This window comes from Serratia sp. GW822-FHT06E05, assembly GCF_058799445.1.
In genome coordinates this window covers 223970-339312 of the sequence record NZ_JBXALM010000002.1, presented here as the reverse complement: position 1 = coordinate 339312, position 115343 = coordinate 223970, and the positions used below count along the sequence as shown (strand labels likewise).

108 protein-coding genes (2 of these 108 running past the window's edge) are annotated in these 115343 nt (G+C 55.9%); 69 read left to right on the top strand and 39 right to left on the bottom strand.

Translation table 11 applies throughout. The features are described 5' to 3' along the window. The 3 genes from AC1RKC_RS09200 to AC1RKC_RS09190 all read right to left on the bottom strand — a co-directional run. Positions 1 to 130, bottom strand: the 5' end (the start) of a protein-coding gene (locus AC1RKC_RS09200; RefSeq protein ID WP_149572739.1) for a Dyp-type peroxidase. 827 nt of this gene lie to the left of the window's left edge; the window shows 130 of its 957 coding nt (coding positions 1–130); it begins with the start codon at positions 128 to 130; the stop codon falls past the left edge of the window. A 633-nt stretch (positions 131 to 763) separates the two neighbouring features. Beyond that, the gene (locus tag AC1RKC_RS09195; RefSeq protein ID WP_020827558.1) at positions 764 to 1114 is read right to left on the bottom strand and encodes a hypothetical protein; all 351 of its coding nucleotides are present in this window, start codon (positions 1112 to 1114) and stop codon (positions 764 to 766) included. A 245-nt stretch (positions 1115 to 1359) separates the two neighbouring features. Continuing rightward, on the bottom strand, positions 1360 to 2586 hold the full coding sequence (locus AC1RKC_RS09190) for a M24 family metallopeptidase (RefSeq protein ID WP_493092345.1): 1227 nt from the start codon (positions 2584 to 2586) through the stop codon (positions 1360 to 1362). Between the two features lie 598 nt (positions 2587 to 3184). Between AC1RKC_RS09190 and AC1RKC_RS09185 the strand changes: the two genes are divergently transcribed. From AC1RKC_RS09185 to kynA, 9 genes are all read left to right on the top strand, one after another. Continuing rightward, positions 3185 to 4393 (top strand): MFS transporter, encoded by a 1209-nt coding sequence (locus AC1RKC_RS09185; protein WP_115058573.1) that lies wholly within the window; start codon positions 3185 to 3187, stop codon positions 4391 to 4393. A gap of 62 nt (positions 4394 to 4455) precedes the next feature. Beyond that, complete coding sequence (locus AC1RKC_RS09180) at positions 4456 to 5322, top strand: cupin-like domain-containing protein (RefSeq protein ID WP_197022773.1); 867 nt, start codon at positions 4456 to 4458, stop codon at positions 5320 to 5322. Continuing rightward, positions 5309 to 6532, top strand: coding sequence for an 8-amino-7-oxononanoate synthase family protein (locus AC1RKC_RS09175; protein WP_115058574.1), 1224 nt, complete (start codon positions 5309 to 5311; stop codon positions 6530 to 6532). Before AC1RKC_RS09180 ends, AC1RKC_RS09175 begins: the two co-directional genes overlap by 14 nt. Further along, positions 6529 to 7392, top strand: coding sequence for an HpcH/HpaI aldolase/citrate lyase family protein (locus tag AC1RKC_RS09170; RefSeq protein WP_260628284.1), 864 nt, complete (start codon positions 6529 to 6531; stop codon positions 7390 to 7392). Before AC1RKC_RS09175 ends, AC1RKC_RS09170 begins: the two co-directional genes overlap by 4 nt. Continuing rightward, on the top strand, positions 7389 to 8276 hold the full coding sequence (locus tag AC1RKC_RS09165) for an acetaldehyde dehydrogenase (acetylating) (RefSeq protein ID WP_256813543.1): 888 nt from the start codon (positions 7389 to 7391) through the stop codon (positions 8274 to 8276). Before AC1RKC_RS09170 ends, AC1RKC_RS09165 begins: the two co-directional genes overlap by 4 nt. Further along, entirely contained in the window at positions 8260 to 9261 is a 1002-nt protein-coding gene (gene dmpG, locus AC1RKC_RS09160) for a 4-hydroxy-2-oxovalerate aldolase (protein WP_234530384.1), read from the top strand. The genes AC1RKC_RS09165 and dmpG overlap by 17 nt, the downstream gene beginning before the upstream one ends. A gap of 2 nt (positions 9262 to 9263) precedes the next feature. Next, positions 9264 to 10214, top strand: a complete 951-nt coding sequence (locus AC1RKC_RS09155; protein ID WP_234530410.1) for an ornithine cyclodeaminase family protein — start codon at positions 9264 to 9266, stop codon at positions 10212 to 10214. Beyond that, positions 10208 to 10702: a MaoC family dehydratase gene (locus AC1RKC_RS09150; RefSeq protein WP_020827549.1), complete on the top strand. Its 495-nt coding sequence runs from the start codon at positions 10208 to 10210 to the stop codon at positions 10700 to 10702. Before AC1RKC_RS09155 ends, AC1RKC_RS09150 begins: the two co-directional genes overlap by 7 nt. Positions 10703 to 10955: 253 nt before the next feature. After that, positions 10956 to 11798 (top strand): tryptophan 2,3-dioxygenase, encoded by an 843-nt coding sequence (kynA, locus tag AC1RKC_RS09145; protein ID WP_020827548.1) that lies wholly within the window; start codon positions 10956 to 10958, stop codon positions 11796 to 11798. A gap of 34 nt (positions 11799 to 11832) precedes the next feature. On the opposite strand, the gene AC1RKC_RS09140 is transcribed toward kynA, so the two are convergent. Further along, on the bottom strand, positions 11833 to 12762 hold the full coding sequence (locus AC1RKC_RS09140; protein ID WP_234530383.1) for a LysR family transcriptional regulator: 930 nt from the start codon (positions 12760 to 12762) through the stop codon (positions 11833 to 11835). A gap of 98 nt (positions 12763 to 12860) precedes the next feature. Here AC1RKC_RS09140 and pcp point away from each other — a divergent pair, with 98 nt between their 5' ends. After that, complete coding sequence (gene pcp / locus AC1RKC_RS09135) at positions 12861 to 13508, top strand: pyroglutamyl-peptidase I (RefSeq protein ID WP_234530382.1); 648 nt, start codon at positions 12861 to 12863, stop codon at positions 13506 to 13508. A 44-nt stretch (positions 13509 to 13552) separates the two neighbouring features. Here pcp and curA read toward each other — a convergent pair whose 3' ends face one another. The 3 genes from curA to ydgT all read right to left on the bottom strand — a co-directional run bounded on the left by curA (position 13553) and on the right by ydgT (position 15451). Then, a complete protein-coding gene (gene curA / locus AC1RKC_RS09130; RefSeq protein WP_234530380.1) occupies positions 13553 to 14587 on the bottom strand; it encodes an NADPH-dependent curcumin/dihydrocurcumin reductase in 1035 nt (344 codons plus the stop codon). Between the two features lie 77 nt (positions 14588 to 14664). Then, positions 14665 to 15084 (bottom strand): universal stress protein UspC, encoded by a 420-nt coding sequence (gene uspC / locus AC1RKC_RS09125; protein ID WP_020827544.1) that lies wholly within the window; start codon positions 15082 to 15084, stop codon positions 14665 to 14667. Between the two features lie 151 nt (positions 15085 to 15235). Continuing rightward, positions 15236 to 15451 (bottom strand): transcription modulator YdgT, encoded by a 216-nt coding sequence (ydgT, locus tag AC1RKC_RS09120; RefSeq protein WP_012145712.1) that lies wholly within the window; start codon positions 15449 to 15451, stop codon positions 15236 to 15238. Between the two features lie 1404 nt (positions 15452 to 16855). Here ydgT and flhD point away from each other — a divergent pair. The 17 genes from flhD (at position 16856) to umuC (ending at position 34836) form a co-directional block, all read left to right on the top strand. Further along, complete coding sequence (gene flhD, locus AC1RKC_RS09115) at positions 16856 to 17206, top strand: flagellar transcriptional regulator FlhD (RefSeq protein WP_020827542.1); 351 nt, start codon at positions 16856 to 16858, stop codon at positions 17204 to 17206. Further along, positions 17206 to 17790 (top strand): flagellar transcriptional regulator FlhC, encoded by a 585-nt coding sequence (gene flhC, locus AC1RKC_RS09110; protein ID WP_020827541.1) that lies wholly within the window; start codon positions 17206 to 17208, stop codon positions 17788 to 17790. Before flhD ends, flhC begins: the two co-directional genes overlap by 1 nt. Positions 17791 to 17948: 158 nt before the next feature. Next, complete coding sequence (motA, locus tag AC1RKC_RS09105; RefSeq protein ID WP_020827540.1) at positions 17949 to 18839, top strand: flagellar motor stator protein MotA; 891 nt, start codon at positions 17949 to 17951, stop codon at positions 18837 to 18839. Beyond that, positions 18836 to 19801, top strand: a complete 966-nt coding sequence (gene motB, locus AC1RKC_RS09100) for a flagellar motor protein MotB (protein WP_020827539.1) — start codon at positions 18836 to 18838, stop codon at positions 19799 to 19801. The genes motA and motB overlap by 4 nt, the downstream gene beginning before the upstream one ends. 4 nt (positions 19802 to 19805) lie before the next feature. Beyond that, the gene (gene cheA / locus AC1RKC_RS09095) at positions 19806 to 21779 is read left to right on the top strand and encodes a chemotaxis protein CheA (RefSeq protein WP_144408514.1); all 1974 of its coding nucleotides are present in this window, start codon (positions 19806 to 19808) and stop codon (positions 21777 to 21779) included. Between the two features lie 32 nt (positions 21780 to 21811). Then, on the top strand, positions 21812 to 22312 hold the full coding sequence (gene cheW / locus AC1RKC_RS09090) for a chemotaxis protein CheW (RefSeq protein WP_020827537.1): 501 nt from the start codon (positions 21812 to 21814) through the stop codon (positions 22310 to 22312). Between the two features lie 171 nt (positions 22313 to 22483). After that, positions 22484 to 24154 carry a methyl-accepting chemotaxis protein gene (locus tag AC1RKC_RS09085; protein ID WP_046373238.1) on the top strand — a complete coding sequence of 557 codons (1671 nt, stop codon included), beginning with the start codon at positions 22484 to 22486 and terminating at the stop codon, positions 24152 to 24154. 84 nt (positions 24155 to 24238) lie between these two features. Beyond that, complete coding sequence (locus AC1RKC_RS09080) at positions 24239 to 25864, top strand: methyl-accepting chemotaxis protein (protein ID WP_020827535.1); 1626 nt, start codon at positions 24239 to 24241, stop codon at positions 25862 to 25864. Positions 25865 to 25892: 28 nt separating this feature from the next. After that, a complete protein-coding gene (cheR, locus tag AC1RKC_RS09075) occupies positions 25893 to 26765 on the top strand; it encodes a protein-glutamate O-methyltransferase CheR (RefSeq protein ID WP_041414709.1) in 873 nt (290 codons plus the stop codon). After that, on the top strand, positions 26765 to 27814 hold the full coding sequence (locus tag AC1RKC_RS09070) for a protein-glutamate methylesterase/protein-glutamine glutaminase (protein ID WP_048760294.1): 1050 nt from the start codon (positions 26765 to 26767) through the stop codon (positions 27812 to 27814). The genes cheR and AC1RKC_RS09070 overlap by 1 nt, the downstream gene beginning before the upstream one ends. Before the next feature lie 284 nt (positions 27815 to 28098). Further along, complete coding sequence (gene cheY, locus AC1RKC_RS09065; RefSeq protein ID WP_020827532.1) at positions 28099 to 28488, top strand: chemotaxis response regulator CheY; 390 nt, start codon at positions 28099 to 28101, stop codon at positions 28486 to 28488. Positions 28489 to 28500: 12 nt separating this feature from the next. Then, positions 28501 to 29145: a protein phosphatase CheZ gene (cheZ, locus tag AC1RKC_RS09060; protein ID WP_041414707.1), complete on the top strand. Its 645-nt coding sequence runs from the start codon at positions 28501 to 28503 to the stop codon at positions 29143 to 29145. Positions 29146 to 29318: 173 nt separating this feature from the next. Continuing rightward, a complete protein-coding gene (gene flhB / locus AC1RKC_RS09055; RefSeq protein ID WP_493092346.1) occupies positions 29319 to 30470 on the top strand; it encodes a flagellar biosynthesis protein FlhB in 1152 nt (383 codons plus the stop codon). Next, the gene (gene flhA, locus AC1RKC_RS09050; protein WP_020827529.1) at positions 30463 to 32541 is read left to right on the top strand and encodes a flagellar biosynthesis protein FlhA; all 2079 of its coding nucleotides are present in this window, start codon (positions 30463 to 30465) and stop codon (positions 32539 to 32541) included. The genes flhB and flhA overlap by 8 nt, the downstream gene beginning before the upstream one ends. Then, on the top strand, positions 32541 to 32945 hold the full coding sequence (locus AC1RKC_RS09045) for a flagellar protein FlhE (protein WP_020827528.1): 405 nt from the start codon (positions 32541 to 32543) through the stop codon (positions 32943 to 32945). Before flhA ends, AC1RKC_RS09045 begins: the two co-directional genes overlap by 1 nt. Before the next feature lie 210 nt (positions 32946 to 33155). Further along, positions 33156 to 33590 carry a translesion error-prone DNA polymerase V autoproteolytic subunit gene (gene umuD / locus AC1RKC_RS09040; RefSeq protein WP_041414703.1) on the top strand — a complete coding sequence of 145 codons (435 nt, stop codon included), beginning with the start codon at positions 33156 to 33158 and terminating at the stop codon, positions 33588 to 33590. Beyond that, positions 33574 to 34836 (top strand): translesion error-prone DNA polymerase V subunit UmuC, encoded by a 1263-nt coding sequence (gene umuC, locus AC1RKC_RS09035; RefSeq protein ID WP_046373243.1) that lies wholly within the window; start codon positions 33574 to 33576, stop codon positions 34834 to 34836. Before umuD ends, umuC begins: the two co-directional genes overlap by 17 nt. Before the next feature lie 61 nt (positions 34837 to 34897). Here the strand turns inward: umuC and AC1RKC_RS09030 are convergent, their stop codons facing one another. The 3 genes from AC1RKC_RS09030 to flgA all read right to left on the bottom strand — a co-directional run bounded on the left by AC1RKC_RS09030 (position 34898) and on the right by flgA (position 36480). After that, positions 34898 to 35332, bottom strand: coding sequence for a flagella synthesis protein FlgN (locus AC1RKC_RS09030; RefSeq protein ID WP_020827525.1), 435 nt, complete (start codon positions 35330 to 35332; stop codon positions 34898 to 34900). Positions 35333 to 35379: 47 nt separating this feature from the next. Continuing rightward, entirely contained in the window at positions 35380 to 35706 is a 327-nt protein-coding gene (flgM, locus tag AC1RKC_RS09025; protein ID WP_048760265.1) for a flagellar biosynthesis anti-sigma factor FlgM, read from the bottom strand. 120 nt (positions 35707 to 35826) lie between these two features. Beyond that, positions 35827 to 36480 (bottom strand): flagellar basal body P-ring formation chaperone FlgA, encoded by a 654-nt coding sequence (flgA, locus tag AC1RKC_RS09020; RefSeq protein WP_046373246.1) that lies wholly within the window; start codon positions 36478 to 36480, stop codon positions 35827 to 35829. A gap of 163 nt (positions 36481 to 36643) precedes the next feature. Here flgA and flgB point away from each other — a divergent pair, with 163 nt between their 5' ends. The 11 genes from flgB (at position 36644) to flgL (ending at position 46951) form a co-directional block, all read left to right on the top strand. After that, on the top strand, positions 36644 to 37057 hold the full coding sequence (flgB, locus tag AC1RKC_RS09015; protein ID WP_020827522.1) for a flagellar basal body rod protein FlgB: 414 nt from the start codon (positions 36644 to 36646) through the stop codon (positions 37055 to 37057). Positions 37058 to 37062: 5 nt separating this feature from the next. Next, positions 37063 to 37467, top strand: coding sequence for a flagellar basal body rod protein FlgC (flgC, locus tag AC1RKC_RS09010; protein ID WP_020827521.1), 405 nt, complete (start codon positions 37063 to 37065; stop codon positions 37465 to 37467). A gap of 12 nt (positions 37468 to 37479) precedes the next feature. Beyond that, complete coding sequence (flgD, locus tag AC1RKC_RS09005) at positions 37480 to 38157, top strand: flagellar hook assembly protein FlgD (RefSeq protein WP_020827520.1); 678 nt, start codon at positions 37480 to 37482, stop codon at positions 38155 to 38157. Between the two features lie 186 nt (positions 38158 to 38343). Further along, a complete protein-coding gene (gene flgE, locus AC1RKC_RS09000; protein ID WP_020827519.1) occupies positions 38344 to 39567 on the top strand; it encodes a flagellar hook protein FlgE in 1224 nt (407 codons plus the stop codon). Between the two features lie 12 nt (positions 39568 to 39579). Continuing rightward, entirely contained in the window at positions 39580 to 40335 is a 756-nt protein-coding gene (locus AC1RKC_RS08995) for a flagellar basal body rod protein FlgF (protein ID WP_020827518.1), read from the top strand. Positions 40336 to 40353: 18 nt separating this feature from the next. After that, complete coding sequence (gene flgG / locus AC1RKC_RS08990) at positions 40354 to 41136, top strand: flagellar basal-body rod protein FlgG (RefSeq protein ID WP_020827517.1); 783 nt, start codon at positions 40354 to 40356, stop codon at positions 41134 to 41136. A gap of 72 nt (positions 41137 to 41208) precedes the next feature. Beyond that, positions 41209 to 41907 carry a flagellar basal body L-ring protein FlgH gene (flgH, locus tag AC1RKC_RS08985; protein ID WP_020827516.1) on the top strand — a complete coding sequence of 233 codons (699 nt, stop codon included), beginning with the start codon at positions 41209 to 41211 and terminating at the stop codon, positions 41905 to 41907. A gap of 145 nt (positions 41908 to 42052) precedes the next feature. Then, positions 42053 to 43153 (top strand): flagellar basal body P-ring protein FlgI, encoded by a 1101-nt coding sequence (locus AC1RKC_RS08980; RefSeq protein WP_046373247.1) that lies wholly within the window; start codon positions 42053 to 42055, stop codon positions 43151 to 43153. Continuing rightward, positions 43153 to 44094 carry a flagellar assembly peptidoglycan hydrolase FlgJ gene (gene flgJ, locus AC1RKC_RS08975; RefSeq protein ID WP_020827514.1) on the top strand — a complete coding sequence of 314 codons (942 nt, stop codon included), beginning with the start codon at positions 43153 to 43155 and terminating at the stop codon, positions 44092 to 44094. Before AC1RKC_RS08980 ends, flgJ begins: the two co-directional genes overlap by 1 nt. Positions 44095 to 44283: 189 nt before the next feature. Then, complete coding sequence (gene flgK / locus AC1RKC_RS08970) at positions 44284 to 45933, top strand: flagellar hook-associated protein FlgK (RefSeq protein WP_115058585.1); 1650 nt, start codon at positions 44284 to 44286, stop codon at positions 45931 to 45933. 58 nt (positions 45934 to 45991) lie between these two features. Next, positions 45992 to 46951: a flagellar hook-associated protein FlgL gene (gene flgL, locus AC1RKC_RS08965; RefSeq protein ID WP_493092347.1), complete on the top strand. Its 960-nt coding sequence runs from the start codon at positions 45992 to 45994 to the stop codon at positions 46949 to 46951. Positions 46952 to 47353: 402 nt separating this feature from the next. Here flgL and sra read toward each other — a convergent pair whose 3' ends face one another. The 14 genes from sra to fliF all read right to left on the bottom strand — a co-directional run bounded on the left by sra (position 47354) and on the right by fliF (position 58857). Beyond that, complete coding sequence (sra, locus tag AC1RKC_RS08960; protein ID WP_020827511.1) at positions 47354 to 47479, bottom strand: stationary-phase-induced ribosome-associated protein; 126 nt, start codon at positions 47477 to 47479, stop codon at positions 47354 to 47356. A 353-nt stretch (positions 47480 to 47832) separates the two neighbouring features. After that, the gene (gene fliR / locus AC1RKC_RS08955) at positions 47833 to 48615 is read right to left on the bottom strand and encodes a flagellar biosynthetic protein FliR (RefSeq protein ID WP_020827510.1); all 783 of its coding nucleotides are present in this window, start codon (positions 48613 to 48615) and stop codon (positions 47833 to 47835) included. 2 nt (positions 48616 to 48617) lie between these two features. Beyond that, complete coding sequence (gene fliQ / locus AC1RKC_RS08950; RefSeq protein ID WP_041414697.1) at positions 48618 to 48887, bottom strand: flagellar biosynthesis protein FliQ; 270 nt, start codon at positions 48885 to 48887, stop codon at positions 48618 to 48620. A gap of 35 nt (positions 48888 to 48922) precedes the next feature. Further along, positions 48923 to 49699: a flagellar type III secretion system pore protein FliP gene (fliP, locus tag AC1RKC_RS08945; RefSeq protein ID WP_046373249.1), complete on the bottom strand. Its 777-nt coding sequence runs from the start codon at positions 49697 to 49699 to the stop codon at positions 48923 to 48925. Next, positions 49696 to 50100, bottom strand: a complete 405-nt coding sequence (fliO, locus tag AC1RKC_RS08940; RefSeq protein ID WP_048760257.1) for a flagellar biosynthetic protein FliO — start codon at positions 50098 to 50100, stop codon at positions 49696 to 49698. Before fliO ends, fliP begins: the two co-directional genes overlap by 4 nt. Further along, entirely contained in the window at positions 50100 to 50513 is a 414-nt protein-coding gene (gene fliN, locus AC1RKC_RS08935) for a flagellar motor switch protein FliN (protein ID WP_020827506.1), read from the bottom strand. Before fliN ends, fliO begins: the two co-directional genes overlap by 1 nt. Continuing rightward, positions 50510 to 51511, bottom strand: coding sequence for a flagellar motor switch protein FliM (gene fliM, locus AC1RKC_RS08930; RefSeq protein ID WP_234530370.1), 1002 nt, complete (start codon positions 51509 to 51511; stop codon positions 50510 to 50512). The genes fliN and fliM overlap by 4 nt, the downstream gene beginning before the upstream one ends. A 5-nt stretch (positions 51512 to 51516) precedes the next feature. Then, a complete protein-coding gene (gene fliL, locus AC1RKC_RS08925; protein WP_020827504.1) occupies positions 51517 to 51999 on the bottom strand; it encodes a flagellar basal body-associated protein FliL in 483 nt (160 codons plus the stop codon). A 430-nt stretch (positions 52000 to 52429) separates the two neighbouring features. Beyond that, positions 52430 to 53644, bottom strand: coding sequence for a flagellar hook-length control protein FliK (locus AC1RKC_RS08920; RefSeq protein ID WP_261139267.1), 1215 nt, complete (start codon positions 53642 to 53644; stop codon positions 52430 to 52432). After that, positions 53641 to 54087: a flagellar export protein FliJ gene (gene fliJ, locus AC1RKC_RS08915; RefSeq protein ID WP_261139268.1), complete on the bottom strand. Its 447-nt coding sequence runs from the start codon at positions 54085 to 54087 to the stop codon at positions 53641 to 53643. The genes AC1RKC_RS08920 and fliJ overlap by 4 nt, the downstream gene beginning before the upstream one ends. Positions 54088 to 54109: 22 nt before the next feature. Beyond that, a complete protein-coding gene (fliI, locus tag AC1RKC_RS08910) occupies positions 54110 to 55471 on the bottom strand; it encodes a flagellar protein export ATPase FliI (RefSeq protein ID WP_020827501.1) in 1362 nt (453 codons plus the stop codon). Then, on the bottom strand, positions 55471 to 56175 hold the full coding sequence (gene fliH, locus AC1RKC_RS08905; RefSeq protein ID WP_115058588.1) for a flagellar assembly protein FliH: 705 nt from the start codon (positions 56173 to 56175) through the stop codon (positions 55471 to 55473). The genes fliI and fliH overlap by 1 nt, the downstream gene beginning before the upstream one ends. After that, complete coding sequence (fliG, locus tag AC1RKC_RS08900; RefSeq protein ID WP_012145670.1) at positions 56168 to 57160, bottom strand: flagellar motor switch protein FliG; 993 nt, start codon at positions 57158 to 57160, stop codon at positions 56168 to 56170. Before fliG ends, fliH begins: the two co-directional genes overlap by 8 nt. Then, positions 57157 to 58857, bottom strand: a complete 1701-nt coding sequence (gene fliF, locus AC1RKC_RS08895; RefSeq protein ID WP_116690263.1) for a flagellar basal-body MS-ring/collar protein FliF — start codon at positions 58855 to 58857, stop codon at positions 57157 to 57159. Before fliF ends, fliG begins: the two co-directional genes overlap by 4 nt. Positions 58858 to 59338: 481 nt before the next feature. Between fliF and fliE the strand changes: the two genes are divergently transcribed. Further along, the gene (fliE, locus tag AC1RKC_RS08890) at positions 59339 to 59653 is read left to right on the top strand and encodes a flagellar hook-basal body complex protein FliE (RefSeq protein ID WP_044552041.1); all 315 of its coding nucleotides are present in this window, start codon (positions 59339 to 59341) and stop codon (positions 59651 to 59653) included. 659 nt (positions 59654 to 60312) lie between these two features. Here fliE and AC1RKC_RS08885 read toward each other — a convergent pair. The 4 genes from AC1RKC_RS08885 to fliD all read right to left on the bottom strand — a co-directional run bounded on the left by AC1RKC_RS08885 (position 60313) and on the right by fliD (position 63694). Further along, the gene (locus tag AC1RKC_RS08885) at positions 60313 to 61179 is read right to left on the bottom strand and encodes a helix-turn-helix transcriptional regulator (protein ID WP_020827496.1); all 867 of its coding nucleotides are present in this window, start codon (positions 61177 to 61179) and stop codon (positions 60313 to 60315) included. Between the two features lie 311 nt (positions 61180 to 61490). Then, the gene (gene fliT / locus AC1RKC_RS08880) at positions 61491 to 61859 is read right to left on the bottom strand and encodes a flagella biosynthesis regulatory protein FliT (RefSeq protein WP_048760249.1); all 369 of its coding nucleotides are present in this window, start codon (positions 61857 to 61859) and stop codon (positions 61491 to 61493) included. Beyond that, the gene (fliS, locus tag AC1RKC_RS08875; protein WP_012145664.1) at positions 61859 to 62269 is read right to left on the bottom strand and encodes a flagellar export chaperone FliS; all 411 of its coding nucleotides are present in this window, start codon (positions 62267 to 62269) and stop codon (positions 61859 to 61861) included. Before fliS ends, fliT begins: the two co-directional genes overlap by 1 nt. A gap of 27 nt (positions 62270 to 62296) precedes the next feature. Then, the gene (gene fliD / locus AC1RKC_RS08870) at positions 62297 to 63694 is read right to left on the bottom strand and encodes a flagellar filament capping protein FliD (RefSeq protein ID WP_198639849.1); all 1398 of its coding nucleotides are present in this window, start codon (positions 63692 to 63694) and stop codon (positions 62297 to 62299) included. 281 nt (positions 63695 to 63975) lie between these two features. On the opposite strand from fliD, the gene AC1RKC_RS08865 reads away from it, so the two are divergent. From AC1RKC_RS08865 to tcyN, 7 genes are all read left to right on the top strand, one after another. Beyond that, positions 63976 to 65247, top strand: a complete 1272-nt coding sequence (locus tag AC1RKC_RS08865) for a FliC/FljB family flagellin (RefSeq protein ID WP_149572753.1) — start codon at positions 63976 to 63978, stop codon at positions 65245 to 65247. Positions 65248 to 65431: 184 nt separating this feature from the next. Next, a complete protein-coding gene (locus AC1RKC_RS08860; RefSeq protein ID WP_020827491.1) occupies positions 65432 to 66154 on the top strand; it encodes an RNA polymerase sigma factor FliA in 723 nt (240 codons plus the stop codon). A gap of 58 nt (positions 66155 to 66212) precedes the next feature. After that, on the top strand, positions 66213 to 66722 hold the full coding sequence (gene fliZ / locus AC1RKC_RS08855; RefSeq protein WP_041414695.1) for a flagella biosynthesis regulatory protein FliZ: 510 nt from the start codon (positions 66213 to 66215) through the stop codon (positions 66720 to 66722). Between the two features lie 127 nt (positions 66723 to 66849). Then, positions 66850 to 67842, top strand: a complete 993-nt coding sequence (locus AC1RKC_RS08850; RefSeq protein WP_122079693.1) for a D-cysteine desulfhydrase — start codon at positions 66850 to 66852, stop codon at positions 67840 to 67842. Between the two features lie 114 nt (positions 67843 to 67956). Continuing rightward, entirely contained in the window at positions 67957 to 68757 is an 801-nt protein-coding gene (tcyJ, locus tag AC1RKC_RS08845; protein ID WP_046373262.1) for a cystine ABC transporter substrate-binding protein, read from the top strand. Continuing rightward, the gene (gene tcyL / locus AC1RKC_RS08840) at positions 68757 to 69419 is read left to right on the top strand and encodes a cystine ABC transporter permease (RefSeq protein WP_020827487.1); all 663 of its coding nucleotides are present in this window, start codon (positions 68757 to 68759) and stop codon (positions 69417 to 69419) included. The genes tcyJ and tcyL overlap by 1 nt, the downstream gene beginning before the upstream one ends. Before the next feature lie 3 nt (positions 69420 to 69422). Then, positions 69423 to 70175, top strand: coding sequence for an L-cystine ABC transporter ATP-binding protein TcyN (tcyN, locus tag AC1RKC_RS08835; protein WP_020827486.1), 753 nt, complete (start codon positions 69423 to 69425; stop codon positions 70173 to 70175). A gap of 92 nt (positions 70176 to 70267) precedes the next feature. Here the strand turns inward: tcyN and AC1RKC_RS08830 are convergent, their stop codons facing one another. Then, positions 70268 to 70720, bottom strand: coding sequence for a transposase (locus AC1RKC_RS08830; protein ID WP_260628440.1), 453 nt, complete (start codon positions 70718 to 70720; stop codon positions 70268 to 70270). A 198-nt stretch (positions 70721 to 70918) separates the two neighbouring features. Beyond that, a complete protein-coding gene (gene putA, locus AC1RKC_RS08825; RefSeq protein WP_256813560.1) occupies positions 70919 to 74890 on the bottom strand; it encodes a trifunctional transcriptional regulator/proline dehydrogenase/L-glutamate gamma-semialdehyde dehydrogenase in 3972 nt (1323 codons plus the stop codon). 556 nt (positions 74891 to 75446) lie between these two features. Between putA and putP the strand changes: the two genes are divergently transcribed. The 6 genes from putP to phoH all read left to right on the top strand — a co-directional run bounded on the left by putP (position 75447) and on the right by phoH (position 84305). Next, complete coding sequence (gene putP, locus AC1RKC_RS08820; protein ID WP_046373267.1) at positions 75447 to 76931, top strand: sodium/proline symporter PutP; 1485 nt, start codon at positions 75447 to 75449, stop codon at positions 76929 to 76931. Between the two features lie 248 nt (positions 76932 to 77179). Beyond that, a complete protein-coding gene (gene efeU, locus AC1RKC_RS08815; RefSeq protein ID WP_020827481.1) occupies positions 77180 to 78025 on the top strand; it encodes an iron uptake transporter permease EfeU in 846 nt (281 codons plus the stop codon). Between the two features lie 18 nt (positions 78026 to 78043). Continuing rightward, complete coding sequence (gene efeO, locus AC1RKC_RS08810; RefSeq protein ID WP_020827480.1) at positions 78044 to 79180, top strand: iron uptake system protein EfeO; 1137 nt, start codon at positions 78044 to 78046, stop codon at positions 79178 to 79180. An 11-nt stretch (positions 79181 to 79191) separates the two neighbouring features. Continuing rightward, on the top strand, positions 79192 to 80490 hold the full coding sequence (efeB, locus tag AC1RKC_RS08805) for an iron uptake transporter deferrochelatase/peroxidase subunit (protein ID WP_488765096.1): 1299 nt from the start codon (positions 79192 to 79194) through the stop codon (positions 80488 to 80490). Between the two features lie 201 nt (positions 80491 to 80691). Beyond that, positions 80692 to 82836, top strand: coding sequence for a TonB-dependent receptor PqqU (gene pqqU / locus AC1RKC_RS08800; RefSeq protein ID WP_142815049.1), 2145 nt, complete (start codon positions 80692 to 80694; stop codon positions 82834 to 82836). Positions 82837 to 83519: 683 nt separating this feature from the next. Next, a complete protein-coding gene (gene phoH / locus AC1RKC_RS08795; protein ID WP_020827477.1) occupies positions 83520 to 84305 on the top strand; it encodes a phosphate starvation-inducible protein PhoH in 786 nt (261 codons plus the stop codon). Positions 84306 to 84522: 217 nt separating this feature from the next. Here the strand turns inward: phoH and AC1RKC_RS08790 are convergent, their stop codons facing one another. The 3 genes from AC1RKC_RS08790 to AC1RKC_RS08780 are packed head-to-tail and all read right to left on the bottom strand — an operon-like array spanning position 84523 to position 88286. Further along, positions 84523 to 85392, bottom strand: a complete 870-nt coding sequence (locus AC1RKC_RS08790; RefSeq protein WP_142815050.1) for a dimethyl sulfoxide reductase anchor subunit family protein — start codon at positions 85390 to 85392, stop codon at positions 84523 to 84525. Positions 85393 to 85395: 3 nt separating this feature from the next. Beyond that, positions 85396 to 85950: a 4Fe-4S dicluster domain-containing protein gene (locus AC1RKC_RS08785; RefSeq protein ID WP_185959390.1), complete on the bottom strand. Its 555-nt coding sequence runs from the start codon at positions 85948 to 85950 to the stop codon at positions 85396 to 85398. A 2-nt stretch (positions 85951 to 85952) separates the two neighbouring features. Next, positions 85953 to 88286, bottom strand: coding sequence for a molybdopterin-containing oxidoreductase family protein (locus tag AC1RKC_RS08780; protein ID WP_414161311.1), 2334 nt, complete (start codon positions 88284 to 88286; stop codon positions 85953 to 85955). A gap of 464 nt (positions 88287 to 88750) precedes the next feature. Here AC1RKC_RS08780 and lpxO point away from each other — a divergent pair, with 464 nt between their 5' ends. Further along, positions 88751 to 89653, top strand: coding sequence for a lipid A hydroxylase LpxO (lpxO, locus tag AC1RKC_RS08775; RefSeq protein WP_020827473.1), 903 nt, complete (start codon positions 88751 to 88753; stop codon positions 89651 to 89653). A 34-nt stretch (positions 89654 to 89687) separates the two neighbouring features. Here the strand turns inward: lpxO and chaA are convergent, their stop codons facing one another. Both chaA and AC1RKC_RS08765 read right to left on the bottom strand, forming a co-directional pair. Next, on the bottom strand, positions 89688 to 90788 hold the full coding sequence (gene chaA / locus AC1RKC_RS08770; protein ID WP_020827472.1) for a sodium-potassium/proton antiporter ChaA: 1101 nt from the start codon (positions 90786 to 90788) through the stop codon (positions 89688 to 89690). 314 nt (positions 90789 to 91102) lie between these two features. Next, complete coding sequence (locus AC1RKC_RS08765) at positions 91103 to 91921, bottom strand: siderophore-interacting protein (protein WP_128864759.1); 819 nt, start codon at positions 91919 to 91921, stop codon at positions 91103 to 91105. A 129-nt stretch (positions 91922 to 92050) separates the two neighbouring features. Here AC1RKC_RS08765 and chaB point away from each other — a divergent pair, with 129 nt between their 5' ends. From chaB to AC1RKC_RS08720, 9 genes are all read left to right on the top strand, one after another. Further along, positions 92051 to 92278 carry a putative cation transport regulator ChaB gene (gene chaB, locus AC1RKC_RS08760; RefSeq protein WP_409324864.1) on the top strand — a complete coding sequence of 76 codons (228 nt, stop codon included), beginning with the start codon at positions 92051 to 92053 and terminating at the stop codon, positions 92276 to 92278. Between the two features lie 256 nt (positions 92279 to 92534). Beyond that, positions 92535 to 93230 (top strand): gamma-glutamylcyclotransferase, encoded by a 696-nt coding sequence (locus AC1RKC_RS08755; protein ID WP_020827469.1) that lies wholly within the window; start codon positions 92535 to 92537, stop codon positions 93228 to 93230. Between the two features lie 299 nt (positions 93231 to 93529). Further along, a complete protein-coding gene (cbl, locus tag AC1RKC_RS08750) occupies positions 93530 to 94483 on the top strand; it encodes an HTH-type transcriptional regulator Cbl (protein ID WP_020827468.1) in 954 nt (317 codons plus the stop codon). 694 nt (positions 94484 to 95177) lie between these two features. Then, the gene (locus tag AC1RKC_RS08745) at positions 95178 to 96746 is read left to right on the top strand and encodes an ABC transporter substrate-binding protein (RefSeq protein ID WP_493092348.1); all 1569 of its coding nucleotides are present in this window, start codon (positions 95178 to 95180) and stop codon (positions 96744 to 96746) included. Further along, positions 96746 to 97798, top strand: a complete 1053-nt coding sequence (locus AC1RKC_RS08740) for an ABC transporter permease (protein ID WP_020827464.1) — start codon at positions 96746 to 96748, stop codon at positions 97796 to 97798. Before AC1RKC_RS08745 ends, AC1RKC_RS08740 begins: the two co-directional genes overlap by 1 nt. Beyond that, a complete protein-coding gene (locus AC1RKC_RS08735; RefSeq protein ID WP_020827463.1) occupies positions 97795 to 98664 on the top strand; it encodes an ABC transporter permease in 870 nt (289 codons plus the stop codon). The genes AC1RKC_RS08740 and AC1RKC_RS08735 overlap by 4 nt, the downstream gene beginning before the upstream one ends. Continuing rightward, entirely contained in the window at positions 98654 to 99490 is an 837-nt protein-coding gene (locus AC1RKC_RS08730; RefSeq protein ID WP_020827462.1) for an ABC transporter ATP-binding protein, read from the top strand. Before AC1RKC_RS08735 ends, AC1RKC_RS08730 begins: the two co-directional genes overlap by 11 nt. Then, positions 99487 to 100158: an ABC transporter ATP-binding protein gene (locus tag AC1RKC_RS08725; RefSeq protein ID WP_046373278.1), complete on the top strand. Its 672-nt coding sequence runs from the start codon at positions 99487 to 99489 to the stop codon at positions 100156 to 100158. Before AC1RKC_RS08730 ends, AC1RKC_RS08725 begins: the two co-directional genes overlap by 4 nt. 134 nt (positions 100159 to 100292) lie before the next feature. After that, a complete protein-coding gene (locus AC1RKC_RS08720) occupies positions 100293 to 101867 on the top strand; it encodes an ABC transporter substrate-binding protein (RefSeq protein WP_493092349.1) in 1575 nt (524 codons plus the stop codon). Between the two features lie 16 nt (positions 101868 to 101883). On the opposite strand, the gene AC1RKC_RS08715 is transcribed toward AC1RKC_RS08720, so the two are convergent. Both AC1RKC_RS08715 and AC1RKC_RS08710 read right to left on the bottom strand, forming a co-directional pair. Then, positions 101884 to 102450 (bottom strand): YbhB/YbcL family Raf kinase inhibitor-like protein, encoded by a 567-nt coding sequence (locus AC1RKC_RS08715; protein WP_493092350.1) that lies wholly within the window; start codon positions 102448 to 102450, stop codon positions 101884 to 101886. 100 nt (positions 102451 to 102550) lie between these two features. Then, entirely contained in the window at positions 102551 to 103267 is a 717-nt protein-coding gene (locus tag AC1RKC_RS08710) for a prepilin peptidase (RefSeq protein WP_493092351.1), read from the bottom strand. A gap of 525 nt (positions 103268 to 103792) precedes the next feature. Here AC1RKC_RS08710 and AC1RKC_RS08705 point away from each other — a divergent pair. Then, on the top strand, positions 103793 to 105298 hold the full coding sequence (locus AC1RKC_RS08705; RefSeq protein ID WP_048760222.1) for a YchO/YchP family invasin: 1506 nt from the start codon (positions 103793 to 103795) through the stop codon (positions 105296 to 105298). Here AC1RKC_RS08705 and narL read toward each other — a convergent pair. Together narL and narX are read right to left on the bottom strand one after the other, a co-directional pair. After that, positions 105295 to 105945 (bottom strand): two-component system response regulator NarL, encoded by a 651-nt coding sequence (gene narL, locus AC1RKC_RS08700; protein ID WP_046373282.1) that lies wholly within the window; start codon positions 105943 to 105945, stop codon positions 105295 to 105297. The two genes, AC1RKC_RS08705 and narL, sit on opposite strands and share 4 nt — an antisense overlap. 11 nt (positions 105946 to 105956) lie before the next feature. Then, on the bottom strand, positions 105957 to 107741 hold the full coding sequence (gene narX / locus AC1RKC_RS08695) for a nitrate/nitrite two-component system sensor histidine kinase NarX (protein WP_488765093.1): 1785 nt from the start codon (positions 107739 to 107741) through the stop codon (positions 105957 to 105959). Positions 107742 to 108102: 361 nt separating this feature from the next. Here narX and AC1RKC_RS08690 point away from each other — a divergent pair, with 361 nt between their 5' ends. The 6 genes from AC1RKC_RS08690 to AC1RKC_RS08665 form a co-directional block, all read left to right on the top strand. Further along, positions 108103 to 109491 (top strand): NarK family nitrate/nitrite MFS transporter, encoded by a 1389-nt coding sequence (locus tag AC1RKC_RS08690; protein WP_020827454.1) that lies wholly within the window; start codon positions 108103 to 108105, stop codon positions 109489 to 109491. A gap of 779 nt (positions 109492 to 110270) precedes the next feature. Beyond that, a complete protein-coding gene (locus tag AC1RKC_RS08685) occupies positions 110271 to 111170 on the top strand; it encodes a transcriptional regulator (RefSeq protein ID WP_020827453.1) in 900 nt (299 codons plus the stop codon). A 182-nt stretch (positions 111171 to 111352) separates the two neighbouring features. After that, positions 111353 to 112309 carry an NAD-dependent epimerase/dehydratase family protein gene (locus AC1RKC_RS08680; protein WP_046373285.1) on the top strand — a complete coding sequence of 319 codons (957 nt, stop codon included), beginning with the start codon at positions 111353 to 111355 and terminating at the stop codon, positions 112307 to 112309. A gap of 180 nt (positions 112310 to 112489) precedes the next feature. After that, positions 112490 to 113539, top strand: a complete 1050-nt coding sequence (gene wecA, locus AC1RKC_RS08675) for a UDP-N-acetylglucosamine--undecaprenyl-phosphate N-acetylglucosaminephosphotransferase (protein ID WP_046373286.1) — start codon at positions 112490 to 112492, stop codon at positions 113537 to 113539. A gap of 45 nt (positions 113540 to 113584) precedes the next feature. Continuing rightward, on the top strand, positions 113585 to 114718 hold the full coding sequence (locus AC1RKC_RS08670; RefSeq protein WP_020827450.1) for a polysaccharide export protein: 1134 nt from the start codon (positions 113585 to 113587) through the stop codon (positions 114716 to 114718). A gap of 28 nt (positions 114719 to 114746) precedes the next feature. Further along, positions 114747 to 115343 carry the 5' portion of a polysaccharide biosynthesis tyrosine autokinase gene (locus tag AC1RKC_RS08665; RefSeq protein WP_493092352.1) on the top strand. Its footprint extends 1584 nt past the window's final position, so only the first 597 of its 2181 coding nucleotides appear in the window; the start codon lies at positions 114747 to 114749; its stop codon lies beyond the right edge, outside the window.

Here is a 115343-nt window from a genome sequence, read left to right as displayed (position 1 = left end):
TGATATCCGCACACCAGCCACGCACCGCAGCAAGCTGAGCGGGGTTGGGCGACAAGGTGGCGACCAAAAATATGGCATGACGTGTAACGGGGCTGAAGACAGCCTGAGGTTGTTGATTTTGGGTAGTCATAGCATCCAGTGCCGAGGAAAGTCAGAGCTTAAAACTAATCTATTTTAGCGGTTACGCCAACTGATTAACCCCAGTTGGCGTGTGGAAAGCCCAACGCGGAGCGTGAATAAAAACATCTCTATCAGCGAAGATGCACTGGCATAGGGTATCGTCAGGATGACACAGGCATGAACTGGGTCGTCGCAGCACGTAAATTGAAGCTGGATGGCAGCAACCGGTATTGGTTGGTTAACGATTGAATGTACAGTAGTCAGTAATGCCGTTCAGGAAACGTGGGGGAGAGCAAGGCGACAGCGATTTACTGACGCCTTTAATTAACCAATTTATGGAGGAAAGCATGGTCGTTAAAACTAGGGAATTTAGCTCCCTTTCTGCGGCTTGCCTAAAGAGAATTTAATTATTAAGTATATAAGTCTTACTAAGACAATACCGCAGCTAATTGAAACCAACAGAACGGAAATGCCTCTCGGTGCGGGATACCATGTTGAAAAGCCTACCCCAGCCCCGCTTAGCAAGGATGAAGAAAGAAATATACCCAGAATAACTGATGTTATTTTTATAACTTTATCATTCATGTAATCACCTAAAAACGGCGAGTATCCTGCCCGTAGTTATTTTCTTTAACGTTACCGTCTACCAAGAACATTTGCCACCGGAACTTGACCCGCATTTATTCCCGCCTTTGCCCATACCTACGTTACCGCCACCCTTGTTGCCATCCTTGAAACAACCGCCGGTAACTGCGCCGCCAACCAATCCCATAGCGGCGCCAGGTAGCCCACCAAACGCTCCTAAAGCTGTACCTGCCACCATGCCATTGATACAGTCTTCCGACGTGTTTTTAGTATAGTAGTCACTTGATCCGCTTTTGTTACCGCCATTGTTTTTTCCTTTATTCTTACGACTATTGTCCGCACGGTCTCCGCCATTATTACCACGGCCGCCGGCGATAGAGTCTAATAAAGAATGATCAATCGTTTTCATAACCAACTCCCTTTGAGTTTATGATTTTTTATTATGCTTCACCTTGATGGTGGATTGATTATTAACCCAAGTCATTTTGCATATCAACAACTATTTTATCCGGAGTGTATAAAATGGAATGAATTAATGATTGCATTAATATGAAGTGTTAAATGAGATGAGTAAATATAATCGATATTAAAGTTTCTCATTATTATGGGGAGAGTTGTTTTTAAATCCGAGCGGCGACGCCGCCCGGCAGGGGATCAGGACATCAAATTGAAAGGGTCATCAATAGATTTCGCCGGCGCGGTAAACCAGCGCGCTCCGTCTTCGGTGACGTAGAAATGATCCTCAAGACGAATGCCGAACTCGCCTGGCAGGCATAGCATGGGTTCGATGCTGGCGCACATGCCCACGTCGAGCGGCTCCTGCTGCTTGCGGATCAGATACGGCGCTTCATGAATGTCCAGCCCGATACCGTGACCGGTACGGTGCGGCAGCCCCGGCAGCTGATAATCCGGCCCAAAACCATGAGAAACCAGCGCTTCGCGCGCGGCATCATCCACTTTATGGCAGGGCACGCCGGGCGCGATTACAGCAAATGCCGCAGCCTGCGCATCATGTTCAGCCTGCCAGGCAAAGCGTTGGCGCGGGTTGGCTTCGCCGTAGACATAAGTTCGGGTGATATCGGACAGGTAGCCCTTGTAGCGACAGCCGGTATCCAGCAGCACGACATCGTTATGTTGCAGCGGGTTGGGGGCTTTTACGCCATGAGGAAACGCGCTATCGGATCCGAACAGTGCAATGCAGAAGTAAGAACCGGTGGTGCCCATTTTGCGATGGGCCTGATCGACAAACTCGACCAGCTCTCTGGCGGTGATCCCTGGGCGCAATATGCTTGCCGCCGCCTGTTGGACCCGCAGGGTAATGTTATTCGCGGTTTGCATCAGCGCAATTTCGGCCGCCGATTTGCGGCTGCGGCAGTACCCGGTGATCGGCAGGGCGCTGACCAACTTTATTTCACCGGCATGCTGTTGCAGGCCGAGGAACAGCGTGACCGACGCGGTTTCGCAAATGGCCACTTTGAGTTGGCGGCCCGAACCTGTCAGCCCACGCGCGGTCAGTACGGTGAAGAACAACCGGTAGGGATCTTCTTCCTCATGCCAGCTAAATATCTCCCCCTCAATCACCTGCGCGTCCTTGAACGTGCCGATCTCAAACCAGGGCGCAATATAGGCGATTTCCCCCTCGGCCGGGATCACCGCGCCCACCATACGTTCGCTGGGCGACCAGGCGGTACCGGTAAAATAGAGCAGGTTGCTGCCGGCATTGAGGTAGCAGGCATCAATGCCGTTGTCGCGCATCAGGCGCTGTGCGTGCTGAATGCGTTGCCGGTATTCCACCGCGGCGATTTCAGGCGGGTTGTCCGTGAGCGGTTGCAGCTGTTCCAGGGCCTGTTGTGGCGTACTACCGCCAATGCCTGTAGCCATGTGTTCTCCTCGCGTGATGTTAATGCCAGGGCCAATGTCCCCGCGCGTCAAACCTTCATCATAAATAAAGCGCGGCAGGAATACTTGGCTCCAATAGGGAGTAAAAATGACGATTACGGCACAGTTTCTATTTTCTACGCCGCTATAGCGCCAGAGGGCCCTGAGAGTGTGGTTCAAAGGGCGTCATTCGCAGACTGAAAATTATTATTTTCACCATAATTAACACTTAACTCACTGTAATTAAATATGAATGCAATAACGCATCAATGTGATGCAAAAACGCTCTTGTAAATAATGATTAGCGTTGCTAATTCTTAATGCCCATGCATTAAAATTGTTTATGATAAATTTCGGGGGCTTTTTAAGATGGCGAATTAATAATTATTAACCAAGATGATTTCAACGCGAACAATATTCTATGGCCTGAGCTCCATTCGGGAGGGGTTAATGCCTGAGCGTTACCTTCGCTTTATTGTTACGCATAAATAAATAGTTAAGTTATTTATTTCATTGAGTGTGCCCGATCAAATAAATGAGTGGGTATATTCGATTGATATATTCATTCGTTCTTTTAGCGAATATCTATTGAGAGCACCTTATGGAAACAGAGGCCGTTGAGTCCAAGTTTAGTTTTGGTTCTTATACCCGATTATTGTCTGATTCCGGACATGCGACGCTTTCATTGTTTGGCCTGCTGGTCAGGTTTCCGGTGGCGATGCGGTCCATCAGTTGCATAATGTTGATTTCCGCCACTATGGACTCGTTATGGATTGCCGGAACCGTGGCGGGAACATTAATGATTACGCAGGCGATAGCCAGCCCGGTTTTAGGCCGATTTGCCGATAAATTCAGCCAGCGAAAGGTGCTTATTATTACCTGCTGCTGCCACGTCATTGCGATCCTTTCGTTAATTGGCTTGGTGCTGCTGAATATGCACTTATGGGCAATTATGGCGGCGGCCATTGCTACCGGTTGTTCGTCGGTGCCGGTGGATGGATTTATTCGTACTCGCTGGGCCTCCATGGTGACCGATGAAGCGCTACGAACCGCGTACGCGTTAGAAACCGTGCTTGATGAGATCATTTTCTTATTGGGGCCGTTAATCGCCATTGTTTTGGCCACGGCATGGCACCCCGCAGCGGGGCTGGCGTTATGCGCCGCGCTCACCTTCAGTGGTTCTCTGGCCCTGGTGTTACATCGGCGTTCTGAGCCGGTTATTGTGCACAAGAGCGCAGAAAGCGACCGTCGGGCAATCAGCATGGTCTGGGTACGGGCGTTAATGATCTCCTATGCGGCGGTAGGTCTGTTTCTTGGCTCAATCGACGTCATGATGATCGCCTACGCCAAAGAAATAGGCAATCCAACCCTCGCCGGCGTGCTGTTATCCATTTGCGCCGCGGGCAGCCTGGTGGGCGGCACCTGCTACGGCGCCATGAACTGGTCTTTATCGCAACCCCGCCTGCTGCTGATCACCTCCGCCACCCTGTGTGCCGGCACGCTCCCGCTGATTTTCACCAGCGTTCCCGTTGTCATGGGTATTTCCGCTTTCGTCGCCGGGCTGTCGGTGGCGCCGTTATTGATCACCTGCAGCAACCTGCTGGAGTCCTTGACGCCGAAAGGGTGTTTATCCGAAGGCTTCTCCTGGTTGTCCAGCGCCGGCTGGCTGGGCTTTTCACTGGGCGTCTCGGTGGGTGGACAGCTTTCTGATCAAAGCGGAGCGGGTCAGGTGGCCTGGGTAGCCATGGCCGCCGGAACACTCGCTTTATTATCCAGCCTGTTTAGCCAGAAATTACTCAGCAATAAATAAAAACTACGCCCCAAAATATCGGGGCCTCACATTATTATTTTCGAAACAGGAAAACGGCAATCGTGAAACAGTTAACGACGGGGGTTCCCGTTCCGCGCATGACCTTTAAAGAGTTCGTCGCCTTTGGTGTTGAAGCTATTTTCCGAGCCGACGTTCCGGTCATTATTACCGATTTACCCATTGATACCAGCATAGGGGCGAGTGACCTGATCTCACAACGCTTGGGCGATGATAATGTCACCTTGTTCCGAGAGGCCAGTAATAAAGAAAATACCGAACGCTGGCAAACCATGAAAATTCAGCTGCGTGGTTTTTTGGAAAATAAAGAGTACCAAAGCGACAACAATACCTGGTATCGCGTGGTGTCCAATATTATGCACCGCCCCGAGGACGTCAATAATATCCTTGGCTTTGATGCTTTTTCCCTGCTGGCCTCCCGTCGTGGGTTGAACGCCGCCAATTTATGGGTCAGCTACCACGGGGTATTTACCCAAAGCCATTTCGATGAGCTGGAAAACTTTAATATTTCTTTGCAGGGCAGAAAACGGTTCATTCTTTTTCCTCCGGGCCGCAGAGATTACTATCCGCGATCTATCCTGCAGGGGTTCGGCGATAAATCGCAGGCCTTTGATTTTGACAATATCGACCCGCAGCGTTTTCCCCGCTTGGCGGCAAAAATCCCGCAGCGCCGCGACTTTATTTTAGAACCCGGTGAAATGCTGTATTTGCCGCTGGGGTGGTGGCACCAGGCCGAATCTTTAGACGATCTGAATATCAACGTTAATTTTTGGCTGTGGGATCTGAAAATCCTGCGTCGCCCTTATGTTTTCTACTCCGCGCTCTACACGGCGGCTTACCGCAAGTTTAAAGGCATCTACAACTATCAACCAGAACCCACCAAGAGGAAGGCACTTGATGAGCAGCCGTAAGCAGATCATTCCCACGAACAAATTCCGCAACAACGATAAGGCCATCGGCATAGGCAATCCTTTCTGGGATATGTCAGAGCAAAACGGCCTTGCGGGTATCGTTGCCGGGCTCGATAACGACCTGTTGTCCACCCAAAGTGGCCATCAGTTTGTCAATTTCAGCTGCTGCTCTTACCTGAACCTGGACTCCCACAGCAAGGTGGTCGAAGGTGCTATCGACGCGGTGCGCCGCTACGGCGTGTTGGATCACTGCATCGCCCGCAGTCGGGTCCAGCTCCCTGCCATGAAGGAGTTGGAAGCGTCGCTGGGTGAGCTGTTCCAGGCTGATGTACTCAGCGGCGTGTCAGCGAGCAGCGTCAGCGGCGGCTTGCTTCCTCTTATAGCTTCGGGCCATTTAGGCAACGGTGTGCGGCCTTTGATGATTTTCGATAAGCACGCCCACGTATCGCTGGCAGCTGCCAAACCCGCCTGTGCCGATGAAACCGAAGTCGTCACCTGCAATTATCATGATTTGAATTTCATTGAAGACTGCTGCAAGCAATATCAACGGGTCTGTTACGTGGTCGACGGCAGCGATAGCCTGGGGGGCTATGCTCCGGTCAAAGCCCTGGCTGAACTGCAGGACAAATACGGCCTGATGGTGTTTTACGACGATTCGCATTCGATCTCCGCTTATGGCGAACGCGGTATTGGCTATGTTCGTTCCCATAGTCCGGCGTTGGATGAAAACACCATTATGGTGGTCACGCTCAACAAAGCTTTCGGCACCAGCGGGGCGGCGATATTGCTCAACGGTTATTCGCAGCAGATGCTACGCCTGGTCGAACGCTTTGGCGGCGGGCTCAACTACTCGCAAAACCTGAATACGGCGGCCATCGGCGCCAGCCTTGCGTCGGCGGAAATTCACCGAACGGCCGAATTGCCCCGGTTACAAAAGAAACTGTACGACAACATCGCGCTGTTCGATTCCCTGATCCCGACGGAGCAAAGCGGCAATACCTATCCGATCCGCCTGGTGCCGATGAGCGATGACCGGGTGATCGAGGCGGGGCGCCAGGTGATCGAGGCTGGCTTCTATGTCTCGCCGGTGTTTTTCCCTATCGTCGCCAAAGGCACCGCCGGCCTGCGAGTCATGATGCGAGCCGGACAAACGCAAGAACAGATCCGCGGCCTGTGCCAGGTGATCTCTGCTGTCAGGGGGCCGCAATGACGGATATCGCCCGGGCTGTTCCCCGCAGCATTCTGTACACGCCGGCCTTGTCACTAAACCGTGTGGTCAAGGCTCTGTCTTATGACGCCGATGTGCATTTGATGGATCTGGAGGACTCTGTTCCTGGCCCGGCCAAGGCAGAGGCCAGAAACATCTGCCGTACGGCTCTCGATAATGCACCGCCGTCCGCAAATATTGCCGTGCGAATCAACGCGTTGGGTACTCTTGATGCGGTGCATGATCTGGTGATGTTGTGCTCCGGCCAAACCACGCCTGGCTTTATCGTAATGTCGATGGTTCGAACCCCTGCCGAGGTGGTTTTCCTGCGTGAAACCTTCGCCTCAGCCGGAAGGTTCCCAGAAATTTACCTGACGATAGAGACCGTCGAGGCCATTACCGATCTGGACAATGTCGCGGCGGTGGCGGATGGGCTGATTTTTGGTTCTGCAGATTTGGCGGCCACGTTGGGGGTGCCGATCACCTGGTCCGGGATGCTGGCCGCTCGTCAGGCGATGGTGTTGGCGAGTGCCAGACACGGTATTGGCTGTATCGATACCGCCAATTATCGGCTTTCCGAACCCGACGTGTTGGCCAATGAAATTCAGTGCGTCAAAGATCTGGGTTTCCATGGCAAAGCCACCGTTCATCCCAGCGAGCTCGAACTGATCAACTCGACGTTACGGCCCTGCGAGAGCGCACTCTTGGCGGCAAGCCGCATTACCGATGCTGTGAAAGCGGCGCAGGGGGGAATTGCCTTGTTGGACGGGCACATGGTGGGGCCGCCTTTTGCCCGCATGGCACGTAATACCTTGCAATCCGGCAAGGCCTGGGCCGACCGTTTCGGCAGGAGCAACTCATGACGCTCTCCGTCGCTGTCATTGGAACCGGCGCCATCGGCATGGATCTGGTCAATAAGATCCAGCGTTCCCCGCTGCTGCATTGCGGGTTGCTGGCGGGGCGCAACAAGGACTCCGCCGGTCTTGAGGTCGCAGCCCGCTTGGGTTGCCCGACCAGCGCCGGTGGCATTGACGCTGTGTTGGCGTCGCCAACGCCTTTTGATGTGGTTTTCGACGCCACCAACGCGATGTCGCATGTCAGGCATTGGGCGCTGCTGCGTCCGCTGGGCACCTTACTGATCGACTTAACCCCCAGCCACCTGGGCAAAATGATCGTGCCTACGGTGACGGGAACCGATGCGCTGGCCGAGCGCAATGTCAGCCTGATCAGCTGCGGTGGACAGGCGTCGATACCCATTTTGCATGCCCTGAGCCGACATTTTCGCATCAACGATATCGAGGTGGTGGCGACCGTCGCCAGCAATATTCTGGGGCGGGCCACCCGGATCAACATCGACGAATATGTGGACACCACGCAGCGAGCGCTCAGCGCTTTTACCGGCGTAGCCAACACCAAGGCGATCCTTAATATCAGCCCGGCCGCGCCACCCGCCATGTTCAGGGTCACCATTTTCGCCGGTATTCCAGGGGTCACAAAGGAACAGATCACTCCGGTGCTTGCTGGGGCCGTTGAGGCGGTGCGGGGATTCTCGGCGGGCTATTCGCTTACGGCTCTTAACGTCAGCGAAGGACGCGTTTCGATCTCGCTGGAGGTGGTTGCCAGCAGCAAGGTGATGCCTGAATACGCCGGGAATCTGGATCTGATTAATTCTGCCGCCATCCTGGTTGCCGAACAGTATGCGAGCTATCGAAATAAAACGGAGGGGGCTAATGGCCATTCTGATTAACGACTCAACCCTGCGTGATGGTCAACACGCCGTGAAGCATCAGCTCACGGTGGCTCAGTTACGAGACTACGCGACGGCGGTAGATAAAACGGGGGTGGCGATTGTCGAGGTTGGCCATGGCAACGGGCTTGGCGCCTCCTCGTATCAGGTCGGGCGCGCGGCGTTGAGTGATGAAACCATGTTGAACACCGTGCGCGAGTGTTTGCAAAACAGCAAGATGGGCGTGTTTATGCTGCCCGGTTGGGGAACCATCGTCGATCTGTCGAAGGCGTTATCCTGCGGTGCGGATGTGGTGCGCATCGGTACCCATTGCACTGAGGCAACCTTGGCTGAACGTCATCTGGGATGGCTGCGAGATCACGGGGCAGAAGCGCATGCGGTACTGATGATGAGCCATATGGCCACTCCCCAACAGTTAGCCGATCAGGCTCAACTGCTGGTGGAGTACGGTGCGCAGGCCGTCGGCATCATGGATTCTGCCGGCAACCTGTTGCCGCAGGATGTGACCGAACGCATCACCGCGATGCGGTGGCAGGTGGATGTGCCGCTTATTTTCCACGCCCACAATAATTTGGGCATGGCGGTGGCCAACTCGGTTGCCGCCGCTCAGGCCGGCGCTAGCGTGATTGATGGCTGCGCCCGCGGATTCGGGGCTGGGGCAGGGAACACCCAACTTGAAGTTCTGGTACCGGTACTGGAACGTTTGGGGTTCAACACCGGCATCGACCTTTATCATTTTCTCGACGCCGCCGAGCTCGCCGCCCGGGAACTGATGGTCACTCCACCGATGATCGACTCCGTGGGCATTGTCAGTGGCCTGGCTGGCGTTTTTTCCGGCTTTAAAAATCCGGTGTTAAGCCATTCTGCTTCTGCGGGGGTCGATCCGCGTGACGTCTTCTTCGAATTGGGAAAACGTCAGGCCGTGGCCGGGCAAGAAGACCTTATCGTAGAAGTGGCCGCGCAGTTGAAGAGGATCGCCCTGTGACGATGCAAATCATCAATGCAGCTGAAATGTCCGGAGAGATCCGACTGCGGCAGGTCATGGCGATGCTGAGTGAGGCGTTCGGGGATTTACGTCGCGGTGACGAACAATCACCGACGAGGACCTTACTCCAGCATGGTCCTTCAGAGACGTTGATCAGCCCGGCGGCCTGGAACAGACGCGGTGTCGCCAGCGTTAAAATCACTACGCTCACGCCCGGCAATGCTGAGAGAGGGTTGCCATTGATCCATGGGGTGGTGCTGCTCACCGACATCGATACGGGCCAGATGCTGGCCTTGTTCGATGGCGCTAGTCTGACCGCGTTGCGAACCGGTGCGGTGGCCGGACTGGCGACCCAGCTGTGTGCTCCGGAGCAGGCTGGCGATCTTGCTATCCTCGGGGCAGGGGTTCAGGCACGGGCCACGCTGTTGGCGATGCTGGCGGTGCGACAGATCCGCAGGGTGCGCATTTTTTCCCGTTCGGCGCTCAGAACGCAAGAGTTTGCGCGCTGGGCTCGTACGCTGACTACCGCACCGGTCAGCGTTTGCAGTAGCGCATTCGAGGCCGTGCAGGGGGCGGATCTTATTTGCACCACTACCTCAACCCGTGCCCGTGAACCTTTGGTGTATGCCGATTGGGTAGCGCCAGGGGCCCACCTGAACATTATCGGCGGCACCCACGAGGACGCCATTGAGGTCGACCCCGCGTTATTGAAAACCGCCTTTGTCGTGGTGGAAACCGGCGCGGCTGCCAGGGAGGATGCGGGGGAGATTCGAAGCGCTATGGCGGAAGGATACATTCAGCCTGAAGGACTGAATGAGCTGGGCGCTCTCGTGTTGGGTGAGTCCGCTGCAACGGCGGGGCAGACCACGGTATTTCGCAGCGTGGGGCTGGCCATCGAAGACACCGCTGCCGCGCTGGCGCTATACCCATTCAGGGAGAAAAAACCATGTTAAGAAAAGTCGGCGAAAATGAGTATCAGGAAGAGCACGGCGGGGACTATGAAGACTTCGAAACCGGCATGACGATCAAACATTGGCCGGGGCGCACGCTTTCCGAAGCCGACAACACCTGGCTCACCCTGTTGACGATGAATCAGCACCCTTTGCATTTCGACAAGGCCTATGGCGCCCAAGCGGAATATGGCCGCGTTTTGGTCAACAGCAGCATCACGCTGGCGTTGGTCAGCGGGATGACCGTGCAGGCATTGTCTGCCAGGGCGGTGGCCAATCTGGGCTGGGAAACGGTGCGCCTGAAAGAGCCGCTTTTTGTCGGTGATACGCTTTACGCCATCAGTAAGATCCTGGCTAAACGGCCGTCAAAATCCCAACCGAACAACGGCATCATTACGGTGGAAACGCGGGGCATCAAATCCACGGGCGAAACGGTGATCACCTTCGAACGATCCTTTATGGTTCGACGACGAGATTACAGAGAGCCTTGATTTTCAGCGGTTCGGGGATCGGCAGAGCAATGTTGATGCTCAGGAGTCGCTGATCCCATCCCCGCGGATAATCACTGCGGGGATTTTCAATCCAGGCAGACATAAGGAGGGAATCAACCTGACATGACCAACCCTGAAATCTGCGAGGCAACTCTCGTTTATAGTCCTTCGGGTTGGGGCGATATGAACTATTGTTTTCTGTTTGCAGCACGCTACACACCGCTTCCGGTCGTGGGCGCAGCGGAGATAACAGATGAACAAACGGGAATTAGAAAGCGCGATTGTCACCGATTTTTCCAAACGCATGAGCTATGGCGACTATCTGTGCCTGGATCAACTGCTGGACTGCCAGCACCCGCTGTCCAACCCGCAACACCATGATGAAATGCTGTTTGTGGTGCAGCACCAGACGTCGGAGCTGTGGATGAAGTTGATGCTGCATGAACTGCAGGCGGCGCGGATGCTGGTGCAACAAGATAAGCTCAGTCATTGCTTCAAGATCCTGGCGCGGGTCAAACAGATCCAGCGGCTGCTGTTCGAGCAATGGGCGGTGCTGGAAACCCTGACGCCGTCGGAATACGTCGAGTTTCGCGACGTGCTGGGCAGTTCGTCGGGCTTCCAGTCCCATCAATATCGCTCGATTGAGTTTTTGCTCGGCAACAAGAATGCGGCCATGCTGGCGGTGTTCAGCAACGATGCGGAAAAACACGCGGCGCTGAAGGCCATTCTTGAAGCGCCCAGCCTGTACGATGAATACCTGCTTTACCTGTCCCGCCACGGTCTGCCGATCCCGCAGGAGTGTATCGAACGTGACTGGACGCAACCTTACCAACGTAATCCAAACCTGCTGCCGGCCTTTAAAGAGATCTATGACCATCCACAAAAGTATTGGGAAGCCTATGAAATGGCCGAAAAGCTGGTGGATATAGAGGAAAGTTTCCACCTGTGGCGTTTCCGGCATATGAAAACGGTAGAGCGGATTATCGGCTTTAAAACGGGCACCGGCGGTTCGAGCGGCGTCAGCTTCCTGAAAAAGGCGCTGGAGCTGACTTTCTTCCCTGAACTGTTGGATGTGCGCACCGAAATCGGCGCCTAGCTTAGGGCCTTAATCGTAGCAGGAGGGGCGCTTCTCATTCACTCTTCCCCCAGTTCAGTTGGGTAAGGGTGTCGCACAGCCAGGTCAGCGCCGGATCGCGCCGGGCCTGGCGACCGGCAACCAGATCGATAGAAAACGTACTCACCGCCAGTTCTGCCGGTAGCGGCAGAAAGCGTACCTTCGCCGGATCGGCAAACTGGCTGGCGACGCTGAGTGCCAGGGTTGCAATCAGATCGCTGCCGGCGACGACCGCAGGCAGCGCCACGATATGCGAAAATGTTGCGGCCACGCGTCGCTCCAGCCCCAGTTCCGCCAGTCGACGATCGATAATCCCGCGGGCGGAGCCGTCGTCCGAGGGCGCGTAAAGGGCATGGGGCAGGCCGACGTATTGCGCCAAGCCCCAACTTTCGGCAGCTAACCGCGAATGATGTCGGCTGGCGATACAGGTAAAGCTTTCGGTAAACAACGGCTGCACCAGCATGCCCTTCACCGCCTCGATATGCCCGCCCAATGCCACATCTATTTCGCCACTCTCAAGCTGTTGCACTACATTGCGGCGATCGAGCCGGGAAACCCGGATATCGATGCCTGGCGCATCCTGCCGCAGTCGGCTGATAATGGTAGGCAGCAGCGTGATATCGGCGTAGTCGCCTGCGGCTAGCCTGAAGCGGCGCTGGCTAGCCGTCGCGGGATCGAAGCGCGTCGGCGGCGTCAGCGTCTGGTGGATTTGTTCCAGTACCGGGTGGATTTGCAGCATCAGTTGGTGAGCACGCGCGGTTGGCAACATGCCGCCGCCGCTGCGGGTAAACAGCGGATCGTCAAACAACAGCCGCAAGCGCGAAAGCGCATTGCTGACCGACGGTTGGGCACGGTTCAGACGTCCGCCGGCAGCGGTGACGTTACGCGTTTGGTATAACGCCTCAAACACCACCAGAAGATTGAGATCGACGCTGGATAAATTCATTTTATGAATACTCTATATACAGATAATCCATTTCCAGAATCATAGCGCGTTGTTTAGGCTGAGAGCACGCGGATTCAATAACAACCTGAGGTGCGATGATGGAAAGGGTATTGGTGACCGGCATTGAGCCGTTTGACGGGGATAAGGTTAACCCTTCTTGGCAGGTAGCGCAGGCGCTGGCGGGAGAGCGGATCGCCGGCGCAGAAGTGGTGGTGCGTCAATTGGCCTGCGTGCTGGGGGTGTCCAACCAGCAGCTGATTGCCGCCATCGAAGAGCTGCGGCCCAAAGCCGTGATCTGCCTGGGGCTGGCCGGTGGGCGCGGCGAAATTTCCGTTGAACGGGTTGCCATCAACCTGATTGACGCCCGCATTCCCGATAACGCCGGAAAACAACCGATAGACATCCCGGTGGTGGAAGGGGGGCCGGTGGGCTATTTTTCCACGCTGCCGGTGAAGGCGATCGTGCATCATTTACACCAGGCAGGCATTCCGGCGGCGGTGTCGCATACGGCAGGCACTTATAATTGCAACCAGCTTTTCTACGGGCTGAGCCATCATATCGCCAGCCAAAATTTGGCGATTAAAGGTGGGTTTATCCACATCCCTTACAGTCATGAGCTGGCGGTCAATCATCCGGGAAAACCCAGCCTGGCGTTAGCCGCAATGATTGAGGCGGTACGCAGTATTGTGCATACCACTCTGACGGTCGATGAGGATTTATCCATCAGTGGCGGTGCGTTGCATTGAAGACATAGCAGGGCGCGGCAGTTCATCACCGCGCCCAGTGGGGATTACTCGTCGGCGACGCGGATCACCAATTTGCCGAAGTTCTTGCCCTGCAACAGGCCAATGAATGCCTGCGGTGCATTTTCCAGTCCGTCGACCAGGTCTTCACGGAATTTGATTTTCCCCTGATCGACCCATTCGCTCATTTGCTGCAGGAATTCATCAAAACCTTCCGCGAAGTCATCGAAAATGATGAAGCCTTGCATGCGGATGCGCTTGCGTAAGATCAAGCCCTGCAGCATCGGCAAGCGGTCCGGCCCGGCGGGCAGGTCGGTGGCGTTATAGTGGGCGATAATCCCGCAGACCGGAATACGTGCCTGGGTATTCAGCAGTGGGATCACCGCATCAAACACCGCACCGCCGACGTTTTCATAATAAATATCGATGCCTTGCGGGCAGGCGGCGGCCAGTTGTTCAGCGAAGTCTGGGGCTCGGTGATCGACACAGGCATCGAAGCCCAGCTCTTCCACCACATAGCGGCATTTCTCTTTACCGCCCGCCACGCCGACTACCCGACAGCCTTTCAGTTTGGCAACCTGCCCGACGACCGAACCGACGGCGCCGCTGGCGGCGGCGACCACCAGGGTTTCACCGGGTTTCGGCTGGCCGATCTCCAGCAGGCCCATATAAGCGGTGAAGCCCGGCATGCCCAGGACGCCAAGCAGACGAGAAGGATGCGCCTGATGAGGGCCGAGGTTACGTAAGCCGCCTCCGTCAGACAGCGCATAATCCTGCCAGCCGTCGTAGCCTAATACCCAGTCGCCGGGTTTGAAATCGGGGTGCTGTGATGTCACGACCCGTGAGACCGTGCCGCCCACCATGGTTTCGCCAATCTGCACCGGCGGAGCATAAGAGGGCGCGTCGCTCATGCGGCCACGCATGTAAGGATCGAGCGACAGGTAGACGGTGCGCAATAACACCTGGCCGGCGGCGGGCTGCGGCGTAGCGACGGTTTCCATACGGAAGTTGTCTGCGACAGGTTCGCCGTGCGGGCGAGAAGCCAACAGAAAACGGCGGTTTTGTTGTGTAGACTGAGACATCAGGCATTCCTTATGCGGACAGAGAGCCTAAGTCTAGTCAATCATCGAAAAGAGCGAATGGCCTAATGTGCTCAGCGTTACAGTGGGATTATCAGCACGTCGATACGGCTAGTGTTGATAAAGCGCGCGGCAGAGCAGGAGATTTTGTTCATCATGCCGTCGCTGTGATTACCGCAAACCACCAGATCAAAAGGTTGCCGTTGGCTGGCATAGTTCAGGCTGTCGGCCAGTTCACCGTGGACAATCAGCGTGTCGGCAATCGGGTAATCCGCCCGCAGGCGAAGTTCTTCCAGAAACAGCAGCGTTTCTTCTTCCATCAGCGCACGTAGATCGCCCAGCATCGGTCCGGCGAAGTTATTGTATATTTCCGGATTGGCAATGGTGCTAAGCAGGGTGATTTTGCCGTTGTAAGGACGCACGATGGAGACGGCTTTTTCAACCAGGCGGTGGCTGTCTGCCGCCACGGCGACGGTAACCAAAACGTTTTGATATCCCATCTTCCACTCCTGTTTCCTGTTGATAGGGTAAAAGGGTAGAGCCTGGTGAAGCGAATAAATGTGGTTTGTATCACGCGCGCCAATAAATCCGAGGAAGTTGCCGTTATTTAGCAATAAAAGATAAAGTACATGCGCGCGTAATTAATGCAAATTATAGCACCTGCGCCCACAGCGTTTTTGGCACCTTACCCAAATCGAACAATTTCCCCGCCACCAGTTCGGCGCGGCGGTGATCCGCTGCACGGTACATGTTGCTGATTTCAATGTCATTATCGATGGAGTAGTTAAGCTTGTCGTACACTTTCTCCACGCTGTCCAAGCTGGTGCATTTGCGGAATGTCATCAGATAATCAAGGGTATCGGTCATGATTAAAATATAGCCTGTTAAGAGTTGTAGCCGAACGAAGAAACATCACCCTGTCATCGTGACAGCAGCAAAGGTGTGATGTGCGACCTGAAAAATTAATTTCAAATAAATAAATTGCGATACGGTAATAATTGGCTGCGCGTGAGTGCCGCTGCAGTGAGAATAATAATATGCCGTTGCGCCGGCGGCAATGCCATCCTGCCGTTCAACATGCAAAATAGGGAAAGCCTCAGGCTAAAGGAGGGGAAACTCCTCGCCAGTTGATGGCGCTGAACAGATGTCGCCTTCCCGTTAGTGCCCAGGCGTAGTCAGTTATGTCTGACGTTGGATATTTTTTCCACGGTTAATGCGTATGTTCAGCCGCTAGCTCCTTTGCCTGCCAACCCCGTAAGTGAGCCAAGACTTCGTCAGGCTGGAATTTGCAATCTGTATGAGATAAATGAAACCCTCATGGAGAATAAAACGAAACCGCGTTTTACTTTATTTGCACAACGGGTAGGGGGGGATGGGTATTATTGAACAATAAACATCAGCGGAGATCTCATTTTTTCAATCGAATAGAAAATTTATTAAAGTTTTAATTAATACTGCCGATAAATCGTTTTGGCATAACTCACGCCAAAAAACCATGCGAAACCTCCCGCTTTCATTCTATTTACCATGAAACATATGGTTACCTCTGTTTTCTTGTTCACAACCTAAGCGAGTCATTGTTAACCGAATGGAAGCATTCGTTGAAAAATAAAACAGGAATTTCTCGCGAGCTTAAGTCAAATCCGAAACCTAATAACCTTATAGTTTACATGCGTTATATTTCAATGCGGATAGTTTATTGTTTATTAAACGGTTATTTATACTGTCTTTATCGGCTACGAGCAGATTTTTGTTCTGTTATTTTAGTTTGGTGATGCTTTTGTTCGAATTGATCTAAAAAAGATATTTTTTTGGCTTATATACATTGTTTTTAAGACGTTTTTTTACTTATGTTTGTTTTGTGAGCGAAAATGCGGTTAAAAACCATACTGGTAACGGGCTATTTGGCTTAATTATTTTTTATTTTTGTGATCTAGATCACATTGTATTTAAAATTGCCTCTCACTTACATTGTGTGTGCTAATGGTTCAGGGGTAGAGTTGCGCTGCATTAGGAATAATCTTATTAATTTTGTAAAAATAGTTTCACGGTGATTAAACACTGCTGAAGCAAAATGCTGTACATCCATACACGTTGGTTTACGCACGTATCAAATACTGAATGATGGTCCGAATTTAGTGATGTTGAAAAATTTATAACGGTCGTTATTCAGGGTTTCATTTGCCAACTTAGGGAACAAACCCAGGTCACGGGCGATAAAAATTATCACCCAGCGTATGTTTTTAAACATAGTCTGTCGGGATGGGGAATATGGGTACGTCTGAATTACTTAAGCATATTTATGACATCAATTTGTCGTATTTACTTTTAGCACAGCGTCTGATTAATGATGAAAAAGCATCGGCAATGTTCCGTCTGGGTATCGACGAAACCATGGCCGATGCGCTTGTTCAACTTACGTTACCGCAAATGGTCAAATTGGCTGAAACCAACCAGCTGGTTTGTCACTTCCGCTTTAACGATCACCAAACCATCGAGCGTCTGACGAAAGAGTCTCGCGTGGACGATCTGCAGCAAATCCATACCGGTATTTTGCTCTCAAGCCATTTACTGCAAGAACTGTCGGCGAAAGACGGCAGTGCGACGAAGAAAAGAGCTTGATGATGGCAGAGAAAAGTATTGTTCAGGAAGCCAAGGATATTCAGCTGGCCATGGAGCTGATTACACTGGGTGCGCGTTTGCAGATGTTGGAAAGCGAAACGCAGCTCAGCCGTGGGCGTTTGATCAAGCTCTATAAGGAGTTACGCGGCAGTCCACCGCCGAAAGGGATGTTGCCGTTCTCGACGGACTGGTTTATGACCTGGGAACAGAACATCCATTCATCGATGTTCTACAACGCCTACAGTTTCCTGATGAAAAGCGGGCACTGCACGGGCGTTGAAGCAGTGATTAAAGCCTATCGCCTGTATCTGGAACAGTGCCCGCACCAGCCGGGTGAGCCGCCGTTGCTGGCGCTGACGCGAGCCTGGACGCTGGTGCGCTTCGTCGATAGCGGCATGCTGCAGCTTTCTGCCTGCAACTGCTGCGGTGGCACTTTTATCACCCACGCGCACCAACCGTTGAACAATTTTGTTTGCAGTTTATGCCAACCCCCATCCCGCGCAGTAAAAAGACGTAAACTTTCGCCGCAACTGGCCGATATTATTCCTCAACTGCTGGACGAGCAGGTTAAACGCGCAATTTGAGCCGGCGGCAGCGCCGGTTTATCCAGATTTAAACCGATTGGTGAAATGCAGGGTTCGGCGTGCCGAACCCAAAGGCGCAGCTCAGCCTGTTGTGCCTGTGCGGCTCATATGCGCGCTTAGCCCACCTTCCATCCACATTGTTAATTTAAGGAATGCGTGTGTTAGTTATTTTGGGTTATCTCGTGGTATTGGGTGCGGTCTTTGGGGGCTACCTGATTGTGGGGGGCCATCTGGGCGCGCTTTATCAGCCGGCAGAATTTCTGATTATCGGCGGCGCGGGTATCGGCGCTTTTATCGTGGGCAACAACGGTAAGGCGATAAAATCCACCCTGCGCGCCATTCCCAAGCTGATGCGTCGTTCGAAATACAGCAAAGATCTCTACATGGATCTGATGGCGCTGCTGTTCCGGCTGCTGGCCAAATCCCGTCAACAAGGCATGCTTTCCCTCGAGTTCGATATTGATAATCCGCAGGAAAGTGAAATTTTCTCTAATTATCCCCGCATTCTTGCCGATAACACCTTGGTGGAGTTTATTACCGATTACTTACGGCTGATGGTGAGCGGCAACATGAATGCCTTTGAGATCGAAGCCTTGATGGACGAAGAGATCGAAACCTTTGAACAGGAAAGCGAGGTGCCGGCAGGCAGCCTGGCGATGGTCGGTGACTCGTTGCCGGCCTTCGGCATTGTTGCGGCGGTGATGGGGGTGGTGCATGCGCTGGCCTCGGCCGACCGCCCGGCAGCCGAACTGGGGGCGTTGATCGCCAACGCGATGGTCGGCACCTTCCTGGGCATTTTGCTGGCTTACGGCTTTATCTCACCGCTGGCGACCCTGTTGCGACAAAAGAGTGCCGAAAACGTCAAAATGATGCAGTGCATCAAGGTCACTTTGTTGTCCAGTTTGAATGGCTACGCGCCGCAGATTGCGGTCGAATTCGGCCGTAAAACGCTGTACACCACCGAACGTCCCTCCTTCGTTGAGCTGGAAGAACATGTGCGTCGCGTGAAGGCGCCGGCACAGCAGGCGACGGAAGAAGAACAGGCATGAAACAGAATCACCCGGTTGTTTTGGTCAGAAAACGCAAGTCGCATCACGCCAGCCATCATGGGGGTTCCTGGAAGATTGCCTACGCCGATTTTATGACGGCAATGATGGCTTTCTTCCTGGTGATGTGGCTGCTGGCAATCGCCAGCCCGCAGGAACTGACGCAAATCGCCGAATACTTCCGCACGCCGCTGAAGGTGGCGCTGACTTCCGGCGACAAGAGCAGCTCTGAAAGCAGCCCGATCCCCGGCGGCGGCGACGACCCTACCCAGCAAGACGGGTTGGTGAAAAAGCAGATTGATACGCTCGAGAAGCGTGACGAAGAGCTGCGGCTGAACAAGCTGCGGGAAAAACTGGACGAACTGATTGAGTCCGATCCGCGCCTGAAAGCGCTGCGGCCGCATCTGTTGATCAACATGATGGATGAAGGCTTGCGCATTCAGATCATCGACAGTCAAAACCGTCCGATGTTCAAAACCGGCAGCGCGCAGGTAGAAAGCTACATGCGCGACATCCTGCGGGCGATTGCGCCGATCCTCAATGACCTGCCGAACAAAATCAGCCTGTCCGGCCACACCGACGATATTCCTTACGCCACCGGCGAGCGCGGTTACAGCAACTGGGAGCTTTCGGCCGATCGTGCCAACGCGTCGCGGCGCGAGCTGATTGCCGGCGGGCTCTCGGAAGGGAAGGTCCTGCGGGTGGTCGGCATGGCCGCCACCATGAGCCTGAAACAACACGGCGCCGACGATGCCATCAACCGTCGCATTACCGTACTGGTGCTCAACAAACAAACCCAGCAGGGCATTGAACATGAAAATGGCGAAAGCAACGCGATGGAGATTGCCCAGCCGGTCGATTTAAAACCGTTGGCCCCGTCGGCGACGGCTCCGGCCACCCTCATTGCACCGGAGCAGCCGGCGGCTGTCCCTGCACCGACTAACAGCGACTCACAGCAGAGGTGACCCCGTGAGCATGGATATTAGTGCGTTTTATCAGACCTTTTTTGATGAAGCAGACGAGTTGCTGGCCGACATGGAGCAACACCTTCTGGAGCTGGATCCGCTGGCTCCGGACATTGAGCCGCTGAACGCCATTTTTCGCGCAGCGCACTCGATCAAGGGCGGTGCGGCGACCTTTGGCTTTTCGGTGCTGCAGGAAACCACCCACCTGCTGGAGAACCTGTTGGACGGTGCGCGGCGTCAGGAAATGAGCCTGAGCACCGAGATTATAAACCTGTTTCTGGAAACCAAAGACATTATGCAGGAGCAACTGGACGCTTATAAAACTTCGCAAAAGCCTGACGTCGACAGCTTTGAATACATCTGTCAGGCGTTGCGGCAGCTTGCGTTGGACGCACAGCAGCAAGATGCCCCCGCAGCACCTGCCGTCGCGCAACACGCCGTCGCAGCACCGGCGGCCATCGAAGGCGGCATGCGGGTTTGTCTGTGTGGTCTGAAGCCGAACGAAGTCCCGTTGATGCTGGAAGAGTTGGGCAACCTGGGTGAGGTGAAAAACCCGCATCAGACCGAAAACAGCCTGGAAGTGACGCTGCTGACCTCCGCCAGCGAAGATGACATCAGCGCGGTGCTGTGTTTTGTACTGGAGCCGGAGCAAATCAGTTTCACCACGCCGCCTCAGGCTGAGCTGCCGCCGGTAGCGATCGAGCCGGTCGCTGCCGTTGCCGTTGCGCCCGTGGCCGCCAAACCGGCGCCGACGGTGGCGGAAACGCCCAAACCGCGCGCCAAGGCCAGCGAATCCACCAGCATCCGCGTAGCGGTAGAAAAAGTGGACCAATTGATCAACCTGGTCGGGGAGTTGGTGATCACCCAGTCGATGCTGGCGCAGCGCTCCGGCAGTCTGGATCCGGTGAATCACGGCGATCTGCTCAACAGCATGAGCCAGTTGGAACGCAACGCACGCGACCTGCAAGAGTCGGTGATGTCGATCCGTATGATGCCGATGGAATACGTATTCAGCCGCTTCCCTCGTCTGGTGCGCGATCTGGCCGGCAAGCTGAACAAGCAGGTGGAATTGCAGCTGCAGGGCAGTTCTACCGAACTGGATAAGAGCCTGATTGAACGCATTATCGATCCTCTGACGCACCTGGTGCGCAACAGCCTGGATCACGGCATTGAAGATCCGGCCACGCGCCTCGCGGCGGGCAAGTCGGAGGTGGGGAACCTGATCCTGTCGGCAGAGCATCAGGGCGGCAATATCTGTATCGAAGTCACCGACGACGGCGCCGGCCTGAACCGCGAGAAAATTCTCGCCAAAGCGGCCTCGCAGGGGCTGGCGGTCAGCGACAGCATGAGCGACGAAGACGTCGGCATGCTTATTTTTGCGCCGGGCTTTTCTACCGCGGAACAGGTGACCGACGTCTCCGGCCGTGGCGTCGGCATGGACGTGGTGAAGCGAAATATTCAGGAAATGGGTGGGCATGTCGAAATCCATTCCCAGGCGGGCAAGGGGACCTCTATCCGGATCTTGCTGCCGTTAACGCTGGCGATCCTCGATGGCATGTCGGTCAAGGTGAACAATGAAGTGTTTATCCTGCCGCTCAACGCGGTAATGGAATCGCTGCAGCCGCAGGCTGAAGATCTGCATCCGTTGGCCGGTGGCGAGCGGGTGTTGCAGGTGCGCGGGGAATATTTGCCGCTGGTGGAGCTGTTCCGGGTGTTCGACGTGGCGGGGGCCAAAACCGACGCCACCCAGGGCATTGTGGTGATCCTGCAAAGCGCCGGCCGCCGCTATGCGCTGTTGGTGGATCAACTGATCGGCCAGCATCAGGTGGTGGTGAAAAATCTGGAAAGCAACTATCGCAAGGTGCCGGGCATTTCCGCCGCCACCATTCTCGGTGACGGCAGCGTGGCGCTGATTGTCGATGTCTCGGCGCTGCAAACCCTGAACCGCGAGCAGCGTCAGACGGACGCGGCTGCATAATAATTAATCTATTGATTTAAAGGGTGAATGACATGGCAGGACTGGCAACCGTCAGCAAACTGGCTGGCGAAACGGTAGGGCAGGAGTTCCTGATTTTTACCTTGGGTAACGAGGAATACGGCATTGATATCCTCAAGGTGCAGGAGATCCGCGGTTACGATCAGGTTACGCGCATTGCCAATACTCCGGCCTTTATCAAGGGCGTCACCAACCTGCGCGGCGTGATTGTGCCGATTATCGATTTGCGGGTGAAGTTCGCCCAGCAGGACGTGTCCTACGATGAAAACACCGTGGTGATCGTGTTGAACTTTGGTCAGCGGGTGGTGGGTATTGTGGTTGACGGCGTGTCTGACGTGCTGTCGCTGACCACCGAACAGATCCGCCCGGCGCCGGAGTTTGCCGTGACGCTGGCCACCGAATACCTCACCGGGCTGGGCTCGTTGGGCGAACGCATGCTGATCCTGGTCGATATCGAAAAGCTGCTGAGCAGCGAAGAGATGTCACTGGTCGACAGCGTAGCGAAAAGCGCCTGATCCCCTACCCGTAGGGGCGCGGCATGCCGCGCCCTGATTCGAAAACTGGACAAACCCAAACTCTGCACAAAATAGTTACCTCTTCTCATAAAGTTCTTCCCCGCCGCGCCGATAACTCTGTCAATCAACGTAATCAGGGCCTGTCCGCGCGGGCGTTCAACAAGGGAAAACATGTTTAATCGTATGAAGGTGGTCACCAGCCTGTTACTGGTGCTGGTGTTATTTGGCGCCTTGCAGCTGGTTTCAGGCGGGCTCTTTTTCTCCTCACTGAAGAATGACAAAGAAAACTTCGCCGTTTTGCAGACCATTCGCCAGCAGCAGTCCGAGCTGAACGAAAGCTGGGTCAACCTGCTGCAGGCTCGCAACACGCTGAACCGTGCCGGTATTCGTCACATGATGGACGCCAATAACATCGGCAGCGGCGCCAGCGTCACCGAACTGTTGGCTCGCGCCAAGAGCAACCTGGTGGTTGCGGAACAGCACTATGCTGCCTATGACAAAATTCCTCTCGACGCCCGTCAGGACGCGCAATCGGCCGAAAAGCTGAAACAGCAATACGGCATCTTGCAGGGCGCGTTGACCGAACTGACCCAACTGCTGGGTGAAGGCAAAATCAACGCATTCTTTGATCAGCCGACGCAAAGCTATCAGGACGCGTTCGAAGACATCTACAACATCTATCTGGCGCAAAACGACAAGCTTTACCAGACCGCGGTTGAAGACAGCAATAAGTCATTCAGCTTCGCCATCTGGACGCTGGTGGTGGTGCTGTTGGTGGTACTGGCCGTGATTGTGCTGGTGTGGAGCGGTATTCACCACATTCTGGTGCGCCCGCTGAACCGAATGATCGAACACATCAAGATGATTGCCGCCGGCGATTTGACTCAGCCGATCGCCGTGACCAGCCGCAATGAAATGGGCGTGCTGGCAGCCAGCCTCAAGCATATGCAGAGCGAATTGATCGACACCGTCAGCGGCGTGCGTCAGGGGGCCGACGCCATCTACAGCGGCGCTTCCGAAATTGCCGCCGGCAACAACGATCTCTCTTCACGTACCGAACAACAGGCTGCCTCGCTGGAAGAAACCGCCGCCAGCATGGAGCAGCTGACCGCGACGGTGAAACAGAACGCCGAAAATGCCCGTCAGGCCAGCCAACTGGCATTGAGCGCCTCCGAAACCGCGCAGAAAGGCGGCAAGGTGGTGGCTAACGTGGTGCAGACCATGCACGACATCGCCGGCAGTTCGCAGAAAATTGCCGACATTACCGGCGTGATCGACGGCATTGCCTTCCAGACCAATATCCTGGCGCTGAACGCGGCGGTCGAAGCGGCGCGTGCCGGTGAACAGGGCCGTGGCTTTGCGGTGGTGGCCGGTGAAGTGCGTAACCTGGCGCAGCGCAGTGCCCAGGCGGCGAAAGAAATCAAAGGCCTGATCGAAGACTCCGTCAATCGCGTCGATATGGGCTCGGTACTGGTAGAAAGCGCCGGGGAAACCATGGGCGATATCGTCAATGCCGTGACCCGCGTTACCGACATCATGGGTGAAATCGCTTCGGCGTCGGACGAACAGAGCCGCGGTATCGATCAGGTCGGCCAGGCGGTGGCGGAAATGGACCGCGTCACTCAGCAGAACGCCTCGTTGGTAGAAGAGTCCGCGTCTGCGGCAGCGGCGCTGGAAGAACAGGCCAGCATGCTTACCCAGTCCGTGGCGGTATTCCGCTTGAAAGCGGCAGGTCAGGAAGAGTTCAAAATGCCCGTCAGCAGCAAGGCGGCAGTAACACCGGTACTCAATCATAAAAAAATGAACGCCAGCGATCCGCAGGATAACTGGGAAACGTTCTAACCGGCATTGGGCCTCCCTGCATTCCCGGGGGAGGCCGATTCCCCGTCGTAAGCTGGCCATCGGCCGGCTGCAAGGAGGTTCATAGTGTTTAACCGAATCCGCGTCTCTACCAGCTTGTTTCTGTTGTTGATGACTTTTTGTGTTATGCAGTTGGCCACCAGCGGCTTGTCGTACACCGCTTTCCGTTCCGATAACCACAATCTGAACCTGATCACCCTCGGTAGCCAACAGCGCGACGCCCTCAGCCTGAGCTGGGTTTCCCTGCTGCAGGCCCGCAATACGCTGAACCGTGCCGGGACCCGTGCGGCGCTCAAACTGCCGCAGGATCAGGTCAATGCCTTGATGGGCAACGCGCGCAGTTCGCTGCAGAAAGCCGACCTCTATTTCAACCAGTTCCTGGCCGTGCCGCGTAACAGCGAGCAGGAACAGCAGCTGACCGAAACCACCAAAGCCAGTTACGACCGGTTGCGCAGCGCGTTACGTGAGCTGATCGGTTTCCTGGAAAACGATCGGCTGCAGGCCTTTATGGACCAGCCGACGCAGAAAACTCAGGATCTGTTTGAAGCGGATTTTGTCCAGTATCTGCAGTTGGTAAACGCCAACGTGAGCGAAGCCAATGCGGCGAATCAGCAATCCTTCACCCTGTCCGGTTGGTTGGTGGCCGGTGCGGTACTGATGTTGCTGGTGGTGACCGGCAGCGCCATGTGGTGGTTACGCAATATGCTGGTGCAGCCGCTGAACATTATGCGCAGTCATTTTGACCGCATTGCAGCCGGCGATCTGGCCACGCCGATTCAGGTGTATGGCCGCAATGAGATCAGCCAACTGTTCGCCAGTTTACAGCGCATGCAGCAGTCGCTGATCGGCACCGTTGGTGCGGTACGTGACGGTGCCGAGTCGATCCTGATTGGCCTGCAGGAAATCTCCGAAGGCAACAACGATCTCTCTTCCCGCACCGAGCAGCAGGCCGCCTCGCTGGAAGAAACGGCCGCCAGCATGGAACAGTTGACCGCGACGGTGAAACAGAACGCCGATAACGCACGTCAGGCCTCTCAGCTGGCGCGTGACGCCTCTACCACCGCAGCCAAGGGCGGCGAACTGGCGGGCGACGTGGTGACCACCATGCATGACATTGCCAACAGTTCGCAGAAGATTGGCGCTATTACCAGCGTTATCGACGGCATTGCCTTCCAGACCAATATCCTGGCATTGAACGCAGCGGTCGAGGCGGCGCGTGCCGGTGAGCAGGGGCGCGGTTTTGCGGTGGTGGCGGGCGAAGTGCGTAATCTGGCACAGCGCAGCGCCCAGGCGGCAAAAGAAATCAAAGGTCTGATCGACGAATCGGTCAGCCGGGTCAAGCAAGGTTCGGTGCTGGTGGAAAACTCCGGTGCCACCATGCAGGACATCGTCCGTTCGGTCACCCGGGTTACCGACATCATGGGCGAAATCGCCTCGGCATCCGACGAACAAAGCCGCGGCATTGAACAGGTCACGCAGGCCGTGACCCAAATGGATCAGGTAACCCAGCAGAACGCCGCGCTGGTAGAAGAAGCCGCCTCGGCGGCCACCGCACTGGAGGATCAGGCGATTACCCTGGCCGATGCGGTGTCGGTATTCCGCCTGGCGGACGATAACTTCACCGCGCAGGCCAACCATCAAGACGCAGTTTCACCCGTGGTAAAGGAAGCCCCAGATTGTCAAACCGCATAAGCAGCCCGTTTTTTTTGAGTGATATGGCATGAAGCCGGCGCCGTCGAACCCTAACAGAGACCCTGCGACATTGTTGACGCAGATGGTGCAGCGCCTGCCATTGCTGGACGTGCATTTTCGTCGCATCAGCCAACTGATTTATCAGCGTGCCGGCATCGTGCTGGCAGAGCACAAGCGCGAGATGGTTTATAACCGCCTGGTGCGACGCCTGCGGCTGCTGGGCCTGAACGACTTTGGCGATTATTTGGCGCTGCTGGAAAGCGATCCTAACAGCGCCGAATGGCAGGCGTTTATCAATGCCCTGACCACCAACCTGACGGCGTTTTTCCGCGAAGCGCATCACTTCCCGATCCTGGCGGAGCACGCGCGTCAGCGGCCGAACGGCTACAGCGTGTGGAGCACGGCGGCCTCGACCGGCGAAGAGCCTTATTCGATTGCCATCACCTTAAGTGAGGTGCTCGGGCAGCGCGCCACCGGCTGCCAGGTATGGGCCAGCGATATCGATACCCAGGTGCTGGAGAAAGCGGAAGCGGGCGTTTATCGCCAGGAAGATCTGCGTACCCTGACGCCGGCGCAGATGCAGCGTTATTTCCTGCGCGGCACCGGTCCGCATCAGGGGTTGGTGCGGGTGCGGCCGGAGCTGGCGGGGAGGGTGAATTTTCAGACGCTCAACCTGTTGGCGCCAGAGTGGGCGTTGCCGGGGCAATTCGACGCCATTTTCTGCCGCAACGTGATGATCTATTTCGATAAGGCGACACAGGAGCGCATTCTGCGCCGCTTCGTGCCCTTGCTTAAACCGGGGGGCCTGATGTTTGCCGGCCACTCCGAGAATTTCAGCCAGATCAGCCGGGATTTCTACTTGCGTGGGCAGACCGTGTATGGCCTGACCAAGGAGAGGTAATGAATAAAATCAGAGTATTGAGCGTAGACGATTCGGCCCTGATGCGGCAGCTGATGACCGAAATTGTCAACAGCCATCCCGATATGGAGATGGTGGCGAGCGCGCCCGACCCTCTGGTCGCGCGCGATCTGATCAAAAAGTTTAACCCGCAGGTGCTGACGCTGGACGTCGAAATGCCGCGCATGGACGGCCTCGACTTCCTCGAAAAACTGATGCGTCTGCGGCCGATGCCGGTGGTGATGGTGTCGTCGCTGACAGGCCAGGGGTCGGAAATTACGCTGCGCGCGCTGGAGCTGGGGGCGGTGGATTTTGTCACCAAACCGCAGCTTGGTATCCGCGAAGGCATGTTGGCCTACAGCGAGCTGATAGCCGAAAAAATTCGCACCGCGGCCAAGGCGCGCTTGCCGCAACGCTCCAGCAGCCCGGCACCGGCGATCCTCAGCCATACGCCGCTGTTGAGCAGCGAAAAACTGATTGCCATCGGGGCCTCTACCGGCGGCACCGAAGCCATTCGGCAGGTGCTGCAACCGCTGCCGGCCACCAGCCCGGCGTTGTTGATCACCCAGCATATGCCGCCGGGGTTTACGCGCTCGTTCGCCGAGCGGCTGAACAAGCTGTGCCAGATTACGGTGAAAGAGGCCGAGGACGGCGAACGCGTGCTGCCGGGCCATGCCTACATCGCACCGGGCGATCGCCATATGGAACTGTCACGCAGCGGTGCCAACTATCAGGTGAAGCTGCATGACGGCCCGGCGGTCAACCGTCACCGGCCATCGGTAGACGTGCTTTTCCGCTCGGTTGCGCAGTACGCCGGTCGAAATGCAGTTGGCGTGATCCTGACCGGCATGGGCAATGACGGCGCGGCGGGCATGTTGGAAATGCATCGTGCCGGTGCCTATACCCTGGCGCAAAACGAGGCCAGCTGTGTGGTGTTCGGCATGCCGCGTGAGGCGATCGCCACCGGTGGGGTGAATGAAGTTGTCGAACTGGATCGCATGAGCCAACGCATGCTGGCGCAAATTGCCGGTGGCCAGGCGCTGCGTATTTGATTTTTACCCTTAATTATACCCGTCGCCTTTCGAGCCGCAGCGTTGTTACCTGCTTACAAGGCCCATCCATGGTCCTTGCCCTTTCAGGGCCGCTGCAAGCAGCGTTCAAATCTGTTCCCGACAGATTTGTCGCTCACCCCAGTCACTTACTTGAGTAAGTTCCTGAGGATGAGCGAGCTGGTCGCCTGCTGCAACTCGAAATTCATAGGGTATATAGGGGGTTATAGCGAACAGCTGCCGTGAGGCTGGCTGTTGTTTGGATTAGGTAAACCTTGGGAGTATATATGGCAGATAAGAGTCTCAGATTTCTGGTGGTGGATGACTTTTCCACTATGCGTCGCATCGTCAGAAACTTGCTGAAAGAGTTGGGATTCAACAACGTAGAAGAGGCCGAGGACGGTGCGGATGCGCTGAACAAACTGCGTGCCGGCGGCTTCGATTTCGTGGTGTCCGACTGGAACATGCCGAACATGGATGGTCTGGAACTGTTGCAAACCATTCGTGCCGATGGCGCATTGGCGGCGATGCCAGTGCTGATGGTGACGGCGGAAGCCAAGAAAGAAAACATTATCGCGGCGGCGCAGGCCGGTGCCAGCGGTTACGTGGTGAAACCTTTTACGGCGGCGACGCTGGAAGAAAAGCTCAATAAGATTTTTGAAAAACTGGGCATGTAAGGAGAGAGGGCGATGAGAGACATTCCAATGCCTGCCAGCGATGCGGCAACCGCGGGGGAGATCATCTCGCGCATTGGCCAACTGACGCGGATGCTGCGCGACAGCATGCGCGAACTGGGGCTCGATCAGGCGATCGCCCAGGCGGCAGAGGCAATCCCGGATGCACGCGATCGTCTTGATTACGTGGTCACCATGACGGCGCAGGCGGCGGAACGGGCGTTGAACTGTGTGGAAGCGGCGCAGCCGCGCCAGGCACAGCTGGAGTCCGAAGCCAAAGGATTGAAAGGCCGTTGGGACGAGTGGTTCGCCAACCCGATAGAGTTGGACGACGCCCGTGAATTGGTTACCGATACCCGTCAGTACCTGGATCAGGTGCCGGAACATACGGCGTTCACTAATGCCCAACTGCTGGAAATCATGATGGCGCAGGATTTCCAGGATCTGACCGGCCAGGTGATCAAACGCATGATGGACGTGGTGCAGGAGATTGAAAAGCAGCTGCTGATGGTGCTGATGGAAAATATTCCTGAGCAACCGGCGAAAGAGAAAAAACCGAACGACAGCCTGCTCAATGGCCCGCAGCTCGACCAGAATGGCGCCGGCGTTATCGCCAATCAGGCGCAGGTGGACGATCTTCTGGACAGCCTGGGTTTCTGATAGCTCCTGGGGCGCATTTTGTTGCGCCCCAGACAGGCAGCACTGCTCCTGCGTCCCCAATCTTCCCCATCCCGCAAATAACCGTCCTTTTCTCCCGTTGTTCCACCAATGAAATCAGCATTTTTTTGGCATGCTGACCGCAATTTTATTCCCTCCGGCACAGGAACCGCCCCGTGGCTGAAGACAGCGATCTGGAAAAGAGCGAGGCCCCCACGCCCCATAGGGTGGAGAAGGCACGTGAAGATGGCCAGATCCCGCGTTCCCGCGAGCTGACGTCGGTGCTGATGCTGGTGGCTGGCTTGTCGATCATCTGGGTTTCCGGCGGCAACATGACGCAACAGTTGGCGGCCATGCTGACCCAGGGCCTGAATTTCGACCACGGCATGGTCAGTAACGACAAGCAGATGCTGCGCCAGTTGGCGATGTTGTTACGCCAGGCGGTATGGGCGCTGCTGCCGATCATGGCCGGGTTGGCGCTGGTCGCGCTGACGGCGCCGATGCTGCTGGGCGGCCTGCTGCTGAGCGGTAAATCGCTCAAGTTCGATCTCAAGCGCATGAACCCGCTGTCCGGGCTGAAACGCATCTTTTCCAGCCAGGTGCTGGCGGAGCTGTTGAAGGGCATCCTGAAGGCGACGCTGGTAGGGTGGATCACCGGTTTATACCTGTGGCACAACTGGGCGGCGATGCTGCATCTGGTGACGCAACAGCCGCTCGATGCGCTGGGTAACGCGCTGCGAATGATCATCTTTTGCGGCCTGCTGGTGGTACTCGGGCTGACGCCGATGGTGGCGTTTGACGTGTTTTACCAACTGTGGAGCCACTTCAAAAAGCTGAAGATGACCAAGCAGGATATCCGCGACGAGTTCAAGGAGCAGGAGGGTGACCCGCATGTTAAAGGGCGTATCCGACAGCAACAGCGTGCCGTTGCACGGCGGCGAATGATGGCCGACGTCCCCAAGGCCGACGTTATTGTGACCAACCCGACGCATTACGCCGTCGCGTTGCAGTACAACGATAAAAACATGAGTGCGCCGAAGGTGCTGGCCAAAGGGGCCGGTGAAATTGCGCTGCGCATTCGTGAACTGGGGGCGGAACACCGTATTCCCATGCTCGAAGCACCGCCGCTGGCACGTGCTCTATATCGACACAGCGAGATTGGACAACACATTCCCGCCACCCTGTATGCCGCCGTGGCCGAAGTATTGGCCTGGGTTTACCAGCTGCGACGCTGGCGGCGCGAAGGGGGGCTGATCCCGAAAAAACCTGAACGTTTACCGGTGCCGGAAGCACTGGATTTTGCTGGAGAAAGTAATACAAATGGCTAATTTGGCCGCCTTGCTTCGTTTGCCGGGCAGTTTTAAAGATACGCAGTGGCAGGTGCTGGCCGGCCCGATACTGATCCTGATGATCCTGTCGATGATGGTGCTGCCGTTGCCGGCATTTATCCTCGATCTGCTGTTCACCTTCAATATTGCCTTGTCGATCATGGTGTTGCTGGTAGCGATGTTTACCCAGCGTACGCTTGAATTTGCCGCATTCCCCACCATTTTGCTGTTCTCAACCTTGCTGCGCCTGTCGCTCAACGTAGCTTCGACGCGCATCATCCTGATGGAAGGGCATACCGGATCTGCCGCCGCAGGTCGCGTGGTAGAGGCCTTCGGTCACTTTCTGGTGGGCGGTAACTTCGCCATCGGTATCGTGGTGTTTATCATTTTGGTGCTGATCAACTTTATGGTTATCACCAAGGGTGCCGGGCGTATCGCCGAAGTGGGCGCACGCTTTGTGCTGGACGGCATGCCGGGCAAGCAGATGGCGATCGATGCCGATCTCAACGCCGGTTTGATCGGTGAAGAAGAGGCGAAAAAACGTCGCTCTGAGGTCACGCAGGAAGCGGACTTCTACGGTTCGATGGACGGTGCCAGTAAATTCGTCCGTGGCGATGCGGTCGCCGGTCTGATGATCATGATGTTAAACGTGGTCGGTGGTCTGTTGGTCGGCGTGCTCCAGCACGGAATGGAACTGGGCACGGCGGCGGAAACTTACACCTTGCTGACCATCGGTGACGGCCTGGTGGCGCAGATCCCGGCGTTGGTGATTTCGACCGCCGCCGGCGTGATCGTGACTCGCGTGGCGACCGATCAGGACGTTGGCGAGCAGATGGTTGGCCAACTGTTCAACAACCCGCGGGTTATGTTGCTCAGCGCCGCGGTGCTCGGCCTGCTTGGGCTGGTCCCGGGGATGCCGAACCTGGTATTCCTGCTGTTTACCGCCGCTCTGTTAGGGTTGGCCTGGTGGCTGCGCGGGCGCGATCAGCAAGCGCCCAAAGTGCAGGAAGTGCCGGTCACGCAGGATAATCCGCAGGCGGTGGAAGCCAGTTGGTCTGACGTGCAGCTGGAAGATCCGTTGGGGATGGAGGTCGGTTACCGGCTGATCCCGATGGTGGATTTCCAACAGAATGGTGAATTGCTGGGCCGTATCCGCGGCATCCGTAAAAAATTCGCGCAGGAGATGGGCTATTTGCCACCGGTGGTGCATATCCGCGACAACCTGGAACTGCCGCCGGCCAGCTACCGTATTTTGATGAAGGGCGTAGAAATCGGCAGTGGCGAAGCGCAACCGGGCCGCTGGCTGGCAATTAACCCAGGCAATGCGGTGGGCGAGTTAGCGGGGGATAAAACCACCGATCCGGCGTTTGGGCTGGAAGCGGTATGGATTGACAGCGCGCTGCGCGAGCAGGCGCAGATCCAGGGCTTCACCGTAGTGGAAGCCAGCACGGTGGTCGCGACGCACCTTAATCATTTGATTGGCCAGTTTGCCAGTGAGCTGTTTGGCCGACAGGAAGCCCAGCAATTACTGGATCGCGTCGCACAGGACATGCCGAAGCTGACCGAAGATTTCGTGCCGGGCGTGGTAAGCCTGACTACGCTGCACAAGGTGTTGCAGAACCTGCTGGCGGAACGGGTTTCCATCCGCGATATGCGCACCATTATTGAAACGCTGGCGGAGCATGCCCCATCACAAACCGACCCTTATGAGCTGACCACCGTGGTGCGCGTGGCGCTGGGAAGGGCGATCACCCAACAGTGGTTCCCGGGCAACGGTGAAATTCAGGTGATCGGCCTGGATACCCAGCTCGAGCGTCTGTTACTGCAAGCGCTGCAGGGCGGCGGCGGTTTGGAACCGGGCCTGGCGGATCGTTTGTTGGATCAGGCCAAACAGGCGTTGCAGCGGCAGGAAATGCTCAGCGCGCCGCCGGTACTGTTAGTGAATCACGCACTGCGGGCCTTGCTGGCGCGTTTCCTGCGTCGCAGCTTGCCGCAGATGGTGGTGTTGTCGAATCTGGAGATCAATGACGACCGCCAAATCCGCATGACCTCCACCATTGGGGCCGCATAATGAAACACCGTCTGGCGTTAATTTGCCTGTTAGCGCCGTTGAGCGTGCAGGCAGCATCCGGTTCTTGGGTAGCCGACAGCGTCGGCGCAACGCTGGAATATGGTGGTGAGCGGGGGGAATCGCCGGGGTTACGCGCCCCCAATGCGTTGCCGGACGCCAATGCCCGCATCACCAGCGTAAGCTGGCGTTACCGGCTGCTGGCCGATGAGCCGGCGGGCATGCAGGCGCAGCTTTGCACCCTGACGCGCTGCATTGTGTTGGGCGGCGGCAGCGGTAGCAGCACCGGGCTGAAAGGGGAACCGGCGAACGCCGAGCTGCGCTTTGTTTACTACGTGCAGGCGCGCGGCAGCCTGAATCCGCCGCTGCGCGTGATCAGCAATCAGGTGATTGTGAATTACGAGTAAAACTAAAACGACACAAGCCAGGCTCCTCAGGCCGTTGCCTTTGACCTGGTTTTATTCCGTTGCCCCAAAGCGTGTTTAGCGACGGGGCAGGTAAGCCAATTTAAATTGCCTGATGCTTCAACTGCTTTCAGGAATTTTATTATACGCCGCTTGATCGTTGCTGCCGATCATGGATACTGTATATAAATACAGTTATTCGGATCCGCCATGATGCAGTTTATTCACCCCAGTCAGCTCACTCCCGGTTTATTACTTCCCCTCTTTATGGAGCGAGTCCCCTGCGGTTTTCCCAGCCCGGCTCAGGACTATGTCGAAGACAGTCTCGACCTGAATAAGCTGGTGGTGAAACACCCCAGTGCGACGTACTTTGTCCGGGTCAGTGGTGATTCGATGATCGGCGCAGGTATCAGCCACGGTGACTTACTGGTGGTTGATCGTTCCTTGACCGCCGTTCATGGCGACATCGTCATAGCGGCAGTGGCCGGCGAATTTACCGTGAAGGAGCTGCAAACCCATCCACGTATTCAGCTGGTGCCTCATAATACGGATTATTCTCCGATCGTTTTCCAGGCCGAAGAAGAGCTGGAAATCTTTGGCGTTGTGACATTTACCTTGAAATCAAACCGACATGTTCGCACTTGTTGACGTCAACAGCTTCTACACGTCCTGCGAGACTGTTTTTCGGCCAGATCTTAAGGGCAAACCGATCGTCGTCGTTTCAAACAATGACGGATGCGTTATTTCACTTTCGGCGGAAGCCAAAGCGCTGGGCATCAAAATGGGGGCGCCTTACTTCAAAATCAAAGAGCAATTACGGCGCCAGCAGGTCAGCGTTTTCAGCTCGAATTATACGCTTTATGCCGATCTCAGCCATCGGGTGATGCTGACGCTAATCGAGATGGCCCCTGTCGTAGAGATATACTCCATCGATGAAGCTTTTATCGATGTGTCTGGCCTGAGTAGTAGCCTTCCGCTGAGCACCTTTGGCCATCAAATGCGCGATCGGGTGTTAAAGAATACCGGGTTAACCGTTGGCGTGGGTATCGCGCAAACCAAGACACTGGCGAAGATCGCCAATTTTGCGGCAAAGAAGTGGCGTCAAACGGGGGGCGTTGTTGAGTTGTCCGATCCTGAGCGTCTGCGAAAACTGCTGGCGTTAGTGCCGGTGGACGAGGTGTGGGGCGTGGGCCGCCGCATCGGCAAGAAGCTCAGCTTTATGGGGATCGAAACGGCGCTACAGCTTGCTGACTGTTCAACCTGGGTGATCCGTAAACACTTTAATGTGGTACTCGAACGTACGGTTCGTGAATTGCGCGGCGAATCCTGTTTGGCCTTGGATGAGTTTGCGCCCACCAAACAGCAGATCATCTGTAGCCGCTCATTTGGTCACCGCATCACGGCTTATCAAGATATGCGCCAGGCCATTTGTACCTATGCGGAACGCGCAGCCGAAAAGCTCAGGGCAGAGAAGCAGTTCTGCTGTGTGATCAGCGTCTTTATGCGAACCAGTCCCCATGCCGAAAATGAAACATTTTACGGCCCTCAGGCCAGCGGGCGCCTGGCGATCCCTTCCAACGATACGCGTGACATTATTCGCGTTGCTGTCAGTGCGCTTGACCGTATCTGGAAAGACGATTTTCGCTATATGAAAGCCGGTGTGATGCTGAGTGATTTCTTTAGCCAGGGGGTGGCGCAGCTTAATTTGTTTGATGAACACCAACCCAGGCCTAACAGCAGTGAGTTAATGCAGACCCTTGATCGGCTTAATCAGTCCGGTCGGGGCACGGTGTGGTTTGCCGGGCAGGGGATCCAAAAAAGCTGGGCGATGAAACGTGAAATGCTGTCCCCCAGCTATACCACAAGGTACTCGGACCTGCCGTTCGTCAAATAGCCCTGGGGTCTTATCATCCACCGGTTGAGCCCGCTCAGGTGTATCAACAATCATTCTTTGATTAAACGCCGATTTTTCGCCCCAGCAAGCTGGCATTGCGCGACTGGCCATCCGGGCCGTAGAGCGATTTGTTTTGCTTGCTCAGGATCGCCAGCGCCTGAGCGTTGTGATCGATCTGTTGATTGAGCAGCATGCCGTTATGCTGGTTTTTTTCCCGCAGCTGCTGGCTGAGCGTTTGTACTCGTTGCCAGCCATCCGCCAGGCGCGGGTGCGCGGAATAGGGGGCCTGTTGCCCCTGTGCGCGCTCCAGGTTCAGCCGCTGCTGCTCCAGGTAGTTTACCGTGGCCAGCAACTGGCTCTTGGCATCGGTAGCGCGTTGCAGCGCCACGCCCGGTAATTGTCCCGAACAGAGCAGATGATGTTCTTCCGTCAGCACCGTACTCAGCGCATTCAGGGTTTCCAACAGCTTATCAATCAGTTGCGCCAGACTTTCCATTACGAATAACCACCTGTCAAAGAATTCCTTGGTGTTTAACCCGAGGGTTAAGCCTCCGGCGTTTGCTGGCCGTTAGCCATCCACAGGGCATCGCTTTGCGCGTCTTTCAGTAGCGCATCGGCAATTTTCCCGGCATCCATTTTCAGTTCGCCGTTGCGGATCGCCTGCTTGATGGCGTCCACCCGATTCATATCAATATCTTGCGTACCCGGCTGCATCAGGCGCGCTTGCGCGTCGCTCAATTTTACCTGGGTGCCGCTGACGGTGCTTTCCGTCTGGGCAGCTTTGCGCGGCTGAAGTGGGCTTTCAGTCGCGGTTTCACGAGGTTGCACCGTTGGAACGGGTTGCAGCCGCTGGGTGCGATCGATACTCATGGTCAATCTCCATCGATGCCGTCGCCGCGAAGGCAATGGCTGATATTTTGTGGCCCTGGCGGCCAATAAAAGTCTGCTTATGATTTTCTTATCGGCAGGTTTTGATAAACCTTTACCTTTTTATAACCCAATACGGATCGTACCGTCATCACTGGCTATACCGCTGACGATTTGTCCGGAAGCCATACGCACGCGGACGTTGTCTTCGGCGGCGGCATTGTTCATGGCTTTGCCCGTACCGCTGATGTTAAATCCACTTCCCTGCGCGGTCACCTGTACCGCCTGACCGGCCTTGATCACCCAGGCGCGACGCAGCATGGCGAAGGTCAGTGGCTGACCGGGACTGATATTGCGCAGGCTGACGGCTCCCAGCGCTTTGCCGGTTTCGCTTAGCGTGCGCGGTGGCAAGGTGTCGAGCCGGCCACTTTTGAACCTGATGTCCGCCGCCGTCAGCTTGCTGCCGGCGCTGATGCCGCGGGCCGACACCAGATACTGGCCGATCACCTGAACCTGGGTCTGGATAAAGCGCCGTTCCTGGCCGCAGCGTGCCGAAACGCTGATATTACCCCAACGCCGCGCATTCTGCGGCAAAGAGAGCTGCGGGAATTCGCACTGTGGCCATTGGGTGGCGGGCGTGCGCACCAGCACTTTAACCTGCACCGGACTGCCGCTGAACTGGCTGCTGATGAAGCGATCGATCTGCGCCGCCAGATCTTCGGCCCGTGCGTTCAGGCTGTACAGCAGGGCTGCCAACAACAGCATTTTCGCTTTCATCTCCGCTTCTTCCTCAAAAAGCCTCAGGGTGCGCGTAAGTGTACCCGGAGTGCGCGCAGGCTAAGCAGATAAATAGCGACGCATTTTGCCCTTATTCCCACGATAGGCTGGCGGAAGGGACGTTTATGCTGTCGGCTCCAAATTCTAACCTCGCGGAGGGAGCATGATCGACAAACTGGACGCTGCTCTGCGCTTTGGTCAAGAGGCGCTGAACCTGCGCGCCCAGCGGCAGGAAATTCTGGCCGCCAACATCGCCAACGCAGACACCCCGGGTTATCAGGCGCGGGATATCGATTTCGCCGGCCAACTGAACAAGGTGCTGGAACAAGGGCGAGCCAGCGGCAGCGGCATTGCGCTGAACATGACGTCATCGCGCCATATTCCGGCGCAGAACATGCAGCCGCCACAGCTCGACTTGCTGTTCCGCGTGCCGGATCAGCCCTCCATGGACGGCAACACGGTTGACATGGATCGCGAACGCACCAACTTCGCCGATAACAGCCTGAAGTATCAGACCGACCTGACGCTGATCAACGGTCAGATCAAAGGGATGATGTCAGTGTTACAACAAGGATAAGGCGCATGTCGCTACTGAATATTTTTGATATCTCCGGCTCGGCGCTGTCTGCCCAGTCGCAACGCATGAACGTCAGCGCCAGCAACATGGCCAATGCCGACAGCGTCACCGGGCCGGACGGCCAACCCTACCGCGCCAAGCAGGTGGTGTTTGAAGTTGCCGCCGCGGCCGGACAACCCACCGGCGGCGTACGCGTAGCGCAGGTGGTTGACGACCCGGCGCCGGAGCGTCTGGTTTACCAACCGGGTAACCCGCTGGCGGACGGCAAGGGCTATGTGCGCATGCCTAACGTGGATGTGGTGGGTGAGATGGTCAACACCATTTCCGCCTCCCGCAGCTATCAGGCCAACGTCGAGGTGCTCAACACCACCAAGTCGATGATGATGAAAACCCTGACGCTGGGTCAATAACCGGAGCTTGCCATGGCGATTGCCGCAACCACCACTGAATCGCTGGATAACAGCGTCATCGGTGCCAACGCAAAAAATAACACCAGCCAGGATCTGAGCAACAGCTTCCTGACGCTGCTGGTGGCGCAGTTGAAGAATCAGGATCCGACCAACCCGATGCAGAACAATGAACTGACCAGCCAATTGGCGCAGATCAATACCGTTCAGGGCATCGAGAAACTCAACACCACGCTGGGGTCGATCTCCGGGCAGATCAACAGCAATCAATCGCTGCAGGCTACCGCTTTGATCGGCCACGGCGTGATGGTCCCGGGCAGCAATATTCTGGCTGGCAGCAAAGACGGCAAGGTCAGCACCACGCCGTTTGGTCTGGAACTGGAGCGTGCGGCCGACTCGGTGACCGCCACCATCACCGACGCCACCGGCAAAGCGGTACGCACCATTGATCTCGGCGGCCTGACCGCCGGCGTGCATTCGTTCAGTTGGGACGGATCGATGACGGACGGCACCACCGCACCGGACGGTGCCTACAGCTTTACGATCAACGCCAAAGCCAACGGCGAACAGCTGGTGGCGCGCAATCTGCATTTTGGCATGGTCAACGGCGTCATCCGCGACGCGAACGGCGCGAAGCTGGATCTGGGCCTGGCGGGCAGCGCCACGCTGGAGGATGTCCGGCAGATCCTTTAACCCAATACCCTTCATCCTTCAGGCTGCAGCGTTGTTGGCTGTGCGCACTCACCCCAGTCACTTACGTGAGTAAGCTCCTGGGGACTCCTGCGCTTGCCGCCCGGCTGCAACATGAAAGCCATTGGGTATATCAAAACACTATCAGGCGTTATCGGACGATAGCCTGACCACTATTCGGAGAATGACATGGCCTTTTCTCAGGCAGTAAGCGGCTTAAACGCGGCAGCAACCAATCTGGACGTGATCGGTAACAACATCGCTAACTCCGCCACTTCCGGTTTTAAATCAGGCAGCGTTTCCTTTGCTGACATGTTCGCCGGTTCACAGGTTGGCCTGGGCGTTAAGGTGGCGGGGATCACCCAGAACTTTAAAGGCGGCACCACCACTGGTACCAGCCGTGCGCTGGACGTGGCGATTTCCGGCAACGGTTTCTTCCGTCTGCAGGATCAGGACGGCGGCATTTTCTACAGCCGTAACGGCCAGTTCAAACTGGATGAAAACCGTAACCTGACCAACATGCAGGGCCTGCAACTGACCGGCTACCCGGCTGCCGGTACGCCGCCGACCATTCAACAGGGCGCGAACCCGGTTCCGCTGAGCATTCCGGAAGGCATGATGAACGCCAAGGCGTCAACCTCCGGCAATATGGTCGCCAACCTTAAATCCACGCATAAGGTTCCGGATAACCACACCTTCGATCCCGCCAAGAAGGATTCTTACAACTACGTCAACACCATCACCACTTATGACTCGTTAGGTAACGCGCACAATATCAACGCCTACTTTGTGAAAACCGACGAGAACAAGTGGCAGGTTTATACCCAGGATGGAACGGCTGCTCCGGTAGATGCCGGTACCATGACGTTCGACACCAGCGGCAATCTGGCCAGCACCACCAGCAAACAAGGCACCGCCGGCGAATTCAGCATGCTGATCCCGATGGAAGCCAAAGATGGCGCGCCGGCACAGAACTTCACCCTGAACTTCGCCAAGAGCATGCAGCAGAGCGTCAGTGCCGACTCCGTCAGCAAAGTGTCGCAGGATGGCTATGGCGCAGGTGAATACACCAACTTCCAGATCAACAACGACGGCACGGTGATGGGCATCTACTCCAACCAGCAGACTCAGGTGCTGGGCCAGATCGTCATGGCCAACTTCTCCAACCCGGAAGGCCTGTCTTCTCAGGGCGATAACGTTTGGCAGGAAACCGGCGCATCCGGCCAGCCACGCGTAGGTCTGGCGGGCAACGGCGGTTTGGGCAAACTGACCAGCGGCGCGCTGGAAGCCTCCAACGTCGATCTGAGCCAGGAACTGGTGAACATGATCGTCGCACAACGTAACTACCAGTCGAACGCCCAAACCATCAAAACGCAGGACTCGATTCTGCAAACGCTGGTTAGCCTGCGCTAATAGGACTGATTTATGGATCACGCGATTTATACCGCGATGGGCGCAGCGCGACAGACGCTGGAGCAGCAGTCTGTCACCGCCAATAATCTGGCCAACGCATCGACACCGGGCTTTCGCGCCCAGCTGTCGGCGCTGCGTGCCGTGCCGGTGGATGGGCCAAGCTTGCCGACGCGAACGCTGGTTACCGCGTCAACGCCGGGCGCGGACATGAGTCAGGGGGCGCTGAATTACACCGCACGCCCGCTGGACGTGGCGCTGCAGCAGGACGGCTTTCTGGCCGTCAGCCTGCCGGACGGCGGCGAAGCCTACACCCGTAACGGTAACATCCAGATCTCCTCCACCGGGCAGTTGACGGTGCAGGGCGTGCCGCTGATGGGCGACGGCGGACCGATTGAGGTACCCCCGTCGGCAGAGATCACCATTGCCGCCGACGGGACCATCTCGGCGCTGAATGCGGGCGATCCGCCGAACAGCATTGCTCAGATCGGCAGGCTGAAACTGGTGAAGGCCGACGCGCGCGAAGTGATGCGTGGCGATGACGGGTTGTTCCGCCTGACGCCGGAAACCCAACGGCAGCGCGGCAATCAGTTGCCGAACGATCCGCTGGTGCAGGTGATGCCGGGCGTGCTGGAAGGCAGCAACGTCAAACCGATGGAAACCATGGTCGACATGATTGCCAACGCCCGCCGTTTTGAAATGCAAATGAAGGTCATCCACAGCGTGGATGAAAATGAACAGCGCGCCAATTCATTGTTATCAATGAGTTAATTAGCAAGGAAATAACCCATGATCCCATCTTTATGGATTGCCAAAACCGGTCTGGATGCGCAGCAGACCAATATGGACGTGATCGCCAATAACCTGGCCAACGTCAGCACTAACGGTTTTAAACGCCAGCGTGCAGTGTTCGAAGATCTGCTGTACCAGACCATGCGTCAGCCGGGGGCGCAGTCCTCCGAGCAGACGACGCTGCCGTCCGGGCTGCAGATCGGTACCGGTGTGCGGCCGGTGGCGACCGAGCGTCTGCACAGCCAGGGCAACCTGTCGCAGACCAACAACAGCAAGGACATCGCCATCAAGGGGCAGGGCTTTTTCCAGGTGATGATGCCGGACGGCACCCTGGCCTATACCCGCGACGGCTCGTTCCAGAGAGATCAGAACGGCCAACTGGTGACCGCCAGCGGCTTCCAGGTGCAACCGGCGATCACCATTCCGGCCAATGCCCTGAGCATCACCGTCGGCCGCGACGGCATCGTCAGCGCCACCCTGCAGGGGCAGACCGCCGCCCAGCAGGTGGGCCAACTGACGCTGACCACCTTTATCAATGACAGCGGCCTGGAAAGCATGGGCGAGAACCTGTACCAGGAAACCGAGAGTTCCGGCGCGCCGAACGAGAGCACGCCTGGGCTAAACGGTGCCGGTCTGCTGTATCAGGGCTATGTGGAAACCTCCAACGTCAACGTGGCGGAAGAGCTGGTCAACATGATCCAGACCCAACGTGCTTACGAAATCAACAGCAAAGCGGTATCGACGTCCGATCAGATGCTGCAAAAGCTGACGCAACTGTAATTGACGGGCGCTGCAGCGCCCGTAACCCTATTTTGTGAAACAAAGGCGATACCCGTGGTAACCACAACTCTGATGGAAAATCCGCCGCAAGGAAAACGCTGGCTGGCGGCAATGGTGATGCTGACGCTGAGCGGCTGCGCTTACATTCCACATAAACCCCTGGTTGACGGGGCTACCACGGCACAGCCGGCGCCGGCGGGCGCGCCCGTGCCGAACGGTTCCATTTTCCAGACGGTGCAGCCGATGAACTACGGTTATCAGCCGCTGTTTGAAGACCGTCGTCCGCGCAACGTCGGCGATACCCTGACGATCGTGCTGCAGGAAAACGTCAGCGCCAGCAAAAGCTCTTCTGCCAACGCTAGCCGCAACGGGGCCAGCAAGTTCGGCGTAGCCACCTCGCCACGCTACCTCGATGGCTTGCTGGGCAATGCGCGTGCCGACATGGATATCTCCGGTGACAGCACCTTCGGCGGCAAGGGCGGGGCCAACGCCAACAACACCTTTAACGGCACCATTACCGTGACGGTCAATCAGGTGCTGGTGAACGGAAACCTGCACGTGGTGGGGGAAAAACAGATCGCCATTAATCAGGGCACCGAATTCATCCGTTTCTCCGGGGTCGTCAACCCGCGCACCATCAGCGGCAGCAACTCGGTTACCTCCACCCAGGTGGCGGATGCGCGCATTGAATATGTCGGCAACGGCTATATCAACGAAGCGCAGACCATGGGGTGGTTACAGCGCTTCTTCTTAAATGTCTCACCGTTTTGAGTACAGGCTATTTTACTTGCCATTTTGAGGTTGGGCAGTGCTCGGGGCAGTCACGTACTGCGTGTACGCTCCATTCCCTGTGCGCCGCCCGCCCCCGAGCTGCCTGCGACAATAACGCCTTGTGGGTAAGGCGAATGAGGTTCCAATGTTAAAGAAATTTCTAATGGCGCTGGTGATTAGTGCGCTGAGCCTGCCGGCCGCGGCGGAGCGCATTCGCGATCTGGTCACGGTGCAGGGCGTACGCGATAACGCGCTGATCGGTTACGGACTGGTGGTGGGGCTGGACGGTTCCGGTGACCAGACCATGCAGACCCCGTTCACCACCCAGAGCCTGAGCAACATGCTGTCGCAGTTGGGTATCACCGTGCCACCGGGCACCAACATGCAGTTGAAAAACGTGGCGGCGGTCATGGTCACCGCCAAGCTGCCGCCGTTTTCGCGCACCGGGCAGAATATCGACGTGGTGGTGTCCTCCATGGGTAACGCCAAGAGCCTGCGTGGCGGTACTTTGCTGATGACGCCGCTGAAAGGGGTAGATAATCAGGTTTACGCGCTGGCGCAGGGCAACGTGCTGGTCGGCGGAGCCGGCGCTTCGGCCGGTGGCAGCAGCGTACAGGTTAACCAACTGGCCGGCGGGCGCATCAGCAACGGCGCCACCATTGAGCGCGAGCTGCCGACCACCTTCGGGGCCGGCGGAGTGATTAACCTGCAGCTCAACGATGAGGACTTTACGCTGGCACAACAGATCAGCGACGCCATCAACCGTCAACGCGGCGGTGGCACGGCTTCACCGTTGGACGCCCGTACCATTCAGGTGCTGGTGCCACAGGGCAACAGTTCGCAGGTGCGCTTCCTGGCGGAGATCCAGAACATTAACGTTAGCGTCGGGGCGATCGACGCCAAGGTGATCATCAACTCACGCACCGGTTCAGTTGTAATGAACCGCGACGTGATCCTGGATTCCTGCGCGGTGGCGCAAGGCAACCTGTCGGTGGTGGTCGATCGGCAAAATACCGTCAGCCAGCCAAATACCCCGTTTGGCGGCGGGCAAACAGTGGTGACGCCGAACACCCAGATTTCGGTGCAACAGCAGGGCGGCTCGCTGCAGAAGGTTAACGCCAGCGCCAATCTGAACAACGTGATCCGCGCGCTTAACGCGTTGGGGGCAACGCCGATCGATCTGATGTCTATCCTGCAGGCGATGCAAAGCGCCGGCTGTCTGCGCGCCAAGCTGGAAATTATCTGATGGCCGGCGATCTGATGGCAATGTCGGGCGCCGCCTATGATGCGCAGGCGCTTAATGGACTGAAACGCGATGCGGCGAGCGATCCGCAGGGCAACCTGAAACAGGTGGCGCAGCAGGTTGAAGGCATGTTCGTGCAGATGATGCTGAAAAGCATGCGTGCCGCGCTGCCGCAGGATGGGATCTTGAGCAGCGATCAGTCTCGGCTCTACACCTCAATGTATGACCAGCAAATTGCCCAGCAGATGTCGCAGAAAGGCCTGGGGTTGGCCGACATGATGGTGAAGCAGATGAGCAACGCCAACGCGGTGCCGAGCGAAACGGCGGGCACGTCGCCGATGGCGCTGGACGATGAGGTGTTGCGAACGCTGCCGAATCAGGCGCTGGAGCAGATGATCCGCCGCGCGGTGCCAAAAGCGCCGAGCGCGGCCCCGCTGTCGCTCAACAACGGCAACTTTGTTGCCCGGCTGTCTACTCCTGCGCGCGTCGTCAGCCAGCAGAGCGGCATTCCGCATCAGCTGATTGTGGCACAGGCCGCACTGGAATCCGGCTGGGGTCAGCGTGAGATCCCGGCCGCCGACGGTTCGCCGAGCTACAACCTGTTTGGCATCAAGGCGGGCGGCAGCTGGGACGGGCCGGTGACCGAGATCACCACCACCGAGTTCGAGCAGGGCGCGGCGAAGAAGATCAAGGCGAAGTTCCGGGTTTACGGATCTTACGTCGAGGCGATGGCCGACTACGTCAAGCTGTTGACCAATAACCCACGCTACGCCGGGGTGGCCAACGCCCGCAGCCCGGAGCAGGCGGCGCAGGCGCTGCAACAGGCCGGTTACGCCACCGATCCGCAATATGCCAGCAAGTTGGTCAGCGTGATACAGCAGATGAAAAACGCCGGCGAGCAGGTGGTGAAGGCGTATACCCACGACCTGAAGGATCTTTTTTAGCCACTGGGCGCAGCATGCAGCGCCCCTACGCAATAGGCCGTATTTAAATGTAGGGGTCCAGCATGCTGGACCCGGATTTTTCCCTCAAGTTTCCCCCGTTTTTGCCGATAACCAAGACAGGCTGAGTGAACGGCTCAGCAGATTAATTGACTCCTGTGGGCCACCGGCGCCGCAGCAAAAGGAACCTCTATGTCCAACAGCTTAATCAATACCGCGATGAGCGGGCTGAATGCGGCTCAGGTGGCGCTCAGCACCGTCAGTAACAACATCTCTAACTACAACGTGGCGGGCTATAACCGACAGACTGCGATCCTGGCGCAGAATGGCGGTATGAGTACCATGAGTGGCTTCATTGGCAACGGGGTCACCGTGACCAGCGTTAACCGCGAGTACAACCAGTTCATCACCAATCAGTTGCGCGGAGCACAGAGCCAGGCCGGGGCACAGAACGCCTACTTCGAGAAAATCTCGCAGATCGATAACCTGCTGGCGAGCAAAACCAATACCTTGTCGACCAATATGCAGGATTTCTTCAGCAACCTGGAGAACCTGGTCAGCAACGCCGGCGATGACGCCGCGCGCCAAACGGTGCTGGGCAAGGCCAATGGGTTGGTCAATCAGTTCAATAACACCGACAAATACCTGCGCGATATGGACAGCGGCGTTAACCAACAGCTCAGCGACAGCGCTAACCAGATCAACAGCTACAGCCAGCAAATCGCCAAACTGAACGATGAAATTACCCGCCTGCGCGGCAGCGGCGGTGAGCCGAATGCCTTGCTCGATCAGCGCGACCAACTGGTGACTGAGTTAAACCAGGTGGTGGGCGTGCAGGTGATGCAGCAAGACGGTGATGCTTATACCGTGTCTTTCGCCAACGGCCTGACGCTGGTGCAGGGGAGCAATGCCTACCAGGTGGAGGCAGTGCCTTCCAGCGGCGATCCTTCTCGCCTGACTATCGGCTATAACCGCGGCAACGGTGTCAGCGAAGTGCCGGAAGGGCAAATTACCAGCGGCAGCGTCAGCGGCGTACTGAAGTTCCGCAGCGAATCGCTGGATAGCGCACGCAACCAGTTGGGGCAATTGGCGCTGGCGATGGCGGACAGCTTTAACCAGCAGCACCGTGCCGGGTTCGATCTCAACGGCGACGCCGGCACCGATTTCTTCAGCTTCGGTGGTGGGCGCGTGGTGGATAACAGCCGCAATGCCGGCGATGCGGCGCTGTCGGTGTCCTACACCGATACCAGCAAGGTGAAGGCCAACGATTACCGGGTGGAGTTCGACGGCAGCAACTGGCAGGTCAGCCGTCTGCCGGACAACGTGAAGGTCAACGCCACGGCGGGCGTCGATGCCACCACCGGCAAACCGACGCTGAGCTTTGACGGCCTGAAGGTCGACATCGACGGCACGGCACAAAAGAACGACAGCTTTACCGTGAAGCCGGTCAGCGACGTGGCGGGCAGCTTGAAAGTCGCGATTACCGACTCGGCGAACATCGCCGCCGCCGGCAAAGACGACAGCGGCCGCGGCGATAACGAAAACGCCAAAAAGCTGCTCGATCTGCAGACCAAAAAATTGGTCGACGGCAAAGCCACCTTCAGCGGCGCTTACGCCAGCATGGTGAGCAGCGTTGGTAACCAGACGGCATCGGCCAAAGTTTCGGCGACTTCTCAGGCCAATATCGTCAAGCAGCTGACCATTCAGCAGCAGTCGATCTCCGGCGTCAACCTGGACGAAGAGTACGGTGAATTGCTGCGTTTTCAGCAATATTACATGGCCAATGCACAGGTCATTCAAACCGCCAGCTCAATGTTTGACGCACTGCTGAATATCCGTTGATTTCCACTTTGACCGGAGCCCTGGCGGTTCCGGTCGCTGATTTTGAGGAACCCGCACCATGCGCATGTCCACCAGCATGATGTACCAACAGAACATGTCCGGTATTACCGGTAACCAGTCGCTGTTTATGAAAGCCGCCGAGCAGCTTTCCACCGGCAAAAAAGTCAGCAATCCGTCCGACGATCCTCTGGCGGCTTCGCAGGCGGTGATGCTGGCTCAATCACAGTCGGAAAACACCCAATATGCCTTGGCGCGGACCTTTGCCCGTCAAAACGTGTCGATGGAAGAGACTGTGCTGTCCGGGGTGACCAGCACTATCTCCGATATGAAAGCGCTGATCGTCAGCGCCGGCGGCACCAAAAGCGACGACGACCGCGATTCGCTGGCGACCCAGCTGCAGGGGCTGAAAGATCAGCTGCTCAACCAGGCCAACAGCACCGACGGCAACGGCCGCTATATGTTTGGCGGTTTTGTGAACGACAAGCCTCCCTTTGAAGACAAGGGCGGATCGGTCAGCTATGTCGGCGGCAACACGCCGGTCGAGCAGAAAGTGGATGCCAACCGCACCATGACCATTGGGCATACCGGCGATAAGGTCTTCATGGCATTGACCAGCAACCCGAAGCCGGAACCGGATGGCAGCGCCTCCGTCACTAACGTGTTTGAAAGCATAGATATCGCGCTGAAGGCGTTGAAAACACCGCAGAAGGATGCGGATGATGCCACCAAGCAGCAGGTGAACGATGCGCTGGCCAAAGCCAACCGCGGCCTGGACAACTCTTATAACAGAGTGCTTAGCGTGCGCGCGGAACTGGGCAGCCAACTGCAGGAAATGGATACGCTGGACAGTATCGGCAAGGACCGCGACATGATCAACAAAACGCAAATGAGCGCGCTGGTTGATGCCGATCTGGCCGAGTCGATTTCCAGCTATTTCATGCAGCAGGCGGCCTTGCAGGCGTCATACAAAACCTTCGGGGATATGCAGGGGATGTCGCTGTTCCAGTTGAATCGCTAATCCCCTTTGCTGTGCGGGGCCGATAGATCCACTCCAGTATGGTTGTTACGGGCGCAGCATACCGCGCCCCTACGCTAGCTGGGGTGGGGCGTCGAAATCCATAGTACAGGGTAATAAATAGCTCTTAGCCTACCGTGCAGTCACGGCGGGCAATCTCTTTGGGTGTGCTTAGAAGACGTTATTGCTGTGTAGCAGCGGTAGGGAATTCTTGAAACCGGGCGCACTTGTTTGGCACGTCACGCTTCCCCCACACAGGTTTGGCGTGACGTGCCTTTTTTTCGGCTACCCGAAATTATGTGCACTTATATCTGCCTGAATTTAACGGCGGGAAGCGTTAGACTATTCAAGGGTGAGTGCAGAGATAAAAACGCAAATTATATTTTTTTGGGGTAACCCCCGTGGTTATTTTTTCTTTTTTACCACAAGCCATTTTTCACCACTGGGTGACAAGGCAATCTGAGAACGGTTGGTGGCCCAGTGTGCCAGGCCTAAGGCCCTGCGTGCTCTTCGGTTGGTTTTAGCTTTCATTTTTATATTCCTTTTGTAGGGTAAGTAATAATTCCGTAGAAAATAAATGTGCCAGCTTCGCCGGGCATGCCGGTGATGTTTTTTAAATTATAACGAGCGTTAAATGGATGCTTTTATTATCACGCCTCTGTTTTTTACAGTGTGTCCCACTCCTTATTTATTGAATTTATTTTTTTGATGTTTTTATTTAATAAGGACATTCTAGGGTGGGTATTTTATTATTCAAGCCAATAAGCGTAATTGAAGGCAAATAGTGATAATTTGCTTTTTCCAATTTTTTATACTGAGAAAGGGAATTTGTTGCCACTTTATCCGGCGTCAGGCGGCCGTTAAACCGCACTGTGAGGGTAACGCTAGGGGGTCATGCTGCCGACGACATCGGCCAGGCGATCGAAGAACTCGCCAAACAGGTGCTCACAAAACGGCGCCAGCATCGGCATCATCATGCCGATGGTCATAATGCCAATGGTCATGGTCACCGGGAAACCGATGACGAACACCGACAGCTGCGGTGTCATGCGGTTAAGCAGGCCGAGCGCCATGTTCAGCGTCAGCAACAGGCAGATCAGCGGCAGTGCCAGCATCATGCCGTTGATGAAAATCAGCGAACCGGCCTGGGTCAAGGCGAGAAAGCCATTGCCGTTAAGCGGCTCGGCCTGGATCGGCAGGGTATGGAAGCTGTCCACCAACAGAGAAATCAGCCACAGATGGCCGTTGAAGCTGAGAAACAGCAGCATCGCCAGCAGGTTGAGCAGCCGTGCCAACACTGGCATGTTCGGCCCGCCGCTGGGATCGAAGAAGGTGGCGAACGACAAACCCATCTGCATGCCGATCACTTCGCCGGCCAGCCGTATCGCTGCGAAGGCGAACTGCATGGTCAGGCCCAGCGCGACACCGATCAGGATTTGCTGGGCCGCCAGCCACAAACCGGCCGCAGAGAAAATAGGCACGGTGCTGGTGGGCAGCCCGGGGGCAATCAGTATCACGATCAGCCCGCCGAGGCCAATTTTCACCTTCTTGCTGATCTGCTTTTCGCTGAATACCGGCGCGGTGCTGATCAGCGCCAAAATACGCAGCAGTGGCCAGAAATATTGGCTGAGCCAGACGCCGAACTGCGCGCTGTCAAATGTGAGCATGGTTAACCAATCAGATTGGGCAGGTTAGTGAACAGCGTGCGCATATAATCCAGCAGCAGGTTCAGCATCCACGGTCCGGCAATCACGATGGTCGCGACCACCGCCAGGATTTTGGGAATGAACGACAGCGTCATTTCGTTGATCTGGGTCGCGGCCTGCAGCAGGCTGACCACCAGGCCGCTGACCAACGCGGCGAGCAACAGCGGCGCGGCCAAGGCCAACGCCACCTTCATCGCCTCGGTACCCAGCGCCATAACCGATTCTGGTGTCATTATGGATCCCTCAGTGGCGGCAGGTATGCCGCGAATTACGAATAGAAACTTTGCGCCAGCGAGCCCAGCAGCAGTTGCCAGCCGTCCACCAGAACAAACAGCATCAGCTTGAAGGGCAACGAGATGGTGGCCGGTGGCACCATCATCATCCCCAGCGCCATCAACACGCTGGCGACCACCAGATCGATAATCAGGAACGGAATAAACACCGTGAAGCCGATTTGGAACGCGGTTTTCAGTTCGCTGGTGACGTAGGCCGGCAGCAGGATGCGCATCGGCACCGCTTCCGGCCCGGCCAGCGGCGGCTGGTTGGCGAGCTTGGCATACAGCGCCAGATCGGTTTCACGCGTTTGGCGCAGCATAAACTCGCGCAGCGGCTGTGAACCTTTATCCAGCGCGATGTCCAGGCTGATTTTGTCCTGGCTGAACGGCAGATAAGCGTCCTGATAAACCTTGTCGAACACCGGCGACATAATGAAAAAGGTCAGGAACAGCGCCAGGCCCAGCATCACCTGGTTAGGTGGGGCCGAGGGGGTGCCGAGGGCATTGCGCAGCAACCCCAGGACGATGATGATGCGCGTGAAGCTGGTCATCATCAGCAGCATGGCCGGCAAGAAACTGAGCGAGGTCAGCAACACCAGGGTTTGCACCGGCAGCGACCAGCTTTGGCCACCGTTGGCTAATGGCTGGCTGATCAGACCGGGAAGTTGTGCGAAGGCGGTGGGGCTGAGCAACAGTAAAGCCGCTGCCAATACGCGCAGAAGTATTTTGCCTCGCCCACAGAAGGCGACACACTGAACGAGGGATTTCATGCCGATTTTTCCGGACGTTTGAGAACTTTTTGCATCAGTTGGCGAAAATCCGCCGGCGTGGTCACTTCGGCGGCGTCGGTGTCCTGCACCGGCGCGGGCAGGCTATGTAGCGGGGTGATTTGCTGGGCGGTGACGCCCAACACCAGCAAGGTGTTATCCACTTCGATCACCACCACGCGTTCGCGCTGTCCAACCTGACAGCTGGCGCGCAGATTGAGCAGTTTGCTGTTGCGTGCCTGCGGGGCAAACCCCAGGCGACGAAACAGCCAGCCGGCCAGTAGGATCAGCAGCAAAATGCCGCCAAGTGCGCTGCTGACCTGCGTCAGCACTGAACCGGCCGGCAGTGCCGGCTCGGTGGATTGCAAGGTGCCCGCGGTGGGCGTGGCGGCGCTTGGGTTCATCAGCGGCTCAGGCGGCGCATGCGCTCGGAAGGGGTGATGATATCGGTAATGCGCACGCCGAATTTGTCGGCCACCACCACCACTTCGCCCTGGGCAATCAGATAACCGTTGATCATAATATCCAGCGGTTCACCCGCCAGCCCGTCCAACGCCACGACAGAGCCCTGCGACAGGCGCAGCAGTTCCTTGATGGTCATCTTGGTGCGGCCCAGTTCAACGGTCAATTTGACCGGGATGTCGAGGATCAGATCGATATCCTGCAGGCTGCCGCTGGTATCCTGCGGCTCCAGCGATTTGAACACCGCATCGCTGGCAGACGTCTTTTCGGTTGCTTGCTGTTCGTTAAACGCATCAGCCCACAGATCGTCCACGGATTCCTTTCCTTCGCCAGACGGTTGCTTAGGATCACTCATTTGGGCTGTTCCTCACTCAGAGCATTCAAAATAGGGTTAATCAAATGTTCAACACGCAGGGCGTACTGCCCGTTTAACGTGCCGTATTGGCTGGTCAAAACCGGCACGCCGTCGACGTGGGCGATGAGGCGATCCGGTTTATCAATCGGTAATACATCGCCCGGCTGCAGCTTCAGGATCTTCGACAGGCGCATCGGGATATCGACGAAGTTGGCAATCAGCTCCAGCTCGGAATGCTGCACCTGCTTCACCAGCGTTTCACGCCAGTGGCTGTCTTCCTGCCGCGAATTCTCCAGCGGTGGGTTGGTCAGCAGTTCGCGCAGCGGTTCGATCATGGCAAACGGAATGCAGATGTTGAACTCACCGCTCAGCGCGCCAATTTCCACCTGGAAAGGGGTGGTGACCACGATGTCGTTTGGCGACGTGGTGATGTTGGTGAACTTCACCTGCATTTCAGCGCGCACGTATTCCACGTCAATCTTGTAAATTGCGCTCCAGGCGTCGCCGTAGGCGTCCAGCGCCAGCCGCAGCATGCGCTTGATCACCCGCTGTTCGGTTGGCGTAAATTCGCGGCCTTCCACTTTGGTGGGAAAGCGACCGTCGCCCCCGAACAGGTTATCGACGGCGATAAACACCAGGCTCGGTGCGAACACGAACAGCGCAGTACCGCGCAGCGGGTTCAGGTGCACCAGGTTCAGGTTGGTGGGCACCGGCAGGTTGCGAGCAAATTCGTGGTACGGCTGGATCTTGATCGGGCCAACGGTAATGTCCGGGCTGCGGCGCAGCAGGTTGAATAACCCCATGCGGAACTGCCGGGCAAAACGTTCGTTGATGATTTCCAGCGCGTGCAGCCGTTCGCGCACCACTCGGCGCTGGGTGGTCGGATCGTACGGCTTGACCTCGCTCTCGTTGAGGGCAATCGCTTCGGGTTCATCACCCGCGCTGTCGCCGTTGAGCAAGGCGTCGATCTCTGCCTGTGAAAGAATGCTGTCGCCCATAGTGATTACCGCAATATGAAGGCAGTGAACAGCACGTCGCTGACCACCTGCTTCGGTTGTCCCTTAACCAGCGGCGGGCTAAGCACGTCCTTAATCTGCGCCACCAGTTGCTGCTTTCCTTGTTCACTGCTCAACTGGCCCGCTTCCTGACGAGACAGCAGCATCAACAGACGGCTGCGCACCTCCGGCAGGAAATCATTCAGTTGGCGGCGGGTACTTTCATCCGGCAAGCGTAACGTCAGGCCGATATACAACACCCGATCCGGGTTGTTATCGGGCGTCAGCAGATTGACGGTAAAGGTGTCCAGCGGCATAAACACCGGTGCGGCCGGGGGGAGTTCTTTGGCTACGGGCTGCGCGCCCTCCTGGTGCTGCTTGAGCTGCCACCAGCTGTAGCCGGCCGCGCCGCAGGCGACGAGGGTTATCAGCACCAGCAGTATGACCAGAAGGGAGCGTTTCGGTGCTGCCGGTAGGGTATTTTGAGACATAGCTAAATCAAATTCCTGTTGTTATACCCGTCGTCTTTCAAGCTGCAGCGTTGTTCCCTGCACTCACCCCCCCAGTCACTTACTTGAGTAAGCCCCTGGGGATGAGTGAGCTGGGCGCCTGGCTGCAACTTGAAATCCATAGGGTATATGCCCTTCATTTTTCAAGCTGCAACCTAAGATCTCGCGGGTATATAGCGCGTGTAAAAGCCGCACGCATGACATTATTTACCCAAATTATTTGGAGTTGCATCGCGACGGCAAGTTTGTAAGTCCTCAGCAGCATAGATAACTATGTGACCGGGACGCGCAAATGCAGCCAACAATGATGCACCTTCAAGTATGAAGGGTAGCGGTATTATCGCGCCTATTCCGGCACGCAATAGCCAGAATAGGCAGGGAAAAGCGTGCCAGCTTGGGCGTTTGCGGCCACTCAGGCGAAAATATCAACGCCGCTGACGGCGCGGGCCATCGCCTGCAATTCCAGCGGTGCGCTGTGGGCATCGGCGGACAAATCGCCGTCACCCTGACGCTCGCGGTAATCCGGGCTGCCCTGCTGCCCGCCATTGTGCTGCTGCGCCTGTTGCCACTGTGGCATCTGGTCGCCGCCCACGCTGCTTTGTCCCAAATTGATGCCACTCTCAGCCAGCGCGTGACGCAGTTGCGGCATCGCGGCCTCCACGGCGGCACGAACCTGTCCGTGTGCCGAGGCAATGTGCAGCTGTGCCTGGTTGTCATCCAGCTTGAGGGTGATTTGCAGCGCCCCCAGCTCCTGCGGATGCAGACGCAGCTCGGCGCTTTGCTGACCGTTGCGATGGAACATCAGCACCTGTTGGTTCAACGCCTGCTGCCACTCCGGGCTGCCCAACTGGGCGTTTAGCTGCGGCGTAGGCGGGGCAGTGACCAACGCAGCGCCTGGCGCTGCAGCGATCGTTGGGCTGGAGACCGGTGGGGCCATCAGAGGGACGTTTGGCGTTGGCGATTGGCTATCGGCGCCAAGCTTCAACGCCGCTGCATCCGGTTTTTCGTGCGCAATTGCAATTTGCTGTGGGATGTCGGCACGGCTTTCACTGTCGAGCGAAGCTGGGGTTACCGGCGTTGGTGCCTTTTGCGTGCCGGTTACCTCAGTCTGGCGCCCCAGTGAAGCGCCGAGGAGCGTTGCAGCCTGAGGGGTATCTTGATCGCCTTCAAGGCTCAGTTCCGCCGCGCCGGTACCTGCATCAGGCATTGCTGGGGGAATAGCGATTGGCAGCATGGCGAACAGCGCTTGCAGCGTAGCGGCGTCGATCTCACCGGCAGGCCGCAGCGCGGCGTCGTGCGACGGTTGCTTCAACGTCGGCTCTTCGTCGTTACTGATGGCGGCTGGCTGGCCTTGCGTTAACAGCGAAGGCGCTAACAGCCCATCGCGTTCGCCGAATGCGGCCAGTAACTGCGTCAGTTGGTTGCGGCTCAGCGGCGCAGAGTCTTCTTCTGCGCTCAACGCCATCGGTGACAGTTTGCCTGCGGACTTGTCGGCCGGCAGCACGCGGGCGCCAAGCAGTTGAGCAAAAGCGGAAGAGAGCGATGACTCATCCAGCGGGAGCTGCGCGTCCGGCAGCAGGCCGGTATCGCCCGGCAGCGACAGGCCCGGCAAAGCGTTCAGGTTCATTGATGTATATTCCTTTGTGCACTGCGTTGAGCGAACTCATCCATCAGTTTTTGATCCCGTTTGTTCTCCAACTGCAACTCCGCGCTCTGGGCTCGGGTATGCAGGGTTTCGAAAGCGTTCAACCGTTGCTGTTTGTCCTGCCATTGTTTCATCGCGTGGTCCACTTTATCTCCCCACTGCGTCAACTGCTGGCGGTGCTGGGCGATCGCCTGTTCCAGCGTGCCGATAAACTGCTGGTAGTTCTGCCAGTTGGACGATTCCATACCGTCGCTCAGTTGATTATTCAGCTTCTGACGGTACTCATCCTGATAGTTGAGCAGCATGGAAAGTTGCTGTTCAGCGGCTTGCTGAGCTTTGCGCACCTGGCCCAGTTGGCGAGTCGCCTGTTCTACTGCATCCTGCGCCAGATCGCGCAGGGTAATCAGGGGGGACTGTGGTTTCATCGGGTTTGCGCCTTTGGTGACGTTAAACGATCAACTGCTGTAGCTGCTGGCAGGCGTCCTGATAGCCGCTGCGTTCGAAAATGCCTTGCTGCAGATAGGCTTCCATCTGCGGATACAGCGTCATGGCCTTATCCAGCAGCGGGTCGCTGCCTGCGACGTAAGCGCCTACGCTGATCAAATCGCGGTTGCGTTGGTAGCTGGCCAGCATCTGTTTGAAGTTACGCACCCGACGATAGTGCTCTTCGTCGATCAGCGAGGTCATGGCGCGGCTGATGGAGGCTTCAATGTCGATGGCCGGGTAGTGGCCGGCTTCCGCCAGGCGTCGCGACAGCACCACATGGCCGTCGAGAATGGCGCGTGCCGAGTCGGCGATCGGATCCTGTTGGTCATCGCCTTCGGTCAGCACGGTATAAAAGGCGGTAATGGACCCGCCGCCGCTGATGCCGTTGCCCGCGCGTTCGACCAGTGCCGGCAGCTTGGCGAAGACGGAGGGCGGATAGCCTTTGGTGGCCGGCGGCTCGCCGATGGCCAGGGCAATCTCACGTTGCGCCATGGCGTAGCGCGTCAGTGAATCCATGATCAACAGCACGTGTTGGCCGCGATCGCGGAAATCTTCAGCGATGCGTGTGGCGTAGGCCGCACCCTGCATGCGCAGCAGCGGCGAGACGTCCGCCGGTGCGGCAATCACCACCGAACGCGCCCGGCCTTCAGGGCCGAGGATGTTTTCGATAAAGTCTTTCACCTCACGGCCACGTTCGCCGATCAGACCGACGACAATCACGTCGGCCTGGGTGTAGCGCGCCATCATGCCCAACAGCACGCTTTTACCGACGCCGGAACCGGCAAACAGCCCCATGCGCTGACCGCGACCGACGGTCAACAGGCCGTTGATGGTGCGCACGCCGACGTCCAGCACCTGTTCGATCGGCGTTCGTTGCAGCGGGTTGAATGGGGCGGTGATCAGCGGCGCACGGTAGCCAGTTTCCGGTGCGGGCAGGCCGTCGAGCGGCTTGGCGCTGCCGTCCAGTACCCGGCCCAGCAGGGCAGGACCGAGCGGCAGCTGCTTACTGGCGCTTTGGCCTTCCGGCGAGATGCGGGCGTAAACCCGGGCGCCGGGCACGATGCCTTCCACTTCTTCCAGCGGCATCAGAAACAGCCGCTGGCCGTTAAAGCCGACCACTTCGCTTTCTACTTCCTGGACCTCACCGGCGTCGTGACGCTCGATCAGGCAGGTGGCACCGATCGGCAGCTGTAGCCCGGTGGCTTCCAGCACCAAACCGGTGGCGCGGGTCAGGCGGCCGTAGCGGCGTACCGTCGGGGCGTGTGCGATGCGTTTTTCCAGCGCATCCAGTGAGGTCAGCCAGCGGCCGAGGCGCAGGGTCATTACACGTCTCCCGGAGCGGCCAGACGGCAGAGTTCATGCCAACGGGTTGCCAGGCTGGCGTCAAGATCGCCTTCGTCGGCGCTGACCTTGCAGCCACCAGGATGCAACTGACCGTCCGCCAGCAACCGCCAGCCGTGCAGGCTGAGCGTGGCACCCAACTGTTGCTCGATTCGCTGATAGTCATCCGGGTGCACGCGCAATTGCGGCTTGCCGCTGAACATCGGCTCTTGCTGAATCAACTGTTGGATCTGCGCCAGCAGGGCAGTGCCGTCGCACACCGGCGGTTGGCCCAGCACCTGTTTGGCGGCAGTCAGGGCCAACTGCATCAGGCGCGAGGCAATCACGCTGTCGAGGGCGTCCAGCGTGTGCTGGAATTCCGTCACCAGATGCTGCCAGTGCGCGGTCAGCGGTTGTTGCTGTTGTTGAGCTTCCAGCAAGCCCTGCTGGCGACCCTCTTCCATGCCGGCCTGGAAGCCGGCGTCGTAGCCTTTTTGCTGTCCGTCCGCATAGCCCAACTGCTGGCCCTGCTGCTCCGCCTGCAGGCGGAGCTGAGTGAGCTGTTGTTCCCGAACCAGGCTGTCGTCCAGCGGTGCGCCGTCGGTGATTTCCACCGGCAGAGGCAGCGGGTCGAGCGCCGGTTTGGGCTCGTTGAGGTCGTTGAGCGACCAGGGCTGCCAGGGCAGGGTATTAATGCGATCAGACATAGGTGTCCTCGCCACCGCCGATAATCATTTCGCCACTCTCGGCCAAACGACGGACCACCAGCAGGATAGCCTTCTGCTCGTTCTCCACCTGCGACATGCGCACCGGGCCACGGTTGGCCAGATCGTCGCGCAGGATATCTGCGGCGCGTTGCGACATGTTTTTGAGGAACTTCTCGCGCAGTGGTTGTTCCGCGCCTTTGAGCGCCACCAGCAAGGATTCGCCTTCCACTTCCTGCAACAGGCGCTGGATGCTGCGATCGTCGACTTCCACCAGATTCTCGAACAGGAACATTTCGTCGATGATCTTCTGCGCCAGCTCGCCGTCGTATTCGCGCATGGCGTCGATAACCGCCTCTTCCTGCTGCGTTTTCATCAGGTTGATGATCTCGGCTGCGGTGCGTACGCCGCCCATTTTGCTGCGCTTGAGGTTTTGACCGTCGAGCAGGTTGTTCAGCACTTCGGTCAGTTCCGCCAGCGCCGCTGGCTGCACGCCGCCGAAGGTAGCGATACGCAGCATCACGTCGTTGCGCAGGCGTTCGTCGAACAGCGCCAGAATGTCCGCTGCCTGGCCACGCTTGAGGTGAACCAGGATGGTGGCGATGATCTGCGGATGTTCGTCGCGGATCAGATCGGCGGCGCTCATTGGTTCCATAAAGTTGAGCGTTTCCATGCCGGTGGTGGTCTCGCGAGATTCGAGAATGTCCTCCAGCAGGCTGGCGGCACGTTCTTCACCCAGCGCCTTGACCAGCACCGAACGCAGGTAGTCGCTGGCGTTGACGCTCAGCGCGGCATACTGTTCGGCGTCGTCTTCAAATTCGCGCAGTATTTCATTGAGCTGCTTGTGCGACACCTGGCTCATGCTGGCCATGGTGCCACTCAGCTGCTGCACTTCACGCGAGGAAAGGTGTTTGAACACCTCGGCGGCGCGATCTTCGCCCAGCGTCATCAGCAGGATGGCGCTTTTTTCGGTTCCGGTCAGACTCATAGTTCGTTACTCATCCATTGGCGGATTACCAGAGCGACCACGCGTGGGTCTTTATCAGCCAAATCGCGGATCCGCTGGCTCTGGACTTCTGCACTGACGCGCTGCTGGGATTTCCTGTGCTGCGCCAGCTCCTCATTGCTGGGTTTGCTGCTGTCAGCCGGTTTGGCCATTGGCGTAGCGGCGGCGGCGAGCGCGGCCTTTTGTACCGCCTGACGGTTTTGCAGTTGTGGGCGTACCAGTTTGCGCCACAGCACCCAGGCGACCAGCAGGATCAGCAGGTAGCGACCGGCATCGATCAGACGATCGATAAACGACTGGCTCTGCCAGAACGGCAGCTCGCCGCCGGTAATTTCGTTATCGGTAAACGGCGTGTTGACCACGTTGAGGGTATCGCCACGGGCGCTGGAGAAGCCCATGGATTCACGCGCCAGCGATTCGATCTGCGCCAGCTGCTCTTTGCTCATCGGCAGTGGTTTGCCGTCCTTATCGGTGCCGCGATAGTTGATGACCACCGCGACCGACAGCCGCTGTACCGTCCCGGCTTTGTGCTGGGTATGGCGAATGGTGCGATCGACCTCATAGTTGATGGTTTCATCGCGGCGGGAGTTTTGCGGCCCGCTGCCCTTGGCTGCCGAACTGCGCGCCGTGGCCGTATCGGTTTTAGCTGCGTCGGCATTATTGCCGGCGGTGGCCGGTTGGGCGGTTTCAATCGGGGCAGCAGCCGGTGCGCTCGGCTGATTTGACAATGCGCCCGGCACGCCGCCGACCAATGGCCCGCCAATCTGGTCGCTTTGACTCATTTGCTGTGAGCGTACGGCGGCCTTATTTGGCTCTTGGTTAGGTTGGTACTGTTCGTCAGTTTGCTCGCGAGTGGAGAAGTCGATCTGTGCGGTGACCTGAGCGCGTACGTTAGCGCTGCCGACCATCGGGGCCAAAATCGCTTCGATACGGCGCTGGTAGCGGTTTTCCACTTCGCTGGCGTACTTAAGCTGTGCGGCATTCAGATCGCGTCCGGTGCCGTCGGACTGCGTTAACAGGCGGCCGGCCTGATCGACCACCGTCACGTTGCCCGGTGGTAGACCGGCTACGCTGCTCGAGACCATATAAACGATGGCGTTGATCTGGCCGTCATCCAGGGCCCGACCCGGTTGCAACGTCAGGGTCACGGAAGCGGAAGGGGATTTTTGCTCGCGGACAAACAGCGAAGGCTTGGGCAGAGCCAAGTGCACCCGGGCGTTTTGTACCGGCCCTAATGATTCGATGGTACGGGACAATTCACCTTCCAGCGCGCGCTGATAGTTGATTTGCTCGCTGAACTGGCTGATGCCGAATTTTTCCTGGTCCAGCAGTTCGAAGCCCACGGCACCGCCTTTAGGCAGGCCGAGCTGCGCCAAACGCAGACGGGTTTCATGAACTTTTTCGGCTGGGATCAGCAACGCCGCGCCGTTTTCGGCAAAGCGGTAGGGGATGTTCATCTGCGTCAGTTGGGTGACGATGGCGCCGCCGTCGCGATCGTTAATGTTGCTGTACAGCACGCGGTAGTCTGGACTTTTCACCCATAACAGCAGCGCGACCACGATGGCGATGGCTGCGGAGGCCGCAATCAGCAGCGGGACTTTTGGGTTGGCGCGCAGGCGGTTCCACATGGCCAGCAGGCCATTATCGCGACTTTCAGTAGCGGAGATTGAAGCATTCATTTTAGCCCGAGTCCTTCAATGACGCTCAGGATCCGGTGCGGGCCACGGCGTAGCTCCCTGCCAGGCTGATGAACGGTGTGGTTAGCGTTGTGTGACAAAACAGACTCCCTGATACACATATAAATATACCCTATGCCTTTCAAGTTGCTGCCAGGCGACCCGCTCGCTCATCCCGGGGTCTTGTAGGGGCGCGGCATGCTGCGCCTGAGTTAATCGGGGCGATTTTATTCGCCCCCTACAGTGATTGGGATGAGCGCGGGCAGACAACAACGCTGCAACTTGAAAAGCGACGGGTATAGCGGCGCTCCCATTTCTGGGCATGTTATTATTCGCCCTTAGGGCCCATTTCGATGGCCCGATAAGCCGGGTTTTTTGCAGTTAATTAGCCGCTTTAGGATGAAAATGCTGTGTTAGGGTGTTCAGCATCAAAGTAGTGCCTGATGCAACAACGTCCGGCAGCAGCGTTTTTATTGAGGTCATAATGGCAATTCAGGGTATTGAAGGGGTTTTGCAGCAGTTGCAGGCCACGGCGATTCAGGCAGGGCAGATGGGGCAAGGCGCATCCGCGCAGGGCGTCAGTTTTGCCAGTGAGTTGAAGGCGGCGATCGGCAAGATCAGCGATACCCAGCAGGCTGCGCGCAAACAGGCACAGGATTTCGAAGTCGGTGCGCCGGGCATTAGCCTGAATGACGTGATGGTCGATCTGCAAAAATCGTCCATCTCGCTGCAGTTAGGGGTGCAGGTGCGTAATAAGCTGGTTTCGGCTTATCAAGAAGTGATGAATATGCCGGTGTGATGAGACTGGCCTCGTACCCGCAGCCAGAAATGAAAGCCTGAATTCTTTGCTGAACAGGGAAAGGCCGCTTAAGAACTGACCCTAAACCCACCCACGGTGGGTTTTTGCTTTTTAGCGCAAGGCAAATATGGGCTTCGGATTCTGAGATGCAGAACTTCTCTAAAGCCGAGACAAGTGTCTGGCCGGGAACATCAATCGCTGGAGTAGCAGGGCAGAAACCCCGGTTAAACTCACATTGCCATGGTATTCACGGGGTTATAATTTCCGGGTTAAGGTCGTTTCAATTACCGGATAAGATAATGTGTAGCAAAAGTGAACGCAGATGGCGGTTGTTCAGTATTTTAATTCTGATCGTTTTGGTTGTATTAATAAGCGTTTTAATTAAAGAAAGCTAAAATAACCCGGGCCACGTTGGGTGGCCCTGCCGCTTTATTTTCCCGCCAGCAGCCGCATGGCGTCTTCTTCATACACCAAACCCAGCAGCCACATGCCGAGCAACAACACAACCAGGGAAAACAGCAGTTTTTCGTTGAGCATGGATTATTCCCTTCCGATGACTGAATGCTCGCCGATGCTATCCCACCCGCCTGTTTTGCGCCAATATTGCCTGTATAAACGACGCTTTCATTGTTCAACGATTTAATTTATCCCGGAGGTCATCACTCCTGGGCTTGCATCATGCTGAAAGGATCGGGGCGAATGGCCTGGGGTTCCATGGCTCGCTGGTGCCCACGAATGGCGGTGGGGGCAAAACCGAAGCGTTTGCGAAAGCGCTCGGCAAATCGCGAAGAACTTTCATAGCCCACGTGCTGAGCGATGGCGGATATTGGCCAATCGGTAGATTGCAGCAAGGTCAGTGCGCTGCTCATACGCACGTCGATCATTAGATTACGCAGCGCGGTATTCTCCGCCGACAGTTTGCGTCGCAGCATGACTTCGCTCATCGACAGGGTTTCCGCCACCTCGGCCGCGGTCCAGATATTATGCGGATCGGTTGCCAGACAGCGACGTACTCGCTGGGTTAAATTTCTGGCCTCGTTATGAATGAAGTTGATATTGAATTGTTTTAACCACAGCAATATTTCCAGCATTTTGTGGCGAATGATGACCGTGGGGAAACGATGCTTAAGCGTCAGCGCCAAACTGGTGGTCTCGAAACTGTGTATCAACGCGCAGGGCAGGTTACGTAACGCCATCACCGCGTCGAAGGGGCTCAGTGGCGCACTTTCAGCCTGGGTCGGTGGTATGCTGAGTAACTGCGGATCGCAGGCCAATAGCTGGCAGCTGAATACCCCCTCCTCGGAAAGCTCGTTGATAATATCCACGGTTTGCCCTCCGTCGATAATCAACAGCTCACCCGCATGTGCCACCACTTCATGCTGTTGCCAACGCACGCGTTTGTGGCCTTGCTGTACCAGATACAGATGCGGTTGCTCAAAATAGACTGAAGGAAATAATAATTCAGTATGCTGAATGATGTGTGCCGATGCACCAATTCCTGGACAAAGATTAATTGTACGTTCCATCGATATTCATTTCGCAGCCATTATCTATGAATATCTTTACGCTTTGATTGGCGTTGGAGCAACATCTTTCCATAGGTTGTGAAACACAACGACGTGTTTTATCTATCAAAAATCAATTTCCTGCTGAACAGAAAACGTCCGTGTCGGAATGGTATTTATCCATTAAAGTGAGAGCAAGGCTCGAATTGTGCATTTTTTCTAATTACCCATTATCTGAATAATTCAAATGCCATGGATTAATATCCTGACTTAACCAGGGAGTAATAGTGCATGCTGCTATCTATTCTGCCTTCGTCGTTATTGCTGCGAACTCATCTGACTTGTGGGTCTCCCAACAACAGGGCGCGATCGTGAAACTGGCCATAAGTATTATTGACCACGTTTTGCCGCGTCGACTGACCGATTAATTCTTTCAGTTGATTCATACGTTGTTGCAGCAGGCGCTTCAGTTCGGTTTCATTATCCAGGATCTGCTGCAACTTGTGGTGCAGCAATTCCTGTAGTGCCATTGAGGGACCGGCCTGCCCGGTAAAGGCGGCGGTTCTTTCCACCGCCGTCACGTAGGACAGTTCCAGCTCAACCAGATCCTCCCATCTTTCCGTCTGCGCCAGGGCGATCATCTGGCTACTCAGGCTAAACACTTGCTGATATGCGGCTAGCAGTTGCTGTTGACGTTCCATTATACGGCGTCCTGAGAGGGATGATAATTGGGGCCAATCTGGCGCCAGGCGTCGGCAATATTTTCCAGCAGCTTCACCACTTCGGTAATCGCCGCTTCGTCATTGTGCAGGTTGGCTTGCATCAGGCGTCGCTTCATATAGTCATACAGCGCCGCCAGGTTATCGGCCATTTCACCGCCCTGTTGGTGGTCGAGACCGCTTTTCAGGCCGTTATCGATAATATTGATGGCCTTTGACAGAGCCAGTCCTTTGCCGGCGATATCACCCTGATTCATCAGTATCCGTGCGCGTAACAGGGCGCTAAGCGCCCCGTCGAACAACATCACGATTAACTGGTGCGGGCTGGCGCTCATTACGCCACTTTCCAGACTGACCTGGGCGTAGGCCTGAGTTCCGCTACGGTTATACATGCGATTTTTTACCTGGTTAAAAAGTTCTTACTTGAACTGTTGTTTTAAATAATCACCGGTGCCACTCAGTTTGGACATCATGGTATCCAGTTGGACGAATTGTTGTTTATAACGATCGATGGTGCTTTGAATACTGGCCGTCACGGTGGTGATCTGGCTGTTCAGGCGATCGAGGTTGGTATTGATGCTTTTGGTCGAGTTCTCAATGATGCCGCCGGCCTTGATGTAGCTTTGGATCTCATTGTGGATCTCGGTGGCCATGCCGGTATCAGTGCCGTTGCCAGCGAAGAAGTTGGCAACCTGCGTCGGTTTCTCATCAATAGCTTTGTTGAGCTTGGTGCTGTCGATCTCCAGCTTGCCGGTTTTGGTATTGGTTGAAATGCCCAGATTGCCCAAACCTTTCAGATCCGGGTTATCCTGTGCTGCGCTGAGCGCACTTTTAATCGAAGACTGAACACCGCGCAGGGTGTTATCCCCCAGCAGCGCGCCGTTTTTGGCATTCTGCGCCTCGCCGGTTTTGACCGGAGTATATTTGGTCAGCGAGTTAAAGGTATCCAGCAGCGAGTTATAGTTGTCGACCCACTCTTTGATCTTGTCAGCAGTACCGGTTTTGTCGGTGCTGATCACCAGGTTTTGCGGTTCATCTTTTTTGGTTGTGGTTTTCAGATCGATGGTCACGCCCTGCAGGGCATCGGCAATCGAGTTGGTGCTGCGTTTGATTTTCGTGCCGTTAACCAGCACTTCAGCATCCTGACCGGCCACGGTTTGTTTCATTGCGTTGCTTTTGGCTGTGGGGTCGTAGTTGAGGATAGCGCCTAGCTTATCGTCATTATTGACCTGCACCGAAATGGTGTTCTTCTCGCCGGTGGTGGTGGAACTGAGTGCCAGTTGGTAGTCGTTGTCACCCACTCGCATGATGCTGGCGTTGACGCCGGCCTTGGCGTTATTGATTGCATCGCGCATTTCCACCAGCGAGGTTTGGTCATCGCTCAGTGGGATATTCACGTTTTTCGGTGGGTTGCCGGCGGTGATGCTGATTGAACGATCGCTGCTGCCTGCGGTGCCCAGTTTTTCCGTCTGATCGGTCACTGGGGCCTGTGTGGTCAGCGTTTGCGGCTGCGCCAGCTTTAGCACCTCAACGCTGTAGTTACCCGCCACGGCCTTGTCGGTGGTGGTGATGGCAAACTGATCGTGTTTGCTGGCGGTGGTGTTGTTGAAAAACGTCGGTTTCGCCAGCTCTTTACTGAGGTTATCGAACTTCTCCAGCGAGCCTTTTAACGTGCCATAGGCAGTCAACTGGGCGTTATAGCTGGTCTGCTGAGTGGTGTACGGGGTCAGACGCTGCTGTTCCGCTTTACTCAGCTTGTCCAGCAAACCGTTGAGGTCGAGTCCTGAGCCGATGCCTAATGAACTGATCGATGCCATTCGTAATTCTCCTTAATAATGACTTTATTCGCTTTACGCGTTTATCGGCCCAGCGGAGAAAAAGTTTACCGAAAAGTTTAAAAAACGATGACGTAATAGAAGAAGGAAAAACCGCGTTATTTCTGCCATTGCGGCGAAGCGAAAAAAAAACAAAAAAATTCTAAAGGTTGCAGGGGGAGGGCCGATACCTGATGGGACGGTGGTTGACGCCGTGGGCAAAGCAGCCCGAACCTTTTAACTACGTTGCGAAGATCGCAACTGACACGTAAGGAAAGCATACAATGGCACAAGTAATTAATACCAACAGCCTGTCGCTGATGGCGCAGAACAACCTGAACAAATCTCAGTCTTCTTTGGGTACTGCGATCGAGCGTCTGTCTTCCGGTCTGCGTATCAACAGCGCCAAGGACGATGCTGCGGGTCAGGCGATCTCTAACCGTTTCACCGCTAACATCAAAGGCCTGACTCAGGCTTCCCGTAACGCCAACGACGGTATCTCTCTGGCGCAGACCACTGAAGGCGCACTGAACGAAGTCAACGACAACCTGCAAAACATCCGTCGTCTGACCGTACAGGCGCAGAACGGTTCTAACTCTTCCAGCGACCTGCAGTCCATCCAGGACGAAATCACCCAGCGTCTGTCTGAGATCGACCGTATTTCTGAACAAACTGATTTCAACGGCGTAAAAGTGCTGAGCAAAGATCAGAAATTGACTGTTCAGGTTGGCGCTAACGATGGTGAAACTATCGAAATCAGCCTGCAGGATATTAATAAGTCTACTCTGGGCCTGGATACCTTCAACGTCACTGATAAAACCAACATGATTGGTGGCAAAGTGACTACGGTTGACCAAACTGCGGCTCCGACTAAAGGTAAGGATGCGAACACAGGTACTGCGGTAGCTATCGACGACAAATTATATTCTTCTAAAGATGCAACTTCTGGCGCAACTACTTATTATGTAAAAGCTACTGCAGGTGCGGACTATTACGCAGCATCGTTGAAATCTGACGGTACATTTGATTACGACACTACAACTAAAGCAACCACCCCTACTCCGACTCCGACTGAAGTTACCGAAGTGTCAAACGGCCAGAAAAAATCTGTGACCATGCCAACTGGTCTGCCAGACGGTGCTGAACTGCACTCTTACACCAAGTCTGACAAATCTACCGGTTATGTGATTGCTAAAACTGTAGGCGACAAAAAAGTATATTCTGAAGCAACTATTGATAGCAAAACTGGCGTAGTTACTGACACCAGCAAAGAAATTGCTGTTAAATCTCCATTGGATCAACTGGATGCTGCACTGTCTAAAGTTGACGGTCTGCGTTCTTCCCTGGGTGCGGTACAGAACCGTTTCGATTCTGTTATCAACAACCTGAACAGCACCGTGAACAACCTGTCTGCTTCTCAGTCTCGTATTCAAGATGCTGACTACGCGACCGAAGTGTCTAACATGAGCCGTGCCAACATCCTGCAACAGGCTGGCACCTCTGTTCTGGCACAGGCTAACCAGTCTACTCAGAACGTGTTGTCCCTGCTGCGTTAATCGACTCTCCCCGATTAACCTGTCGCAAAAGAACCCCGCTTCGGCGGGGTTTTTTTATGGTCGCGCACCGCTCAGCTAATGCATGGCGCAAATAAGGCCTGTTTTGTACGACTGTTCTGCCGATTGGCATTTTGCCCCCTACGGATAATAGCGCTGACTCTCTTATCCGCAGGTTTTAGACATAGTGAGCGATCTGTATACCGCCGAAGGCGTGATGGACAAAAATTCTCTCTGGCTGCGCTACGTTCCGTTAGTGCGCCACGAGGCGTTGCGCCTGCAGGTCAGGCTGCCCGCCAGCGTGGAGCTCGACGATCTGCTGCAGGCCGGGGGAATTGGGCTGTTAAACGCCGTTGAGCGTTATGACGCCCTGCAGGGAACCGCCTTTACCACCTATGCGGTGCAACGCATTCGCGGCGCCATGCTCGATGAGTTGCGCAGCCGTGACTGGGTGCCGCGTAGCGTACGTCGCCATGCCCGTGAAGTGGCGCAGGTGATGCGGCAGTTGGAACAGCGGCTCGGCAGACCGGCCAGCGAAGTGGAAGTGGCGCAGACGCTGAACCTGCCACTGGATGAGTACCGTCAAATTCTGTTGGACACCAATAACAGTCAGCTTTTTTCCTACGACGAATGGCGGGAAGAGCATGGCGAAAGCGCGGAACCGCTGCTGGAAGGGCACGAAGAGGCCAATCCGTTACATCATCTGCTGGAGGGCAATTTACGCCAACGGGTGATTGACGCCATTGAGGCGTTGCCGGAACGCGAAAAAATGGTGCTGACGCTGTATTACCAGGAAGAGTTGAACCTGAAAGAGATCGGCGCCGTGCTGGACGTAGGGGAATCACGTGTCAGCCAATTGCATAGCCAGGCAATAAAACGCCTGCGCTCCCGCCTGGCGAACGAGAACTGACATGCACTCAATTCTGACCCTTCAACCTGATCACCATTGCGATAATCGGACTGCTTCTATGCCAGGAATATTATTGAAAAAGCGGCCGCTGAGCCGTTATTTGAAAGATTATAAACACAGCCAGACCCATTGCTCTCAGTGCGGCAAGCTATTGGATCGCATGGCGTTGGTGTTTCGTGGCAAGATCATCAACAAAGATGCCATTGCGCGCATGGATCAGCCGATTGATGATCACGTTTGGCTGAATGTGCAAAATGAGCTGACGGCGCTGTGCCGCTTTTGCAGTGAGATCTCCTGCAATAGCCATCCGAGCTATTTCGATATTATGTCGTTTAAGCAATATCTGTTTGAGCAAACCGAAATGAGCCACAGCACCATTCGTGAATACGTGGTGCGCCTGCGGCGGCTGGATGAAATGCTGGTGGAGCGCAACTATCCGGCGGATAAATTCGCCAGTAACGCCAGCCATCAGCGTATTATCGAAGACTTGCCTTCTGCGGCGCACAACAATTACCGCATTGCGCTGCGCAAATATGACCAGTACCTTGCCTGGCAAAAAAGCTACTGATCTGGCTTCCCCGGCACGCCAGCCGGGGCTCTCACCCTTTCCCCGTTACGAATAAAGAGTGATTATTAGGTTCACATCTGCTAAATCTATCGTTTAGATGTTGATACCTGATTCCCTGGGGGAAGTTGTGAATCTGCAACACAAACTGGCGCAATTCCCGCGCCTCGATTTAGTGGGCTCTGCCACTCCGCTCGAAAAACTGTCTCGCCTTTCAGACTACCTTGGCCGCGAAATTTACATCAAACGTGACGACGTCACGCCGATGGCGATGGGCGGTAACAAATTGAGAAAACTGGAATTTCTTGCCGCAGAAGCGCTGCGTCAAGGCGCGGACACGCTGGTCACCGCCGGCGCCATCCAATCCAACCATGTGCGCCAAACGGCTGCAGTGGCGGCCAAGCTGGGTCTGCACTGCGTAGCGCTGCTGGAAAACCCAATCGACACTCAGGCAGAAAACTACCTGACCAACGGTAACCGCTTGCTGCTCGGGTTGTTTAACGCGGAAGTGGTGATGTGTGACGCGCTGCATGACCCGCAACAGCAGTTGGCCGATCTGGCTACCCGTCTTGAAGGGCAAGGCTTCCGGCCTTATGTGGTGCCGGTAGGAGGCTCCAATGCGCTGGGGGCGCTGGGTTACGTGCAATGTGCGTTGGAAATTGCCGAGCAGAGCCAGCGCAGCAACGTTGCATTCAGCTCAGTAGTGGTGGCCTCCGGCAGCGCAGGAACCCATGCCGGGCTGGCCGTTGGCCTGCAGCAGTTACTGCCGGAAACGCAACTGATTGGTGTAACTGTTTCACGCAAGGTGATCGACCAGTTGCCCAAGGTGGAGCTGATCCAAAAAGCGCTGGCCTGTTCATTGGATATTGACCAACTGGCACCAATTACGCTGTGGGACGACTATTTTGCGCCGCAGTACGGTATGCCAAACGAAGAAGGCACGGCGGCGATACAGCTTTTGGCGCAGCAGGAAGGGGTGTTGTTGGATCCGGTTTACAGCGGCAAGGCGATGGCCGGTCTGATCGACGGCGTAGCCCAGCAGCGCTTCCGTGACGAGGGTCCGATCCTGTTTATCCATACCGGCGGTGCGCCGGCGCTGTTCGCCTATCATCCACAGGTGTAAGCGCGCTTTGTTATTCCATTTTGAACTATATTTATAAGGTTATATTCCTTCAAGCAGGCGGTCACACTGTTAAAGTGCTGATATCAAAAAAGATAAACAACAGATGGGGTGTTTATGATCTTTTCCAAAGTTCGTCGTCAATTGCTGCTGGGCGTGATGAGCGTTGCGCTGACCGCCGGTTTGAGCACGCAGACCTATGCCGCCGATAACCTGCTGGAGCAGGTGAAGCATCACGGGACCCTGGTTGTCGGGTTGGAAGGCACTTATCCGCCGTTCAGCTTCCAGGGGGAAGACGGAAAATTGACCGGCTTCGAGGTGGATTTCGCCAACGCCCTGGCGGAGCATCTTGGCGTTAAAGCCAAGCTGAACCCTACCAAGTGGGACGGCATGCTGGCTTCGCTGGACTCAAAACGCATCGACGTGGTGATCAATCAGGTGACCATTTCCGACGAGCGCAAAAAGAAATACGATTTCTCGACGCCATATACCGTCTCCGGTATTCAGGCCTTGGTGAAGAAGGGCAATGAAGGCACCATCACCAAGCCGGAAGATCTGAAGGGTAAAAAGGTCGGCGTGGGCCTGGGCACCAACTACGAGCAATGGTTGCGTGACAATGTGCAGGGTGTGGACGTGCGTACCTATGATGATGACCCGACCAAATACCAGGATCTGCGCGTAGGCCGTATCAACGCTATTCTGGTTGACCGTCTGGCGGCGTTGGATCTGGTGAAGAAAACCGGCGACACGCTGGCGGTAGCGGGCCCGGCGTTCTCTCGTCAGGAGTCTGGCGTGGCGGTGCGTAAGAACAACCCGGAACTGCTGGCTGCGATTAACCAGGCGATTGCCGAAATGCAAAAAGACGGCACGCTGGCGAAGATCTCCGAGAAATGGTTTGGCGCGGACGTAACTAAATAATGCACGAAAGTATCCAACTGGCGCTGGATTCAGCGCCATTTTTATTGCGGGGCGCGATCCTCACTCTCCAGCTCAGTCTGGGGGGCATGGCGCTCGGTTTACTGCTCGGTTTTCTGCTGGCGCTGATGCGCCTTTCGCCGTTATGGCCGCTGTCATGGCTGTCGCGCATTTATGTGTCACTGTTTCGCGGTACGCCGTTGATTGCCCAGCTGTTCATGATTTACTACGGCCTGCCGCAGTTCGGCATCGAGTTTGATCCCTTCCCGGCGGCGCTGATTGGCCTGTCGCTCAATACTGCCGCCTATACTTCGGAAACCCTGCGTGCCGCGATTTCGTCGATCGAAAAAGGGCAGTGGGAAGCGGCAGCCAGCATCGGCATGACCCGCTGGCAGACGCTGCGTCGGGTGATCCTGCCGCAGGCGGCGCGTACCGCATTGCCGCCGTTGGGCAACAGCTTTATCGGCCTGGTGAAGGACACCTCGCTGGCGGCGACCATTCAGGTGCCGGAACTGTTCCGTCAGGCGCAGTTGATTACCTCGCGTACCCTGGAAGTGTTCACCATGTATCTGGCGGCCTCGCTGATTTACTGGGTGATGGCGACCCTGCTTTCTGCGCTGCAAAATCGTCTGGAAGCCCACGTAAACCGCCAGGATCAGGAGTAACGCATGAGTGCCATTGAAGTGAAAAATCTGACCAAGCAGTTCAACGGTCAAACGGTGCTGCATGGGATTGATCTGGAAGTCGGTGCCGGTGAGGTAGTGGCGATTATCGGGCCAAGTGGCTCGGGGAAAACTACTTTATTGCGCAGCATCAACCTGCTGGAAGTGCCGGATTCCGGTACCATTCGCGTCGGCGATATACTGATCGACGGTTCCAAGCCACTGAGCAAACAGAAAAAACAGGTTCGTGCCTTACGCCAGCAGGTGGGGTTCGTGTTTCAGAACTTCAATCTGTTCCCGCACCGTTCGGTATTGGAAAATATTATTGAAGGTCCGGTCATCGTAAAAGGCGAGCCCAAGGCCAGCGCGGAACAACGCGCACGGGCCTTGTTGACCAAAGTGGGGCTGAGCGGCAAAGAGTCGGCCTATCCGCGCCGTCTTTCCGGCGGCCAGCAGCAGCGGGTGGCAATTGCCAGGGCGCTGGCGATGCAACCGGAAGTGATCCTGTTTGACGAACCGACCTCGGCGCTCGACCCGGAGCTGGTGGGCGAGGTGCTCAACACCATACGTTCGCTGGCGGAAGAAAAACGCACCATGGTGATCGTCACGCACGAGATGAGCTTTGCCCGCGACGTGGCCGACCGCGCCATTTTTATGGACCACGGTCGTATCGTGGAGCAAGGGCCGGCAAAAGAGCTGTTCGCTAATCCGCAGCACCAGCGTACCCAACAATTCCTCGACAAGTTTTTGAATCAGTAAGCATTAGAATTTGAACGGTGTTTGACCAAAAATTGTTGTCATACATTGGGCGAATTGTTAGTTGTAGGGGCCGAACACGTTCGGCCCGTAGACTAATAATCTTCTCCTCTGTCTGTTCCCCATTGGGCAGGGTTGTTTGCAATATATTCCTGAGTTAACGCCAATTCTCTTTCACTACGAATGACCCTTTCCCAATAGCTTCGTTGCCAGACAGGTTGGTGTAATTGCCGCGTTACAGCAGATTTGAAGCTGCGAATGACAGTTGCAAGGCTAGTTGCCTTTTCGTTGCGAAGGTGAAGTAGTGCATGCAGATGGTTAGGCATCAGGACAAAGCTGTCTAAATGCACGCCGTTAAAGTGTTGAGGGATTTGTAACCAGCACTCCTCCGCGACTTTCCCGTAGGTATTCATTTGCATGACTGAGTTATTTATCGTGCCGAAAAGACATTGCCGCTTATGAGTACAAATCGTCACAAAATAGATCCCCACGGAAGCGTAATTGTAATAGCGCAAACGAAAGGACTTTCTTGATGGGTAATGTGTCATTCTTCCTCCAGCATTTTGGATACCTAACCAGAATTTCTGTGGAGAAAACATATTGGGTGATCGGTTATGCGAAATGTTTTGCAGAAATTGTTGTTATGTTCAGGGCGCAGCATGCAGCGCCCCTACGAGTAGATAACTGTTTTTAATAAAAAAGGCGCAGCCATTATGCTGCGCCTCTAGGTTCATCAGTTCACGTCATTACCCTATGGTCATCAGGCTGGCATTACCGCCGGCGGCTGCGGTATTGACGCTCAGCGAGCGCTCGATCAGCAGGCGTTCCAACAAAATGTTGGTTTCGCCGTGGGCAAAGCCCTGCACTGAAACGATCGCGCCGCTGCGCTGGGCGATTTGCTCGCACAGGGTGCGCAGCTGATCGGCGTCGCCGTGGTAAATGGCGGCATCGAACTCCACCTTGTCCTGCTGCCAGTCTTTGCTGAAGCTGATGCTGGCCTGAACCGCCGCCGGCAGGCGGCGATACAGGGTGCGTTGCAGCTCGGCTTCCGGCCACAGCACGCTGCTGCCGACGGCCAGTACTGCGGCCAACTGCGTCAAGGCATCGGTCTCGTTATCGGCCAGGCAGAGTACGCGCTCACGCGGCAACAGGGCATAGGTATTGCGTTCGCCAGTTGGACCAGGCAGTGGACGTAGGGTACCGCCCTGGCCCAGTTCGGCGTAGCGTTGCGCCAACGTCACCAGATCGCGCTGGTTTTCGGCAATCGCCCATTGCTCTAGTGCCTGATGGGCTTTGAGCAACTGTGGCCGCGCGGTGGCTTCCAGCGGGCGTTCTTCGTCCTGGCGGTGCAGGGTGCGTTGCACCGCATCATCCGGACGGTTGGCCAGCAGGCGATACAGGTACAGCGGACCACCGGCTTTAGGACCTGTGCCGGACAGGCCTTCGCCACCAAATGGCTGCACGCCGACCACGGCGCCGACCATGTTGCGGTTAACGTACAGGTTGCCCACCTTGGCGCGTTCGGTTACGCGGGCGATGGTTTCATCAATACGGGTGTGAACGCCCAGCGTCAGACCATAACCGGCGGCGTTGATCTGATCGACCAGCGACTCCAGATTGGTGCGTTGGAAGCGGACCACGTGCAGCACCGGGCCGAAGATCTCTTTTTGCAGCTCGTCGAAGCTGTCCAGTTCGATCAGGGTTGGCTTGATAAAGGTGCCACGGGACCACTCTTTCTCATCCTGTACGTTGCCTTTCGCGGCCTGATAGACCTTACGGCCCTTGGCGCGCATCGCCTGAATATGACGTTCGATGCCGGTTTTGGCCTCGGCGTCGATCACCGGCCCGATATCGGTCGACAGGCGTTCCGGGTTGCCCATGCGGCATTCGGCCATCGCGCCGCGCAGCATTTGCAGCGTGTGTTCCGCCACGTCTTCCTGAATGCACAGGATACGCAGGGCGGAGCAGCGTTGGCCTGCGCTGTCGAATGCGGAGGCGACCACGTCAGTCACTACCTGTTCGGTCAGAGCGGAAGAGTCGACGATCATGGCGTTCAGACCACCGGTTTCGGCAATCAGCGGCGTTGGACGACCTTGCGGATCCAGACGGCCTGCGATGCTGCGTTGCAGGATACCGGCAACGTCGGTCGAGCCGGTAAACATCACGCCGCGAACCCGAGCGTCATTAACCAGAACCGAGCCGACGCTTTCGCCCTGACCCGGCAGCAGTTGCAGCACGCCTTGCGGAATGCCGGCTTCCAACAGAATGCGCACCGCCTGTGCGGCGATCAGCGGTGTTTGCTCTGCCGGTTTGGCCAGAACGCTGTTGCCTGCCGCCAGCGCAGCGGCAATCTGACCGGTGAAGATGGCCAGCGGGAAGTTCCACGGGCTGATACACACCACCGGGCCCAGCGGACGGTGGCTGTCATTGGCGAAATCATCGCGCACCTGACCGGCGTAGTAATGCAGGAAGTCGACCGCTTCGCGCACTTCGGCGATGGCGTTGTTAAAGGTTTTGCCCGCTTCGCGCACCAGAATGCCCAACAGGCTTTGCAGTTGGCCTTCCATCAGTTCGGCGGCGCGCTCAAGAATGGCGGCGCGCTCGGACGGCGGGGTGGCAAACCAGATTGGACCGGCGGCAGCGGCGGCGTCGAGCGCCCGGCTGACTTCACCTTCGGTGGCTTCACGCACGTAACCGACCACGTCGCCCGGTTCGGCAGGGTTAATGACCGGTTGCTCCACGCCCTGATCCAGCTCGGCGTCAATAATCGGCTCTGCGCGCCAGGGTTGAGTAGCGCTGGTCAGCAGTGCGCTGGACAGAGACGCCAGACGCTGTTCGTTCGACAGGTCCAGGCCGCTGGAGTTGATGCGCTTGGTGCCATAGAGTTCACGCGGCAACGGAATGCGTGGGTGCGGCAGTCCAAGTTGACCTTCGCTGGTGGCCAGGGCTTCAACCGCGGTGACCGGATCGGCAACCAGTTCGTCGAGCGGCAGGGTGGCATCGGCGATACGGTTAACGAACGAGGTGTTAGCGCCGTTTTCCAGCAGGCGACGCACCAGATACGCCAACAGCGTTTCATGGGTGCCGACCGGTGCATAGATGCGACATGGACGGTTCAGCTTACCGTCGGCCACTTTACCCACCACTTGTTCGTACAGCGGTTCGCCCATGCCGTGCAGGCACTGGAACTCATACTGGCCCGGGTAGTAGTTGTTGCCCGCCAGATGATAAATCGCGCTCAGGGTATGGGCGTTATGGGTCGCGAACTGCGGATAAATCAGGTTCGGCACCGCCAGCAGTTTGCGGGCGCAGGCCAGGTAGGAAACGTCGGTGTAGACCTTGCGGGTGTAAACCGGATAGCCTTCCAGCCCGTCCATTTGGGCGCGTTTGATTTCGCTGTCCCAGTAGGCGCCTTTCACCAGACGGATCATCAGGCGACGGCGGCTGCGTTGTGCCATGTCGATGACTGCATCGATGGCGAACGGGCAGCGTTTCTGATAGGCCTGGATCACAAAGCCGATACCGTTCCAACCGGCCAGCTGAGGTTCGAAGCACAGCTTCTCCAGCAGGTCGAGCGAGATTTCCAGGCGATCGGCTTCTTCAGCATCGATATTGATGCCGATGTCGTATTGGCGCGCCTGCAGGGTCAATGACAGCAGGCGAGGGTAAAGCTCTTCCATTACGCGTTCGTACTGCGCGCGGCTATAACGCGGGTGCAAAGCGGACAGCTTGATCGAAATGCCCGGGCCTTCATAGATGCCGCGGCCGTTCGACGCTTTGCCGATCGCATGGATTGCCTGCTGGTAAGACACCAGATAGGCCTGCGCGTCGGCTTCGGTCAGGGCAGCTTCACCCAGCATGTCGTAGGAATAACGGAACCCTTTGTCTTCCAGCTTGCGGGCGTTGGCCAGCGCTTCGGCGATGGTTTCGCCGGTCACGAACTGTTCGCCCATCAGGCGCATCGCCATATCCACGCCTTTACGGATCAGCGGTTCGCCGCTTTTGCCGATAATGCGGTTCAGCGAGCGTGACAGGTTGGCTTCGTTATGGGTCGACACCAGCTTGCCGGTGAACAACAGGCCCCAGGTGGCGGCGTTAACAAACAGCGATGGGCTACGGCCGAGGTGAGAATGCCAGTTGCCGTTGCTGATTTTATCGCGGATCAGCGCATCGCGGGTTGGCTTGTCTGGAATGCGCAGCAGGGCTTCGGCCAGGCACATCAGCGCCACGCCTTCCTGTGAAGACAAGGAGAACTCTTGCAGCAGCCCTTGCACCATACCGGCGCGGCCATTTGCACTCTTTTGGTTACGCAACTTCTCGGCGATGTCGTAAGCCATCTTGTGGGTGGCTTTGGCAAGATCTGCAGGTAATCGCGCCTGTTCGAGCAACATCGGCACCGCTTCAGTCTCAGGGCGGCGATAGGCCGCGGTGATGGCTGCGCGATTAACCGACTGCGGCAGAATTTGTTCTGCAAATTCAAGGAATGGCTGGTGGGACTCTTCCTGCACTTGCGGCATAATGTCGTCCGCTTCGGCCTGGCCGGCAGCGGCAAGTGCTGGAATTTCAGGGATATCGGAACCGTTCTCGAGACGTTCGAGATAATTAAAAATGGCCTGCTTGATCAGCCAGTGCGGCGTGCGATCGATACGCTGTGCGGCGCTTTTGATTCGCTCGCGAGTGGCCTCGTCGAGTTTCACGCCCATTGTGGTAGTGCCCATGCCAATCCAACTCCTGTGTTAAGAACCTATCCCATCAGGCTATACAAACTGCGGGCCAGATAGGCTGCTGGGATAGGTTCGTGCGTTGTGTGCTGTGATGAATGCAGACAATATCCTGCATGTTGCAACTTTGTGCAACCGTGTTAAATCAGGCGGATGAACGAAGTGTGAGTTCCATCGATTTTTTAACATCAATAATCGGCATGGTTCTTGCTCTGCCAGTGGGGTGGTATGTCGAGGGGCGGTCGTCTATACGCGTTAACCCTAGCAATATCAGGGGTAACGTTGAATTAGTATGAGGTGCAACTCTGTTTTTGAATGCGGGGTGTAACCTTGCAGGTGGTTAAATGTGACGCAGGGTAAACTTTGTGTAACTTTGTTGTTAAATGTCTTGTTGGATAATCAACAGGTCAACTAGGATAGCCGACGGTCAGACAATTGCGGGGGGAAACTATTTTCACTCGCGGGAGTGTCCGCTTTTCGCCACGTTCCGGCGAATTGGCAAGCAGTAACTATCGCAATACAGCGCGAAATAATAATGAGAGTGGAGAATTTCATGACAATGAGCACACCAATGCTGGTCACCTTCCTGGTGTATATCTTCGGGATGGTGTTAATCGGCCTACTTGCCTACCGGGCAACCAATAACTTTGACGACTACATTCTGGGCGGTCGTAGCCTGGGCAGCGTGGTGACCGCGCTCTCTGCCGGCGCATCGGATATGAGCGGCTGGTTGCTGATGGGCCTGCCGGGCGCCATCTTCCTGTCCGGCATCTCTGAAAGCTGGATTGCGATAGGCCTGACCATCGGCGCTTACCTTAACTGGAAGCTGGTGGCGGGGCGGCTGCGTGTTCATACCGAAGCCAACAATAACGCCCTGACGTTACCGGATTATTTCACCAGCCGTTTTGAAGACAACAGCAAGCTGCTGCGGGTGATCTCCGCCATTGTCATTCTGGTGTTCTTCACTATCTATTGTGCTTCCGGCATCGTCGCCGGTGCGCGTCTGTTCGAAAGCACCTTTGGCATGAGCTACGAAACGGCGCTGTGGGCCGGCGCTGCGGCCACTATCCTTTATACCTTCATCGGCGGATTCCTGGCGGTGAGCTGGACCGACACCGTCCAGGCCAGCCTGATGATTTTCGCGCTGATCCTGACGCCGGTGATTGTTATCTTTGCTGTCGGCGGCATCGATACTTCGATGCTGGTTATCGAAGCGAAAAACCCGGCCAATATCGACATGCTGAAAGGCCTGAACTTTGTGGCTATTCTCTCGCTGCTGGGCTGGGGACTGGGTTACTTCGGTCAGCCGCACATTCTGGCGCGCTTTATGGCGGCCGACTCTCACCGCACTATCCGCAGCGCACGTCGCATCAGCATGACTTGGATGATCCTGTGTCTGGCGGGCACCATTGCCGTCGGCTTCTTCGGTATTGCTTACTTCGCCAATAACCCGGACCAGGCGGGCAACGTGTCGCAAAACGGCGAGCGCGTGTTTATCGAGCTGGCGATGATTCTGTTCAACCCGTGGATCGCCGGCATTTTGCTGTCGGCAATTTTGGCGGCGGTAATGAGTACCCTGAGCTGCCAGCTGTTGGTGTGTTCAAGTGCGATTACCGAAGATCTGTACAAAGCCTTCCTGCGTAAGGGCGCCAGCCAGCGTGAGCTGGTATGGGTAGGGCGCATCATGGTGCTGGTGGTGGCGTTAGTGGCTATCGCGCTGGCGGCAAACCCGGAAAACCGCGTGCTGGGTCTGGTGAGCTACGCCTGGGCCGGCTTCGGCGCTGCCTTCGGTCCAGTGGTGCTGATCTCGGTCATGTGGTCACGCATGACGCGTAACGGCGCCCTGGCCGGCATGCTGGTTGGCGCAGTAACGGTGATCGTCTGGAAACACTTCGCCTGGCTGGATCTGTATGAAATCATCCCGGGCTTCCTGTTCGGCTGTATCGCCATCGTGGTGGTGAGCCTGATGGGGCGTTCTCCTTCCGCCACCATTACCGAGCGTTTCGATCAGGCGGAAGCCGAATTCAAAACCGTTTAATCTCTCGCAACGCGAGTCAAAAAGGCGCTTAAGGCGCCTTTTTTATTTCATCCTCCCAGGTTTTTCGTCTTCTTCCGGAAACAACTGGCGACATTTGATTAGAAAAAATCACCCTTGGCGCTCTTGTATTTCTTTCAGCCAGAATGATAATCACTATCGTTGTGTTTTACTTTTCTTTACATTGGCGCTGCCGTCATTTCTGACGTGCGGGCGCTTCGCAGCAGATGCCTTTTTAGGGGTTATTACTTATGTTTGTTCCCTTCCTTATCATGTTCCGTGAGGGGCTGGAGGCGGCGTTGATCGTCAGCCTGATTGCCAGCTACCTGAAACGCACGCAGCGGGGTCAATGGTTAGGCGTGGTATGGATAGGGGTGATTGTTGCCGCCGCTCTGTGCCTGGCGCTCGGCATCTTCATCAATGAAACCACCGGCGAATTCCCGCAAAAGCAGCAAGAACTGTTCGAGGGCATTGTCGCGGTGGTAGCGGTATTGATCCTGACCTATATGGTGTTCTGGATGCGTAAGGTCTCCAAATCGGTCAAGGTGCATCTGGAAGGCGCCATCGACAATGCGCTCAACTCCGGCAAAGGTCAGGGCTGGGCGCTGGTAGCGATGGTATTTTTTGCCGTGGCGCGCGAAGGGCTGGAGTCGGTGTTCTTCCTGCTGGCGGCTTTCCAGCAAGACGTGGGGATTGAAGCCCCGATAGGTGCGGTGCTTGGTCTGGTGGCCGCCATTGTACTGGGCATGATGATTTACTGGGGCGGCGTGAAGCTGCACCTGGCCAAATTCTTCAAATGGACCAGCCTGTTTATCCTGTTCGTTGCCGCCGGCCTGGCCGCCGGGGCGATCCGCGCCTTCCACGAAGCCGGGTTGTGGAACCACTTCCAGGACATCGCGTTTGATCTGAGTAACCATCTGTCGACCCACTCCCTGTTTGGCACCCTGCTCGAAGGCATCTTCGGCTACCAGGAAACGCCAACGGTAAGCGAAGTGGCGGTCTACTTCTTGTATTTGATCCCAGCACTGATTTTCTTTTTCCTGCCGCAGCGTGTGGAACCGGTCGCGGTTTCGACGCAACGTAAAATCAATCATTAATTTAATAGGGAATCTTGTATGTCTACTCCGTTATTCCGCCGCAAGGCTTTGCACGCAGCATTACTGGCTCTCCCGGCGTTCGCGCTGAGCATTGATGCTCTGGCGGCGGACGTGCCGCAGGTAAAGATTACCGTTAACGACAAACAGTGTGAGCCGATGCAACTGACGGTGCCGGCCGGTAAAACCCAGTTTGTGGTGCACAACACCAGCCAGAAAAACGTGGAGTGGGAAATCCTGAAAGGGGTGATGGTGGTGGAAGAGCGTGAAAACATCGCGCCGGGCTTCACCCAGAAGATGACCGCCAATCTGGAAGCGGGCGAATACGACATGACCTGTGGGCTGCTCAGCAATCCGAAAGGCAAGCTGACCGTGACCGCGGCGGCCGGTGCTGCCACCGACGGCAAACCGAACGCCATGGATTTGGTTGGGCCGATTGCTGAATACAAAGTCTACGTCACCAAAGAAGTGGAAGGGCTGGTCAAACAGACCAAGCTGTTCACCGATGCCGTGAAGGCCGGCAACGTGGCAGAAGCGCGTAAACTCTATGCGCCGACCCGTCAGCATTACGAGCGAATTGAGCCGATCGCCGAGCTGTTCTCCGATTTGGACGGCAGTATCGACGCCCGCGAAGATGACTACGAGAAAAAAGCGGAAGATCCGAAGTTCACCGGTTTCCACCGCCTGGAGAAAGCGCTGTTTGCCGACAACACCACCAAAGACATGAACCAATACGCCGATCAGCTGTACAAGGACACCCTTGAGCTGCAAAAACGCGTGACCGACCTGACCTTCCCGCCAAGTAAGGTAGTGGGCGGCGCTGCGGGCCTGATCGAAGAAGTGGCGGCGAGCAAAATCAGCGGTGAAGAAGACCGTTACAGCCGCACCGACCTGTGGGACTTCCAGGCCAACGTAGACGGCGCGCAAAAAATCGTTAACCTGCTGCGCCCGCTGTTGGTCAAGGCCAACAAGCCGTTGCTGGACAAGATCGACGCAAACTTTAAAACCGTCGATACCATTCTGGCGAAATACAAAACCAAAGATGGCTATGAGTCTTACGAGAAGCTGACCGATGCCGATCGCAACGCCATGAAAGGGCCAATCACCACTCTGGCGGAAGATTTGTCACAGCTGCGTGGCGTTCTGGGTCTGGACTGAGGCAAAGCATCATGAGTAACAAGATCGGCCCGGAAAACGGGCCGCATCCACAAACGCAGGGCGCGGTGTCACCGTCGCGCCGTCGTTTATTGCAGGGATTGGGGCTGGGCGTACTGGCGCTGGGCGGCAGTCGTCTGACCCAGGCGGCAGATAAAACGGCGGAACCGCTGGCGGTCGCCAAGGATGAACGCTGGCAGAAGCAACCGTTCTACGGCGCGCACCAGGCCGGGATCCTCACGCCGCAGCAAGCGGCGATGATGCTGGTGGCCTTTGACGTGCTGGCCAGCAACAAACAGGATCTGGAGCGGCTGTTTCGGCTGTTGACCAACCGCATTGCGTTTTTGACCACCGGCGGCAAAGCGCCGGAAGTGGATCCCAAGCTGCCACCGCTTGATTCGGGCATCATGGGGCCGGAGATCTACCCGGATAACCTGACCATCACCGTGTCGGTTGGAACCTCGCTGTTTGACGAGCGTTTTGGTCTGCAGGCCCACAAGCCGCTGCGGCTGCAAAAAATGACGCGTTTTCCCAACGACTCGCTGGACGCCAGCCTGTGCCACGGCGATTTGGTGTTGCAGATTTGCGCCAATACCAATGAAACCGTGATCCACGCGCTGCGTGACATTATCAAGCATTCGCCGGATCTGCTCAGCGTGCGCTGGAAGCGAGAAGGGTTTATTTCCGCCCACGCCGCACGTAGCAAGGGCAAAGAAACGCCAATCAACCTGCTGGGCTTTAAAGACGGCACCGCCAACCCGAAAACCGACGATAAACCGCTGATGGATCAGGTGGTGTGGGTGGCCGATAATGCCGGGGAACCGGCATGGGCGGTGGGCGGCAGCTATCAGGCCGCGCGTATTATCCGTTTCCACGTGGAGTTCTGGGATCGCACTCCGTTGCAGGAGCAGCAAACCATCTTCGGCCGCGAAAAGCACAGCGGTGCGCCGCTGGGCATGAAGCATGAACACGACGAGCCGGACTATGAGAAGGATCCCGAAGGGAAGATGATCCCGATGGATGCGCATATCCGCCTGGCAAACCCGCGCACCCCGCAAACTCAGAGTAATTTGTTGCTGCGCCGGGGTTACAGCTATTCGATCGGCGTGTCCAACTCCGGCCAGTTGGAAATGGGGCTGCTGTTCGTCTGCTACCAGGCCGATTTGGAGAAAGGTTTCCTGACGGTGCAAAAACGTCTGAACGGCGAGGCGCTGGAAGAGTACGTCAAACCTATCGGCGGTGGTTATTTCTTTGCGCTGCCAGGGGTCAAAGACAGCAACGACTATCTGGGCAGCGGCTTGCTGAAAGCCTGAGCCTCACTTCACCAGGCGGGGTTTCCCCGCCTTATTTTTGAATCAACAGCCGTTAATTAAAATCAACCCTGGGCTTGCGAAATCGAGAGCTCCGTCTTTAATTAGGCTAACTATTTTCATTTTTTGTTAAAAGCATTAACATATCGGCCATAACGTTCCAAATGGTTCATATTTTCCGATCCCTTTAACGGCATTCTCCTGATGAAAAGCACTCATAAAAACCGGTTGGCGGTTTCAGCTCTGGTTATCCCTGCCTTACTGCCTGTCTGCGCCCTGGCGCAGGACAAGGATAGCGAACAGACCATGGTGGTCACGGCCAAACGCAGCGGCCTATCCGAACTGTCCACCCCGGCTGCCGTCAGCGTGGTGAATGGCGATCAAATCCGTGAGGCCAGGCCGCAGATCAACCTGTCGGAAAGTCTGGGCAGCGTGCCCGGCCTGCAAATTCAGAACCGCCAGAACTACGCGCAGGATCTGCAGCTTTCGGTGCGGGGCTTTGGTGCACGTTCAATGTATGGCGTGCGCGGCGTACGTATTTATGTCGATGGTATTCCTGCCACCATGCCGGATGGTCAGGGCCAGACGTCGAACATTGACCTTAACTCGGTTGAAAAGGTGGAGGTGCTGCGCGGGCCGTTTTCCGCCCTCTACGGCAATGCCTCCGGCGGCATGGTGAATGTGGAAACCGAAACCGGCCAGCAACCTGCGCGCCTTGAAGCCAGTTCGTACTTTGGCAGTTACGGCACCTGGCGTTATGGCGTCAAGGCGACCGGGGCAACCGGCGACGGCACCCACGCCGGTGACGTTAACTACACTATTTCCGGTACCCGGTTCACGACACAGGGCTTTCGCGATCACAGCGGCGCGCAGAAAAACCTCGGCAATGCCAAGCTGGGCGTACGCATCGACGATGTCAGCACCCTGACGCTGTTGTTCAACAGCGTCGATATTCACGCCAATGACCCAGGTGGCCTGACGAACGCGGAATGGCACGATAATCCGCGCCAGGCGCCGCGTGCCGACCAGTACAACACCCGTAAAAGCACTTCGCAGACCCAGGCCGGGTTGCACTATGAGCGCCAGATGGGGGCCGATGACGACCTGAGCATCATGATGTACGCCGGTGAGCGCGAAACCACCCAGTACCAGTCGATCCCGGTTGCGGTGCAGCAGCGTAGCGCCCAGCATCCTGGCGGGGTGATTGACCTGACGCGCCATTATCAGGGGATTGATACCCGCTGGACACACCGCGGTGAGCTGGGCGTACCCTATACCCTGACCGGCGGGTTGGACTATGAAACCATGACCGAGCAGCGTAAAGGCTATGAAAACTTTACCCAGGTTAACGGCGTAACCGAGTTGGGCACCCAGGGGGCGCTGCGCCGCAATGAGCGCAACCTGATGTGGAACCTGGATCCCTATCTGCAAAGTTCGTGGCAGTTGACGCAAAAACTGACGCTGGATGCCGGCATGCGTTACAGCACGGTCAATTTCGACTCCAACGACCACTACGTGACCGGCAGCAACGGTGATGACAGCGGCAACGCCAGCTACCATAAATGGTTGCCGGCAGGCTCGCTGAACTATGCGGTGATGAGCGGCTGGAACCTGTATCTGTCCGCCGGTCGCGGGTTTGAAACCCCGACCATTAACGAACTGTCGTACCGTTCCGGCGATCAGGCTGGGCTAAACTTTGGTTTACAGCCTTCGACCAGTGACACTGTTGAGTTGGGCAGTAAAACCCGCATTGGCAACGGCCTGCTGACCGCCGCAGTATTCCAGACCGACACGCGTAACGAAATTGTGGTGGATGAAAGCAGCAACGGCCGCACCAGCTACAAAAACGCTGGGCAGACCCGCCGACGCGGGCTGGAATTGGCGCTGGATCAGCAATTCGCCTACGATTGGCGAGTGCAGTTGGCCTGGACACTGTTAGACGCGCGTTACCGCGATGATGTGTGCGGCGACAGTCAGTGTTCAGAAGCCAATAAGGTGCCAAGCGGCAACCGTATGCCGGGTATTGCGCGCAATATGGGCTATGCCTCATTGGCCTGGTCCCCACCTGAAGGGTGGTATGCCGGTGCGGAGGTACGTTACATGAGCGATATCGAAGTTAATGATGCCAACACTGAACAGGCTCCGGCCTATACCACCGTGGGTTTAAATACAGGCTATCGTTATCCAATGGGGAACTGGATGCTGAATGTTTTCGGTCGGGTGGATAACCTGTTTGACCGCCAATACGTGGGGTCGGTGATCGTCAATGAAGGTAATGGTCGTTACTACGAACCGGCTCCGGGAAGAAACTGGGGCGGCGGGGTAAGCGTTTCTTATACCTTCGAATAACGCTAAACAGCGTTACCGACGCAATCAAAGAACGGCAGGGCGGGAGCTTTCCCGCCTTTTTTATTTATAAATTTGGGGCGATGTGCAGGTTTTTGTTTGTGCAAAATTTAATCAGGAAACCGAAATGTCATCCGCGTATTTTAATCATAACAGTATGATATCTAACGTGATAAAAATTTTATTGAATGACGTAATCGGCGTGATATAGTGTTCTTGCGGCGCCTAAAAACAAAAAAGATTAAATTTTTTTACATTTTAGCAACGTGCGCGGTTTGAATGTCATTATACTGTAATCATCTGGCGGTAGTTTTCACAAGGTGCACAGCTCGAAGCTGTAAATAACACTGCGGGGATCGCTAATGGTAAAGTCCTTGGTTGGGCTAGAAAGAAAAAATAACAGTTCTTCCCTGATGACTCGTTGTAACGAGGGCACTCTCTCCGACTTTCTTTTTCTGACCAGACCGCACTCCCGTTATCACAAATTCCTGTCACTTTTCTCTCTCGTTTTAATTATGCAATCGCGTTGTCCCGTGAAAAATCGGCGTGCCGAAATGCCCGTCGGATATTCACTTTTTCTATTGGCTATCGTCGGCTCAAAAGGGAGCCAAACCCGCATCTGTATGTGAAACATAATCGCACGGCCAGGCCGTTGCGGTAGGTGAAACAAACTGTAAGGTGCCACTATGAGACAAAAAGCAGTGATCAAAGCACGTCGTGAAGCGAAACGCGTTATTCGCCGTGACGCTCGTAGTCATCGCCAGCTGGAAGAAGAGTCCGTAACCTCGCTGGTACAAATGGGTGGTGTTGAGTCTATCGGCATGGCACGTGACAAGCGCGATAGCTCCCCCATTCTGGCTCGAACCGAAGCTCAGGGTCATTACTTAATAGCCATAGACAAGAAGCAGTTGATATTTGCCACCGGTGAAGCCGGCTGCGGCAAAACATTTATCAGCGCTGCGAAAGCGGCCGAAGCCCTTATACATAAAGAAGTGGATCGGATTATCGTTACTCGTCCGGTTCTACAGGCGGATGAAGACCTCGGTTTCTTGCCGGGGGATATCTCTGAGAAATTCGCCCCTTATTTCCGACCGGTGTATGACATTCTGGTGCGCCGTTTAGGATCGTCCTTTATGCAATACTGCCTGCGTCCGGAAATCGGCAAGGTGGAGATCGCGCCTTTCGCTTATATGCGCGGGCGTACTTTCGAAAATGCGGTGGTTATTCTGGATGAAGCCCAGAACGTTACCGCCAGCCAAATGAAGATGTTCCTGACCCGTCTGGGTGAGAACGTCACGGTCATCGTCAATGGTGACATCACCCAGTGCGACTTGCCGCGCGGCGTGAAGTCCGGCCTCAGCGATGCGATGGAGCGCTTCGAAGAGGATGAAATGATCGGCATCATCCGCTTTGATAAACAAGACTGCGTCCGCTCCGCCTTGTGCCAGCGTACGCTCAACGCCTACAGTTAACACCTGCCCGTTCACAAAAGGCCGCCTCGGCGGCCTTAGTCTGATGACAAACACCCGAAAAGCGTGGTTTTCGGGTGTTTGGGGTAAATCAGAAGAGATAATCCTTTGTTTTTATTAGTCCCCAGATCGGGACTTTTAACTGCAAAGGACTTTGTCAGCAACCTGAGGCCGCCTCGGCGGCCTTTTTCTTGCCTTGAATATCAGCGCAGCCGCAACATTAAAACCAAGGGTATTGGCTCATGACGCCGGCGTAAAACAGCATTCGGCCACCAATACAGGCTGAGAGCAGCGTCAGCATCAGTGCGCCCGCCACGCCAACGTTCAGAACCGGCCGTTGGTACAGATAGGCCGCCAATCCGCTGCCGGTAATCAGCGCGCCAAAAATAAGCCACCCCATTAGACCCGAGCCAAAAACGGTGACGGCGCTGGCGAGCATTTTCCCTTGTTGGTTGAACCCGGCGCTGTAGCCCAGGATCACGACTAACAGCAATACCACGCCGCATAAAATGCCTGTCGGCAACGCGACGGGGAGCCACCTTTCGCGATCATTTTGAGCCGCATTGAACACGCTGAGCCGCAGCCCAAGGGTGGTAAACCCCAGCAGCAGGGCCGTGGCGATAAAACCGAGGTGGGTGAGCGGCGAATGCCACAGAGGGTGACTCGCCATCTGGTAATAAACCTGTGCGGAAACCAGGATAGCAGCCACACCCGCGCCCGATGCCAGCAGGCTAACCTGGCGAATCAGCCTGGGGTTTGAGTTAAAGCGAAACATCATGGCGGCCCAGATGACGACCACCGCGTTCAGCAAGGCGAAAGCGATGACTTCCCGGCTGAGCCAGGAATGGCCGATCCCCAGAATCGCTCGATAGGCGCCGGTGGGTGAACCCAGATGCAACAGCGACAGCACGGAGCCGAGGATATTGATCGCCACAATCCCTAACGCCAGCTGTCGCAGGACATTTAAGCGCTTTTCGTCGCTTAGCCAGCTCGGCTGCGCCAGAATCAATACCGTGATGGCTACGATAGTGCCGACCGCCCACTGACAAAACACGGTAAAAAAGACCAAGGGAAGTTCATATTCAGACATGGGCTATTCCTTATCACCGGCGGGAATAATGACGATATTGGGCTGACTGATTCGATGATCCGGCAGTGAGTAGCGGGTCTCGATACGCGTCAGGTCAGCGGAATGGCGAGCGCGCAGTTCGTCAATATCGCCAAACTGCAGCACACCGGCCGGGCAGGACGCGACGCAGCGGGGCAGCAGCCCTTCATCCAGGCGTTCAGCACACAGATTGCACTTACTGGTTTTTCCTTCGACGGGATCAAATACCGGCGCATTATAAGGGCAAGCCATAATGCACATCCGGCAACCAATACATTTGTCATGATCCTGCACGACAATGCCGTCAGGTCGCTTGCTGTAGGTATCCGCCGGGCAGACTTTCATGCACTGCGGATCGTCGCAGTGGTTGCATGACATCGAGATAAACGCCATCGCGTTCGGGGCGTCAAAGTGAAATTCTCTGACCCGCCGCCACAGCACGCCAGCCGGGGTGGCATTTTCAGATTTGCAGGCCATCGAGCAGGTTTTGCAGCCATAACAGCCGCGCATATCGACTAAAAATCCATATTGTCTGACCATGGTTATGCCTCCGCCCGGACGTCGACCAGGGTACTGTTACAGCAATGACCGTTGCCCAGCACTTCCGCATGGTCGTTGGTGACGTGGCTGCTGCTGCCGCCTTGCTGTTCCCACCAGCCGTTATCCAGGCATACCACGCCGCGTTTGATTTGACGCGTTACCACCGCCAATGCCCGGTGTTCTCCACGGTGATTAAAAGCAATCGCCCATTCACCGTTCCTGATATGGCGGCTGGCGGCATCATCCGGATGGATCATGATATTGGGCTGATTGCGCTGCACCTCGAGGATCCATTCATTCATGCCGTGGCTGGAGTGGATGCTGCGCGCCAGCTTGCGCTGAACGGCCATTAATGGATATGTTTTCGCCAACTCCGGCGAACCTTTCGGCGACTCTTTCACCTGCATATAGGTCACAATCGGCGGGAAATCTTTCTTCTGCCACTCTTCGATAAAGAAGTGGGCCTTTTTGGTCGGAGTGCGAAAAATACCGTCTTTGAACGGGATCCACGGCGTGGGGGCTGGTTTAATCGGTCCTTTACGTAGCTGTTCGATAGTGAGGCCGGTTCCGGCCAAACAGTTTTCTATATAGTGTTCGATCGGCTGGTTAAACACCTCGCCGAAGCCGAAGCGTTCCGCCAACCGGGCAAAAATCCAGTAATCCGGTTTGGCCTCCGCCACCGGTTCTACCGCCTTTTCCATCAGTTGGACATAGTGGCTGCGAACGCCGGCCATTAGGCTGAGATCTTCAAAGATGGTGGTGACCGGCAACACCAGATCGGCATACAGCGTGGTGGAACTCATCAGGTTATCGGCCACGACGACAAACGGCACCTTCTTCAGGGCTTTCTTCACCATATTGGTGTTGGGTAACTGGGTCAGCGCGCCCATGGTCATGATCCACCAAAAGTTAATCGGGTGAGGGCGATCGTTGACAATCCACTCGCCGGTTTTGGCGACCGGTATCGGCGGAATTTTTTGTACGTTGGGTGCCGGAGGCAGCGGCGGACTGAACTTCATCATTTGTTTGGCGCCGCCCGCGTCGCAGACTCCGCCACCGGCTTTGCCCATATTGCCGGTCAGCAGCGACAGATAAAACTGGCTTGCCGCCACGTAGGTGCCGAATTCGGTGCGCTGAGCGCCGGACATGTTCTGTACGATCATCGAAGGTGTATTGCTGGCATATTCACGCGCCAAACGGAGCAGGGTGGCCGCCGGGATGTCGGTTTCCGCCGCCACTTTCTCGACGGTCCAGGGAGCCGACTCCTGACGGATCAGTTCAAATACCGTGGTATAAGCCGCATCGGCAGGCAATTCGGCCTGGGTGAGCGCCGGGACGATGGTGGGTGTGTCATGGCGCACCAGACGGCGGCTCAGGGTGTCGTACACCAGATAGCTTTCTTTGTCCTGCGGATCTTCTCTGAGCTGTTTTTGCTGGGGGTTCACCAGATAAACGGCCCCGGTGTGTCGTCGCAGGAAGTCAGCGTCGTAGCGCTGTTCATCGATGATGATTTTGATCATTCCCAATGCCAACGCGGTGTCGGTGCCGGGAACGATAGGGATCCACTCATCGGCCTTGGCGGCGGTTTCGTTAAAGCGGGGATCGATCACCACCAGCCGCGCGCCTCTTTCCTGCGCCTTAATATATTCTTTGAAATAGGCCTGCATGGTCACGGCCGGATTATTGCCCCAGCACAGAATGTAGCGGCTGTCGGCAATGGTGTCGCGCATATCTGCGTAGCGCAGGCCAAGCATCGGGATCATGGCGGCGGTCACCGCAGAGCAGCATAAGGAACCGGAGCGTTTTGTCGCCCCGCCGAGGTAATCAAAGAAGGCTTTCCCCATGTCGTTTTTAATGGAATCCATATTTCCGGCATGGCTTGAAATTAACAGGCCTTTATTACCGTGACTGGCAAGAGTATTACGGATATTAAGTTCAACCAGATCGAGCGCCTCATCCCAGGATATGGGTTTGAATTTCCCTTCACCTTTTTCGCCCACCCGAAGCAAAGGCGTTTTAACCCGCTGTTGGTGATAGACCCATTTGGTCCGGCTGATGCCGCGCAGGCAGCATTTGACGTTAAAATCTTTGCTGGCTTCTATTTTTTTGAGCTCCCCCTGATAGACATAAGCCGTTAAATTACAATGTAAACACTCCATCGCGCAGGTTGAACGAAACGTCTGGTAGTCACTGAGTTTGAGACGCACCCGGGGCAGGGGTTTGCCCTTGTCCATTGCCATGGAAAATACGCAGGGCGATATGCTGGCCAGCCCAATCACGCCAAGCCCTTTTAACAAGGTTCGGCGATTCATTCTGATGTCAGATATATTTTTCATGATGTATTCCGTACGTATTATTTGTTTTTATTATTGTTTAATGGCTTGCCTTGGGATTAATCAGGCCCCCTGAGTTAATCATGGTTGAATTGCTGCACACTGATCAAAATCAAATTAGTCATTTATTATTCTGGAGTGAATAACGGATATCGTTAATAACCCAAGCCTGAAATACCCGCTTATTTTTATATCAAAGGCTATTTTATCTAACCCGGAGGGCGGGCAGTCATCGGTTTGGGCGCCAACCAGCAAATCGACAGAGGGCAAGCGGTTCCCGCCCATAACGCCGGCTCGTTTAGCCTTTGTGTAAACTATTGTGGTTTTTTGTATAGATTTTTGTTGGTTTAGCGTTAATGCTTAGGGGTGTTCCAGACGGGCGCAACAACTTATTGGCCTAAAGGAAATATCTGGGGTGCACGCCGGATGGGCGTGCAAGGTATTGGGATCTTCAATGCGGTTCAATCATGAAATATATTATTTTACTTCTATTTATTTTATGCGTTGTGTATGTCCATTACCGTGGGCGGGTGCGTTACACCTTCTGGCGGCAGCTCTCCGATCATTCCACATTTACTGCTCCGCTGAACGTTTTCATGTACCTGTTTTCACGCGTACCGACCACGCCCTATCTGCAGCCGGAGCAATTCCCGGAATTGCAGGCGCTGCGGGATAACTGGCAAAGCATCCGCGATGAAGGTCGGCAGCTGATGGCTATCCAGCAGATTAAAGCCTCGGACCAATATAATGATGCCGGTTTCAATTCGTTCTTCAAAACCGGCTGGAAGCGCTTCTATTTGAAGTGGTATGAAGACAACCACCCGTCGGCGATGAGCCTGTGCCCGCAGACTACCGCACTGTTGCGCAGCCTGCCTTCGGTCAAGGCTGCGATGTTTGCCGAACTGCCGGATGGCAGCCGCCTGCCACGCCACCGCGATCCCTACGCCGGTTCACTGCGTTACCATCTGGGGCTGATCACACCGAATGATGACCGTTGCTTTATCGAGGTGGATGGCGAACGCTACAGCTGGCGCGACGGGGAGGCGGTGATGTTCGACGAAACCTACCTGCATTACGCCGAAAATCAGAGTGGGCAGAACCGGTTGATTCTGTTTTGCGATATTGAGCGACCGATGCGTTTCCGCTGGGCACAGGGCATTAACCACTGGCTGGGGCGCAACCTGATGAGCGCGGCTACCGCACCCAATGAAGAGGGCGATCGTACCGGTGGCGTCAACAAGTTGTTCAAGTATATCTATGCGGTACGCAAGGTGGGGAAACGGCTGAAGGCGTGGAACCGAACCGGGTACTACATCATTAAATGGATTTTGTTTGGCGGTATCGCGGCGGGTATTTTTTTCGCGATTTAAAAAGGGAGGGCGCTACGAAAGCGCCCTCCGGCAATCAGGCAAAAATGGTCATCATATAGGCGGCAAACAGCGCCAGGTGCGCGGTGCCGTTCAGCACGTTGGTTCTGCCGGTCGAGAATGACAGCTGGCACAGCAGCAACACGGTCAGCATCACGACGATATGCGGCGTCTGCAGGCCGAAAATCAGCGTTTGACCAGTCAGGGTGGCGATGATGGTTACCGCCGGTACCGTCAGTGAAATGGTCGCCAGTACCGAGCCGAAGAACAGGTTCATCGCACGTTGAACCTGATTGTTCAACACCGCACGCAGTGCCCCCAGGCCTTCTGGCGACAGGATCAACAGCGCGACCAGGAAGCCGGTAAACTGCGCAGGAGCATTCACCTTGGTCAGCAAACCTTCCAACGGGTTGGCGTTGAACTTGGTCACGGCGATCACCGCAATCAAATGCACCACCAGCCAGCCGGCATGCCAGGCACTGCTGTGCGAAGACGGTTTGCCGTGGTGCGGGTCACCGTCGTCATCTTCGTGCTCGTAGACAAACAGGCTCTGGTGGGTTTTGGTCTGGATCACCAGGAACACGCCGTACATGGCGGCGGAAATCACCGCGACCAGCAGCGCCTGCCCAGTGCTGAAGTTGCCGCCCGGCAGCGCACTGGGGAACACCAGTACGATCACCGCCAGCGGGAAAATCGCCATCAGATACTGTTTGATACCGCCCAGATTGACGTATTGGGTGGCGAATTTGCGACCGCCCAGCAATAAAGCGAAGCCCACCAGACCGGCGCTGACAATCATAATGATGGAGTAAAGCGTATCGCGCATCAGTGCCGGTGCGGCGTCGCCGGTGGCCATCAACGCAGAAATCAGGCTCACTTCCAGAATAACCACCGACAGGCTGAGGATCAGCGAGCCATAGGGTTCACCCAGACGGTGAGCCAGCACGTCGGCGTGGCGCACAACGCTGAACGCGCTGCTGAGAATACCGACCAGGGCAATGATGTTAATGCCGACGATCAGCGGGAAATTGCTGGTACTGCCCCACAGGTTCAACACCACCAAGGCGGCGATGGGGAAAAGCAGCGAGTACTCAGTGTGGCGGGATTTGGATCGGCCAGGATCGTTTTGCGACTTCATTTCGATGGTACTCCTTCTCAAACAGCGTGGTCCCGTCATCGCTGACTGCCGTTAAGGGCAATTATGCGCATCCAGAATGTATTTATATTTAATAATAATAGGATACACCCGCAGGCTTGTGCCGGGGAATGATGTGATGTTGTTTTACTTGTAAAAGCAAAAGCTTGCTTTCTGTGACTAGGTTAACAAAAAAACCGCATTGGATGCGGTTTTATTTACTTACTTTTACGTAGTGAGATGAGTTTTCTTCATTAACGGCACATAAATTGCAGTTTGTAGCTGCGCTGCTTGATTAATAAAGGGGAAAATCACAGTCAATCGTCAATATTGTCCATGATTTCATGCCGTTTATTATGATAACCCTCTTCGTTTAACCCCTCACGCCAGTAAGGTACGGCATAAAGCTGATTACGGTCACATTGGCGCTCGCGGCGCAGGTAACGGCGCAGGTCAACCACCAAACGATCTTCCCCGGCCAGCCAATACTGGATTTTTGTCTCAGGTAGCGGCAATGAGCAAAATTGCGTCACCAACTCGGCGGTTTTTTCGGTGCCGCCGATAATCCAGCTCAGTTCGAAGCCTGCCGGTTTTTTCAGATCGATAACGTCAGCCGCAGTGTCGACGCGGATAAAGGCGTGGCCTTCGCTACGTGCCGGTAACCCTTCCAGCAAGGCCGCCAGCGCGGGCAAGGAGGAAGGATCGCCGGCCAGACAGTAGAAATCGGCCTCTGGCAGCATAGGTTTAGGACCGCCCGGGTTACTGATGCCGATTTTATCGCCTGCTTTGGCCGATCGCGCAAAGTTAACCGCCGGGCCGCTGTGATCGTGAATGGCGAATTCAATGTCGACTTCCGCCAGCTGCGGGCGTACTGCGCGAATCGAATAGGTGCGGACAATCGGACGAACCGCATCGGCCGCCCAGCGAGGGCCGTTTTCGGTCAGCGTCGGCAGGTCCGGCTGCGTCTGGCCTTCGAGCGGCAGGAAAACCTTGATGTGCGCGGCGGCGGCGTTTGCCGGGTAATAACGCAGGTCCGGGGCGGTGAAAGTGATGCGGCGCAGGTGCGGGGTAACATCGCGAATCGCGCTGACAGCAATCAGGTAGGGTGCGCGTGAGCGTGGGGCTTCGGTAGTCACGGGGTTCTCCTTATGTTCATTTGGCGAGGAGTATAACATGCCATGTGATAATGAGAATTGTTTGCTAATTGAGGCGGGCGGGGGTGTCATCTAAGCTTAAGGTTCACTGAATATCTGCGGGAGGAAATGATGCCCTACAACAGCACAAATGCCTTGCCGGACAACGTCAAACACGTGTTGCCGGCCCATGCGCAAGAGATCTATAAGGAAGCTTTTAACAGCGCCTGGGATCAATATAGCGATCCAGATGACCGGCGCGGCGACGATAGCCGAGAGGAAACCGCCCACAAGGTAGCCTGGGCGGCGGTGAAGCAAAGCTACCGCAAAGGTGATGACGACCACTGGCACAAAAAGTAAGGCGCTCCCCGGCGCCTTTGTGCGCCGGTAAATCATGAAATCCGAACCTATTACGCGGGCAATTAATATTATTGCTGCTGAGTACAAATACTTTTTCACTTTAAAGCTCTTTTGAAACTTGATTGCTCACTGAGAAAAGAATAAGGTCATTATTATCGCGGGAAGATTATTGTATTAATATAATTCCGCACTTAATAAATAAGATTGAACAGTGGCGAGGGAGTATGGGCAATCCTATTCCCGGGAGGTTGTTAAGGTGTTAACGCGAGATTTTCTGCAAAATGCGGATTGCAAAACTGCATTCGGCACCATTGAGGAGTCGCTGTTACTGACATCAGAGCAGCGGGCGGCCTCGTTGGATTGTACTTTATCCCGTCGGCCGGATAACAGCCCGGTGTGGGTCTTCGGCTACGGTTCACTGATGTGGAACCCGGTGTTTGAATCCGAAGAGGTGCGGCCGGCCACGCTGCAAGGCTGGCACCGCGCCTTCTGTTTGCGGCTTACCGCCGGGCGCGGCACCCTGCACCAGCCGGGGCGGATGCTGGCGTTAAAAGAGGGCGGCCATACCACCGGTCTTGCGTTTCGCCTGCCGGAAGCCAAGCTACGCGAAGAGCTGGAACTGCTGTGGAAACGCGAAATGGTCACCGGCTGTTATTTGCCGACCTGGTGCGATCTCACCTTGGCAGACGGTGAAGTGGTGACCGCGCTGGTGTTTGTCATGAACCCGCAGCACCCGCTGTTTGAAGAAGATACCAGCCATCAGGTGATAGCCCCCCTGATCGCCAGCGCCAGCGGGCCGCTGGGAACTAACGCCCAGTACCTGTTCTCGCTGGATAACGAGCTGAAAAACCACGGTATGCAGGACGACTGTATTGGCGATTTGGTCAGCTACGTGCAGCAATGGCTGCAGCAAAATACCTCCGGCCCTATCGGCGGAGAGGCAACTGCCTGATCCCGCTCATATGACGCTTTCGATAGGCTCAGCTTGCTGAGCCTTTTTTGTTTATATATCTAATGCCTATATTTAATAACTTTATTTTGCATAAGCATTTAATCCACATTTTCAAAGTGGATATTTATGTTGTTAATTTTAAAGCTATTCGATAATTTAAGATTAAAAAACAGCAAATTTGCAATGGTGAAAAATTCACTTAGCATGAAAATGCATAACTAAAGGTTATTTCTTATTTGTCCCCTCCCGCCAGACTCCGTATCACTGGTGTTAACAATATTGCTCGTCAGGGGGAGTGGATGAACTTTCAACAATTAAAAATTATTCGGGAATCGGCGCGTTGCAACTACAACCTGACCGAGGTGGCCAATACTTTATTTACCTCGCAGTCTGGGGTCAGTCGTCATATTCGGGAACTGGAAGAAGAACTGGGCATTGAGATATTTATCCGCCGCGGCAAGCGTTTATTGGGCATGACCGAACCGGGTAAAGAGCTGTTGGTGGTGGCGGAACGCATCCTGAATGATGCCAATAATATCCGCCGACTGGCGGATGTGTTCAGCAGCAACGACACCGGCCAGCTGCATATTGCGACCACCCATACGCAGGCGCGTTACAGCCTGCCGGGAGTGATTAAGGAGTTTCGTGCGCTGTACCCGCGGGTAAGGGTGGTGCTGAACCAGGGCAGTCCGGAAGAAATCGTCGCGATGCTGGCCTCGGGCGAAGCCGATATCGGCATTGCCAGTGAACGGCTGATGAGCGATGAATCTCTTGCGGCGTTCCCTTACTACCGCTGGCATCACACCATCCTGGTACCGGAAGGGCACGAACTGACCCGGCAACCGCAGGTGACGCTGGAAATGCTCAGTACCTTACCGTTGATAACCTATCGCCAGGGCATTACCGGTCGCTCGCGGCTGGATAGCGCGTTCAAAGCCGCCGGGCTGACGCCGGACATTGCCCTAAGCGCTCAGGATTCCGACGTAATAAAAACCTATGTCGAGCTGGGGTTGGGGGTCGGCGTACTGGCGGACATGTCATATGAGAAAGAGCGCGATCATGGGCTGGTCAGCCTTAACGCCGAGCACCTGTTCGAGCCCAATACCGTGTGGTTAGGTTTGAAACGCAGTCAGTTACAACGTAACTATGCCTGGCAGTTTATCCAGCTGTGCAACCCGACGCTGTCACTGACGGAAATCAAAGACAAGGTGTTCTCTTCACAGCTGGAAACGGTGATCGATTATCAGATTTGATCGGCATGTGAAAATAACGGGCCGGGCTTGCTGCCCGGCATTTGACGATGCTAGAGCTGTTTTCTCAACAGTTTTCTGACCATACGGCGTTTACTTTTTTGCACTGGGCCAATGAGTTCTAAAATGGGGATTTCTTCTGGGGACGGAGGGTTCGCCATTTGCCAGTGGAGATGTTGTTTCAAAATTTCGATCGCAATTTCTTTTTCTTCTTGAATAGTTAGCGTTGGGTCGTTCAGGCCTTGTCCTTCATGTTGATCTCCTTTTTGAACGTTATTTGTACACACCTTATCACGTAGGGATTTGACGCTGAATATTTCTAGGGCGAAGTATGTATTCTCTCAGGGCGATGAAATCCGTTATGCAATTCATGGTGCCGGGCACCACGGTGAATGACGCATGGCGGGTATAAAGCTCGAGTAGCCGATTGTTTAGGGCGTTACCGATCAGTATGTCGGGAAGGGTTGTAGATATCAGCCCTTGCGCGTGCAGATTCACGCCATAAAAATAGAGGGTGTGTTCAGGATTGAACACGGTGATTGCGCCGCACATCGCAGAACCTCGCCTGCTTAATAATCAAAATCTCAGCTATAGACAGAAAAAGAATATCTATAGTTATTTAAGTACCTTCGCCTGCCGAGAGCTCTCACATACACTCGCGAAATTACTATAAATTCCATCCGCTTGGAGAGTTTTGATGAAAGCGTTCGTTCCCTCTTTGGTGTTTTTGGCCGTGGCGGCCAGTTTCAACGCACAGGCAGCAACCCCGGCAAACACGTTGGTGATTGCCCAGTCCATCGATGACGTGGTCAGTTTTGATCCGGCCCAGGGTTTTGAGTTAACCACGGTGCAGTCATTCAACAGTCTCTACCAGCGGCTGATCCAGTCCGATCCCAAAAATCCTATCGAACTCAAACCGACGCTGGCCAGCGAATGGCAGGCGGGCAGCGATAACCGCAGCCTGACCTTCACTCTGCGGCCGGATGCCAAATTTTCCAGCGGCAATCCGCAGCGCCCGGAAGACGTGATTTTCTCACTGTCGCGGGTAGTGAAACTGAATCTGGAACCCTCGTTTATCCTCACCCAGTTGGGCTGGGACGCCAAGAACGTCGACCAGCACCTGACCAAGGTGGATGATCAACGGGTCAAAATAAGCTGGAGCGAAAACGTCAGCCCGGCCTTTGTGCTTAGCCTGCTTTCGGCGCCGGTGTCTTCTATTGTCGATGCCAAAGAAGCCTTGTCGCACCAGCAGGGGGATGACCTGGGTCACCAATGGCTGAACAGCCATTCCGCCGGCAGCGGCCCGTATAAAATTCGCACCTACGTACCGCACGAAGTTGTAGTGCTCGACGCCAACCCAAGTTCGCCGGAAGGCGCCCCGACGCTGAAGACTATCCTGATCAAGAACGTGCCGGATCCGGCGGCGCGTCGGTTGCTGATCGAACAGGGCGACGCCGATATCGCGCGTAATCTGGGGGCAGATCAGATGGCGGCGCTGAAAGGCAAGCCGGGCGTCAAGCCGTTGGCCATCCCTTACGCCTCACTTTATTTCCTGCAGTTCAACGCCAAGGCGTCACCGGCGCTGGGCAACCCGGCGTTCTGGGAAGCCGCGCGTTGGTTGTTCGACTATAAAGGCATTGCTGACGATCTGCTGAAGGGCCAGTTCCAGACCCATCAGGCGTTTCTGCCGGAAGGTTATCTGGGCGCGCTGAAAAATCGCCCATACAGTTTTAACCCGCAAAAGGCCAAAGAGATCCTGGCGAAGGCCGGCCTGACCAACGTCAGCTTCAAGCTGGACGTCAACAATCAGCCGCCGTACCTGGATATCGCGCAGGCCTTGCAAGCCAGCTTTGCCCAGGGTGGGGTGAAGGTGGAACTGGTGCCGGGCCTCAGCGCGCAGGTTTCCACCAAGGTGAAATCCCTGAACTATGACGCGACCCTGACCTCCTGGGGGCCAGATTATTTTGACCCGAACACCAACGCCGCCGCCTTTGCCTATAACCCGGAAGACGGCAGCAAAACGCTGGCCTGGCGCGCCAACTGGCAGATCCCTGCGCTAAGCAAGCTGACGCTGGCAGCCACGGCGGAAAACGACACTGCCAAACGGGTTGCGGATTATCAACAGCTACAGCAGGCCGTGCAGCAGAGTTCGCCGTTTGTCATCGGCCTGCAGGCTCGCAGCCTGATTGCGGTGCGTGACAACCTGAAAGGCTACGAGCAGGGCATCAACCCTGACATGGTGTTCTACAGCAAGGTCAGCAAGTAATGATAAGCCGTACCGCTTCCGCCGGGTTCGCCCGGCACAGTTGGCGTTGGGGACGCCGGCTGCTTACCGGCTTGCTGTCATTGGCGCTGACGCTGCTTGGGCTACTGCTGTTCACCTTTATGCTCTCGCATCTGGCGCCGATCGATCCTACGTTGCAGATCGCCGGCGATCATGCCAGCGAGGCCACCTACGCACAGGTCCGTCACGACCTGGGGCTGGATCAGCCGTTGCCGGTGCAGTTCTGGCGCTATCTGGTGCACCTGGCGCACGGGGATATGGGGATATCGCGCATTACCGCCCAGCCGGTGCTGAGCGATCTGTTACGTACCTTCCCGGCCACGGTGGAGCTGGCGACCTGCGCCATTATCCTCGGTGCGTTCGGCGGCATTACGCTGGCGTTTTTGGCGGTGATAAAACCGGGCAGTTGGCTGGATAACGCCGCGCGCCTGCTGTCGCTGATCGGCTATTCGGTGCCGATTTTCTGGCTCAGTCTGCTGGGGCTGCTGCTGTTTTACGCCACGCTGCACTGGTCGGCGGGGCCGGGGCGGCTGGACGATATCTACCTTTACAGCATGGAACCGCGCAGCGGATTTGTGCTGATCGACACCTGGCTGTCCGGCGATCGCGACATGTTCTACAACGCCATCAGTCACCTGTGGTTACCGGTGGTGGCGTTGGCGCTGTTGTCGATGGCGGGTATCACCCGCTTGCTGCGGGCGGCGATGCTGGAAGAGTGCAATAAAGAGTACGTTACCCTGGCGCGATCCAAGGGGGCCAGCCGTACGCGTATTTTGGTGCGACACGTATTTCCCAACGTGCTCGGCACGCTGATCACCGTTCTCTCCCTGTCCTATGCCAGCCTGCTGGAAGGGGCGGTGCTGACCGAAACGGTGTTTGCCTGGCCGGGCGTGGGGCGTTACCTGACCACCGCGCTGTTTGCCGCCGATACCCCGGCCATTCTTGGCGCTACCTTGCTGATTGGCACCTGCTTTGTGGTGTTGAACGCGCTGGCCGATGCGCTGACCTATTTAGTGGACCCGCGAACCCGATGAGCCAATATCTTTCTGAACATGAACCCCAGAGCGAGCCTGCGGTCGGCTACCGCCAGCGCGGCAAACTCACCACGCTGACGCTCGGGGCGACGCTGGTGGCTGTGCTGATCCTGACCGCGCTGCTGGCTCCCTGGCTGGCGCCTTTCGACCCTAACTTGCAACACATCGAACTGCGCCTGTTGCCGCCGTCCTCCGGGCATTGGCTGGGGACCGACGGCTTTGGTCGCGACCTGTTATCGCGCGTGATTTATGGTGCACGGCCAACGTTGATCCTGGTGTCGTTAATCCTGCTGCTGACCATCCCGATTGGGCTGTTGGTGGGCATCAGCGCCGGTTATCTCGGCGGCTGGGTCGAGCGTATTCTGATGCGCGTCACCGATATTTTTCTGTCATTGCCCAGCCTGGTGATTGCGCTGGCCTTTGTCGCGGTATTGGGGCCGGGGCTGATGAACGGCGCACTGGCGCTGGCCTTGACCAGTTGGCCGGCTTTTGCCCGACAAGCCCGGGCGGAAACGCTGGCGCTGCGTCGCAGTGACTATCTGGCGGCGGCGCGTATGCAGGGCATCGGTGGGCTGCGGCTGATGGCGGGACATATTTTACCCCTGTGCCTGCCAAGCGCAGTGGTGCGTGCGGCGCTGAGCTTGGGCGGAATAATTCTTTCCGCCGCGGGATTGGGCTTTCTCGGCATGGGCGTGGCCCCGCCGACCGCCGAGTGGGGCTCGATGGTGGCCGAGGGTAGCAAAGTGATTTTTGATCAGTGGTGGGTCGCCGCTGCACCGGGCGGGGCTATTCTGTTTGCCAGCCTGGCCTTTAACCTGCTGGGCGATGGCCTGCGCGATAAAATGGATCCTCGTCATGGACATTGATAACCCATTATTGACCGTCGAACGCCTGTCGGTGCTATTACCGGCCTCGCCACCGTTGGTGAAAGGCATCTCTTTCAGCATGGGGCAGGAGCGGCTGGCGCTGGTGGGGGAGTCCGGTTCCGGCAAATCCCTGACCGCCCGCGCCCTGATGGGGCTGTTGCCACCGCCGTTACAGCTGCAGGCGCAGCGTCTGACGCTGGGCGACGACGATCTGACGCGCTTGAACGAGCGCCAGTGGAACCGGCTGCGCGGGAACAAGGTGGCCATGGTGATGCAGGATCCCAAGCACGCGCTGAATCCAACCCAGCCGATTGGGCGTCAGGTGGAGGAGCCGTTGCTGTTGCATACCCGCCTGGGCCGCGCCGAGCGGCGGGAGAAGGTGCTGGACATGCTGGCGGCGGTTGGCTTGCCCGATCCGCAGGCGCTGAGCCAGCGCTATCCGCATCAGCTGTCCGGCGGCATGGGGCAGCGGGTGATGCTGGCCATCGCATTAATCAACGATCCGCAGCTGTTGATTGCCGACGAACCGACTTCGGCACTGGATCACCAGATGCGCGATCAGGTGTTGCAACTGATCGAAAATCTGGTGGAGCAACGTAATATGGGCCTGATTTTGATCAGTCACGATTTACAGCAGGTGGCGCACTACTGCGAACGGGTGCTGGTGATGTACAAGGGCGAACTGTTGGATCAACTGCCTGCCGATCGTTTGGCCTCCGCCACCCATCCTTACACGCGCACGTTGTGGTCATGTCGGCCAAGCCGCGAGACTCACGGCAAAACGCTGCCGGTCCTGGATCGCGCACTGCTGGAGTCACTGAAATGAGCCTGATTACCCTGGAAAACCTCAGCGTCAGCCACCGCCAGGGCTATGAGATACGCACCGTGGTGCATGATGTCAATCTGCACATCGAACCGGGCGAGTGCTTCGGCCTGGTTGGCCCGTCCGGCTGCGGCAAGTCATCGCTGCTGTGGGTGTTGGCCGGGCTGAATGAAAGCTGGAGCGGCGGTTTTCAACTGCTCGGCCGTGATTTGCAACCGGGCCGTCCTTTTACCGGTGATCTGCGGCGTGAGGTCCAGATGGTATTCCAGGACCCCTATGCCTCGTTACATCCCAAGCACCGATTGCTGCGCACGCTGGCGGAACCCCTAAAGTTGCTGAAAGAGAGCAATATCGAGCAGAAAATCAGCGCCGGTTTTCGCCAGGTGGGGCTGGATCCCAGGCTGTTGGACCGTTATCCGCACCAGCTTTCCGGCGGGCAACGTCAGCGGGTGGCGATCGTGCGCGCGCTGTTGCTGAAACCAAAGCTGTTGTTGCTGGATGAGCCGACTTCGGCACTGGACATGTCGGTGCAGGCGGAAATCCTCAACCTGCTGAACGAGCTGAAGCAGGCGGGCGATCTGACAATGATCCTGGTCAGCCATGATGCCGACGTGATTGACCACATGTGCGATCGTTCCGTGGCGATGGCGCATGGCCGGTTGGTAAACTGAAATCAGCCTGCCGTTCACTCGGCGGGCTTATTCATCTGCGTAATAAATAAAGCAATTTATAGTCGTTCTTCTGCTAAGTCGCTGCCCCTACACTCGCCAAATAACGCATCCGCGTGATTCTGGAGAGTGCATCAATGAAACGGCTAATCCCAACGTTATTGTTCAGTGCCCTGGCGGCGAGCTTCGGCGCACAGGCCGCCACCCCGAAAGACACGCTGGTGGTGGTCAGTTCGCTGGAAGGCATCATCAGTCTCGATCCTGCCGAAAGCTTTGAAACCGTCAGTTCGGCCAACCTGGTCAATCTGTATCAGCGCCTGCTGACACCGGATCGCACCACGCCGGAAAAGCTGGCGCCGGAACTGGCCAGCAGTTGGCAAACGGGGGCAGACGGCCACAGTTTGATATTTACCTTGAACGCCAACCAACGGTTTGCCTCCGGCAACCCGGTACGCCCGGAGGATGTGATCTTCTCACTGGTGCGGGCGGTGAAACTGAACAAGGCACCGTCGTTTATCCTTGGTGAGTTCGGCTGGACGCCGGAAAACGTCGAGAGTCAGTTGAAGAAACTGGGCGATAACCAGGTGCAGCTAAGCTGGTCGGCCAATATAGGCAGTGGGCTGGCGCTGCGGCTGTTAACCGCGCCGGTGGCGTCGATAGTCGATGAAAAGCTGCTCAGCCAGCACGGTCAGCAGGGGGACTTCGGCAATGCCTGGCTGCGTTCGAACTCAGCCGGTGCCGGCCCTTATCGCGTCAGCAACTATGTACCGCACGAGGCGCTGTTGTTCAGCCGCAACGATTACGCTCAACCGCAGGCCAAGCTGAAAACGGTGCTGCTGAAAAACGTCAGCGATGCCGGTACCCGCCGTTTATTGCTGCTGAAAGGGGATGCTGACGTGGCCTACGATCTGGGGGCCGATCAATTCAACTCGCTGCGTAACGAAAAGGGCATCAGGATTGAGCAGCGCGATTCGGCCAAAGTCTATTACCTGGGGTTCAATACCGGCAGCAAGCAGGTACCGGCTTTGAGTAATCCGGCCTTGTGGCAGGCGGCACGCTGGCTGGTGGATTACCAGACCATTGCCGACAACCTGTTGAAGGGGCAGTATCGCGTACACCAGGCATTCCTGCCGCTGGGGTTGGATGGCGCCTTGGATAATCAACCTTTTAAGCTCGACGTGGCCAAAGCCAAACAGATTCTGCATGACGCGGGTATCGCCGAAGGAACGCGTATTGATCTGATCGTCATCAACCAGCCGCCGTATACCGATATCGCCCAGGCGCTGCAGGCCAGCTTTGCCAAGGCCGGTTTGCAGTTGGACATTCATCCGGTAGTGGAGAGCGATCTGTGGGGCAAAATGCGCGGCCGTGATTTCCAGGCCATCTTCACCTACTGGGGGGCCGATTATCTGGATCCTAACACCAACGCCAGCGCCTTCGCTTACAACGTGCCGAATGGGCCGAAAACCCTGGCCTGGCGTACGCAATGGAACATCCCGACATTGAGTGCGGAAACCCGTGCAGCCGCGGCAGAGGGGGATGCTGCAACCCGCGCCGCGCGCTACGTTACGCTGCAGCGCGAACTGCAGGCCAGTTCCCCTTACGTTGTGGCCTTACAGGGGCAAACCCTGGTGGCGCTGCGCGATAATGTTAAAGATGCGCATGTGGATATCGCCAACAGCATGCTGTATCTGGATCGCGTGAGTAAGTAGGCCACCCCGGCACCGGTTATTGACCGAAACGACCGATAATGCCCGCACCGCCCTTGGCGTGGCCCTGCAATTTTTCCAACAGCTGTTCGTGGGTTAACCCTGGCCCCAGCGCATGGGGCGGGAGATCGGTGGCGATCAGCACGAAGGTATAGTGGTGCAACCCAGAGCCTGCCGGTGGGCATGGGCCATGATACACCGCGGTACCCGGTGAGTTCTTGCCGCCGACAAAGCCTTTGCCTTGGGTAAGATCGCCTTCAGCGAACCCCTGAGCCGTGGCTGGAATACCGTAGGCCACCAAGTGGCTGGCGCCCAATCCGGCACGGCCCTCGGGATCGGACACCAGCAAGGCGAAGCTGGTAGTGCCCGCCGGCGGGTTGGCCCAGTTCAGCGCAGGTGAAACATTGTCGCCGGTGCAACTGGCGTTGCCCGGGGTGGCCCCGGCATATTTCTGGGCCAGCAGGCCGCCATCCTGAAACGCCGATGAGCTGAGGGTAAAGGTACCGGCAGCCTGCGCCGCGAACGACAGCGAACCGGAAAGTAATGCCGCGCTGAGCGCGAGAGCAGATAAACCACGACCGATCATACAGCCTCCTGTGTTTGGTTAAATAAAGCATAGTGGTGCAGAGACAGGCTCGCTATAACAGCCTGGCCAACAGTCGGCTATAACAGCGCCAACCACGGCATTAATCCGCCATTGGGGTGAAATAAGCTGAAATGAGAGAATTTCCCTTGATGAAGGGCGTGATATCCATGTCGGCCATCGAAAGCAGGGTAAACCAACCGGAAAGCGCCAGATAAAGGCCGAACGGCAGCGGGGCATCTCTGCCGGTGCTGCGGCGTAACTGGGCCAATGTCGCAACGCATAAGCCTGCCATGGCTGCGCCGGTCACCAACATCGGCAGGGCAGACCAGCCGCTCCAGGCGCCCAGGGCCGCCAGCAATTTAAAGTCGCCCTGGCCGATACCCTCCGTTTTCCGCCGAAGGCGATAAAGGGCGTTAAGCCACCATAGCGACAGATAGCCGGCGACGGCCCCGATCACTGCCTCGTCGAGCGAGGTAAAGCAGCCTTGCTGATTGGCCAGCAGCCCAGCCCATAACAGCGGTTGCGTCAGGCGATCCGGTAACAGCCTGTGCCGCCAGTCGATAAGCGCCAGCGCGAGCAGCAGGGTCGCCACCGGCAGCAAGCTGATTCGCTGTAGCGGCGAGAGGCTAAAAGGCAATGCCGCCAGTCCGGCGCAGGCCGCTATCAACATCAGAGTACGGGTTTTTAGCGGCGGCAGGCGTTGCCCCACGTCCTGAGGCACGGAATGCATGAGCCATCTGGCGATGACCGCCGACAGTAACATAGCCACAATAAACAGGCCGCGAAACCAGAGATCCCCCTGCGGATTGTTAAACATGAGCATCCTTGCTGAACTGAAATTAACGTTCAAAATAGCGGCAAAATGGGTTTTACAGCAGAGCAGGTGCCAGGTAATGACGCGCTTTGTGCAGGCGATCGCAAAGCATTATTTATAGCCAAGTAAAATACGCTGAAATTGAGGGTTTTCACGCATAATCAACGTATTACTGTGTTTTATGAAAAGATGAATGCCGATTAATCAGGCAAAATCTGCGATGAAATTTAGTAAATTTATCCTGCCCGACGGCGAATGTTCGGCGCGTTCGGGAATGACCTTTCTTCGCAAAGTAATATCAACCGCTCAGGTGACGTTGTCACAAAATAAACTGAGGTTTATCTGATGGTTTATCATCAGAAACCGATTAGAATTTGGGGTTCATGATGCACTTTGGCGCCCCGGCGCCCGACAGGGCCAATACCCTGGTTGTTCGCTGTGCAAAGGTCGTTGTTCTGCTGCCTGGAGTGGCCGCAGCAAAAAAGGTTTTTCCGCCCACTCTCGGGATGAGGGAACGGTGGTGGTGTAATGACTGACGTTATTCTTAAAGCGTGTAACAGATTGAAAAAAGCCGTTGATTTCCTCTCACTCCCTGCCCGTTTACCGGCGGTGGGTTTGGCGTGGCTGTTGGGCAGCTTGCCGGCTGGTGCCGAATCTCCCCCTGCGCCGCCCTCGGTCAGCCATCAAGCGAACGCAAACGACAACTTGCCCGAGCTGGGGGGCAACGCCTCGAATGACGCAGAGCGAGAGAAAGAGTGGGCCACCATGGCCAAACAGCTGGGTGAGCGTAACCTGAATAATGTCTCCGGCCAGCAGGTGCGAACCCGCGCCGAGAGTTACGCGGTAGGGCAAGCCGGTGAGGTGCTGCAACAACAGGCGCAAGAGCTGCTGTCACCGCTGGGCACCGCCAAACTGTCGCTGGTGATGTCCGACCAGGGGGATTTTTCCGGCAGCAGCGGCCAGCTGTTCAGCCCTCTGTATGACGTTAACGGCTTGCTGACCTACAGCCAGCTCGGTCTGCTGCAGCAAAGCCAAGGTTCATTGGGTAACTTTGGCCTTGGGCAGCGTTGGGTCGCCGGTGATTGGCTGCTGGGCTATAACACGGTGCTCGACAGCGACTTCAAGCGCAATCAAAACCGCGCCAGCCTGGGGGCCGAAGCCTGGGGTGACTTCCTGCGTTTTTCCGCCAATTATTACTATCCGTTATCGGCACTGGCGCAACAGAAGGATAACGCCGAATTTCTCAGTCGTCCGGCAAGCGGTTACGACATCACCACCCAGGGCTACCTGCCGTTTTACCGCCAGATCGGCGGCTCTCTCAGCTACGAGCAGTACTGGGGGGAGAACGTCAACCTGTTTGGCAGCGGTAAAAAACAAAACGACCCGCGCGCCATGCAACTGGGGGTGAATTACACGCCGGTGCCGCTGGTGACGGTGAAAGCACTGCACAAGATGGGGGAAGGCGGGGTGAGCCAGGATCAGGTCGAACTGGCGCTGAGCTATCGCCTTGGTGTACCGCTGGTAAAGCAGATATCCCCGGAGTATGTGGCCCAGGCCAAATCGCTGCGCGGCAGCCGCTATGACAATATCGAACGGAAAAATGTCCCGGTAATGGAATTCCGCCAGCGTAAAACGCTGCAGGTCTTCCTGGCCACGCCGCCCTGGAGCCTGCAACCGGGGGAAACGCTGCCGTTGAAGCTGGAGATTAAAACCACCAATAAAATCACCCGCGTCAGTTGGCAGGGGGATACCCAGGCACTTAGCCTGACGTCGTCGCAAAACAGCAACGATCCACACGGCTGGAGCCTGATTGTGCCGCAGTGGGATGACACGCCGGGGGCGGAAAACCGCTACCGTTTATCGGTCACGTTGGAAGACGACAAGCAGCAATTGGTGACGTCCAACTGGATCCAACTGCAGGTGACGCCGCCGCTGACCGCCTCTTCCGGGGAGGGCGAGGGCTTGCCGCCGCCAAAAACGCTGCAAACGCCCACCATTCCGGCAGAGACCGGGCCGTTGAACGGCGCTGACTAGCCGTTTTTGCCCTGCAGTACCCACACGGCGGCCTCAACGCGCGATTTCAGCTTCATTTTTTTCAACAGGTGTTTGACGTGCACCTTGACGGTACTTTCGGTGATGGTCAGTTTGCGGGCGATCATCTTGTTCGGCAGACCCTGGGCAATCAGTTTGAGAATATCGCGCTCGCGCGGTGTGAGCTGCTGAATATCCCGTTCGGTGCTCGGGCGGTTTTCACGCAGGCTGGCGGCCAGAATGGGGGTTAACGCCTCGCTCAATACCATCTGGCCTGCGGCGGCCTGGTGCAGCGCCTTCAACAGTTCCTCCGGCTCCATGTCTTTTAGCAGGTAGCCGTCTGCGCCGCGTTTTAGCGCGCTGACCACGTCATCTTCGTGATTCGACACGCTAAACACCACAATGCGGCCAGAAAGCGCGGTCATGCGCAGGCGATCCAACGTTTCCAGCCCGTTGATGCCCGGCATATTCAGATCGAGCAGGATCAGGTCAGGATCGTGCTCCTCGGCCAGCGAAACACCTTGTTCACCGTTGCCGGCTTCGGCAATCACCTGCAGGCGCGGGTCCATGCCGATAAGCTGTTTTACGCCGTTGCGTAGCATCGGGTGGTCGTCAATCAATAAAATGGTGGCGGCAGTTTCGGTCGTCATGGTTTCTCCCATTAGTCGATGGCGTGGTTGTCCGGCTTGAATACCACCCGGACTTCGGTGCCGCCGCCGTTGCGGGGCAAAATTTCGCAGCGGCCGTGCAGGCTTTTGGCGCGATCGCGCATGATGATCAGGCCATAGTGATCGGGGCGAAGAGTATCTTGAGGCAGGCCGCAGCCGTTATCGCAGACGCTCAGGGTGACTTCGCCCCGTTGATTGATCACCTGAATGCTCACCTGGCTGGCCTGGGCGTGTTTATGGATATTGCTGAGCGCTTCACGAGCAATCTGTAGCAGGTGGATAGCCTGATAAGTGGGCACGGTGCGCGGCGTCAACTGATAGTCGAGGCTGATGGGAATGCCCAGCCGTTGGCTGAACTCCTGTACCGTCGATTGCAGAGCGGCCAGTAACCCAGGCTCCGTCAGTCGTAGGCGGAAGGTGGTCAGCAGCTCGCGCAGTTGGCGATAGGCAATGTTAAGTTCCTCTCGCATCTGTTGCACCAGCCCCAGGTTGGCGGGGGAAAGCTCCGCACCCTGCATTTGCAGGCAACTGATCTGCATCTTCAGGCACGACAATGACTGGGCAATGGAATCATGCAGTTCACGGGCGATTGCCGCGCGTTCTTCCATCAGCATCAACTGCTGTTGGTGATCAACCTGGCGTTCAATCGCCAGCACACTGGTCAACTGCTCCACCAGGGTATTCATCAACTGCTTATGGTCGTCATTCAGCGGGCGCTGTGGCGCATGTTGCGCGACAATCACCCCATAATCTCCCAGCTTGTCGCTCAGGCTCCAGCTTAGCGATGGGTGGCTGGCATGCTGTTGCTCGTCGTCGTTCAGGCAGGCGCTGCACACCGGATTATTGCAGTACTCCGGTCGCAGAGGCTGGTTGCCGCTCAACTGCACAAACTGCTCCTGGCTGTTGTTTTCATACAGCCGCACCTGAATGGCGCGCAATGGCGTCAGGGTTTGCAACTGATTGAGTATTGGCGTCAGGCGGCTGCACAGCGGTTCATTGGCGTGCAGTTGACGGCTGGCGCGGTACAAAAAGCTCAATACCTGATTTTTTTGCTGCAGATCGGCAGTTTTCTCCACCACCCGTTGCTCCAGCCCGCTGTACATGGTGGCCAGTTCGTCGGACATGGTGTTTAACGCGCCGCCAAGCGAGGCCATTTCATCCTGGTGGCCACGTTGGGTGAAGCGGCGGCTGAAATCGCCGCGGCCCACCGACAGCGCCATCGCCACCAATTGCCGCCAGGGATGCAGCAGGCGCCGGCGCAGGTAACAAATGGTGCCCACCAACAGCAGCAGCGTCAGCGCGATAAACACCGCCTGTACCAGCGTCACCGTCAGCAACCGGCGTTCGGTATGACGATCGATGTCCGAGACCAGCGCGTCCAGCAGAGAGACGAAATGGGCTACCTGCGGCGCAGCGTCGGCCGGTTTATGGGCCTGGCGCAATTGTGGCAGCAGCGTCAATTGCCAGTAGTCATGCAGCGCCTGAAATTGCTCGGTTAAGCCTTCTTGTTCTACCGGCCGCTGCAGGTCGGGGCTGTTGGCATCCTGGTCCAGTTCGCGTATCAGGGATTCGCTGCGCGCATCCAGCGGCACCTGGGCTAGCAGGCGATAGCTCTGCATTCGCAACGAACCGGCTTTGTTGATGGCGTGCGCGTTGCCCTGAATGCTTTGTGACATCCAGGCGGAAATGCTCATGCCGGCCACGCCCAGGATGCCCAGGAGCAGCATCAAAATAGCCACCTGGTTAACGATGGAAAGCGGAGCTAACAGGCGTTTCATAAGCTTTGGACCCCTGGAACATAGCAAAACAACGGCTGGAACCAGAGGACGAAAGCAGGTGGTGCCAGCGAGGGTAGTAACGTTTCAGCGTTATTTTTCATCATACCCAGAGATAACCCCATACCTCTAACGAAGTACCCATTAGTTTCCTCCCGGCAATATGGCGTCGTGGCAGCGGTATGGGGTGATTTTCAATCGATTGATTTATTTTGTTTTTACCTTGAATTGCGGGTTACTCATAAAGGGATGGCTGGCGTTTTTCGGCATTTGGCTACCTGCATCCGGGTTGATTTACATCAACTTTGCCGCGGGGGGCGGCCCATAGGGTGAGCGAAGTTATCACCCTGTGTCTGAGGTTTTTATGTCGCAATCTGCAACGTCATTATCAAAACAAACAGGCGCGGTTATTCAGGATTGGCAACCTGAGGATGCCGCATTTTGGCAGCAGCGTGGCCAACGCATTGCTAACCGCAACCTGTGGATTTCCATTCCTTGCCTGCTCTTGGCCTTCTGCGTGTGGATGTTGTTTAGCGCGGTCGCCGTCAATTTGAACAAAGTTGGCTTCAACTTCACCACCAATCAACTATTCCTACTCACTGCACTGCCTTCGGTTTCTGGCGCTATCCTGCGCGTGCCTTATTCATTCGTGATCCCGATCTTCGGCGGACGCCGCTGGACGGCCATCAGCACCTGTTTCCTGCTGGTCCCTTGCCTGTGGCTGGGCTTTGCGGTGCAGGACGCCACTACCCCTTACGGCGTATTCATCATTATTTCTTTGCTGTGCGGTTTTGCCGGCGCCAACTTTGCCTCCAGCATGGCCAATATCAGCTTCTTCTTTCCCAAGGCCAAACAGGGCGGTGCTCTGGGCCTGAACGGCGGTTTAGGCAATCTGGGCGTGAGCGTGATGCAGTTGGTGGCTCCACTGGCCATCTCCATCGCCATTTTCGGCGCATTTGGAGGAACCGGCCATTTACAGCCAGACGGCAGCGCATTGTGGCTGGAAAATGCGGCCTGGATTTGGGTGCCATTTTTGTTGATCGGCACGTTGGCGGCCTGGTTCGGCATGAATGACCTGGCGGCCTCAAAAGCGTCGCTGCGTCAGCAATTGCCGGTGCTCAAACGCGGTCACCTGTGGGTACTGAGCTTGCTGTACCTCGCCACCTTTGGTTCCTTCATCGGCTTTTCCGCCGGCTTTGCCATGCTGTCTAAAACCCAGTTCCCGGACGTGGTGATCCTGCACTATGCCTTCTTTGGGCCATTCCTGGGTGCATTGGCACGACCGGTAGGTGGAGCGTTATCCGATCGTTTCGGTGGTGTCCGCGTCACGTTGATTAACTTTGTGCTGATGGCGGTGTTTGCTGCCTTACTGTTCCTGACTTTACCGGGGGCAGGGCACGCAGGATCGTTTATCGCATTTTACAGCGTCTTTATGCTGTTGTTCCTCACCGCCGGGTTGGGTAGCGGATCCACCTTCCAGATGATTGCCGTTATCTTTCGTAAAATTACCGTCGATCGGGTTAAGGCCGCCGGTGGCAGTGACGAAAGCGCTCAGCGCGAAGCTGTCACCGACTCTGCCGCGGCCTTGGGTTTTATCTCGGCGATCGGCGCCGCCGGTGGTTTCTTTATTCCACAGGCCTTCGGTACCTCATTGGCGCTGACCGGCTCACCGGCTGGCGCGATGAAAATCTTCCTGGTGTTCTACGTGGCGTGCATTTTGGTCACCTGGATTGTCTACGGCCGTAAGAAATAGAAAGCCTTTCGGTAACACCTGCTCCTCTCCGGCCGGGGAGGAGCTTTTTATCCTCTTTTTAGATGAATCTTTTACCCCCTCAGTGAAATCCTCGACGCTTTAGGTAATATTCTTATTATTACGCGCTGTTTTTTCCTTTGTTTATAGGCGCATCTATCCTGCTGTGACTTTCTCTTGTCTTTACCAAAAATGTTATTTGTGCATTATTTTTTCATTTTCACGTCGAGTTTCTTACAAAAATAAAGCATTGTGATGGCCGTATCGGGTTGGAATGAAATTCCGTTTTATTGCGACGGATGAGATTCATTTCACCAAGATAACAATAGGCCTTTGTATTTGGTGCTATATTTTAACTCTACATTCCAAGAACGGCTAAATCAGATAACTCTCATTCTGTTTTAGCAGGCTTTTTGTAGGCTATCTGGCAATCGGATTAGGTGGAAAAACAGATGATATCGTTGGATGTCAGAATGAAATTTCACAATTTCATTAAAATAACAATTCGATAACATTTTTATATTTAGTGTTATAAAACAATAAAGTATGTTGGTTTTATTGCCGGAAATCATGATGAGAAACCATGTTTCCAACAGGGAAATAAAGACATTCAAAGAATCCTAACCTCCTTTTGAGAGGTGTTGTAAAAAATGAAATCAGTAATTTTTTATAAAAATAAATATCCCATGAATGCAACCTGTTGAGTTTACATTTAATTTCTTGAACATTTTTTCATATTTCTATACAAAGTGTGCAGGACAGGCACGCTAAGGAAATTAAAAGTGAATCTTGATAAAAGAATAAAGATTAGGAATCTAGATGTTCTGACACCGTCCAGGGAAAAGTTTCGCCTACGTTGGAAGGAGTATCAGATACTTTCACTTCTTGTCGCCAGATCCCCAGAACTGGTTAGTCGTACAGAAATTATAGAAAACATATGGAAAGGAACTTATTGTTCGGATTCAACTATAAATCAAACAATTAAATCAATTCGTCAAAAAATCGGTGATGCTGAGCATACACTTATCAGAACTATTCCGCGCCTGGGTTATAAGGTGGAAAACAAGGGTGTTTTTCACTTTATTTCGGAAGAAGAAGAATATGTCGCTGATGAAATATGGGGTGTCGACGATGATGTTAATAAAGACATTCAAGCGGAACTTTCTGAAAGTAACGATAAACAGGATGAAATTGCTACTGAAGAAATAGAGTTGAATGAGGCGGATATTGCTCCCGTTGCTTCATCTGTCACACCTGGAACGATTAAAAATACGACGATCAGAAAAAAAATCCCGGCGTCGGCAGGTTTTTTCTCCGTACCGGCCGTCAGAGTTGTGAAATACCTGTCGGTATTCGTGTCGTTACTGATTATTTCACATTTTTCTTATGTCCTGGGGAATCAAACACGTCCACCCATTATCAATGATATTCAAAACAACACTCGCGTAGTGCTTACTCTGACGTTGAACAACTCCCGAACCAACAGTCCGCAAACGCTGCTTTGCTTGTATCAGGGAGAAAGTTTGGAACAGGCAACCATCGAATGCGTCGATCCTAAACAAGGAAAGCTGAAACAGCCGGTGAAATACGAAACTTCGGATGCGCAGGGCGCGGGTAAGATTAATCTCATCTTGCCGAATAAAACCATGGAATATCAGGTCGCTTACGATGTTAAAAATTAGCATGAGATAACATTTCACCTTTATCGATAATTTTACATTTGGTACTTATTTTTATTTCATTATTTGTTATTTGAAAGCCTGGTCTGTTTTGTCCAGTCTGGTTTCCATGTTCTAACGCGAATTAGCGTCCTGCCTCAATGGTGTGGTGGGGAATAATGGGAAACCGGGTTGAGTGACAAATTATGGATAAGCGTAAAGTAGCGATCATCGGGGGTTCCGGCTTTATCGGCACGCGTTTGGTTAAGCGTCTGAGTGCACGTGACGACCTGGTGTTGACCATCGTAGATAAAAAGCAGAGTGAGCATTTTCCTGAGCTCTATCAGTTTGGCGATGTAACCCAGCCCGAGACACTGCAGCAGCCGTTGGCGGGTTGCGACGCCGTGATCAACCTTGCGGCCGAGCATCAGGATAATGTCGATCCTATCTCACTGTATTATCAGGTCAACGTTGAGGGTGCGCGCAATGTTTGCATGACGGCATCGGCGTTGAATATCACACAGATCATCTTTACCTCCTCCGTGGCGGTCTATGGCTTTGTCACTCGGGAAACCGGTGAGGAAGGGGTTTTCGAACCCTTTAACCATTACGGTAAATCCAAGCTGGAAGCGGAGTATGTCTACGAAGCCTGGCGTAAAGCCGATGGCAGCAACAAATTAACCATCATCCGCCCGACGGTGGTGTTTGGCGAAAACAATCGTGGCAACGTTTATAACTTGTTCCGACAAATTGCCAGTGGCCGTTTTGTGATGATTGGCAGCGGCAATAATATGAAATCGATGGCTTATGTCGAAAATATCGCTGCCAGACTCGAGTATGCACTGGATCAACAGGCCACTTATCAGGTCAGCAATTATGTTGATAAGCCTGACTTCACCATGAATCAATTGGTTGACGTTATTTCCTCTTCATTAGGCAGAAATAATAAGACTATTCGCATTCCTTATCTATTTGGGATCTGCGGTGCCACGGCATTAGATGTAGTGAGTAAAATAAGTCGCCGTAAATTTCCTATTAGCCGGGTACGGGTGCAAAAATTCTGTGCCAGAACGCAATTTAAAAGCAATGTGCAATGTGATTTCGTGGCGCCAGTCGAACTTGATTCGGCAATCGAAAAAACAATTAAACACGAGTTTTCCTAGAGATAACTTTATTACGGGTTAGGGTTATTTATTTTTTGCCTCTGACAAGCAGATAAATCTGTATTACACGGGATCGGCTCATGCTGACTTATATCCTGGGGCTGTCAATTTTATTTTTGTTAATAGCGCATTGGGAGCTGTAACTCAAGGGCGGTAGCGTGCTTATTCGCTGGAGGAACAATGTTATATCAACTGAGCGTGATATTTATTTTGGCGTTGATGCTGGTGGTTATTGCCCGCCGCGCTGCGCTGGCGGTGGGGCTAGTGGATAAGCCCAATGCGCGCAAGCGTCATCAGGGGCATGTTCCATTGGTTGGTGGAATTGCCATTTATCTGATCATGACGCTGGTGACCTTTTGGCAGCCGGACTGGTTGCCGCACAGTACCACCTATTTACTGAGCATCACGGCATTGGTGCTGCTTGGGGTACTGGATGACCGTTTTGATCTGCCGGTGGCGCCACGCGTCATTGTGCAGGGAGGGATCGCGCTGGCGATGATGCTGGCGGCAGGGATGCAACTTACCTCATTCGGTTTCCTGTGGGGCCATCAAGAGTTGCTGCTGGGCTACGCGGCCTTGTTGATCACGCCCCTGGCGGTATGGGGTGCGATCAACGCCTATAACATGGTTGACGGCATCGACGGCCAGTTGGGTGCATTGTCCTGCGTTACCTTTACCGCGTTGGCCATCCTGTTCGGTTTGGCCGGGCATGAAGAGCAGGCGTTGTGGTGCCTGAGCCTGATCGCGGCTCTGGCCGCCTACCTGTTATTCAACCTCAGCGTGTTTGGTGTGCGTAACAAGATTTTCATGGGGGATGCCGGCAGCATGGTAATTGGATTCAGCGTGCTGTGGTTGCTGATTGTCGCCACTCAGGGCGACGACGCCGTGATGCGGCCGGTGACTGCGCTGTGGCTGATTGCCATTCCGCTAATGGATATGGTGACGGTGATGGCGCGTCGTTTGCTGCGTCGCCAGAGTCCCTTCAAGGCCGGGCGTGATCATTTGCATCATATTTTGATGCGTCGCGGCCTTAATGCGCGTCAGGCGTTGGGTATGAGCTGCATGCTGGCGGTGACGCTGGCCTGCGTCGGCATCTGCAGTGAAGTGCTGCAACTGCCCGATCATCTGATGCTGTTGGCCTTTGTATTTTGTTTCTTCGGTTATTTTGCCCTGCTGCATGAACCCCGTCAGGCCAGAGTTTTTACCGACAACCCTACCGCCGATCGTTAATCCTCCCACAGGCCGCAACGGCGGCCTGTTTTTCACGGTACCGTTATGAACCTTCATTTGCCTCATTTGATGCCACTGGTGCTGTCCAGCGTGCTGCTCAGTGGTTGCACCGCCTTTCCGGGTTCACACCTGCCGACCCAGGGCAAAGAAAAAGTGACTCAGCAGGACGAAGATTTCGACCTCAACAAGCAGGTTCAGGTATATCGCGTCACGCCGATGCTGCTGGAAAAAATGCGTCGCATAGAACCGGTAGCGCGCCCCAACCTGGCATTGGACCAGCGGTTGCAAAGCTATCAGTACCGCATCGGCGTTGGGGATGTACTCAACGTTACCGTCTGGGATCACCCGGAACTGACCACCCCGGCAGGGCAATACCGCAGCGCCAGCGACACCGGCAACTGGGTGCATGCCGATGGCAGCATTTTCTATCCGTACATAGGTCGAGTGCAGGTGGTGGGTAAAACCGTCACCGAGGTGCGTAACCAGATAGCCAGCCGCCTGGCGACCTATGTGGAAAGTCCCCAGGTGGACGTCAGTATCGCCGCGTTCCGCTCGCAAAAGGTGTATGTGACTGGCGAGGTGAAAACCTCTGGGCAGCAGGCCGTGACCAACGTGCCGCTGACCATTCTGGATGCGATCAACGCCGCCGGCGGGCTGACCGATAACGCCGACTGGCGCAACGTGGTGCTGACGCACCAGGGCAAAGAACAGCCGATTTCACTGCAGGCATTGATGCAGCGCGGCGACATCAGCCAGAACCATTTGTTGACGCCTGGCGACATTCTCTATGTGCCGCGCAACGACGAACTGAAAGTGTTTGTGATGGGCGAGGTTGGTAAGCAGTCGACGCTGAAAATGGACCGCAGCGGCATGACCCTGACCGAAGCCCTGGGCAGTTCCGAAGGGATCAGCCAGACGGTGGCCGATGCTACCGGGGTGTTCGTGATCCGTCCAAACGGCGGCAAGCAGCCAAAACGGCTGGCGTCGCTGTACCAGTTCGACCTGTCTGATGCCGCCGCACTGGCGATGGGCACCGAATTCCAGTTGGAGCCTTATGACGTGGTGTACGTCACCGCGGCACCGGTCGCACGCTGGAACCGCTTGATTAGCCAGCTGGTACCGACCATTTCCAGCTTCAACGACCTCAGTGAGGCCACGTTGCGGGTACGTAACTGGTAATCCCGTAACGGTGACTAAAGGAAGACCGATGATGAAGAACAATGCATTGCCGATTGTGATGGCCGAACAGGACGACAAATTGGAGTGGGAGCGCCTGATTGGCCCGCTGTGGGACAACCGCTGGCGCATTCTGCTGGTGACCGGCGTAGCCGGGATGCTGGGCTGTGCCTATGCGTTGATGGCAACGCCAATCTACCAGGCCACCGCGCTGGTGCAGGTGGAAAAACAACTTTCGGGCGACTCGTTGCTGCGCGAAACGATAGACAGTTCGATCGGCGGAGTCGGTCAGAACTCGGCGACCCAGGACGAGGTATCGCTGGCGAAATCACGTTACGTAATTGGCAAAACCGTCGACGACCTCGGCCTGACGGTGCGCATCAGTCCGGATTATTTCCCGCTGTTCGGCAAGGGCATCGCTCGCCTGAGCGGCGAAGTGACGCCGGTACTGCGTATTTCTTCCATGAAGGTGCCGGCGGTGATGCAGGGCCAGGAACTGACCCTGACCGTCGATGATCCGCAGCATTACAGCCTGAGTCATGACGGCAAAACCTTGTTCAGCGGCGTTGTGGGGCAAACGCTGCAGCAGGGCGGTTGGTCGGTCAACGTGAGCGAGCTTGAGGCGCTG

Excerpts from the sequence above, each read along its gene's own strand:
- cheR (WP_041414709.1), top strand. The coding sequence starts at position 25,893 with ATGAAGCCGGCGCCGTCGAACCCTAACAGAGACCCTGCGACATTGTTG.
- AC1RKC_RS09070 (WP_048760294.1), top strand. The coding sequence starts at position 26,765 with ATGAATAAAATCAGAGTATTGAGCGTAGACGATTCGGCCCTGATGCGG.
- AC1RKC_RS09175 (WP_115058574.1), top strand. The coding sequence starts at position 5,309 with ATGAGCAGCCGTAAGCAGATCATTCCCACGAACAAATTCCGCAACAAC.
- AC1RKC_RS08730 (WP_020827462.1), top strand. The coding sequence starts at position 98,654 with ATGGACATTGATAACCCATTATTGACCGTCGAACGCCTGTCGGTGCTA.
- AC1RKC_RS08785 (WP_185959390.1), bottom strand. The coding sequence starts at position 85,950 with ATGGTCAGACAATATGGATTTTTAGTCGATATGCGCGGCTGTTATGGC.
- fliM (WP_234530370.1), bottom strand. The coding sequence starts at position 51,511 with ATGGGCGACAGCATTCTTTCACAGGCAGAGATCGACGCCTTGCTCAAC.
- AC1RKC_RS09195 (WP_020827558.1), bottom strand. The coding sequence starts at position 1,114 with ATGAAAACGATTGATCATTCTTTATTAGACTCTATCGCCGGCGGCCGT.
- fliE (WP_044552041.1), top strand. The coding sequence starts at position 59,339 with ATGGCAATTCAGGGTATTGAAGGGGTTTTGCAGCAGTTGCAGGCCACG.
- fliZ (WP_041414695.1), top strand. The coding sequence starts at position 66,213 with ATGCCAGGAATATTATTGAAAAAGCGGCCGCTGAGCCGTTATTTGAAA.
- flgB (WP_020827522.1), top strand. The coding sequence starts at position 36,644 with ATGATCGACAAACTGGACGCTGCTCTGCGCTTTGGTCAAGAGGCGCTG.
- AC1RKC_RS08690 (WP_020827454.1), top strand. The coding sequence starts at position 108,103 with ATGTCGCAATCTGCAACGTCATTATCAAAACAAACAGGCGCGGTTATT.
- AC1RKC_RS08705 (WP_048760222.1), top strand. The coding sequence starts at position 103,793 with ATGACTGACGTTATTCTTAAAGCGTGTAACAGATTGAAAAAAGCCGTT.
- motB (WP_020827539.1), top strand. The coding sequence starts at position 18,836 with ATGAAACAGAATCACCCGGTTGTTTTGGTCAGAAAACGCAAGTCGCAT.
- AC1RKC_RS09140 (WP_234530383.1), bottom strand. The coding sequence starts at position 12,762 with ATGAATTTATCCAGCGTCGATCTCAATCTTCTGGTGGTGTTTGAGGCG.
- AC1RKC_RS08885 (WP_020827496.1), bottom strand. The coding sequence starts at position 61,179 with ATGGAACGTACAATTAATCTTTGTCCAGGAATTGGTGCATCGGCACAC.
- flgJ (WP_020827514.1), top strand. The coding sequence starts at position 43,153 with ATGGCCGGCGATCTGATGGCAATGTCGGGCGCCGCCTATGATGCGCAG.
- AC1RKC_RS08920 (WP_261139267.1), bottom strand. The coding sequence starts at position 53,644 with ATGAACCTGAACGCTTTGCCGGGCCTGTCGCTGCCGGGCGATACCGGC.
- AC1RKC_RS08995 (WP_020827518.1), top strand. The coding sequence starts at position 39,580 with ATGGATCACGCGATTTATACCGCGATGGGCGCAGCGCGACAGACGCTG.
- fliO (WP_048760257.1), bottom strand. The coding sequence starts at position 50,100 with ATGAACCCAAGCGCCGCCACGCCCACCGCGGGCACCTTGCAATCCACC.
- flgK (WP_115058585.1), top strand. The coding sequence starts at position 44,284 with ATGTCCAACAGCTTAATCAATACCGCGATGAGCGGGCTGAATGCGGCT.
- AC1RKC_RS08745 (WP_493092348.1), top strand. The coding sequence starts at position 95,178 with ATGAAAGCGTTCGTTCCCTCTTTGGTGTTTTTGGCCGTGGCGGCCAGT.
- flgH (WP_020827516.1), top strand. The coding sequence starts at position 41,209 with ATGGAAAATCCGCCGCAAGGAAAACGCTGGCTGGCGGCAATGGTGATG.
- flgM (WP_048760265.1), bottom strand. The coding sequence starts at position 35,706 with ATGAGTATCGATCGCACCCAGCGGCTGCAACCCGTTCCAACGGTGCAA.
- narL (WP_046373282.1), bottom strand. The coding sequence starts at position 105,945 with ATGACGACCGAAACTGCCGCCACCATTTTATTGATTGACGACCACCCG.
- fliH (WP_115058588.1), bottom strand. The coding sequence starts at position 56,175 with ATGTCTGATCGCATTAATACCCTGCCCTGGCAGCCCTGGTCGCTCAAC.
- AC1RKC_RS08720 (WP_493092349.1), top strand. The coding sequence starts at position 100,293 with ATGAAACGGCTAATCCCAACGTTATTGTTCAGTGCCCTGGCGGCGAGC.
- efeU (WP_020827481.1), top strand. The coding sequence starts at position 77,180 with ATGTTTGTTCCCTTCCTTATCATGTTCCGTGAGGGGCTGGAGGCGGCG.
- pcp (WP_234530382.1), top strand. The coding sequence starts at position 12,861 with ATGGAAAGGGTATTGGTGACCGGCATTGAGCCGTTTGACGGGGATAAG.
- AC1RKC_RS08865 (WP_149572753.1), top strand. The coding sequence starts at position 63,976 with ATGGCACAAGTAATTAATACCAACAGCCTGTCGCTGATGGCGCAGAAC.
- umuD (WP_041414703.1), top strand. The coding sequence starts at position 33,156 with ATGCAGTTTATTCACCCCAGTCAGCTCACTCCCGGTTTATTACTTCCC.
- flhD (WP_020827542.1), top strand. The coding sequence starts at position 16,856 with ATGGGTACGTCTGAATTACTTAAGCATATTTATGACATCAATTTGTCG.
- AC1RKC_RS09030 (WP_020827525.1), bottom strand. The coding sequence starts at position 35,332 with ATGGAAAGTCTGGCGCAACTGATTGATAAGCTGTTGGAAACCCTGAAT.
- AC1RKC_RS09045 (WP_020827528.1), top strand. The coding sequence starts at position 32,541 with ATGAAACACCGTCTGGCGTTAATTTGCCTGTTAGCGCCGTTGAGCGTG.
- fliD (WP_198639849.1), bottom strand. The coding sequence starts at position 63,694 with ATGGCATCGATCAGTTCATTAGGCATCGGCTCAGGACTCGACCTCAAC.
- flgC (WP_020827521.1), top strand. The coding sequence starts at position 37,063 with ATGTCGCTACTGAATATTTTTGATATCTCCGGCTCGGCGCTGTCTGCC.
- AC1RKC_RS08740 (WP_020827464.1), top strand. The coding sequence starts at position 96,746 with ATGATAAGCCGTACCGCTTCCGCCGGGTTCGCCCGGCACAGTTGGCGT.
- chaA (WP_020827472.1), bottom strand. The coding sequence starts at position 90,788 with ATGAAGTCGCAAAACGATCCTGGCCGATCCAAATCCCGCCACACTGAG.
- dmpG (WP_234530384.1), top strand. The coding sequence starts at position 8,260 with ATGGCCATTCTGATTAACGACTCAACCCTGCGTGATGGTCAACACGCC.
- flgD (WP_020827520.1), top strand. The coding sequence starts at position 37,480 with ATGGCGATTGCCGCAACCACCACTGAATCGCTGGATAACAGCGTCATC.
- AC1RKC_RS08735 (WP_020827463.1), top strand. The coding sequence starts at position 97,795 with ATGAGCCAATATCTTTCTGAACATGAACCCCAGAGCGAGCCTGCGGTC.
- AC1RKC_RS09150 (WP_020827549.1), top strand. The coding sequence starts at position 10,208 with ATGTTAAGAAAAGTCGGCGAAAATGAGTATCAGGAAGAGCACGGCGGG.
- fliR (WP_020827510.1), bottom strand. The coding sequence starts at position 48,615 with ATGCTCACATTTGACAGCGCGCAGTTCGGCGTCTGGCTCAGCCAATAT.
- putP (WP_046373267.1), top strand. The coding sequence starts at position 75,447 with ATGACAATGAGCACACCAATGCTGGTCACCTTCCTGGTGTATATCTTC.
- flhC (WP_020827541.1), top strand. The coding sequence starts at position 17,206 with ATGATGGCAGAGAAAAGTATTGTTCAGGAAGCCAAGGATATTCAGCTG.
- tcyL (WP_020827487.1), top strand. The coding sequence starts at position 68,757 with ATGCACGAAAGTATCCAACTGGCGCTGGATTCAGCGCCATTTTTATTG.
- kynA (WP_020827548.1), top strand. The coding sequence starts at position 10,956 with ATGAACAAACGGGAATTAGAAAGCGCGATTGTCACCGATTTTTCCAAA.
- cbl (WP_020827468.1), top strand. The coding sequence starts at position 93,530 with ATGAACTTTCAACAATTAAAAATTATTCGGGAATCGGCGCGTTGCAAC.
- AC1RKC_RS08710 (WP_493092351.1), bottom strand. The coding sequence starts at position 103,267 with ATGTTTAACAATCCGCAGGGGGATCTCTGGTTTCGCGGCCTGTTTATT.
- AC1RKC_RS09190 (WP_493092345.1), bottom strand. The coding sequence starts at position 2,586 with ATGGCTACAGGCATTGGCGGTAGTACGCCACAACAGGCCCTGGAACAG.
- putA (WP_256813560.1), bottom strand. The coding sequence starts at position 74,890 with ATGGGCACTACCACAATGGGCGTGAAACTCGACGAGGCCACTCGCGAG.
- AC1RKC_RS08830 (WP_260628440.1), bottom strand. The coding sequence starts at position 70,720 with ATGACACATTACCCATCAAGAAAGTCCTTTCGTTTGCGCTATTACAAT.
- sra (WP_020827511.1), bottom strand. The coding sequence starts at position 47,479 with ATGAAAGCTAAAACCAACCGAAGAGCACGCAGGGCCTTAGGCCTGGCA.
- efeO (WP_020827480.1), top strand. The coding sequence starts at position 78,044 with ATGTCTACTCCGTTATTCCGCCGCAAGGCTTTGCACGCAGCATTACTG.
- fliP (WP_046373249.1), bottom strand. The coding sequence starts at position 49,699 with ATGAAATCCCTCGTTCAGTGTGTCGCCTTCTGTGGGCGAGGCAAAATA.
- flgA (WP_046373246.1), bottom strand. The coding sequence starts at position 36,480 with ATGAAAGCGAAAATGCTGTTGTTGGCAGCCCTGCTGTACAGCCTGAAC.
- AC1RKC_RS08725 (WP_046373278.1), top strand. The coding sequence starts at position 99,487 with ATGAGCCTGATTACCCTGGAAAACCTCAGCGTCAGCCACCGCCAGGGC.
- AC1RKC_RS09165 (WP_256813543.1), top strand. The coding sequence starts at position 7,389 with ATGACGCTCTCCGTCGCTGTCATTGGAACCGGCGCCATCGGCATGGAT.
- AC1RKC_RS08980 (WP_046373247.1), top strand. The coding sequence starts at position 42,053 with ATGTTAAAGAAATTTCTAATGGCGCTGGTGATTAGTGCGCTGAGCCTG.
- wecA (WP_046373286.1), top strand. The coding sequence starts at position 112,490 with ATGTTATATCAACTGAGCGTGATATTTATTTTGGCGTTGATGCTGGTG.
- AC1RKC_RS08670 (WP_020827450.1), top strand. The coding sequence starts at position 113,585 with ATGAACCTTCATTTGCCTCATTTGATGCCACTGGTGCTGTCCAGCGTG.
- fliL (WP_020827504.1), bottom strand. The coding sequence starts at position 51,999 with ATGTCTCAAAATACCCTACCGGCAGCACCGAAACGCTCCCTTCTGGTC.
- phoH (WP_020827477.1), top strand. The coding sequence starts at position 83,520 with ATGAGACAAAAAGCAGTGATCAAAGCACGTCGTGAAGCGAAACGCGTT.
- pqqU (WP_142815049.1), top strand. The coding sequence starts at position 80,692 with ATGAAAAGCACTCATAAAAACCGGTTGGCGGTTTCAGCTCTGGTTATC.
- narX (WP_488765093.1), bottom strand. The coding sequence starts at position 107,741 with ATGAAACGCCTGTTAGCTCCGCTTTCCATCGTTAACCAGGTGGCTATT.
- curA (WP_234530380.1), bottom strand. The coding sequence starts at position 14,587 with ATGTCTCAGTCTACACAACAAAACCGCCGTTTTCTGTTGGCTTCTCGC.
- AC1RKC_RS09170 (WP_260628284.1), top strand. The coding sequence starts at position 6,529 with ATGACGGATATCGCCCGGGCTGTTCCCCGCAGCATTCTGTACACGCCG.
- flgE (WP_020827519.1), top strand. The coding sequence starts at position 38,344 with ATGGCCTTTTCTCAGGCAGTAAGCGGCTTAAACGCGGCAGCAACCAAT.
- chaB (WP_409324864.1), top strand. The coding sequence starts at position 92,051 with ATGCCCTACAACAGCACAAATGCCTTGCCGGACAACGTCAAACACGTG.
- cheZ (WP_041414707.1), top strand. The coding sequence starts at position 28,501 with ATGAGAGACATTCCAATGCCTGCCAGCGATGCGGCAACCGCGGGGGAG.
- fliF (WP_116690263.1), bottom strand. The coding sequence starts at position 58,857 with ATGAATGCTTCAATCTCCGCTACTGAAAGTCGCGATAATGGCCTGCTG.
- AC1RKC_RS09185 (WP_115058573.1), top strand. The coding sequence starts at position 3,185 with ATGGAAACAGAGGCCGTTGAGTCCAAGTTTAGTTTTGGTTCTTATACC.
- AC1RKC_RS09085 (WP_046373238.1), top strand. The coding sequence starts at position 22,484 with ATGTTTAATCGTATGAAGGTGGTCACCAGCCTGTTACTGGTGCTGGTG.
- cheW (WP_020827537.1), top strand. The coding sequence starts at position 21,812 with ATGGCAGGACTGGCAACCGTCAGCAAACTGGCTGGCGAAACGGTAGGG.
- umuC (WP_046373243.1), top strand. The coding sequence starts at position 33,574 with ATGTTCGCACTTGTTGACGTCAACAGCTTCTACACGTCCTGCGAGACT.
- ydgT (WP_012145712.1), bottom strand. The coding sequence starts at position 15,451 with ATGACCGATACCCTTGATTATCTGATGACATTCCGCAAATGCACCAGC.
- fliS (WP_012145664.1), bottom strand. The coding sequence starts at position 62,269 with ATGTATAACCGTAGCGGAACTCAGGCCTACGCCCAGGTCAGTCTGGAA.
- fliJ (WP_261139268.1), bottom strand. The coding sequence starts at position 54,087 with ATGAAACCACAGTCCCCCCTGATTACCCTGCGCGATCTGGCGCAGGAT.
- fliN (WP_020827506.1), bottom strand. The coding sequence starts at position 50,513 with ATGAGTGATCCTAAGCAACCGTCTGGCGAAGGAAAGGAATCCGTGGAC.
- fliG (WP_012145670.1), bottom strand. The coding sequence starts at position 57,160 with ATGAGTCTGACCGGAACCGAAAAAAGCGCCATCCTGCTGATGACGCTG.
- fliQ (WP_041414697.1), bottom strand. The coding sequence starts at position 48,887 with ATGACACCAGAATCGGTTATGGCGCTGGGTACCGAGGCGATGAAGGTG.
- cheY (WP_020827532.1), top strand. The coding sequence starts at position 28,099 with ATGGCAGATAAGAGTCTCAGATTTCTGGTGGTGGATGACTTTTCCACT.
- AC1RKC_RS08790 (WP_142815050.1), bottom strand. The coding sequence starts at position 85,392 with ATGTCTGAATATGAACTTCCCTTGGTCTTTTTTACCGTGTTTTGTCAG.
- AC1RKC_RS08680 (WP_046373285.1), top strand. The coding sequence starts at position 111,353 with ATGGATAAGCGTAAAGTAGCGATCATCGGGGGTTCCGGCTTTATCGGC.
- AC1RKC_RS09155 (WP_234530410.1), top strand. The coding sequence starts at position 9,264 with ATGCAAATCATCAATGCAGCTGAAATGTCCGGAGAGATCCGACTGCGG.
- uspC (WP_020827544.1), bottom strand. The coding sequence starts at position 15,084 with ATGGGATATCAAAACGTTTTGGTTACCGTCGCCGTGGCGGCAGACAGC.
- flhA (WP_020827529.1), top strand. The coding sequence starts at position 30,463 with ATGGCTAATTTGGCCGCCTTGCTTCGTTTGCCGGGCAGTTTTAAAGAT.
- AC1RKC_RS08715 (WP_493092350.1), bottom strand. The coding sequence starts at position 102,450 with ATGATCGGTCGTGGTTTATCTGCTCTCGCGCTCAGCGCGGCATTACTT.
- AC1RKC_RS08780 (WP_414161311.1), bottom strand. The coding sequence starts at position 88,286 with ATGAAAAATATATCTGACATCAGAATGAATCGCCGAACCTTGTTAAAA.
- lpxO (WP_020827473.1), top strand. The coding sequence starts at position 88,751 with ATGAAATATATTATTTTACTTCTATTTATTTTATGCGTTGTGTATGTC.
- fliI (WP_020827501.1), bottom strand. The coding sequence starts at position 55,471 with ATGACCCTGCGCCTCGGCCGCTGGCTGACCTCACTGGATGCGCTGGAA.
- flgG (WP_020827517.1), top strand. The coding sequence starts at position 40,354 with ATGATCCCATCTTTATGGATTGCCAAAACCGGTCTGGATGCGCAGCAG.
- tcyJ (WP_046373262.1), top strand. The coding sequence starts at position 67,957 with ATGATCTTTTCCAAAGTTCGTCGTCAATTGCTGCTGGGCGTGATGAGC.
- tcyN (WP_020827486.1), top strand. The coding sequence starts at position 69,423 with ATGAGTGCCATTGAAGTGAAAAATCTGACCAAGCAGTTCAACGGTCAA.
- fliT (WP_048760249.1), bottom strand. The coding sequence starts at position 61,859 with ATGGAACGTCAACAGCAACTGCTAGCCGCATATCAGCAAGTGTTTAGC.
- efeB (WP_488765096.1), top strand. The coding sequence starts at position 79,192 with ATGAGTAACAAGATCGGCCCGGAAAACGGGCCGCATCCACAAACGCAG.
- flgL (WP_493092347.1), top strand. The coding sequence starts at position 45,992 with ATGCGCATGTCCACCAGCATGATGTACCAACAGAACATGTCCGGTATT.